Below are 87,564 nucleotides of genomic sequence, written 5' to 3'. Positions count from 1 at the left end.
GCCGCCGCGGCCCCCCCGCGGGGGGGGGGGGGGGGGGGGGGGGGGGTGGGGGGGGGGGGGGGGGGGGGGGGGGGGGGGGGGGGGGGGGGGGCCCCCCCCCCCGCCGCGGCGGCTCACGCCTTGTCGTCGTCCACCCAGCTCATGAGCTTGCGCAGCTCCTTGCCGGTGGTCTCCAGCAGGTGCTCGGAGTCCTGCGTCTTGTACTCGTCGTACTTCTTCAGGCCGCCGTGGTACTCGTCCATCCAGTTCTTGGCGAAGGTGCCGTCCTGGATCTCGGAGAGGACCTTCTTCATCTCGGCCTTGGTGGCGTCGGTGACGATGCGGGGGCCCGTGACGTAGTCGCCCCACTCGGCGGTCTCGGAGACCGACCAGCGCATCTTCTCCAGGCCGCCCTCGTACATCAGGTCGACGATGAGCTTCAGCTCGTGGAGGCACTCGAAGTAGGCGATCTCCGGCTGGTAGCCCGCCTCCACCAGCGTCTCGAAGCCCGCCTTGACGAGCGCGGAGGCACCGCCGCAGAGCACGGCCTGCTCGCCGAAGAGGTCCGTCTCGGTCTCCTCGGTGAAGGTCGTCTTGATGACGCCCGCACGGGTGCCGCCGATGGCCTTGGCGTAGGAGAGGGCGAGCGCGAAGGCGTTGCCGGTGGCGTCCTGCTCGACGGCGGCGATCGCCGGGACGCCGCGGCCCTCCTCGTACTGACGGCGGACCAGGTGGCCCGGGCCCTTCGGGGCGACCAGGGCGACGTCGACGCCGGCCGGGGGCTTGATGAAGCCGAAGCGGACGTTGAAGCCGTGGGCGAAGAACAGCGCGTCGCCGTCCTTGAGGTTGCCCTTGATGGAGTCCTCGTAGACCTGGGCCTGGATCGGGTCCGGGATCAGGATCATGATGACGTCGGCCTCGGCGGCGGCCTCCGCCGGGGTCACCACACGCAGGCCCTGCTCCTCGGCCTTCGCCTTGGAGGTGGAGCCCTCGTGCAGGCCGACGCGGACGTCGACACCGGAGTCGCGGAGCGACAGCGCGTGGGCGTGGCCCTGGCTGCCGTAACCGATCACCGCGACCTTGCGGCCCTGGATGATGGACAGGTCGGCGTCGTCGTCGTAGAACAGCTCGGCCACTGGGTTTCTCCTTGGGTGTTCGGTGGTGCGTCCCACCGTACGGTGGGCGGGGATGAGGGCGTCGGGGGGTCTCGCCACGCGGACTGCGCGGACTACGCCGAGCGGTCGAGGGCGCGCAGCGACCGGTCGGTGATGGACCGGGCACCACGCCCTATGGCGATCGTGCCCGACTGGACGAGCTCCTTGATTCCGAACTGCTCCAGCATCTTCAGCATCGCCTCCAGCTTGTCACTCGATCCGGTGGCCTCGATGGTCACCGCCTCGGGCGAGACGTCCACGGTCTTGGCGCGGAACAGCTGGACGATCTCGACGATCTGGGAGCGCGTCTCGTTGTCGGCGCGGACCTTCACCAGGACGAGTTCGCGCGCGATGGCGGCGCCGGGCTCCAGCTCGACGATCTTCAGCACGTTGACCAGCTTGTTGAGCTGCTTGGTCACCTGCTCCAGCGGCAGGTCCTCGACGTTGACCACGATGGTGATGCGGGAGATGTCGGGGTGCTCGGTGACGCCGACGGCGAGCGAGTCGATGTTGAAGCCGCGGCGGGAGAAGAGCGCGGCGATCCGGGCGAGGATGCCGGGGGTGTTCTCCACCAGGACGGAGAGCGTGTGCTTGGACATGTGTCTCGTACCTTTCCTGACTGCTCTCTGGCGCCTCAGTCGTCTTCGCCGTCGCCGAAGTCGGGGCGGACCCCGCGGGCGGCCATGACCTCGTCGTTGGAGGTGCCGGCGGCGACCATCGGCCAGACCTGGGCGTCCTCGTGGACGATGAAGTCGACGACGACCGGGCGGTCGTCGATGGCGTTGGCCTCGGCGATGACCTTGTCCAGGTCCTCGGGGCGCTCGCAGCGCAGGGCGACGCAGCCCATGGCCTCGGACAGCTTCACGAAGTCGGGGATGCGGGTGCCGGCGCTCGGCTGCCTGCCGTCCGCCTCCGGGCCGGAGTGCAGGACGGTGTTGGAGTAGCGCTGGTTGTAGAAGAGGGTCTGCCACTGGCGGACCATCCCGAGGGCGCCGTTGTTGATGATGGCGACCTTGATCGGGATGTTGTTGAGGGCGCAGGTGACCAGTTCCTGGTTGGTCATCTGGAAGCAGCCGTCGCCGTCGATGGCCCAGACGGTGCGGTCCGGGGCACCGGCCTTGGCGCCCATGGCCGCCGGGACGGCGTACCCCATGGTCCCGGCGCCGCCGGAGTTCAGCCAGGTGGCCGGCTCGTCGTACTGGATGAAGTGGGCGGCCCACATCTGGTGCTGTCCGACGCCCGCGGCGAAGATCGTGCCGGCCGGGGCGAGCCTGCCGATGCGCTCGATGACCTGCTGGGGGGCGAGGCTGCCGTCCTCCGGCTGGTCGTAGCCGAGCGGGTAGGTCTCGCGCCAGCGGTTCAGGTCCTTCCACCAGCCGGTGTAGTCCCCGGTGTTGCCGTCGGTGTGCTCGGCCTGGACGGCCTGGACCAGGTCGGCGATGACCTCGCGGGCGTCGCCGACGATCGGGACGTCGGCGGCGCGGTTCTTGCCGATCTCGGCCGGGTCGATGTCCGCGTGGACGATCTTGGCGAAGGGGGCGAAGCTGTCGAGCTTGCCGGTGACGCGGTCGTCGAAGCGGGCGCCGAGGGCGACGATCAGGTCGGCCTTCTGCAGGGCGGTGACGGCGGTGACCGCGCCGTGCATGCCGGGCATGCCGACGTGCAGCGGGTGCGAGTCGGGGAAGGCGCCGAGCGCCATCAGCGTGGTGGTGACGGGGGCGCCGGTCAGCTCGGCGAGGACCTTCAGCTCTGCGGTGGCGCCGGCCTTCAGGACGCCGCCGCCGACGTAGAGGACGGGCCGCTTGGCGGCGGTGATCAGCTTCGCGGCCTCGCGGATCTGCTTGGCGTGCGGCTTGGTGACCGGGCGGTAGCCGGGCAGGTCGGTCTGCGGCGGCCAGCTGAAGGTGGTCTTCGCCTGGAGGGCGTCCTTGGAGATGTCGACGAGGACGGGGCCCGGGCGGCCGGTGGAGGCGATGTGGAAGGCCTCGGCGATGGTGCGCGGGATGTCGTCGGCCTTCGTGACCAGGAAGTTGTGCTTGGTGATCGGCATGGTGATGCCGCAGATGTCGGCTTCCTGGAAGGCGTCGGTGCCGATCGCCTTGGACGAGACCTGGCCGGTGATCGCGACGAGCGGGACGGAGTCCATGTGGGCGTCGGCGATGGGGGTCACGAGGTTGGTCGCGCCCGGGCCGGAGGTGGCCATGCAGACACCGACCTTGCCGGTGGCCTGGGCGTAGCCGGTGGCGGCGTGGCCCGCGCCCTGCTCGTGGCGGACCAGGACGTGGCGGACCCGGGTGGAGTCCATCATCGGGTCGTAGGCGGGGAGGATCGCGCCGCCGGGGATGCCGAACACCGTGTCGGCCCCGACTTCCTCGAGAGAGCGGATGAGGGACTGGGCGCCCGTGACGTGTTCGACGGTGGCGGAGGGCTGTCCGCCGGAACGGGGCCGCGGCTGCGGGTGGTGGGCCCCGGTGGCCTGCTCGGTCATCGCAATCTCTTCTCGGAGCTGAGGGTGGTGGCGAGGGTTTTCAGCGGGTCTGTCGGTGTCTGTCAAGGTCTGTCGTGAGGCGCTGATGCAACAAAAAACCCCTCGTGCCATGAGGCAAGCGAGGGGAGCGCGCCGGTGTGGGTCCGCAGGGCCGTGGATCGGAACCTGCTCAGCCGACGCGCTTTCCAAGTACGAGAATTCGGGTGCGCATGGAACTGACCCTCCACCCGGCGCACCGTCAGTGTCAAGTGGGTGGGACACGCGTCTCATTATGTGAGCGCATCGACGGAAGTGCGCTGGGTGGGAGCGCGCCGCCGGTCAGCACGGGCAGGGGGATGCTGCCCGGTACGGGGAAGTCACCCCGGACCAGGGCGCGCCGCAGCCGGTGCTCGTCGAGCGGCCCGGAGAAGGCCGCGCCCTGGGCGTGCGTGCAGCCCATGGCGCGCAGCGCGTGGACCTGTTCGGGGACGTCGACGCCCTCGGCCACGGACTGGAGCCCGAGGTCGCCGGCGATCCTGAGCAGTCCACTGGTGATCTTGTGCAGCCTGGCCGACTCGACCACGCCCTCCACGAGGCCCCGGTCCAGCTTCAGTATGTCCACGGGCAGCCGGCGCAGGGCGTTGATCGCGGCGTACCCGCTGCCGAACCCGTCGAGGGCGATGCGCACGCCGAGCCTGCGGAGGGCGACGAGACGCTGTTCGAGGTCGTCGAAGGAGAGGCGCGGGTCGCTGTCGGCGAGCTCGACGATGAGCGCACCGGAGGGCAGGCCGTGCCGGGTGAGGAGGGCCTCCACGGTGGCGAGGGGCGCGGACCGGTCGAGGAGGCGGCGGGCGGGGACGCGGACCGAGACGGGCGTGCGGTGGCCGAGGCGGTGCCGCTCGGCGGCCTGTGCGACGGCCTCCTCCAGGAGCCACCGGGAGAGCTCGGCCGTGCGCTCGCCGCCGTCCTCGGTGACGCGGAGGAACTCGGCGGGGGTGAAGAGGATGCCCTGGGCGGAGCGCCAGCGGGCCTGGGCGGCGACGGCGGCGACCCGGCCGGTGGCGAGGTCGACGACGGGCTGGTGCAGGAGGGCGAACTCCCCGTCGTGCAGCGCGGTGCGCAGCCGGGCGGCCACCTCGGTCCGGCGGACGACCTCCGCCTGCATCTGCGGGGCGTACAGCTCGACGCGGTTCTTGCCGCCCGCCTTGGCGCGGTACATGGCGAGGTCGGCGTTGCGCAGGAGGTCGCCGGCGCTGATGCCGGGCTCGGCGAAGGCGACGCCGATGGACGCGGCGACCCGGACCTCGGAGCCGTCCACCTGGTACGGCTGGGAGAGGGTGAGGCGCAGCCGGTCGGCGATCTCGTGCACCTGGAACTCGCGGGCGGCCGGGTCGTGGCCGGCGTCGCCGGCGATGAGCGCGGCGAACTCGTCGCCGCCGAGCCTGGCGGCGGTGTCCCCGGCCCGCACGGACTCCTGCAGGCGGCGGGCGGCCTGGATGAGGAGTTCGTCGCCCGCCTGGTGGCCCAGGCGGTCGTTGACGCCCTTGAAGCCGTCCAGGTCGATGAAGAGCACGGCCGTGCCGGAGTCGCCGCAGCGTCGGCCGCCGAGGGCCTGCCGGACGCGGTGGGTGAAGAGCGCGCGGTTGGGCAGGTCGGTGAGCGGGTCGTGTTCGGCGTTGTGCTGCAGCTGCGCCTGGAGGCGGACCCGTTCGGTGACGTCACGGCTGTTGAAGATCAGGCCGCCCTGGTGGCGGTTGACGGTGGACTCGACGTTGAGCCAGTCGCCGGTGCCGGACCGGAAGCGGCACTCGATGCGGGTCGTGGGCTCCTGCGCGGGCGAGGCGGCCAGGAACCGCCGCACCTCGTGGACGACGCCGCCGAGGTCGTCGGGGTGGATGAGGGCGGACAGCTCCGTGCCGACCAGTTCGTCGGCGTCGCGACCGTAGACGCCGGAGGCGGCGGGGCTGACGTAGCGCAGGATCCCGCTGGGCGCGGCGATCATGATGACGTCACTGGAGCTCTGCACGAGCGAGCGGAAGTGGTTCTCCTTCTGGGCCAGCTCCTGAGTGAGGGCGATGTTGTCCAGCAACATGATCCCCTGCCGGACGACGAGGGCCAGCACGACCGTACAGCCGGTGAAGACGACGACGCGGTCCACTCGGCGGCCCTCGATGACGGAGTACAGGATGCTGAGCGTGCACACCGCCGCGGCGAGGTACGGCGTGAGCGCGGCGAGCGACCCGGCGATGGGGCGGCTGGCGTGCCGCTGCGGGCGCGGGTCGCGGTGCGGGGGTGCCGCCTCGGGCGCCCTGCGGGGCCCCCAGGGGGCGTAGGCCAGGAGCAGGGAACCCGCGAACCAGCCCGCGTCGAGCAGTTGCCCGGAGCGGTAGGTGTCGCGCAGCAGCGGCGAGGTGAACAGCGCGTCGCACAGGACCGTCAGCGCGAGTGCCGCGATGGCGGTGTGGACCGCGGAGCGGTTCTCCTTGGAGCGGCAGAAGTGCAACGCGAGCACCATGCTGACGAGCACGATGTCGAGGAGCGGGTAGGCGAGGGAGAGCGCCGTGCGGGCGACGCTCTCGCCCTCGAAGCGCGCCGTGTGCGCGAGCGCGAGGCTCCAGGAGAGCGTGAGGAGGGACCCGGCGATGAGCCACGAGTCGAGGCCGAGGCAGACCCAGCCGGCCCGGGTGACGGGGCGCTTGGCGAGGACCAGCAGGCCGACGATGGCCGGCGGCGCGAAGAGCAGGAAGAACAGGTCGGCGAGGGACGGGCTCGGGACCGGCCGGTCGAGCACCACCTCGTACCAGCCCCAGACCGCGTTGCCGCTGCCGGCCATGGCGGAGGAGAGCGCGAAGAGCAGCCAGGCCGGGCGGAAGCGGCTGGCGTGCGCGCGCGCGTAGCGGAAGCAGGAGACGGACGCGGCCAGGGCGGCGGCACTCAGCCCGAAATCGCCCATGAACAGCGCCACTTCCTCGGAGCCCCAGCCGATCAGGGCCCCGGCCGCGTACGCGGCGCACAGGAGGCCGAGGAGCAGCTGCCCCGTCGTACCGCCCGCGCCGCCCGGTCCGTCGCCGGACCCTTCGTCCCGGCCGCCTCCGCCGGTGACCGGCCGGCGCTCGATGACCACGCCGGGGGCGCTCACCGGGAGGCCCCCGTCCGGATCGTGCCGGCACGGGGGACCCGACCGCCCCGCCGCCTCGGATCGTTGCTGGCTGGTCCGCGCATCGCCCGTCGCCCCCCTCGGATTCTGAATCGGCCGTCACGTCGGCGTAGCTCGTTCCCCGGCGTCGGTTTCCGTGCTCGACGCGCCCCCGGATCGCGACGATACACCAGGTTCGTCACTCAGGGACAGGGGCCTTATACGCTGCGTAACGATCAAGATGCTTATAGACACGGAGCGCACCCGGGGCGCTCCGGAGCGTGTCCGTCCGGGTGTATGCGCCGCAGGCACACGACACGGGTACGTTCCGTCGGTGTGTGCGGGCGGAACATGCCCCGCGTACCCGCTGCCGGTACGGACCACACGGGCTTTCCGGACCTCCGCCCGAAGCGCGGGGCGTGGGGCGCGAGTGAGTGCGGGGGCGCCGCGGGGGCGGGCTAGCCGGTGGTGAGGACGACGTTGCGCAGCGGCTCCCCCGCCGTGAACCGGGTCAGCTGCTCGACCATCAGCCGCTTCGCGCGCGGCATGAACGCCGAGGTCGAGCCGCCCACGTGCGGGCTGATCAGCACGCCCGGGGCGTGCCACAGCGGGTGGCCGGCGGGCAGCGGCTCGGGGTCGGTGACGTCGAGCGCAGCGGTCAGGCGCCCGCTCGCCGTCTCCGCCAGCAGGGCCTTGGTGTCCACCACGGGCCCCCGGGCGACGTTGACCAGCAGTGCCCCGTCCTTCATCCGGGCCAGGAAGCGCGCGTCGACCAGGTGGTGGGTCTCCTCGGTCAACGGCGTGGACAGGATCACCACGTCGGCGTCCGGCAGGAGCGCGGGCAGATCGGTGAGGGCGTGTACCGGGCCGCGCTCGGTGGTGCGCGCGGAGCGTGCGACGCGCACGACCCGCGCACACTCGAAGGGCGCGAGCCGGTCGTCGATGGCCGCGCCGATCGACCCGTACCCGACGATCAGCACCGACCTGTCGGCGAGCGAAGGGTAGAAGCCGGCCCGCCACTCCTCGCGGTCCTGGCCCCGGACGAAGCCGGGGAGGTCGCGCAGCGAGGCGAGCACCAGCGCGAGGGCGAGCTCGGCCGTGCTCGCCTCGTGCACGCCCCGGGCGTTGCACAGGGCCACCCCGGGCGGCACGTCGCCGAGCCCCGGCGTCACGTGGTCCACGCCGGCCGACAGCGTCTGCACCACCCGCAGCGAGGTCATCGCCGCGAGCGGCCGCACCGCGACCTCCATGCCCTTCATGTACGGCACCACGTAGAAGGCGCAGTCCGCCGGGTCGGCCGGGAGCTCCGGGCCGCCGTCCCAGAAGCGGTAGGCCAGCCCGGTGACGGCCGGGTCCGGCAGGCCCGCGACCTCCGCGGCCGGAACGGGCAGCCACACGTCCCGGGTCGTGTCGTCCACATCGTCAGCAGTCATGCCAGGAGGCTAAGCGAAGCGGGCGGCGGGCCATTGGTTAGTTTTTGCGGGAGCGCACAGGGAGGTACGGGGAGTTGGAGCGCAGGACACTCGGGGCGACCGGGCTGGAGGTGGGGGCCGTCGGCCTCGGCTGCATGCCGATGAGCTGGGCCTACAGCGCCTCCCAGCAGCGCGGCGACCGCTCGCTCGGCGCCGTGCACGCCGCGCTCGACGCCGGGGTGACCCTGCTCGACACCGCCGACATGTACGGGCCCTTCACCAACGAGCTGCTGCTCGGCCGGGCGCTCAGGGGACGCCGGGCGGAGGCGTTCGTCGCGACGAAGTGCGGGCTGCTCGTGGGTGACGGGCACATCGTGGCCAACGGCCGGCCGTCGTACGTGCGGCGGGCCTGCGACGCGTCGCTGCGGCGGCTGCAGACGGACGTGATCGACCTGTACCAGCTGCACCGGGCCGACCCGGAGGTGCCGGTGGAGGAGACCTGGGGCGCCATGGCGGAGCTGGTGACCGCGGGGAAGGTACGGGCGCTCGGGTGGTGTGCGGTCGGCGTGCGCCGCTCCCGGCGCGGCGCGTCGGACCTGTACGACGGAACGATCCGCCAACTGGAGCGCGTCCAGCAGGAGTTCCCGGTCAGCGCCGTGCAGGCGGAGCTGTCGGTGTGGGCGCCGGAGGCGCTCGCCCGGCTGCTGCCGTGGTGCGCGGCGCGGGGCGTGGGGTTCCTGGCGGCGATGCCGCTCGGCAACGGCTTCCTGACCGGGACGCTCACCCCGGGCGGCGGGTTCGAGCCGGAGGACCTGCGGGCGCGCCACCCGCGCTTCACCGCCGAGATGATGGCGGCCAACCAGCCGCTGGTCGCGGGGTTGCGGCGGGTGGCCGAGCGGCACGGCGGGGAGGCGGCCGGGACGACGCCGGCGCAGGTCGCGCTCGCCTGGACGCTGGCACAGGGGCGGCACGTCGTCCCGGTGCCGGGCACGAAGCGTGGGCGCTGGGCGGTGGAGAACGCCCGGGCGGCCCGGCTGGCGCTGACGGCGCGGGACCTGGCGGAGATCGCCGCCCTGCCCCCGGCACGCGGCTCCTGGGACTGAGGCGGAGGACCGGGGCCGGCCCGGCGCCGGGAGCACACGGCGGACGCCGGACCCGGGCTGCGTGGGGAGGCAGGGGCGGAGGACGGAGCCGGGCGGACGCCGGACCGGGCTGCGTGGGGGCCAGGGCGGAGGACCGGGGCCGGGGAGCGCCGGGAGGCTGGGAGGACGCCGGGCCAGGCGCCGGGACACGCCCTAGGGTAGGCGGCGACGAGCTCCACTCCGCCCCGGGGAAGGAACCAAGAACCGTGCGACGTCCCGCTGTGACGGCCGTTTCGGCCACAGCCGCGCTGCTGCTGGCGACCGGATGCTCGGGCGGAGGGAGCGGCCCGGCGGGTCCCGCGAGCGCCCCGCCGCCCCGTACCGCCGCGTCCGCGTCGGCCTCCCCGTCGGCCCCGGCGTCGCCCTCGCCCTCCGCCCCGCCCGCCAAGGGGTCGGTGCGGGTGGTGTCCACGGTGGCCCAGGGGCTGAAGTCACCGTGGGGGTTGGCCGCGCTGCCCGGTGGGGACCTGCTGGTCTCCTCGCGCGACGGGGGCACCATCACGCGCGTGGACGCCGAGAGCGGCAAGCTGACCGTGCTCGGCGAGGTGCCGGGCGTGGCCCCCGGCGGGGAGGGCGGCCTGCTGGGACTGGCGCTCTCCCCCACGTACGCCGAGGACCACCTCGTCTACGCCTACTTCACCACCGAGTCCGACAACCGCGTGGCGCGCCTGCTGTACGACGAGACGGCGCCCCCCGGGCAGCAGTTGGGGGCGCCCGACACGGTCCTGCGGAACATCCCGAAGGGCGTCGTCCACAACGGCGGCAGGATCGCGTTCGGCCCGGACGGGATGCTGTACGTGGGCACCGGGGACAGCGGCGACACCGGGCTGGCGCAGGACAAGGCGTCGCTGGGCGGCAAGATCCTGCGGATGACCCCGGACGGGCAGCCCGTGCACGGCAATCCGGAGGCGGACTCGGTCGTCTACTCGTACGGCCACCGCAACGTGCAGGGCCTCGCCTGGGACGCGCAGAAGCGGCTGTGGGCGGCCGAGTTCGGCCAGAACACGTACGACGAGCTGAACCTCGTCCGGCCGGGCGGCAACCACGGCTGGCCCGAGACGGAGGGCAAGGGCGGTGGGGGCGCGTTCGTCGACCCGGCGGTCCAGTGGCCCGTGGCCGACGCGTCGCCGAGCGGCATCGCCGTCGCGCGGGGCTCGGTGTGGATGGCCGCGCTGCGCGGCGAGCGGCTGTGGCGGGTCCCGCTGGCGGGCGGGGAACCCTCGGCGGCCCCCCAGGCGTTCCTGAAGGGGACGTACGGCCGGCTGCGCACGGTGCTGGCCGCGGGCGGCGACCGGCTGTGGCTGGTCACGAGCGAGACCGACACCCGTGGCACGCCCGAGGCCGGCGACGACAGGATCCTCCTGCTGGAGGTCAGGTGAGAGGCGGCTGCCCGTGTTCGGCAACGCGATGGACGAGCTCTTCGCGCCGGGGCGCAAGCACACCGACGAGGAGGCGCGGCGCCTGGTCCTCAGCCGCGTCGACGTCGGCGACAGCGACCCGGGGAGCGGGCCGATAGACCTCGCCTCCGGCAAGGTGACGGTACGACCGGCGGGGCCGGCGCGGACCCCGGGCGGCTCCTGACCCGACCGCCCGGCGGGCGGGGCGCCGCGCGGCGCGACCGGGGGCCGCCCGCCGAGGACCGGCGCCGGGTGGCGGGACCGGGACCCGGCGGAGCGCCCCGTGGCGGGACCCGGCGGGCACGGCCGACGCCGTGGGGGCGGCCGGGGCCGACGGCGGACCCGTCGGCGTGCGACCCGAGGAGCCGCCGTCGCGGAGGGCTACGGTACGAGCTCCCCGTCCCCGCTGGTGCGCCTCCCGGGGATCTTCACACGCGCCGGGCCGGGCACCTCGGGGGGCTCGGGGGGTTCGATGCTGATCCGGGGCAGCACCCGGTCCAGGGAGCGGGGCAGCCACCAGTTGGCACCGCCGAGCAGGTGCATCAGCGCGGGCACCAGTAGCGTCCGCAGGACGAACGCGTCGAGCGCGACCGCCGCGGCGAGGCCGATGCCGAACATCGCGATGACCCGGTCCCCGGAGAGGACGAACGCCAGGAAGACGGCGATCATGATGACCGCGGCGGAATTGATCACCCGGCTGGTCTCGGCGAGACCGACGCGGACGGCCCGCCGGTTGTCCCGGGTCTCCAGCCACTCCTCGTACATGCGGCTCACCAGGAACACCTGGTAGTCCATGGACAGCCCGAAGAGCACCGACACGGCGATCACCGGCAGGAAGGGTTCGATGGGACCCGCCCGTCCCAGGCCGAGCAGTTCGCTGCCCCACCCCCACTGGAAGACGGCGACGACGACGCCGAACGCGGAGGCGACGGCGGCGACGTTCATCACGGCGGCCTTCAGCGGGATGCCGACGGACCGGAAGGCGAGCAGGAGCAGCAGGCAGCCGAGGGCGATGACGACGCCGACGAAGAGCGGCAGCTTGCCGATGATGACCCGGGCGAAGTCGTCGTACACCGCGGTGACGCCGCCGACGTGGACGTCGAGGGAGCTGCCCGCCTCGGCGGCGGGCAGGACCTCCTGGCGGAGCCGGTCGACCAGGTCGCTGGTCTCCTGCGACTGGGGCGCTGACTCCGGGACGACGGTGACCACCGCGGCGTTGCCGCTGCCGCTGTACGTGACGGGGCCGACGGACTCGACGCCGGGCGTGGCGGGCAGCCGGGCCGCGAGCCGGTTCATGGCGATGCGGTCGCCGGCGCCCTCCAGCTCGGCGACGAGGGTGAGGGGCCCGTTGACGCCGGGGCCGAAGCCGCCGCCGTCCGGGCCGCCGGCGAGCAGGTCGTACGCCTGCCGGGTGGTGGCCGACGCGGGGTCGTTGCCCTGGTCGGAGGTGCCCAGGCGGAGCGAGAGCGTGGGCAGCGCCAGGACGAGCATCACGACGGCGGCGACGGCGCCGAGCTTCTTCGGGTGGCGCTCGACGAACGCGGACCAGCGGGCGGCGAACCCGGTGGGGGGCTCGGGCTGCGGGCCGTGCTCGGCGAGGCGGCGGCGCTCGCGGCGGGAGAGCGCGCGCATGCCGATGAGGGAGAGCAGGGCGGGCAGCAGCGTCACGGAGGCGACGACGGTGAGGACCACCGTCAGGGACGCCGCTATGGCGACGCCGTTGAGGAAGCCGAGCCGCAGCGTGAGCATGCCGAGCAGGGCGATGCAGACGGTCGCGCCGGCGAAGACGACGGCCCGGCCGGTGGTGGCGACGGCGCTCCCGGCGGCCTCGGCGACGCCGAGGCCGCGCTTGAGGCCCTTGCGGTGCCGCGTGACGATGAACAGGGCGTAGTCGATGCCGACGCCGAGCCCGATGAGCATGCCGAGCATCGGGGCGAAGTCCGCGACCGTCATGACGTGGCCCAGGAGGGCGATGCCGGAGGCGGCGGTGCCGACGCTCACCAGGGCCGTGGCGATCGGCAGGAGGCTGGCCGCGAGGGAGCCGAAGGCGAGGAAGAGCACGACCGCGGCGACGGCGACGCCCACGATCTCGGCGGTGTGCCCGCCGCCGCCCCCGGTCAGGGCGGCCACGCTCCCGCCGACCTCGACCCGGACGCCGTCGCCGGCCGCCTGGCGGGCGGTGTCGACGAGGGCGTCGGCCCTCGCCGCGTCGATGTCCTCGACGCGCTGGTCGAAGGTGACGGTGGCGTAGGCGGTCCGGCGGTCCTCGCTGATCCCGCCGTGGGGCGTGCCGGAGTCCCGCGTCGCCGCCGCGGCCCCGGTCCCGGTTCCGGTCGCTGTCGCGGTCCCGGTCGCTGTCGCGGTCCCGGTTCCGGTCGCTGTCGCGATTCCGGTCGCTCCCGCCGTCGCCGTCCCCGTGCCGGTCGCCGCCCCGGTCCCCGTCGGCGTCCCCGCCCCGGTCGTGGTGCGCGTCGTCTGCTGCCCGGCCGACCGCGCCTGCGGTGTGCCGTCCGCGACCTCGGAAAGCCCGGCGGGGCCGTACGGGGAGGTGACGGCCGCGACGCCCGGCAGGGCGGCGACCGCGTCGAGCATGGGGGCGATCCGCTGGACGACCGCCGGTGCGCGCACGTCGCCGCGGTCGGTGTGCCAGACGACGGTGGCGCTGTCGCCGCCGCTGCCCGGGAACGCCTCGCGGAGCACGGCCGTCGCGCGGCCCGACTCGGTGCCCGGGGCCTCGTACTCGTTCGAGTACGCGGTGCCGGCGACGCCCGTGGCCGCCGCGGCGCCGCCGAACGCGACGAGCCAGAGCAGGACGACGACGAGTCGGTGGCGCACGCACCACCGGGCGATGGCTGCCAAAAGGTTCGCTCCCTGAGGTTCGTGGTCCTTCGCCGGGAACCTCCCGGGGGAACACTTGGCCCTGTGCGAGCCAACTCTGACAGCGATAAATGATCGTTTGCCCCTTTCGTGGGCTTCGTCACAGCTCCGACTGGAGGACGCGGCGGCACCGGTCACGGCGGCGGGCCGCGGACCCACCCGGGGAACACGGAGGGCGGCGCACCGTCACCGGTGCACCGCCCTCCGCGCGTCGCCGGCGCCGTCACGACGGCGCCGCGTGATCAGCCCTCGCTGACGCCCAACTGCTCCAGGATCAGCTCCCGGACGCGGGCGGCGTCGGCCTGGCCGCGCGTGGCCTTCATGACCGCGCCGACCAGCGCGCCGGCCGCCGCGACCTTGCCGCCGCGGATCTTGTCGGCGATGGCGGCGTTCCCGGCGATGGCCTCCGCGACGGCCGAGGTCAGGGCGCCCTCGTCGGAGACGACCTTCAGGCCGCGCTTCTCGACCACCGTGTCCGGGTCGCCCTCGCCCGCGAGCACGCCCTCGATGACCTGGCGGGCCAGCTTGTCGTTGAGGTCGCCGGACGAGACGAGCGCGGTGACCCGGGCGACCTGCGCCGGGGTGATCGCCAGCTCCTCCAGGGCCGTGCCGGACTCGTTGGCCTGCCGGGACAGCTCGCCCATCCACCACTTGCGGGCCTGGTCGGCCGGGGCGCCGGCGTCGATCGTGGCGATGATCAGGTCGAGCGCGCCGGCGTTGAGGATGGCCTGCATGTCCAGCTCCGAGACGCCCCACTCCTCGCGCAGCCGGTTGCGGCGCACGCGCGGCAGCTCGGGCAGCCCGGCGCGGATCTCCTCCACCCACGCGCGGGACGGCGCGACCGGGACGAGGTCGGGCTCCGGGAAGTACCGGTAGTCCTCCGCCTCCTCCTTCACGCGGCCGGAGGTGGTGGAGCCGTCGTCCTCGTGGAAGTGGCGGGTCTCCTGCACGATGGTGCCGCCGCCGGAGAGGACCGCGGCGTGCCGCCGCACCTCGTAGCGGACGGCCCGCTCGACGGAGCGCAGCGAGTTGACGTTCTTCGTCTCGCTGCGGGTGCCGAACTTCTCCGTGCCGATGGGGCGCAGCGACAGGTTGACGTCGCAGCGCATCTGGCCCATCTCCATCCGCGCCTCGGACACGCCGAGGGCGCGGATCAGGGAGCGCAGCTCCGCGACGTACGCCTTGGCGACCTCCGGGGCGCGGTCACCGGCGCCGACGATCGGCTTGGTGACGATCTCGATGAGCGGGATGCCCGCGCGGTTGTAGTCGAGGAGGGAGTGCGAGGCGCCGTGGATGCGGCCGGTGGCACCGCCGACGTGCGTCGACTTGCCGGTGTCCTCCTCCATGTGCGCGCGCTCGATCTCGACGCGGAAGACCTCGCCGTCCTCCAGCTGGACGTCCAGGTAGCCGTCGAAGGCGATGGGCTCGTCGTACTGGGAGGTCTGGAAGTTCTTCGGCATGTCCGGATAGAAGTAGTTCTTCCGGGCGAAGCGGCACCACTCGGCGATCTCGCAGTGGAGGGCGAGACCGATCTTGATGGCGGACTCGACGCCGGTGGCGTTGACCACGGGCAGCGCGCCGGGCATGCCGAGGCAGACCGGGCAGGTCTGGCTGTTCGGCTCGGCGCCCAGCTCGGTGGAGCAGCCGCAGAACATCTTGGTGCGGGTGCCGAGCTCGACGTGCACCTCGAGCCCCATCACGGGGTCGTAGGTGGCGAGGGCGTCCTCGTAGGACACCAGGTCAGTCGTGGCGATCACGGTGGAACTATCCCTCTCAGCCGAACAGGACGTCGTCGTCGCCGATGCGCTTCAGCTCGCGCACCAGGATGGCGAGGCCCGTCGCGATGGCGGCGGCGGACACGACGGCGTCCAGCAGCATCAGCGTGTCGCTCTCGGTGCGCGCGTGGCGCAACTGCTTCACCACGCTGACGGCGCCGAACGCGGTGGTGCCGATGGACAGGTACGTGCCGGTCCGGGACTTCCTGAAGCCCTTGGCCTTGCTCAGTGCGCTCACAGCGTCTCTCCGTTCGCTCGTGCGTCGCTCACAGTGCCGGAGCCTCCTCCAGCAGCGGGTGGCCCCAGCGCGCCGTGAAGGCGGCCTCGACCGCGGCGCCCACCGTGTACAGGCGGTCGTCCTTCATGGCCGGGGCGATGATCTGGAGGCCGACCGGCAGGCCGTCCTCCGGCGCCAGGCCGCACGGCAGCGACATGGCGGCGTTGCCCGCGAGGTTGGTCGGGATGGTGCACAGGTCGGCCAGGTACATCGCCATCGGGTCGTCGGCGCGCTCGCCGATCGGGAAGGCGGTGGTCGGCGTCGTCGGGGAGACGATCACGTCGACCTGCTCGAAGGCGCGCTCGAAGTCGCGCGTGATGAGCGTGCGGACCTTCTGCGCGGAGCCGTAGTACGCGTCGTAGTAGCCGGAGCTGAGCGCGTACGTGCCGAGCATGATGCGGCGCTTGACCTCGTCGCCGAAGCCGGCCTCGCGGGTGAGGGAGGTGACCTCCTCCGCCGAGCGGGTGCCGTCGTCGCCGGTCCGCAGGCCGTAGCGCAGGCCGTCGAAGCGGGCCAGGTTGGACGAGCACTCCGACGGTGCGATCAGGTAGTACGCGGAGAGCGCCAGGTCGAAGGAGGGGCAGTCCAGCTCGACGACCTCGGCGCCCAGCTCCTTCAGCAGCTCGACGGACTCGTCGAACCGCTGCAGGACGCCGGCCTGGTAGCCCTCGCCGCGGAACTGCTTGACGACGCCGACGCGCATGCCGCTGACGCTGCCGTTCCGCGCGGCCTCGACGACGGGCGGGACGGGGGCGTCGATGGACGTGGAGTCCATCGGGTCGTGCCCGGCGATCACCTCGTGCAGCAGGGCCGCGTCGAGGACGGTACGGGCGCAGGGGCCGCCCTGGTCCAGGGAGGACGAGAACGCGACCATGCCGTAGCGGGACACCGCGCCGTACGTCGGCTTGACGCCGACCGTGCCGGTGACGGCGGCGGGCTGGCGGATGGAGCCGCCCGTGTCCGTGCCGATGGCGAGCGGCGCCTCGTACGAGGCGAGCGCCGCGGAGGAACCGCCGCCGGAGCCGCCGGGGATCCGGGTGAGGTCCCAGGGGTTGCCGGTCGGGCCGTAGGCGCTGTTCTCGGTGGAGGAGCCCATGGCGAACTCGTCCATGTTGGTCTTGCCGAGGATGACGACGTCGGCGGCGCGCAGCCGGCCGACGAGGGTCGCGTCGTACGGCGGGAGCCAGCCCTCCAGGATCCGGGAGCCGACGGTGGTCGGCATGTCCCGGGTGGTGAAGATGTCCTTGAGGGCGAGCGGCACGCCGGCGAGCGGGCCGAGCGCCTCGCCGCGCTCGCGCTTCTCGTCCACGGCGCGCGCCTGGGCGAGCGCGCCCTCGCGGTCGACGTGGAGGAAGGCGTGGACCTTCTCGTCCACCGCCTCGATGCGCGCGAGGTGGGCCTCGGTGACCTCGACGGCGGTGAGCTCGCCGGAGGCGATCCTCGCCGCGAGCTCGGCGGCCGTCAGCTTCGTGATGGTGCTGTCCGTCATGTCGGTCAGTCCTCCCCGAGGATCTGCGGCACCTTGAAACGCTGCTGCTCCTGCGCGGGGGCTCCGGAGAGCGCCTGCTCGGGGCTGAGCGACGGACGGACCTCGTCCGCGCGCATGACGTTCGTCAGCGGCAGCGGGTGGGAGGTCGGCGGGACGTCTTGGTCGGCGACCTCGGAAACGCGGGCGACCGCGCCGATGATGTCGTCGAGCTGGGTGGCGAAGTGGTCGACCTCTTCGCCCTTCAGCTCCAGACGCGCCAGCCGGGCGAGGTGGGCGACCTCCTCGCGCGTGATGCCAGGCATGCAGCGATCCTCAGGGGTGAGTGAGCGGTTTTGGCCCAATCCTATGGGGCGTGCCGCGATACCCGTGAAACGGTTTGTGCCGGGCTACGTCACCGGGTGGCTGGAGGGGCGGTCCGACGGGGACGGCGGGAGGGCTGCCTGGGGGCGGTGCCAGCCGTGCTCGCCCCGGGCGCGCAGCCACGCCGTGGTCTCCTGGGGCGGCATCGCGGCGGCGACCAGCCAGCCCTGGACCGCGTCGCAGCCCAGGTCGCGCAGCCGCTCCCAGGTCTCGTCGTCCTCGACGCCCTCGGCGACGACCAGGAGGCCGAGGGAGTGGGCGAGGTCGACCGTGCAGCGCACGATCTCGGCGTCCTCGGTGTCGACGGCGAGGCGGGCCACGAACGACCGGTCGATCTTGAGCTCGCTCACCGGGAGGCGGCGCAGGTGGACCAGGGACGAGTAGCCGGTGCCGAAGTCGTCCAGGGACATCTTCACGCCGTGGGCGGTGAGGGCGGCGAGCGTGTCGGCGGCGCGCTGCGGGTCCTCCAGCAGCACGTGCTCCGTTATCTCCAGCTGGAGCGCCCCGGCGGGGACGCCGTGCCGCGCCAGCCGGGCGGCGACCGCACCGGCGAAACCGGGGCTGTGGACGTCGCGCGGGGAGACGTTCACCGCGACGGGGACCTCCAGGCCCTGGGCGCGCCACCGGGCGACCTGGGCGAGGGCGGTCTCCAGGACGTACTCGGTGAGGTGGGGCATCAGGCCCGAGGACTCGGCGATGGCGATGAACTCGTCCGGGGGGACCCGGCCGCGCTCCGGGTGCACCCAGCGCACCAGCGCCTCCAGTCCGGCGACGTGGCCGTCGAAGCGGACCTTGGGCTGGTAGTGCAGCTCGACCTCGCCGGCGTCGAGGGCGCGGCGCAGGTCGCCGAGGAGGCCGAGGCGGTCGGGGGTGTTGGAGTCGCGCTTGGACTCGTACACCTCGACGCCCGTGCGGTCGCGCTTGGCCTGGTACATGGCGACGTCGGCGCGCTGGAGGAGCCCTTCGGCGTCCAGGGCGTGGTCGGGGAAGACGGCGACCCCGGCGCTGGCCTCCAGGACGAGCGTGAGCCCGTCGAGGTCGAGCGGCGAGGAGAGGTCGGCGGCGAGGTGCCGGGCGACGCGCTGGGCGCTGGTGGTGGAGTCGGCGGTGGGCAGGAGCACGGCGAACTCGTCCCCGCCGAGCCGGGCGGCCTCCGCCCCGCGGGGCAGCGCGAGGCGCAGGCGCTCGGCGATCTGCAGCAGGAGCCGGTCGCCGGCGAGGTGGCCGAGGGTGTCGTTGACCGATCGGAAGCGGTCGAGGTCGATGAGGACGAGCGCGGCGCGGGTGCCGTCGGCTTCGGCGGCCTCCAGGGCGGACCAGGTGCGTTCGAGGAGCCACTGGCGGTTGGGGAGACCGGTGAGCGGGTCGCGCAGCTGCTCCTCGGCGCGGGCCCGGGCGATCCAGAGCGTGGAGTCGAGGGCGATTAAGGGCACGGCGAAGAGCGGCAGCAGCACCGGCAGGGATACGGCGACGACGCAGATGAGCGGGGCGATGCCGAGGAGGGCGACGGCGACGAGGCCCTGCCGGAGCAGCGCCGTGCGGGCGGCGGTGGGCAGGCTCCCGACCTGGGGGGCGAGCGTGTACCACAGGAGGAGCCGGGTCACCACCAGGTAGGTGGCGGCGGCGAGCGAGACCTCCGGTACGGCGGCGATCCCCCATTCGAGGGGCTCCCAGGGCCGTTCGACGGACGGGACGTCGCCGAAGGCGGCGAGGACGAGCGCGGCGGCCCCGATGCCGAGGACGTCGGCGGCGCCGTGCAGCAGGCCCTGCCGCCAGCGGTGCCGGCGGGCGGCGCTGACGAGCACGACGACCGCGAGGCTGACCAGCCCGGCCGGCACCCAGCCGTACAGGATGAGGACGGCGAGGGTGAGGGCGGCGCCGGAGCCCGTGCCGCCCCACCAGCGGTCACGGCCGAGGGCGACGAGGTGGCCGACGACGATGCCCGTGAGGACGGCCAGGGACCAGCCGGTGGCGCCGCCGGGGAAGAGGGCGTGGCCCTGGCTGACGGCGCGGTGGAAGCCGGTGGCGAGCGCGACGCCCGCGAGGGCCACCACGAGGGCGGGGAGCCTGGCGGCGAGGCCCTGGAAGGCCGCGGCCGCCGGGCAGGCGCGCGTACGCGGTCGTGCGACCGGGTCGGCACTCTCGGTCGGTTTCATTCCGTCCCTCTCACAGCCGGCGGTGCCGTTGCCTCTGCCTCGTGGTGGCCCGTCGTCACACCACCACGACCACCGCGAACGGACGTTCCCCATGGCGGCCGCGCACGACAGGCGCACGTCACAACAGTAGGCCGCGGAGCGCTTTCGCGGGCGGCGCTCTACAGCTCTTGCCCGAATGAGACCCGGCCACCCGTAACCGTCCGGTATGCGCTGAACGGGTGATGATTTCCGGCCTGTTACCGCCCTTCGCGGCCGGTTCCGGTCTACTCCTCGACGGGGACGGCCACCTCCCGGGCCGCGTCGGGCCCCTGGGTCAGCAGCACCGTGAAGCCGTCCTCGTCCAGAACCGGGACCTTCAGCTGCATCGCCTTGTCGTACTTGGAGCCCGGACTGTCGCCGACGACCACGAACGAGGTCTTCTTGGAGACGGAACCGGTCACCTTGGCGCCGACGCTCTGGAGCGCCTCTTTCGCGCCATCCCTGGTGTAGTTCTGCAGGGTGCCGGTGACGACGACCGTGAGCCCCTCCAGCGGTCGGGGGCCCTCGTCCTCCCCGGTGCTCTCCTCCTCCATCCGGACGCCGGCGGCCCGCCACTTGCGCAGGATCTCGCGGTGCCACTCCTCGGCGAACCACTGCTTCAGGGAGGCGGCGATGGTGGAGCCGACACCCTCGACGGCCGCCAGCTCCTCCTCGGTGGCCGCCTCGATGCGGTCGAGGGAGCGGAACTCGCGGGCGAGGGCCTCCGCCGCCACCGGTCCGACGTGGCGGATCGACAGGGCGGTGATGACCCGGGCGAGCGGGCGCCGCTTGGCCTCCTCGATGTTGCGGAGCATCGCGAGGGCGTTCTTCCGCGGCTCGCCCTGCTGGTTGGCGAAGACGGTGACGACCTTCTCCTCGCCCGTCTTCGGGTCCCGCTTGGGCAGGCCGCTGTCCTGGTCCAGGACGTACGCCTTGATGGGCAGGAGCTGCTCGATGGTCAGGTCGAACAGGTCGCCCTCGTCGACGAGCGGCGGGTCGGCGGGCTCCAGCGGCCGGGTGAGCGCGGCGGCGGCGACGTAGCCGAAGTTCTCGATGTCGAAGCAGCGGCGCCCGGCGAGGTAGAAGAGTCTTTCGCGCAGCTGTGCGGGACACGTCCGGCCGTTCGGGCAGCGCAGGTCGACGTCGCCCTCCTTCATCGGCTTCAGCGGCGTGCCGCACTCGGGGCACTCGGCCGGCATGACGAACTCGCGCTCGCTGCCGTCCCGCAGGTCGACTACGGGGCCGAGGATCTCCGGGATGACGTCGCCCGCCTTGCGCAGCACCACGGTGTCCCCGATGAGGACGCCCTTGGCCTTGACCACGTCCTGGTTGTGCAGCGTGGCGAACTCGACCTCGGAGCCGGCCACGGTCACCGGCTCGACCTGCGCGTACGGCGTGACGCGGCCGGTGCGGCCGACGCCGACGCGGATGTTCACCAGGCGGGTGTTCACCTCCTCCGGGGCGTACTTGTACGCGATGGCCCAGCGGGGGGCGCGCGAGGTGGAGCCGAGCCGCCCCTGGAGGCGGATCTCGTCGAGCTTGACGACCACGCCGTCGATCTCGTGCTCCACGGAGTGGCGGTGCTCGCCGAAGTGGGCGATGAACTCCCGCACCCCGTCGAGGGAGTCGACGACGCGGTTGTGCCGGGCCGTCGGCAGGCCCCACGCCTGGAGCAGCCCGTACGCCTCGGAGAGGCGGTCGAGGTCGAGGCCCTCGTGGGCGCCGATGCCGTGCACCACCATGTGCAGCGGACGCGTGGCGGTGACGCGCGGGTCCTTCTGGCGCAGGGAGCCTGCGGCGGCGTTGCGCGGGTTGGCGAAGGGCTTGTCGCCGGCGGCGACCAGACGGGCGTTCAGCTCCTCGAACTTCTCCATCGGGAAGTAGACCTCGCCGCGGATCTCCACGAGGTCGGGAACGCGGTCCCCCCGGAGCCGGTCGGGGACGTCGGCGATGGTGCGGACGTTCGGCGTGATGTCCTCGCCGGTCCGGCCGTCGCCGCGGGTCGCGGCACGCGTCAGCCGGCCCTTCTCGTACGTGAGGTTGACGGCGAGGCCGTCGACCTTCAGCTCGCACAGGAAGCGGTGCTCCGCGGCGCCGACGTCCCGCGCGACGCGCTCGGCCCAGGCGGCGAGCTCCTCGTCGTCGAAGGCGTTGTCCAGGGAGAGCATCCGCTCCCGGTGCCGGACGGCCGTGAACTCCGTCTCGTACGCCCCGGCGACCTTCTGCGTCGGCGAGTCGGGCGTGCGCAGCTCCGGGTACCGCTCCTCCAGCCGCTCCACGGAGCGCAGCAGCCGGTCGAAGTCGGCGTCGCTGATGACCGGCTGGTCCTTCACGTAGTACCGGAAGCGGTGCTCCTCGACCTCCTCGGCCAGCCGGGCGTGCTCCTCCCGGACGTCCGCCGGCACCACGTCGCGCTGCTCGTGCTGTTCGACAGCCACGTCGATCCTCCCGTTACTCAGGGTTGTCCGCGAGGGACTTCGCCGCCTTGACACAGTGCGCCAGCGCACTGCGGGCGTAGGCGGGCGAAGCACCCGCGAGCCCACACGTGGGAGTGATCACCAAGGACTCCGCGAGGGTCCCCGGTTGCAGCCCCAGCCTGCGCCACAGCGTCCTGACACCCATGACGCTACCGGCAGGGTCCGACAACGGGCCGTCGGTGGAGGGCACCACGCCCGCGAAGAGCTTCGTCCCTCCCTCGACCGCCTCCCCGATCGCCTCCTCGTCACGCTCGGTGAGCAGTCCGAAATCGAACGAGATGCCAGCGGCGCCGGCCCGGCGCAGCAGGGCGAACGGCACGTCGGGGGCGCACGAGTGGATGACGGCGGGCCCGTCGTGGACGCCCATCACCTCGCGCAGGGCGCCCTCGACGACCTGGCGGTCGACGGCGCGGTGGGTGCGGTAGCCGCTGGCGGTCCTGACGTGTCCCCGCAGCACCGCGGTGAGGGACGGCTCGTCCAGCTGCAGCACGATCCGCGCGCCGGGGACGCGGCGGCGCACCTCCGCCAGGTGGCCGCGCAGGCCCTCGGCGAGCGACGCGGAGAGGTCGCGGCAGGCGCCGGGGTCGCCGAGGGCGGCCTCGCCGCCGCGCAGCTCCAGCGCGGCGGCGAGCGTCCAGGGGCCGACGGCCTGCACCTTGAGCACGCCCTCGTACCCCTGGGTGAACTCCTCCAGCGCGTCCAGGTCCTGCCGCAGCCACGCGTGGGCCCGGCGGGTGTCGCGGCCGGGCCGGTCGCCGACCCGCCACCCGCTGGGCTCCACGCGCGCGTAGACCTCGACGAGCAGGCCCGCGGTCCGGCCGATCATGTCGGCGCCGGGACCGCGGCCGGGCAGTTCGGGCAGGTGGACGAAGTCCTCGAAGGACCCGGTCACGGCCTTGGCGGCCTCGCGCGCGTCGCCGCCCGGCATCGAGCCGACCCCGGTGGCCGGACCCCAGTTGATCTCGTCGCTGTCGTTGTTCTGGCTCACCCGGGAAGGGTACGCGCCGCTTGCCGGACGGGCTTCCTAGCGGCCCGGGCGGACGGTCAGGTCCTGGATCTCCGCGTCGCGGGGCAGGTCGAGGGCCGTGAGGATCGTCGTCGCGACCGACTCCGGGTCCATGAGGCGGGAGGTGTCGTACTCCTTGCCCTCCTGCCGGTGGACCTTGGCCTGCATGGGGCTGGCCGTGCGGCCCGGGTAGACGGAGGTGACGCGCACGCCGTGGGGGCGCTCCTCGGCGCGCAGCGCGTCGGCGAGGGCCCGCAGGCCGTGCTTGGAGGCGGCGTAGGCGGACCAGTCGGCGTTCGCGTGGAGGCCCGCGCCGGAGTTGACGAACACCACGTGGCCCTGGGAGACGCGCAGCTGCGGCAGGAGGAGCCGGGTCAGCTCGGCCGGGGCGACGAGGTTCACGTCGAGCTGCGCGCGCCACGCCTTGGTGGTGAGCTCGCCGACGGGGCCGAGGTCGACGACGCCGGCGATGTGGAGCAGCGTGTCGAGCCGGTCGGGCAGCTCCTGGTGGGAGAAGGCCCAGGAGAGCCGGTCGGGGTTGGCGAGGTCCCCGACGAGCGTGCGGGCACCGGGGTGGAGCTCCGCCAGTTCCTTCGCGCGCCCGGCGTCCCGGGCCAGCAGGATGAGCTCGTCCCCGCGCGCGTGGAGGCGGCGGGCGACCGCCGCGCCGATGCCGGAGCCCGCGCCGGTGATCAGGTGTGTGGTCATGGGGCCATGCTCGCACCCGGGCGGCCGGGGGGTTCCGGCGGCCGGGGGTGCCCGCAGCCGGGCGGGGGCCCGGGGGCCGGTGGGGGCTGGGGGTGGGTGGGGGTGGGTGGGGGCACGAAGTTGCGGGCCTTCGGGGCCTGCGGGGTGCCGGCGGACGGCGGGCCCGCCACCGGAGCCCGGGCCGTCGCGGACGGCGGGCCGCGGTGGCCCGGGGCGGGGCTCTACCGGATGCCGGCGGACTCCTCCAGGTAGGCGAGGGCGGAGACCGCGTCCTCCGCGAAGAACACCAGATCGGTGAGGGGCAGCGGCAGGAACCCCTCCTCGTCCATGCGGCGGAACTGCTGCTTCAGCCCGTCGTAGAAGCCGGCGGTGTTGAGCAGGACGACGGGCTTGGTGTGCAGGCCGTGCTTCTTCAGCTCCAGGATCTCGGTGGCCTCGTCCAGCGTCCCGGTGCCGCCCACCATGACGACGATCGCGTCGGCGCGCGCGAGGAGCTGCGCCTTGCGCTCGGCGAGGTCCCGGGCGACGATCATCTCGTCGCAGCCGGGCCGGGCCTTGTGCTGCAGGAACTCCACCGAGATCCCGACCAGCCGCCCGCCCGCCGCCTGCACGCCGTCGGCGACGACCTTCATCAGCCCGGCGTCCGAGCCGCCCCACACGAGGGTGTGGCCGCCCTTGCCGAGGAGCTCGGCGAACTCGTGGGCGGCGGTCGTGTAGCGCTCGTCGAGGTCGGCGGCGGAGAGGAAGACGCAGATGTCCATGGGCTCACGGTACGGGCCCGGTCCGGGAACCCGCCCGCCGCTGGGGCCGTTGACCGGACATGACGCCTCCAGGACACCGCATCACGGTCGGCCCGGCGGACGGGCCGGTACGGGTCGAGCGGGACGGCCGGGTCCTCGCCGACAGCGAGCGCGCCCTCGCCCTGCGGGAGACGGGCTGCCCCGTCCGGTACTACCTGCCGCCCGAGGACGTGGCGACCGAGCTGCTGGTCCCCTCCGGGACGACGACCTACTGCCCGTTCAAGGGCACCGCCTCCTACTGGTCCCTGCCGGGCCGGCCGGACGCGGTGTGGGCCTACCTCGACCCGAAGCCGGAAGTCGCCGCCATCCGGGGCCACTTCTGCTTCTACGGGCAGGACGGTGACCCGAGCGGGCCGGAAGGGTCCTGACGGGACCCCGTCGGGGCGCGAGCGCGCCCGGCGGGGGCGCGAGCGGGGCCCGGTGAGGCCGGTGGTCCCGGCCGGACTTCGGCTCCGACCGACGGGGTGCGCGCCGTCCGCCGGTCCGCCCCGGCATGGACGATGTGAGGACGACACCGCCCGGCCCCACCGTCGCCACCGCCGAGGGCCGGGTGACATCGACGGACGGCACCCCCATCGCGTACGGCCGGTGCGGCGGGGGCCCGCCGCTGGTACTGGTCGGCGGCGCCCCGTCGCCGGGCGGGTGGGAGCGGCGGCCGGCGGTACCTGGGCCCGGCGCCAAGCGGTACGTGGGCCCCGCCGGTCAGGCGGTGGGCGGGCTCGACGCCAGGCGGTACCCGGGTCCGGCCGGTCAGGCGGTGGCCGGCCCCGGCGTCAGGCGGTGGCGGGGGCGGTCGTGCGGCGGGTCGTCGTGGCGATGGTGGCCGAGCCGACCACGCGGGTGCCGTCGTACAGGACGATCGCCTGGCCCGGGGCGACGCCGCGGACCGGCTCGGTGAAGGTGACACGCAGTTCGTCGCCCTCCACCGACGCCGTCACCTCCGTCTCGCCGCCGTGGGCGCGCAGCTGCGCGGTGTACGTGCCGGAGCCCTCGGGGGCGCGGCCGCACCAACGGGGCCGGATCGCCGTGAGCGCCGTGACGTCGAGCGCCTCGGCGGGGCCGACGGTGACGGTGTTGTCCACGGGCGAGATGTCCAGGACGTAGCGGGGCTTGCCGTCCGGCGCCGGGTGCCCGATCCGCAGGCCCTTGCGCTGGCCGATGGTGAAGCCGTACGCGCCGTCGTGGCTGCCGACCCTCGTGCCGGACTCGTCGACGATGTCGCCCTCCGCCTTGCCCAGGCGGGAGGCCAGGAAGCCCTGCGTGTCGCCGTCGGCGATGAAGCAGATGTCGTGGCTGTCGGGCTTCTTCGCGACGGCGAGGCCCCGCCGCTCGGCCTCGGCGCGGATCTCGTCCTTGGTCGTGACGGTGTCGCCCAGCGGGAACAGGGCGTGGGCCAGCTGGCGCTCGTCGAGGACGCCGAGGACGTACGACTGGTCCTTGGCCATGTCGGAGGCCCGGTGCAGCTCGCGGGTGCCGTCGGCGAGGGTCACCACCTTGGCGTAGTGGCCGGTGCAGACGGCGTCGAAGCCGAGCGCCAGGGCCTTGTCCAGGAGGGCGGCGAACTTGATCTTCTCGTTGCATCGGAGGCACGGGTTGGGGGTGCGGCCCGCCTCGTACTCGGCGACGAAGTCCTCCACCACGTCCTCGCGGAACCGCTCCGCCAGGTCCCAGACGTAGAAGGGGATGCCGATCACGTCGGCGGCGCGGCGGGCGTCGCGGGAGTCCTCGATGGTGCAGCAGCCCCGGGCACCGGTGCGGAAGGACTGCGGATTCGCGGAGAGCGCGAGGTGCACCCCCGTCACGTCGTGTCCCGCCTCCGCGGCGCGGGCGGCGGCGACGGCGGAGTCCACGCCGCCGGACATGGCGGCGAGGACGCGGAGGGGGCGCGGGGAGGTGTCAGTCATAGCCCCACCAGGGTACGGGGCGCCGGGAACCGTCGTCGCGTGAGTAAGCGTTCACGGTCACATGGGCAGTGGAGAGAGTGGACGGGTGGGGCGGCGCGCCCTGCTGATCGGCGGCGGGGCCGCCGCGGTGGGCGCGGCGGCGCTGGGGTGGGACGAGCTGCGGCGCGCCTGGTGGCGGTTGCCCGGGACGGAGCGCAAGCGGGTGGAGGGCGCGCTGGACCACGCCGGCGCGCAGTGGACGGCGGCGGCGCGGGCGAACTGGCGGCGGGCGGACCGCCCGGACGACTTCGGCATCGACCGGGTGGTGGTCCACGTCGTGCAGGGCAGCTTCGCGACGGCGCTGAGGGTCTTCAAGAATCCGGGGCACGGCGCGGCGGCGCACTACGTGGTGGGCAAGGACGGGCGGGTCGCGCAGATGATCCGCGAGCTGGACGTGGCCTTCCACGCGGGCAACCGCGACATGAACGAGCGGAGCATCGGCATCGAGCACGAGGGGTTCGTCGACCGCCCGCAGGACTTCACGGAGGCGATGTACGCCTCGTCGGCCCGGCTGACGGCCGGGATATGCGCCCGGTACGGCATACCCGTCGACCGGGAGCACATCATCGGCCACGTCGAGGTGGAGGGCACGGACCACACCGACCCCGGGCCGCACTGGGACTGGGACCGGTACCTGCGGCTGGTGCGGCGCGCCGCGACGGCACCCACCACCGCACCGACCCTCCCGCCCCGGGCCTGAGCCGGACCCCGAGGCCGCCCTCGGGAGCCAGGGCCCCGGCCCGCCGGGCCGGGGCGTCCCGACCGGCCGGGGGCGCCCGACGGGGCCGGCGCGACCGGCGAGGTCCCTAGCTGAGGCCGGCGGTGCGGGCCCGGGCGACGGCCGGGCCGATGGCCCGGGCGAGGGCGTCGACGTCGGCGCGGGTCGAGGTGTGGCCGAGGGTGAAGCGGAGCGTGCCGCGGGCCAGGTCGGCGTCGGTACCGGTGGCCAGGACGACGTGGCTGGGCTGGGCGACGCCGGCGGTGCAGGCGGAGCCGGTGGAGCACTCGATGCCCTGGGCGTCGAGGAGCAGCAGCAGGGAGTCGCCCTCGCAGCCGGGGAAGCTGAAGTGGGCGTTGGCGGGGAGCCGGTCCACGGGGTCGCCGCCGAGGACGGCGTCCGGGACGGCCGTGCGGACGGCGTCGACCAGCGCGTCGCGCAGGGCCCCGACCTCGCGGGCGAACGTCTCGCGGCGCTCGGTGGCGAGCCGGGCGGCGACGGCGAAGGCGGCGACGGCGGGCACGTCGAGCGTGCCGGAGCGCACGTGGCGCTCCTGGCCGCCGCCGTGCAGGACGGGCACGGGGCTGTGCTCGCGCCCGAGCAGGAGCGCGCCGATGCCGTACGGGCCGCCGATCTTGTGGCCGGAGACGGTCATGGCGGCGAGCCCGGAGTCGGCGAAGGCGACGGGGAGCTGACCGACGGCCTGGACGGCGTCGGAGTGCAGGGGGACGTCGAACTCGCGGGCGACGGCGGCGAGTTCGCGCACGGGCTGGACCGTGCCGATCTCGTTGTTCGCCCACATGACCGTGGCCAGGGCGACGTCGTGCGGGTCGCGCGCGAGGGCCTCGCGCAGGGCGTCGGGGTGGACGCGGCCGTGGGCGTCGACGGGCAGGTACTCGACGGTGGCGCCCTCGTGCTCGCCGAGCCAGTGGACGGCGTCCAGTACGGCGTGGTGCTCGACGGGGCTGGTGAGGACGCGGACGCGGCGCGGGTCGGTCGCCCTGCGGGACCAGTACAGGCCCTTCACGGCGAGGTTGTCGGCCTCGGTGCCGCCGGAGGTGAGGACGACCTCGCTGGGCCGGGCCCCGAGCGCCTCGGCGAGCGTCTCGCGGGCCTCCTCGACGGTGCGGCGGGCCCGGCGCCCGGCGGCGTGCAGGGACGAGGCGTTGCCCGTGGCGGTCAGCTGGGCGGTCATCGCCTCGATCGCCTCCGGGAGCATCGGAGTGGTCGCGGCGTGGTCGAGGTAGGCCATGGTGACCCGATTCTACGAGCCCGCCGCGCGCCGCCGTCGGCGGCGTATCCGGCCATTCGCCCGGGCCGCCGTCCCGGGCCGCCGCGGGGCTGTCGACCTGGCCCCGCCGCCCGTCACCGGCCGGTCAGCCGAGGCTCCAGGAGACCGTGTCGTTGAGCGAGGTGAGGACGGCGAGGATCACCAGGTCGGCGGTGCCGAGGGCGAGGCCGAGGAAGGCGCGCCCCCGCCGGGCGGTGCCGCGGCGCAGGGCGAGCAGGGCGAGGCCGATGGCGAGCGGCCCGAGCAGGATGTTGAGCACGAGCAGGCCGACGAGTCCCAGCACGAAGGCGGCGACGGCCATGCCGTCGGCGTCGCGGCGCGGGATCGGGTTCGGAGTCCCGGGCCGGGCCTGGTTCCCGGGGGGCCGGGTCTGGTTCCGGGTGGGGGTCACGGCGCGTTCCACGACGGCCCCCCTCAGTTCCGGTGCCGTCGGGCGCCGCGCTCGCGGGCCGCGAAGACGAGCAGCCACGCGGCGATGGCGGCGGCCGCCACGGCGGTGACGGGCGGGGGGACGAAGGCCGCGGTACCCATGAGCGTGCCGAGTACCAGCAGGGCTGCGACGAGGAAGAGCATCGGGTTGCCTCTCGTTGAGCGGACAACTGTGCACTGACTTTCCAGTCTAGTAGGCGTGTACCCCTGGAGGCCGGGGAGGAACGGCTGTTTACTGCATGGCATGAGTCACAGCACCGGCGCCCCGGCGGCGGGCGTCCGGCAGGTGCGCAAACAGCGGACCCGCCGGGCCCTCATGGACGCGGCGCTCGCCCTGTTGGAGGACCAGAGCCTCGGGAGCCTGGGCCTCCGGGAGGTGGCGCGGACGGCGGGGATCGCGCCGACCGCCTTCTACCGGCACTTCGCCGGCGTGGCGGACCTCGGCGTGGCGCTCGTGGACGAGGCCCTGGGCAGCCTCCACGGCACGATCCGCACGACGCTCGCGGCCACGGGGGACAGCGAGGAGCGGATCGCCGGGACGGTGGAGCTGATCGGCCGACTGGTGGCGGACTCCCCCGCCCACGTGCTGTTCCTGGCACGGGAGCGGCACGGCGGTGTGCGGCGGGTGCGCGAGGCGATCGGCGGCGAGCTGGACCGCTTCGCGGCGGAGGTGGCCGACGCGCTGGCCGCCCTGCCGGAGGGACGCGGCTGGGAGCGCGCGGACCTGCTGATGCTGGCGCGGCTGTACGTCGACCTCATGGTGACGACCGCGTCGGCGCTCCTGGCGGCCGGGCCGGACCCCGCCGCCCGCGAGCGGGTGGCGGACGAGGCCCGGCGGCGGATGCGGCTGGTGACGCTCGGCAGCCGCCACTGGCTGGACTGACGACCCGCCCATCCCGCGGCCCGCGCCCCGGAAGGCGGCAACCTCAGCCGGGACCCACCCCGGAGGGCCCCGCACAGGCGGGCGCACGCGTCAGCGGCGTTGCGGACACGGGCCGGGCACGGTCGGTGTTACGGGCACGGGCGCCAGCGGCGTACGGGTACGCAACGGGCCACAGGGTCAGCGGCACCCCGGCAGGGGCACGAGCACGGGGCCGGGCGTCAGCCGCACCCGGTACGGGCACGGAGCCGGGCGCCGTCCGCACCCGGGTACGGACGGCGGCCCCGGCGTCAGCGGGGCGCGCGAGCGAGCTGGCGGGACTGCGCGACGAGCCGGTCGGCGCTGTCCCAGACCTCCGCGTCCTCCTCCAGGAAGCCGCCGGCGAGGTTGCGCGTGGTGATGGAGACGCGCAGCGGTCCGGGGGCGGGGCGGCAGCGGACGTGGGCGGTGAGCTCGACGGTCGGCGTCCAGCCGCTGAGGCCGAGGTCGAAGGCGGTGGGCGGCAGCGCGTCGACGGTCAGCAGCAGGGAGAGCGGGTCGGGGTCGCGGCCGTCGGCGAGGCCGAACCAGCCGCGCACCTCGCCCTTGCCGGAGGGGGCGCCGAGCGCCCAGCCGAGGGTGGCCGGGTCGAGCTTGATGTCGAGCAGCCGGGTGATCTCGGCGGATCCGGGCAGCGGCTCGGGGGCGTCGGACGGACCGAGGCAGTGCTCGTACGGGGGGATGGCCGGCGGCTTGGCGCTGGTGCGCACGTCGTCGCTGAGGGCGTCGAGGTCGCCGTAGGTGGCGAGGACGCGGATGTGCTCGCGCTCGGTGCCGTCCTCGGCACGCTGGTAGAGCGACGCCTGGCCGGTCGAGAGGGTGCGGCCGGTCCGGACGATCTCGGTGCGGATGACGGCGGGGCCGGGCAGCGAGGGCGCCAGGTAGTGGGCCGAGACCGAGAAGGGGTGCGGGTGCGGGAGCGCGTCGCCGAGGGCGCGGCCCAGCAGGGCGAGCAGGTATCCGCCGTTGACGACGCCGAAGATCGTCCAGTCGGCGGAGAGGTCCGTGTCGTAGACGCCCGGGGAGCGGAGGGCGACCGCGGTGTCGCGGTCGAACTGACTGCTGTCCATGCGCAGCACGGTACAACAGGAAACTACTAAGCGGTAGCTTTCTCGGGGGCCTCCTCCGAGGCGGTGGAGCGCCGGTTCCAGGCCCGCGGCGCCCGCCAGCGGTAGCGCAGCGCGAGCAGGCGCAGGACGAAGGCGGCGAGCGCGGCGACGGCGCTGGTGAACGGGTTGAGCACGTGGAAGTGGAGGAAGAGCGCCACCATGGTCGAGCCGACGATCGCGGGCACCGCGTAGAGGTCGCGGTCCCAGCGCAGCAGCGACGGCGCCTCGTTGGCGAGCACGTCGCGCAGCACGCCGCCCCCGACGGCGGTCGCCAGCCCGAGGACCGCGGACTGGGTGAGCCCGAGCCCGTACTCGTACGCCTTGGTCGTCCCGGCCACGCAGAACAGCCCCAGTCCGGCGGCGTCGAAGGTGTTGACGGCCGCCTGGGTGCGCTCGACGACGGGGTGCAGGAAGAACACCAGCACCGTGGCGACCAGGGGCATCAGGAAGTACCCGAGGTCGGTGAAGGCCGCGGGCGGTACGGCGCCGATGATCAGGTCCCGCAGCAGCCCGCCGCCCAGCGCGGTGACCTCGGCGAGCACGGCCATGCCGAAGACGTCGAAGTTCTTCCGGACGGCGAGGAGCGCGCCGGAGATCGCGAAGACGAAGATCCCCGCGAGGTCGAGCGCGTGGAGCACGGAGGGGGTGAACAGAGACTGGAGCACCGCACTGTTGTACCGCGTGCCAGGCGGGTCACGGCGCGCCGTCTCACCCGCCGGCCCGTCCCGGCCCGGCCGGCGGCCCGGTCCTCACGGTCTCCGGCACCGTCCGCCCACCGCGCGGGCCGCCGTCCGCCCACCGCGCGGGCCGCCGTCCGCCCGAGACGCCGTCCACCCGCCGCCCCGGCCGCCGAGCACCCGACACGCCCGTCCACCGCACGGGCCGCGCAGGCCCACGCGGTGGACGGGGCCCGGCCCGCGAAGCGCGGGCCGGGCGGCGGCCACCCGGTACGGCGGGCGGCCCGCCGTCACACCGTCTTCTTCGCCGCGGTCTCCCCCGCGGTCCCCTCCGCGCCCACGGCCTCCGAAGCCTCCGGCGCCTCCGCCGGGGAGGGCACGGTCCCCACGACGGCCTCCAGGCCGGTCGGCCGGGTCGGCTCCAGCTCCCCCGACGCGATCTCGGCCGTGAAGTGGCAGGCCACCTTGTGGCCGTCGCCCGCGTCCGTCAGCACGGGCCGCTCCTCGGCGCACCGGGGCCGGGCCCAGGGGCAGCGGGTGTGGAAGCGGCAGCCGCTCGGCGGATTGGCCGGGGAGGGCAGGTCTCCGCGGAGCAGGATGCGCTCGCGGCGGTCCTCGACCTCCGGGTCCGGTACCGGCACCGCCGACATCAGCGCCCGGGTGTACGGGTGCCTGGGCTCCGCGTACAGGGCGTCGCTCGGGGCCTCCTCGACGAGGGAGCCGAGGTACATCACCCCGATGACGTCCGAGATGTGCCGGACGACGGCCAGGTCGTGGGCGATGACGAGGTAGGTCAGGCCCAGCTGCTGCTGGAGCTCCTCCAGCAGGTTGATGACCTGCGCCTGGATCGACACGTCCAGGGCCGAGACCGGCTCGTCGCAGATGATGACGTCCGGCTCCAGCACGAGCGCCCGCGCGATGCCGATGCGCTGGCGCTGGCCGCCCGAGAACTCGTGCGGGTAGCGGGAGAGCGCGTTGGTGGGCAGGCCCACCCGGGCGAGGATCGCCTTGATCTTCTCCCGGCGCTCGTCCTGGTTCGCCCCGATGCCGTGCGCGATCATGCCCTCGGACAGGATCGACTCGATGTTCTGGCGGGGGTTGAGGCTGCCCAGCGGGTCCTGGAAGACCATCTGCAGCCGGCGCCGGAACCGGCGCATCTCCTCCTCGGGCAGCTTCGCCAGGTCGGTGCCGTCGAAGAGGACCTCGCCGTCCGTGATGTCGACCAGCCGCAGGACCGCCCGGCCCAGGGTGGTCTTGCCGCAGCCGGACTCGCCGACCAGGCCGTACGTCTGACCGGCCTCGACGGTCAGCGAGACGCCGTCCACGGCGTACACGTGACCGACGGTGCGGTCGAAGAGGACGCCCTTCCTGACCGGGAAGTGGACCTTCACTCCGTCCAGTGCGAGCAGGCTCATGCCGGTACCTCCTCGGCCGGTGCGTCGGGCATGACGGGGTTCACGCAGCGCACCTGGTGGCCCTCGGCGCGCGGCTCGGTGAGCTGGGGCGTGCCGGTGAGGCACTCCATGGTGTAGAAGTCGCAGCGCGGCGCGAACGCGCAGCCGTCCGCCCAGGCGATCTTGTCGTTGATGGAGCCGCGGATGGGGCGGAGCGGCTCGCCGCGCGGGGCGTCCAGGCGGGGGATGGACCCCAGCAGGCCGTGCGCGTACGGGTGGGTGGGGTGGGCGAACAGCTCGCGGCGGCCCGCCGACTCCACGGCCTTGCCCGCGTAGAGGACGTTGACCTCGTCGCACAGGCCCGCGACGACCCCGAGGTCGTGCGTGATCATCAGCAGGGCCGTGCCCTCCTCCTCGACGAGCTCCTTGAGCAGCTCCAGGATCTGCGCCTGGATCGTCACGTCGAGGGCGGTCGTCGGCTCGTCGGCGATGAGCAGCCGGGGCGCGCACGCCACCGCCATGGCGATCAGGGCGCGCTGGCGCATGCCGCCGGAGAGCTGGTGCGGGTACTCGTCGAGCCGCCGCGCCGGGTCGGGGATGCCGACCCGGTCGAGCAGGTGGGCGGCCTCCTTGCGGGCGGCCTCCCCCTTCATGCCGCGGTGGCGCTTGAGGATCTCGGTGACCTGCACGCCGATCGGGACGACCGGGTTCAGGGAGGAGAGCGGGTCCTGGAAGATCATGGCGAGCTTGCTGCCGCGCATGTCCCGGATCCGCTTGTCCCCCATGGTGAGCAGGTCCTCGCCGTCGAAGACGGCGCGGCCGCCGACGGTGACGCCCTTGCGCGGGAGGAGTCCCATCAGGGCGAGGGAGGTCACGGACTTGCCGCAGCCGGACTCGCCGACCAGGCCCACGACCTGGCCCTGGTCCACGGTGAAGGAGACCCCGTCGACGGCGGTGGAGGGCTTGCGGCCGCGTCCGCCGAAGGTGACGGTGAGTTCGTCGACAGTGAGCAGTGGCATGGCAGTTCAGCCTCGCAGCTTCGGGTCGAGGGCTTCGCGCATGGCCTCGCCGAGCAGGGTGAAGCCGAGGGCGGTGATGATGATCCCGACGGCCGGGTAGACCGCCATCATCGGCGCGTTGTCGAAGAACCGCTGCGCCTGGGAGAGCATCACGCCCCACTCGGGGACGGCCGGGTCCGGGTTGCCGAGCCCCAGGTAGGACAGGGCGGCCGCCTCGATGATCGCGGTGGCGAGGCTGAGGGTCGCCTGGACGATCACGGGGCTGAGCGAGTTGGGCAGGATCTGCGTGAGGACGATCCGCCGGCGGCGCACGCCGAGGGCCTTGGCCGCCAGGACGTAGTCCGAGCCGCCCTGGGCGAGCATCGAACCGCGCAGCAGACGGGCGAAGATCGGGATCTGCACGACGCCGACGGCGATCATCACGGTGGTCAGGGACTGCCCCATGACGGCCGCGACGGACACGGCCAGGAGCAGCGACGGCAGGGACAGCAGGATGTCGATGAACCGCATGACGACGGTGTCGATCCGCCGGCCGGCCTTGCCTCCGAGGGTGGCGGCGGCGCCGGAGAGCATGCCGATCGTCGCGCCGACCACGAGGCCGATGAGCATCGACACGACGCCGACGAGCAGGGTCTGCCGGGCGCCGACGAGCATCCGGGAGAACATGTCGCGGCCGAGGTGGTCGAGGCCGAACCAGTTCTCCCCGCGGGCGCCGACGAACTTGCCCTGGTTGGGGAAGACCTCGCCCCGCCAGCTCTGCGCGGTCGGGGCGTGCGGGGCGACCCACGGGCCGATGACGGCGACGACGACGAACAGCGCGATGACCACGGCGCCGATGACCGCCATCTTGCTCGTCTTGAGGCGGCGGAACGCCTCGCGCCACAGGCTGGCGCCGCTCGTGCTCTCGTTGGCCTGGGTCAGCTCGGCGAGCCTGGCGATCTTGTCGGTCTTGGTGGACACGTCAGTTCACCCGCACTCTCGGGTCAATGAGGCTGTAGGCCAGGTCGACGAGGAGGTTGATGACGACGTAGATCATGGCGATGAACATGATGAAGCCCACCAGCACCGGGTAGTCGCGGGCGTCGATGGCGATCTTGATGAAGGAGCCGATCCCGCCGAAGTCGAAGACGGACTCGGTGAGGACCGCGCCCGACAGCAGGGAGCCGGTGAGCAGACCGATGGCGGTGACGACCGGGAGGAGGGCGTTGCGCAGGACGTGGCGGAGGCGGACGACCCGCTTCTCCAGGCCCTTGGACTCGGCGGTGCGGACGTAGTCCTCGCCGAGGACCTCCAGGACGCTGGCGCGCGTCATGCGGACGATCACGGCGAGGGGGATGGAGGCGAGCGTCACGGCGGGCAGGACGAGGTGCCACAGGGCGTCGCCGGCCGCGTCGAACTCCCCGGTGAGCAGGCCGTCGAGGACGGCGAAGCCGGTGACCTCGGTCGCGTCCAGGCCGGTGGTCAGGCGCCCGTACGTCGGGAAGACGTGCAGGTTGACCGCGAAGATGCCCTTGAGGATCAGCCCGAGGAAGAAGACCGGCACGCAGATGCCGATGAGCGAGCCGGAGACCGAGGCGACGTCGAGCCAGCCGCCGCGGCGGCGGGCGGCGAGGTAGCCGAGCGGGATGCCGACGACCACGGCGATCAGCATGGCGGCGACGCTCAGCTCGACCGTGGCCGGGAAGCGCAGCGCGAACTCGTCCCAGACGGGCTGGCCGGTCTTGGTCGAGGTGCCGAGGTCGAGTTCGGCGATGCGCTTGAGGAAGCGGCCGTACTGCACCCAGACCGGCTGGTCGAGGCCGAGCGCACGGTTGATGCGCGCCACTTCGGTGGGTGTCGCCCGTTCGCCCAGGATCGCCGAGGCGGGTCCGCCGGGCAGCCGGTTCAGCCAGAGGAAGAGGAGAACCGACAGGCCGAGCAGGGTGGGTATCAGCTGTAGCAGTCTTCGTACGACGAGTCGCAGCACCCCGCGTGCCCCTTTCTTGCGTGTGCGTCAGATGCGGGTCCGCCCGGCCACGCAGTGCTGTGGCCGGGCGGACCCGCGGGTGGATGGGGTTACTTGAAGGAGACCTCGGCGAAGTTCTCCTGCGTCAGCGGGGAGACCTTCGGCGGGTTGACGTCCTTGGCGAACGCGATGGCCGGCGGGGAGGACGAGACCGGGAGGCCCGGCAGGTACTCCATGATGATGTCGTTGGCCTTCTTGTACGCCTCGACGCGCTTGGCCGGGTCGGTCTCCTTGGAGGCCGCGGTGACCGCGTCGAAGACCTTCTGGTCCTTGAAGCCCCACTGCTTGTCGTACTCGGCGAACCAGGTGCCGATGAAGTTGTAGCCGTCGTTGAAGTCACCGGTCCAGCCGAGCATGTGCAGGGCGCAGGCTCCGGCCTCGGTGGCGTCCAGGTAGTCCGGCGCCCACTTCAGCGGCTTCGGGGTGACGGTGACGCCCGCCTTCTCCAGGTCGGCCTTCATCAGCTCGAAGATGTCCTGCGGGGCCGGCATGTAGGGCCGGGTGACCTCGGTCGGGTAGCAGAACTCGATCTTCAGCTTCGACTCGCCGGCGGCGGCCAGCAGCTGCTTGGCCTTGGCGGTGTCGAACGGGTACGTCTTCACCTTGTCCGAGAAGCCGGCGACCGTGTCGGGCATGAACTGCGTCGCGGTCTTGCCGCCCTCGGGCAGCTGCGTCTTCACGATGTTGTCGCGGTCGATGGCGTGCGCGAGCGCCTGCCGGACCTGCGGCTTCTTCAGCGCCGGGTGCTTCTCCTGCGACATGCCGACGTAGAAGATGTTGAAGACGTCACGCGTGGGGACCTGGAAGCCGCCCTTCTCCAGCGTCTTCACGTCGGCCGGGGAGACCAGGTCGTAGCCCTGGATGTCACCCGCCTGGAGCGCCTGGCGGCGGCCCTCCTCGGTGGAGATGGTGCGGAAGACGAGGTTCTTCACCTTCGCCTTGTCGCCCCAGTACTCGTCGAAGCGCTGGAGGGTGACCTCCTTGTTGCCCTTGTTCCACTTCGTGATCCGGTACGGGCCGGTGCCGGCGACCGTGCCGGCCTCCTGGCTGTACTTCGGGTACGAGATGGCGTCGTCCTTGCCGGTCGCCGCCTGCGTGGCGTACGCCTTCAGGGCCTTCGGCGAGTGGATCGCCAGCGCCTGGAGGGAGAAGCCGCCCGGCAGGTTGGCGGAGGGCGCGTGGACCTCGATGACCGCGGTGTTGGGGTCCTTCGCGGTGCAGGACTTGTAGTTCGCCTTGGGGGCGTCCTTGTCCTCGTTCTTCGCGAAGCCACCCATGATGGACTGCCAGTAGTACGAGACCGCGCTGGACTGGTAGGTGCCCTTCCAGTTGAACCAGTGGTCGTAGTTGGCGCAGACGGCGGCGGCGTTGAACGCCTCGCCGTCGTGGAACTTCACGTTCTCGCGGAGGTTGAAGGTCCACACCGTGCCGGCGTCGTTGCTGGACCACGACTCGGCGAGGCCGCCGACGAGCTTGCTGCCTCCGGGCTCGTGCTCCAGCAGCGCCTCGAAGGCCTGGCGGGTGACCCGGAAGGTCTCGCCGTCGCTGGCGAGGGCGGGGTCCAGTGAGCTCGGGTCACCGGCACCGGCGAACACGAACGTGTCCTTGTCGCCGCCCTTGTCGCCGTCCTTGCCGCGCTCGCTGGCACAGCCCGTAGCGATCATTCCGACGGCGAGCGCCGCGGTGACCGCCCGGACCGTACGGGACTTGGATATTCGCATGGGCCACCCCTGGTTTGGCCTAGTGAATGAGGTCTTGACGGCCGAACACTACCGACGGGTGGCACGGCGGAGAACAGTCCGGATAGCGGTGATACCTAGTCGAGACCCGGACACTCGCCAAACCGGGCAGTTCCCGGACAAGACCCCTGGTGGAGTTAACACCGGCGACACACGGGGGAGTTCGGGGCGGCCGCCGGGCGGCGCCTCAGCGCTGCTGCGGGTAGCCGTATCCGGCCGCCCCGGGGACGGGTGGGGCGAGGTGCGCCTCGCGGTCGTAGAAGGGGCGGGTGTGGGCGCGCAGCCACATGGCGACCGGGTCGTACGCGTCCGACATCGCGACCGTCGACACCGGCAGCCCGTCCGGGACGGCGGCGACGGACTGGCGCATCATCTCGCGCACCGCGTCGACCGAGGCCCGGCCCGTGTCGTACAGGTCGAGGCCGATCGCGAGGTAGGGCGTGCCGAGCGACGGCTGGACCCAGGCACGGCGCAGGGAGCGGACGGCCGGGGTGCGGTGGGCGTTCTGCGTGAGCAGGGCGTAGAACTGCGGCAGCTCGATGGCGGGCTCGCTGAGCCGGAGGGGCCCGGCGGGCATCCGGTCCAGGCCGGTGGCGATGCGGCGCAGGTCGGCCCAGGGGATGCCGACGCCGCCGCCCGGGGTGTGCGGGTTGAGCCAGATCCCCCAGCGGTCGGGGTAGAGGGCGCGGGCGACGTCGCGGACGGCGACGACCTCGTGGGCGCGGTTCCAGCCGGAGGCGGAGAGCTCCTGGGCGGAGGTGACGCAGGGGGCGTAGCCGAGGCCGTCGACCTCCATGTTCCCGTACTGGGCGTCGGGGCCGCCGGCCTCGCCGTGCCACAGCAGCATCCACACGGCGGCGTCGGCGAGGGCGTGGAGCAGCGCCTCGTACGCGTCGTAGCGGCCGGGCGCGACCTGCCCCAGCAGGTGCTCGACCTGTCCCCCCGCAGCCGACTCCGCCCGACCGGGGGAGCCCCCACCGGCCGCCGCCGTGCCTGACGTGCTCACCTGGATCCCGCCCCTCGTCCGCAAGCCTTCCGGTCCAGCTTACGGGGGCCCCGGGTCAGGAACCGTGCGCGCGGCGGTAGAAGGGGGCGACCTTTTCCCGCATCCAGTCGCCGACCGGGTCCTCGGCGACGTCGAGGAGGACGAGGTTGACCGGCCAGGGCACGGGGACGCGGCCGAGGGCCCGCCCGAGGGCGTCCAGCGGGGCGGTGCGGTCGGCGGTCTCGGGGGCGGTGAGCTCGACGCCGACGAAGAGGGCGGGCGGCTCCCCCTCGACGCTGGCCAGGGCGCGGCGGGCGGTGCGGACGAGGCCGGTCGCCTCGAACTCCGCGCCGGCGGCGCCGAGGAAGTCGACGGGGTCGTCCTGCCAGTCCGGTTCGAAGAGCCGCACGCGGCCGCCGCCGGCGGGCCCGTCGAGCGGGGTGCGGCCCGCGCGGCACAGTTCGGCGACGGCGGGCGGCGGGAGCGGTACGCCTATGGTGCCGCCGGGGTTCAGGGCGATGCCGAGCTGTGGGGGCAGGCCCCGGGCGAACTCGACGGCGGGGGCCACCGCGTACGCCATGTGGGCACCGGCGCAGGCCCGCAGCTGCGTCTCGGAGCTGAACACGGGGACGTACGGGAGGCCGTCGAGCTCCAGGGTGGGCAGGTCCAGGCCGGGGGCGCCGGGGCCCGCGGAGTCGGGGGCGCCGCCGCGGGGCAGCGGCACCCAGACGGGGCTGCGGCCGAGGACCTCGACGATGCGGGCGCCGGCCGTGCTCCGGCCGAGGGAGGCCGAGAGGACCTCCTCCAGCTCGTTGGCGGGCCATGCGGTGTCGACGGCTGCGGCTGTCGTGTCCACGGGCGTTCGTGCGTCCTTCCGGTCCGTCCGGGTGCGTGCCGCAGCACCCTAGCGCGGGACGTACGCGCCACCGGCGCCCCGGTCCCGGGGCGGGCGGCGGGGCGGCCGGGCGCGGGCGACGGGGCGGCCGGGCGCGGGCGGCGGGGCGGCCGGGGCGTCCCCGGGGGCCGACCGGGACGCGGACGTTTCGCCGGGAGGCGAGGCGACGGGAACGGAAGCCGGGCGGCGTGAGCCGGGCCAGTGGGAGGCGAGGCGGCGGGAGCCGGGTCGACGGGACGGGCCGGAAGGCTGCGGGGCTCCCCGGGACGGGCCGACCGGGGCGCGACACGGCGGGAGCGGCCCGGCGAGGCGGCGAGCCGGCCGGACGACAGGAGCGAGCCGGCGGGAGCCGGCAGGAGCCGCGTCGGCGGGGCGCGGGCCGGGGGCAGGCGGTCGACGGGGCGTGGGCCGGCAGGAGGCGGGGTGGGGGGCGCGGGCCGCGCCGGCCCGTGCGGGTCAGCGGAAGTGGATGCGGGTGAGGGCCGAGGCGGCGTCGCGGTCGAGGAGGACGGCGGAGGCGCACCCGGCTGGCAGGTGCCCCCGCTCGGCGTCGCGCACCAGGCGCCCGACGGCCCTGCGGTGCCGGGCGAAGGCGTACGAGGACACGCCCCTGCCCCGCTCGCGCTGGCCGGCGCGGGCGGTGGCGGCGTCGACGTCGAGGAGCAGCAGGTGCAGGGACCGGCCCCGGCGGCGGGCGTCGCGGGCGAGCCAGCGGCGCACCCAGGACTGGGTGCCGCAGTCGTGGACGACGACGCCCCCGCCCGCGCGCAGCCGCCGCCGCAGCCCGGCGTAGTGGGCGACGCGGACGAGCGGCCGGTACAGGGCGTACGGGAGGAGGCGCGGCATGCGCCGCTCCCACCGCTCGCGGACGTCCTGCGAGTCGACGGCGCGGTCGGCGGCGGCGAAACGGATGAGTGTGGACTTGCCGCTGCCGGGAAGACCGGAGACTACGACCACGTCCCCCTCACCGAAGAGCAGCTCGCGCGGGACCCGCCCGCCGCGCTCGCGCAGGTCGCGCAGGACCGGGGCGGCGGTCGTACGGGCGGGAAGCGCCGGCGGCGCCGGTACCCCCGCGGTCGTGGCGTAGGCGCCGGACCGCTGCAACGTCATGGCCCCTCCTGGGCTCGGCTCCCCCACAGCCTGCCCAAGAAGTGTAAAGAAACGGCAATGGGACACAAGTGATTTGCCGCCGGTCGAGGGTTTGCCGATCCGGACCCTCGTGCGATGATGTGCGCGCCGACAACCGCATACCGGCCGATCGAATCCGCGCGGGAGAGTTCCGGGCCCCCCGTGGCCCGGGCGCCGAAGGAGCAAGTTCCTCCCTTGAATCTCTCAGGCCCCGCACCGCACGGATGAGGCAGATCTGAAAAGCGAGCCGTCCCCCGCACGCCGGGGCCGCGCGGCTCCACCCAAGGTGCAAGCCGCGCCCCGCACGGGGTCACGGCGAACCTCTCAGGTTCCGATGACAGATGGGGAGGACGTGTCCTCGCCACCCATGCCCCGGACCTGGGAGCCCTTTCCATGAGCACTTCCCCCCGCCGCACGGCCCTCGATGCGCTGCATCGTTCGCTGGGCGCGACCATGACCGACTTCGCCGGCTGGGACATGCCGCTGCGGTACGCCAGCGAGCGCGACGAGCACACCGCCGTACGCACCCGCGCGGGCCTGTTCGACCTCTCCCACATGGGCGAGATCACCGTGACCGGCGCCCAGGCGGCCGCCCTGCTGGACCACGCGCTGGTCGGCAACATCGGCGGCGTCGGCGTGGGCCGCGCCCGCTACACCATGATCTGCCGCGAGGACGGCGGCATCCTCGACGACCTGATCGTGTACCGGCTCGGCGAGCAGGAGTACATGGTCGTCGCCAACGCCTCCAACGCCCAGGTGGTGCTGGACGCCCTGACGGAGCGCGCGGCCGGCTTCGACGCCGAGGTGCGCGACGACCGCGACGCGTACGCGCTGATCGCCGTGCAGGGCCCCGAGTCCCCCGGCATCCTGAAGTCCCTCACCGACGCCGACCTCGACGGGCTGAAGTACTACGCGGGTCTGCCCGGCACCGTCGCGGGCGTCCCCGCGCTGATCGCCCGTACGGGCTACACCGGTGAGGACGGCTTCGAGCTGTTCACCGCGCCGGAGCACGCGGAGCGGCTGTGGCGGGCGCTGACGGAGGCCGGCGCCCCCGTCGGCCTGATCCCCTGCGGGCTGTCCTGCCGCGACACGCTGCGCCTGGAGGCGGGCATGCCGCTGTACGGGCACGAGCTGACGACCGCGCTGACACCGTTCGACGCGGGCCTGGGCCGGGTCGTGAAGTTCGAGAAGGAGGGCGACTTCGTCGGCCGCGAGGCGCTCCAGGCCGCCGCCGAGCGCGCCGCGACCGCCCCGCCGCGCCGGCTCGTCGGCCTGGTCGCCCAGGGCCGCCGGGTGCCGCGCGCCGGGATGTCCGTGGTCGCCGGCGGCACCGTGGTCGGCGAGGTCACCTCGGGCGCCCCCTCCCCCACCCTCGGCAAGCCGATCGCCATGGCGTACGTGGACGCCGCGTACGCCGAGGCGGGTACGAGCGGGGTCGGCGTCGACATCCGCGGTACCCATGAGCCGTACGACGTGGTGGCGCTGCCGTTCTACAAGCGCCAGAAGTGACGCCCGGCACACCCGCCACCCGCACGACTCCCCCGTTCACCACCACTCCCGCGCGTACAGGAGAATTCAGCTCATGAGCAACCCCCAGCAGCTGCGCTACAGCAAGGAGCACGAGTGGCTGTCGCCCGCCGAGGACGGCGTCGCGACGGTCGGCATCACGGAGCACGCGGCGAACGCCCTGGGCGACGTCGTGTACGTCCAGCTCCCCGAGGTCGGCGCCACGATCACCGCGGGCGAGACCTGCGGTGAGCTGGAGTCGACCAAGTCCGTCAGCGACCTGTACTCGCCCGTGACCGGTGAGGTCGTCGAGGCGAACCAGGCGGTCGTGGACGACCCGTCGCTGGTGAACACCGCTCCGTTCGAGGGCGGCTGGCTGTTCAAGGTGCGCGTCACGGACGAGCCGCAGGACCTGCTCTCCGCCGACGAGTACACCGAGTTCGCCGGCTGACCAGCCCGACACCCACACCCTTAGGGACCGCGTGATGTCGCTTCTGAACACCCCTCTCCACGAGCTGGACCCGGACGTCGCCGCCGCCGTCGACGCCGAGCTCCGCCGCCAGCAGGACACCCTGGAGATGATCGCCTCGGAGAACTTCGCTCCGGTGGCCGTCATGGAGGCCCAGGGCTCCGTCCTCACCAACAAGTACGCCGAGGGCTACCCGGGCCGCCGCTACTACGGCGGCTGCGAGCACGTCGACGTGGTCGAGCAGATCGCGATCGACCGCATCAAGGAGCTCTTCGGCGCGGAGCACGCCAACGTGCAGCCGCACTCCGGCGCGCAGGCCAACGCCGCCGCGATGTTCGCCCTGCTCAAGCCGGGCGACACGATCATGGGTCTGAACCTCGCCCACGGCGGGCACCTGACCCACGGCATGAAGATCAACTTCTCCGGCAAGCTCTACAACGTGGTCGCCTACCACGTGGACGACGCCACCGGTCAGGTCGACATGGCCGAGGTCGAGCGCCTCGCCAAGGAGTCCAAGCCGAAGCTGATCGTCGCCGGCTGGTCCGCCTACCCGCGCCAGCTGGACTTCGCCGCCTTCCGCCGGATCGCGGACGAGGTCGGCGCGTACCTCATGGTCGACATGGCCCACTTCGCGGGCCTGGTCGCGGCCGGGCTGCACCCCAACCCGGTGCCGCACGCCCACGTGGTCACCACCACGACCCACAAGACGCTGGGCGGCCCGCGCGGCGGCGTCATCCTGTCGACCGCCGAGCTCGCCAAGAAGATCAACTCCGCGGTCTTCCCCGGTCAGCAGGGCGGCCCGCTGGAGCACGTGATCGCGGCGAAGGCGGTCTCCTTCAAGGTCGCGGCGAGCGAGGAGTTCAAGGAGCGCCAGCAGCGCACCCTGGACGGCGCCCGCACCCTCGCCGAGCGCCTGGTCCAGCCGGACGTCACCGAGCACGGCGTGTCGGTCCTGACCGGTGGCACCGACGTGCACCTGGTCCTGGTCGACCTGCGCAACAGCGAGCTGGACGGCCAGCAGGCCGAGGACCGCCTCCACGAGGTCGGGATCACCGTCAACCGCAACGCGATCCCGAACGACCCCCGGCCCCCGATGGTCACCTCCGGTCTGCGCATCGGCACCCCGGCCCTGGCCACCCGCGGCTTCCAGGCCGAGGACTTCGCCGAGGTCGCCGACGTCATCGCCGAGGCGCTCAAGCCGTCGTACGACGCCGAGGCGCTGAAGGCCCGGGTCTCCGCGCTCGCCGCGAAGCACCCGCTTTACCCTGGTCTGTAGTCCTTACGGCGTTACGTACGCAACAGACTGATCTGCGGGGCACCGCGCACACTGGACAGTGAGTGCGGTGCCCCGTCCCTTGCCCCCGCCCCGCCCCGTCCCGCCCCCGCACCCGTCCCGCGTCCCAGGTCCCACCCCCGTTGTCCCGCACCACCCCGGCAGACAGCGACGTCTTCCCACCAAGGAGTCCCCCGTGGCCATCTCGGTCTTCGACCTGTTCTCGATCGGCATCGGCCCGTCCAGCTCCCACACGGTCGGCCCGATGCGCGCCGCCCGGATGTTCGCGCGCCGCCTGAAGAACGAGGGCCTGCTCGCCCACACCGCCTCCGTGCGGTGCGAGCTGTTCGGTTCCCTGGGCGCCACCGGCCACGGCCACGGCACCCCCAAGGCCGTCCTGCTGGGCCTGGAGGGCGACTCGCCCCGCACCGTCGACGTGGAGACGGCCGACGACGAGGTCGAGCGGATCAAGCGCGAGGGGCGCATCAACCTCCTCGGGGTGCACGAGATCCCCTTCGACTTCGACGAGCACCTGGTCCTGCACCGCCGCAAGGCCCTGCCCTACCACGCCAACGGCATGACCGTGTGGGCGTACGACGCCGAGGGCGCGACGCTGCTGGAGAAGACGTACTACTCGGTCGGCGGCGGCTTCGTCGTGGACGAGGACGCCGTGCAGGGCGAGAACCCGATCGTCCCCGACGACACCGTGCTGAAGTACCCCTTCCGCACCGGTGACGAGCTGCTGCGCCTGACCCGCGAGACGGGCCTGTCCATCTCCGCCCTGATGCTGGAGAACGAGAAGGCGTGGCGCACCGAGCGGGAGATCCGCGAGGGGCTGCTGGAGATCTGGCGCGTCATGCAGGCGTGCGTCGAGCGCGGCATGTCCCGCGAGGGCATCCTGCCGGGCGGCCTGAAGGTCCGCCGCCGGGCCGCGACCACCGCCCGCAAGCTGCGCTCCGAGGGCGACCCGCTGGCGCTCTCCATGGAGTGGATCACGCTCTACGCGATGGCGGTCAACGAGGAGAACGCCGCCGGCGGCCGGGTCGTCACCGCCCCGACGAACGGCGCGGCCGGCATCATCCCGGCGGTGCTGCACTACTACATGAACTTCGTGCCCGGCGCCGACGAGGACGGCGTGGTGCGGTTCCTCCTCGCGGCCGGCGCGGTCGGCATGCTGTTCAAGGAGAACGCCTCGATCTCCGGCGCCGAGGTCGGCTGCCAGGGCGAGGTCGGCTCGGCCTGCTCCATGGCGGCGGGGGCCCTCGCCGAGGTCATGGGCGGCTCCCCCGAGCAGGTGGAGAACGCCGCGGAGATCGGCATGGAGCACAACCTCGGCCTGACCTGCGACCCGGTCGGCGGCCTCGTCCAGATCCCGTGCATCGAGCGCAACGGCATGGCAGCGGTGAAGGCGGTCACGGCGGCGCGGATGGCGCTGCGCGGCGACGGCAGCCACAAGGTCTCCCTGGACAAGGTCATCAAGACGATGAAGGAGACCGGCGCGGACATGTCGGTCAAGTACAAGGAGACGGCACGCGGCGGCCTCGCGGTGAACATCATCGAGTGCTGAGCGTCGGCCGGGCCTCGGGGCCGTGGCGGACGCGAGCGGCGCCCCCCGGGTCTCCCGGGGGGCGCCGTTCGGTGTGCGGGGGCGGTCAGGGCCGCCGCGGGTCGGTCAGGCCCTGTTCAGGCGCGACCAGAACTCGTCCCAGCTGAGCAGCCCGTCACCGTTGGCGTCCTGGGCGTTGATGACGGCCTGGGCGACGGGCTCGGTGACGTTGAAGTCGCCGAGCTGAGCCATGACGCTCTTGTACTCGGCGGCCGTGATGAAGCCGTCGCCGTTGACGTCGTACCGGTCGAAAGCCTTGCGCGCAGACTCCATGTCCGCCATCGCTCCACCCCTTAAGGATCTGTGCAACTTCGGCGGCTAGCGTAACGGCAGGGGTGGAGGGCGCACCGCGGGGCCCCGGGGGCCGGTGGGGCGGGGCTCCGGGGGACGATGGCGGTATGAGCGACCATGTGGCCCGCGTCCTGTCCGCAGCGGCGCGCGGAGTGTTCCCGCCGCCCGACGGCTCCACCGTGGTCGTGCCGCAGCCGAGCCGGCGGGACGCCGGCGTGCTGGCGTTCACGGCGCACTCGGTGGTGTTCGTGGACGAGGACCCGGCGTGGGTGCGGGCCGCGCTGGCGGCCTCGTCGGCCGACCCGCTGGCCGCGGCGATGAGCCCGGGCTTCCTGACGGCGCTGATGGCCCGGACGCGGCGCCGCATGGACACCGTCGACATGCTGACCGTCGCGGGCCGGCTGGACGGCCCGCCGCCGCTGCCGCTGCGGGAGGTGCGGGACCCGGACCACCCGCGGGTCGTCCGGGCGCGGGCGTACCGGGACGACGTGCGGGTGTGGGCCGCCGACGGCGGGGTGGTGGTCCTGGGGCGCGCGGTGGCGGGGCGCTGGGAGGCCGCGGTCGAGGTCGACGAGGCCGCCCGGGGGCGGGGCCTGGGCGTGCGGCTGGCGCTGGCCGCCCGCCACCTGGTGCCGGGCGGGGTGGTGTGGGCGCAGCAGCCGCCGGGCAACGCCCGCAGCGTGCGCACGTTCCAGGCGGCCGGGTACCGCCCGGTGTGCGCGGAGGCACTGCTCGTGTCCCGCTGACCGCGGCGAGCGGGACCGGCAGCGGCAGCGGGACCGGCAGCGGCAGCGGCAGCGGCAGCGGCAGCGGTCGGGGACGAGACGGTGGGGAGGCCGGGTTTCGGCGGGGCGCGGGCGGGGCCGGGGGCCCTGCTCGTACGCCGCCGACACCAGGCGCGCACGAGCCCGAGGTCGGGCAGGGCCCCGGGCGGAGGCGGGGCAGGGCCCGACGCCGGGCAGGAGCCGCAGGCCGGACGGGAGGCCCGCCCCCCGGCAGGAGCCGCAGGTCGGGTGAGGTCGGAGGCGGGGGTTCGGCGTGGCGTCAGCGGAAGACGCCTGTGTGGCCCAGGGAGTAGCGGCCCGGCTGGGGGTAGACGGCCAGGCCGCGGGGGCCGTCGCCGACGGGGATGCGGGCGAGTTGCCGACCGGTCCGCGTGTCGATCGCGTAGACCTCGGAGTGGTACCGCCCGGAGAGCCACAGCACCGTGCCGTCCGCCGAGACGCCGCCCATGTCCGGCGAGCCCCCGTCGGGGAGCCACCACTTCTTCGTCACCCGCTTCCGGGCGAAGTCGAAGACGGAGACGGAGCCCTCGCCGCGGTGCGGCACGTACATCTCGCGGGAGTCGCGGGAGACGTACAGGCCGTGGCAGCCCTTGCCGGTGGGCAGCAGGCGCGGGGTGGTGAAGGCGTCGCCGTCCAGGGCCCACAGGCCGTGCGCCATCATGTCGGCGACGTAGAACGTCCTGCCGTCGGGCGAGAGCTTCACGTCCTGGGGCATGGCCCCGGCGAAGGGCAGGGCCAGCCGTGCGACGACCTCCTTGCGGCGCGTGTCGACCTTCAGCAGCTCACCGGAGAACTCGCAGGAGACGACGGCGTACCGGCCGTCGGCGGAGAAGTCGGCGTGGTTGACGCCGTGGCAGGGGGCGGGTTCGGTGTGGCGGCGTTCCATGGTGTGCGGGTCGCGGAAGACGACCTCCCGGTCGAGGGAGGCCATGACGACGGCGTGACGGCCGTCGGGGGTGAAGTAGAGGTTGTACGGGTCGCGGACCGCGACGTCCCCGCCGCGCCGCCGGCCCGTGGCCGGGTCGAGGGGGGTGAGGGTGTGGCCCTGGTCGTTGGTGACCCAGAGGGTCTTGAGGTCCCAGGACGGCACGACGTGCTGGGGGTGCTTGCCGACCGGGACGGTGTCGACGACGCGGTAGGTCGCGGGGTCGATGACCGAGACGGTGCCGGAGAGCGTGTTGGGGACGTAGACCCGGGAGGGGAAGCCCCGGACGGCCGGGGAGAGCCGGCCGGGGCGGGCGGCGGCGTAGACGTCGCGGGGGTCGAGCGTGGGCGGCATGCCGGGCAGGGGGCCCGTACCGGTGTCCGGGGCGATCGCGGTCGCGGTCGTGTGGGGCCGGCCGGGCGGCGCCGCCGCCCCCGGGCCGGCGGGCGATCCGGGCACCCCCGCGCCGCCGCACCCGGCGAGGAGGGCCAGCGCGGCGGCCGTGAGGAGGCCGGTGGTTCGCTTGCTGAGGTGCACGGTCACGCGACCATTTAAGGATGATGCGCCCGGTACCTCCTGGATTGACCGGCCACACCCGTCCGCGGACCGGTCGGCGACACCGACGGGGCGAAGGAAATACTCGCTCCGTTCGATAGTTATTCATGGTTTTCCAGGCGAGTGGCGCGTTTCACCTTGGATTGTTCTTCATTGCGCCGGAAGGGTGGCGATTCGTACGGAATGCCGTCTTGGCGGGGAGGTCGCCGTCTGTCATAGTCGAGTCCTACGACCCCCTCGACCCGGGCCAGGTCGTCGACAGCGCCGTCGGACAACACCCCACTTCCGTCCGCGGCGCTCCACGAGGAGCCCCCGCGGCGCCGGACCACGGCGCGCAAGGGGGCTCCGGTGCGTTCAGGGGTCGGCCGGGCCGAGCGGGCGGCGGTACGAGCGGGTCGCGGCCCGGGCGGGCCGGCGGTACGAGCGGGTGGCGGGCCGGCGGTCGACGGTTCAGCGGTCGGCGACGCGGATCTCGAACCACGTGTTCTTGCCGCGCGGCAGCAGGTCCACGCCCCAGCGGTCCGAGAGCTTGTCGACGAGGAAGATCCCGCGCCCGCTCTCGTCCAGCTCCTGCACCGGCATCAGGCAGGGCAGCCCCCGCGAGGGGTCGCGGACCTCGATCCTGATCCGGCCCCGACGGCGGTGCATCCGTAACCCGAACGCCCGCGCCCCGGTGTGCCGCACGGCGTTGCCGACGAGTTCGGAGACGAGCAGGACCACGTCCTCGGCGACCTGCGGACCGAGCACCCAGTGGCGGAGCACGACGCAGCGGGCGATCCGGCGGGCGGTCGCGGCGGACTCGGGCAGCGACGGCAGCCGCACCTCCTCGACGGTGGGGTCCCCGTACTCCGCCAGCGCCCTGAGCGCCCGCTCCTCGTCCGCGGACGGCATCCACCTCGCGGCGGTCACCCCGCCGCGCTCCCCCGGTCGCTCCACGCCTTCCAGCCCCGCCATGCCCCCCATGATGGCCGCCGGGCGGGGCCCACGGGGCGGTTCCGCGGGAATCGTCCGGCGGGTCCGGCGGCCCCGCCGGAGGCGTCCGGCATATGACGGAGGCACCCGAAAGGCGCCGGAACCGCATTGACCAGCGGTGACGCACCGCACTGGCATGATCACGGGACGGGGGGCCGCAGGGGCTCCCCATCCCGCGTCCCGGGGACTTCAAACCACCCCCAGGAGTGAACCTCCTCCCGGGTGTTCCCCGCCCCGCCGACCGGGGACCGGCCCCGGCTGGAGGACCAGTCCCGGCGGCCGCCGGACGGCCAGTCACGGCCCGGCCGACGACCAGCCCCGGCGCCGGCTGGAGGACCGGCCCGGGCTCCGGACAGGAGACCGGACCGGCCCAGGCTGAGGGACCAGGTCCCGGCGGCCGCCGAACGACCGCCCCCGGCACCGTCCCCGACACCGGCATCGGCACCGGCATCGGCGCCGGCACCGGCACCGGCTGGACGACCGGCCCGGGCTCCGGACAGGAGGCCCGAGCGGCCCGAGCGGCCCGGCGGCTAGAGGAACTTGGCCTTGCCCGGGCCCTCCTCCACGAAGCTGCGCATGCCCCGCTCCCGGTCCTCCGTGGCGAAGAGGCCCGCGAACCAGTTGCGCTCCACGGCGAGGCCCGTGTCGATGTCCGTCTCCAGGCCGGTGTCGACGGACTCCTTGGCGGCCCGCAGCGCCAGCGCCGGGCCCTGGGCGAGCTTGGCGGCCCAGGCGTGCGCCTGCTCGTACACCTCGGCGGCCGGGACGACCCGGTCGACGAGGCCGATCGCCAGTGCCTCGTCGGCCTTGACGTGGCGTCCGGTGAAGATGAGGTCCTTGGCCTTGGAGGGGCCGACGAGGCGGGCGAGCCGCTGGGTGCCGCCGGCGCCGGGGATGAGGCCGAGCAGGATCTCGGGCTGACCGAGCTTGGCGTTGTCCGCCGCGATGCGGAAGTCGGCGCAGAGCGCCAGCTCACAGCCGCCGCCCAGTGCGTAACCGGTGACGGCGGCGACGACGGGCTTCGGGATCCGGGCCACGGCGGTGAAGGAGTCCTGGAGCCCCTTGCCGCGGCGCACCATGGCCGCGTGGTCCATGACCTGCATCTCCTTGATGTCCGCACCGGCCGCGAACACCTTCTCGCCGCCGTACACGACGACGGCGCGGACGTCGTCGCGGCCCGCGGCCTCCTCGGCGAGCTCCTTGAGCCGGTCCTGCGTGGCGATGTCCAGCGCGTTCATCGGGGGGCGGTCCAGGCGGATCGTGCCGACGCCCGCGGAAACTTCGAGAGTCACTGTCATACGGGGCAGGTTAGCCGCCGTTAACGACAGAGGGACCGGTGCGGTTCGTCACAGCACCGGTCCCTCCGAACGGAGCGCGTCCGTCCGTTACTTGGTCCACTCCGCCCAGGACATGTTCCAGCCGTTGAGGCCGTTGTCCGGCTGGATCTGCTTGTCCTTGGAGTTCTTCACGACGACCACGTCGCCGATGAGGGAGTTGTCGTAGAACCAGGCCGCCGGCATGGAGCCGTCGTAGGCGCCGCGCACGTCGCGCAGGCCGACGCAGCCGTGGCTGACGTTGGCGGAACCGAAGGTGCCGGCCGACGCCCAGTAGTTGCCGTGGACGAAGGTGCCCGAGGAGGACAGGCGCATCGCGTGCGGCACGTCCTTGATGTCGTACTCGCCGCCGAAGCCCACGGTGGCGCCGTTCATCCGGGTCACCTTGTACTTCTCGCTGATGACCATCTGACCGTTGTACGTCGTCGTGGACGGCGCGCCGGCGGTGATCGGGATCGTCTTGATCAGCTTGCCGTCGCGGACGACCTTCATGGTCTTCTCGCTCGCGTCGACCGTGGACACCTGGCTGCGGCCGACGGTGAAGGTCACCGTCTTGGCCTGCTTGCCGTACACGCCGGGGCGGCCCTCGACGCCGTCCAGGTCGAGCCGCACGGTCACCTTGGTGCCGGCGGCCCAGTACTTCTCCGGGCGGAAGTCCAGGCGGTCGTTGCCGAACCAGTGGCCCTCGATCGGCACGGCCGGTACGGCGGTCACCTTGATGGCCTTCTCCACGGCCTCCGGATTGGTGATGCCGCGGGTGAAGTTGATCGACACCGGCATGCCGACGCCGACGGTCGAGCCGTCCTCCGGCGTGTAGTGGCCGAGGAAGGTGTTCTTCGGGACGAGGGTGGTGAAGGTGGTGTCCTTCGCCGACTCGCGCCCGTCGGCGTCCTTGGCGACGGCGTGCACCTTGTACCTGGTGCCCGCCGCGAGGTGCCTGACCGGCTGCCAGCCGGTGGCGTCCGCGGACAGCTTGCCCTCGACTCGCGTGCCCTTGGAGTCGGTCACCTCGACCGTGGTGAGCTTGCCGTTCTCCGCGGCGACCTTCAGCACGCCGCTCGTCTCGACCGCCTCGGCGCCGTCCTTCGGCGTGACGGTCACGACGGCCTGCGAGGGCCCGGTGGCGACCTGCCCCGCGCCGTCCTTGCCCGCGGCCCCGCCCTTGTCGCCGTCCGCCTGGCCGCCGCCTCCACAGGCGGTCACCAGCAGCAGCAACGTTCCGGCGACGACGGCCAGCGGCCCCCTGCCCCGGCCGCGCCGCCCCCGCGGCGCCGCCCCGGCCGACGCCCCCGATATCGGCTGCCCCTTCACGCTGTACCTCTTCTTCCCGCACGGCCCCCGGCACCGCCGTGGCCTGCACCCCCGCGCGCTGTAGCCGCGCGCACCGCGATAGATAATCACACCGCGCGCCCGGTGGAGCGCCCCGGATTGTCACCGTTGGGTCCCAACTTGTTCACACGGCAACTTTCCCGGAGGGGGTGCTTCCGGTCGCGGGGGTCAGCGCAGCGCCGAACCGGCCTTCCACTTCCGCCAGTCCATGTTCCAACCGCCCAGGCCGTTGTCGGGAGCCACCGTCCGGTCACGCGAGTTGACCACCTCGACGACGTCCCCGACGAGGGTCCGTTCGAAGAACCAGCCCGCGGGCGTCTCGGTGCTCCCGCCCTTCACGTCGCGCAGTCCGACGCAGCCGTGGCTGACGTTGGTCCTGCCGAAGGTGGTCGGGGGCGCCCAGTAGTTGCCGTGCAGGAAGGTGCCCGAGGTGGTCAGCCGCATGGCGTGGGGCACGTCCTTGATGTCGTACTCGCTCTTGCCGCGGGCGTCCTTGAAGCCGACGGTCGCGCCGTTCATCCGGGTCACCTCGTACAGCTCGGTCACCACCATCCTGCCGTTGTAGGTGGTGGTCTTCGGGGCGCCGGCCGTGACGGGGAGGGTGGCGAGGAGCCGGCCGTCGCGGCGCACCTGCATGGTGTGGGCCTCGGCGTCGACGAGGGACACCTGCGAGCGGCCGATGGTGAAGCGCACCGTGCGCTGCTGGATGCCGTAGACGCCGGGCGCCGCCTCGACGTCCCGCAGCCGCACGTCGACGGTGACCTCGGTGCCGGGCCGCCAGTACTCCTCGGGGCGCAGGTCGAGCCGGTCGGCGCCGAACCAGTGGCCGGCGACCTCGACGGGCGGATCGGCGGTGACGCGGATGGCCCGCTCCACCGCCGCCCGGTCCCGCACCGGCCGGTTGAAGTGGAAGGAGACGATCATGCCGGTGCCGACGGTGGAGCGGTTCTCCGGCGAGAAGTAGCCGATGAAGCGGTGGTCCGGGACGAGCGTGGTGAAGGTGGAGTGCCGGGCCGAGCGGCGTCCGTGCCCGTCGAGGGCGACGGCGTCGACGGCGTACTTGGCCGCCGTGGCCAGCCGTGTGCCGGGGGCCGGGCGCCAGCTCAGCCCGTCCGGGGAGAGGGCGCCCGGCACGTCGGCGGGCTGCGCGTCCTCGATGCGGCGCACCCGTACGGCCTCCAGCCGGCCGTCCGGGACCCGGACCTCCAGCCTGGCGTCGGGGGCGACGCCTTCCGCTCCGTCCCGGGGGGTGATCCGGATGGTGTCCCCGACCGCCCGGTCCGGGCGCCCGCCCGGCGCACCGGGGGCGCCCGGCGCGCCCGCGCCGCCCGCCGCCGCGCACCCGGTCAGCCCGACCGCCGCTCCCGCCCACAGCGCCGCCGCGGCGACGCCCAGACCTGCCCTTTTGCGTAGGTGTCTCACGTCCCGCCCAACGACGGGCCCCCGGCGGGGGAAACGTCTGTACGGGTCGTGTTCGGGCGGGTCATGTTGGGAGCAGGTGCGCGCGGGCAGAACACGGGGAGGACCGGGGCGGGGTCGTCGGGGACCCCGGCCCGGACGCCGCACGAGCCGCGGGAGGCCGGCAGGTGTCGAGCGCAGCCGAACAGAGGCCAGTCGAGGGCGCGGTGCCGGGGGTACCGGACGCGTCCGCCGGGGCGCGTCGCACGCGGCCGGACGGGGTACGCCGGGGCGCGGTCCCGGTGACGAGCACGGGACCGGGGGCCGGTACGGGGGCGGAGGCCCCGCCGCCGACGGCGCCCGCCTGGCCGGGGGCGCCGACCCCGCTGGGCGCCCGGGTCCGCACGGGTCCCGGCGGGGTGACGGGCACCAACTTCGCCCTGTGGGCGGGCGGCGCGGAGGCCGTCGAGGTGTGTCTGTTCGCGCCCGACGGCGCGGAGACGCGGGTGCCGCTGACGGAGCAGACCCACGGCATCTGGCACGGCTTCGTGCCGGGTGTCGGGCCGGGCCGCCGGTACGGCTACCGGGTGCACGGGCGCTGGGACCCGTGGACGGGCGCCCGCTGGAACCCGGCGAAGCTCCTCCTCGACCCGTACGCGCGGGCCGTCGACGGCGACTACACGCTGCCGCCCGAGGTGTACGGGCACGTGCGGGACTGGCCGGACCAGCCGGTCGCGGACACCGTGCGCGACGACCGCGACTCGGCGCCGTACGTGCCGAAGGGCGTCGTGGTCCACGACGACGTGCCGGGCGACGAGTGGGCCGACGACCGCAGACCGAAGACGCCGTGGGCGGACTCGGTCATCTACGAGCTGCACGTGCGGGGCTTCACCATGCGCCACCCGGGCGTGCCGCGGGAGCTGCGGGGCACGTACGCGGGGCTCGCCCACCCGGCGGCGGTCGAGCACCTGGTGCGCCTGGGGGTGACGGCGGTGGAGCTGCTGCCGGTCCACCAGTTCGCGCACGAGGACCACCTCCTGCGGCGCGGGCTGCGCAACCACTGGGGGTACAACTCCATCGGCTACTTCGCACCGCACGCCGCGTACGCCGCGACCGGCACGGGCGGGGAGCAGGTCGGGGAGTTCCGCCGGATGGTGCGCGCCCTGCACGAGGCGGGCATCGAGGTGATCCTCGACGTCGTCTACAACCACACGGCCGAGGCGGGCGAGCTGGGGCCGATGCTGTCGCTGCGGGGCATCGACAACCGCGGCTACTACCGGCTCCAGCACGACGCCCGCCGGTACGCCGACTACACCGGGTGCGGCAACACCCTGCACGTCGTCCAGCCGCAGGTGCTGCGGCTCATCACGGACTCGTTGCGCTACTGGGTCACCGAGATGGGCGTGGACGGGTTCCGGTTCGACCTGGCGGCCGCGCTGGCCCGGTCGATGCACGACGTCGACATGCTGTCGCCGTTCCTGGCGGTCATCGCGCAGGACCCGGTGCTGCGGCGGGTGAAGCTGATCGCCGAACCGTGGGACGTGGGCAGCGGCGGCTACCAGGTGGGCGCCTTCCCGCCGCTGTGGACGGAGTGGAACGACCGCTACCGGGACGCGGTGCGGGACTTCTGGCGGGGCGCGCTGCCCGACGTGCGGGACCTCGGCTACCGGTTGTCCGGGTCCAGCGACCTGTACGCGTGGGGCGGGCGGCGCCCGTACGCGTCGGTCAACTTCGTCACCGCGCACGACGGCTTCACGCTGCGGGACCTCGTGTCGTACGAACGCAAGCACAACGAGGCCAACGGCGAGGACAACCGCGACGGGACGGACGACAACCGCTCGTGGAACTGCGGTGCCGAGGGCGCGACGGACGACGAGGCAGTGGGCGCGCTGCGCCGCCGCCAGATCCGCAACATGCTCACCACGCTGCTGCTGTCGACGGGCGTGCCGATGATCGTCGCGGGTGACGAGATGGGCCGCACGCAGGGCGGCAACAACAACGCCTACTGCCAGGACAACGAGATCGGCTGGGTGGACTGGTCGCTGCTCGACGAACCGTGGGCGCGGGAGCTGCTGGCGCTGGCCCGTCGGCTGCTGGCGCTGCGCCACGCCCATCCGGTGCTGCGGCGCCGGGCGTTCTTCTCCGGTCGGCCGCAGGGCACGGACGGGCTGCGGGACCTCGCGTGGTTCACGGCGGGCGGGGAGGAGATGACGGAGGCCGACTGGTACGCGCCGGCCCGGACGATCGCCTTCTACCTGTCGGGGCGCGACATCCCGGGGCGCGACGAGCGGGGCGAGAAGGTCGTGGACGACAGCTTCCTGGTCATCCTGCACGCGGGCGACGGCCCCGTGGAGCACCGGCTGCCGGGCGTGCCCTGGGCGGCGGAGTACGAGCTGCTCGTGGACACCTCGCGGGAGGAGCAGGCGCGGGCGCCGGAGGTGGTGTGCCCGGGCGGCGGGACGGTGACGGTACCGGCCAGGTCGGCGCTGCTGTGGCGGGTGGCCGACTGAGGGCGGCCGGGACCGGCGGGCCCACCGCGGCGCGGGGCCGGCCGGGGCCACGGGGGCGCGGGGCCGGCCGGGGGCGCGGGGCCGGCCGGGGCCACGGGGGTGCGGCGCCGGCCGGGGGCCACCAAAGGGGCCGGTAGAAGCTCGGGCCCGCCGCGGTGCGGGCGGCCGGAACACGGGGCCGGCGCCCGGCGCCTGTGCGGGCGCGGACGGGTGGGCGCCGAGCGCGGGCAGGTGGGTGGCGGGTGCCGACGGGTGGCCGCCCGGCGCGGCGGGTCGGCGGCGGGCGCGGACGGGTGGGCGGCGCGGCTGTTCGGCGGAAAACCGCGTGAGACCTGTCAGTGGTGAACCCTACGCTCGGTCCTGATGCCTTCCTCGCCCCCACCCCCCGCCCCGCCCCCCGTCGCCAAGCGCTCCGCCGTGCGTTCCCTGCTGCGGCTGTGGCCGTACCTGCGCCCCGTGCGGGGGCGCTTCTTCGCGGCGGCGTTCGTCGCCGTCGTCGCGTCCTGCCTGAGCCTGGTCATCCCACTGGTCCTGAAGTGGATGGTGGACGGGCCCGTCGCGGACCGCGACCCGGGCGGGGTGTGGCTGGGGGCGCTGGCGCTGCTGGGGCTGGGCATCACCGAGGCGGTGCTCTTCGGGCTCCGCCGCTGGCTGGTGGCCCGGCCGATGACGGCGGTGGAGGCGGCGCTGCGCCGGGACCTGTACCAGCGGCTCCAGCGGCTGCCCGTGGCCTTCCACGACCGGTGGGCTTCGGGTCAGCTGCTGTCGCGCGGGACGACGGACCTGTCGCTGCTGCGGATGTTCCTCGTCTTCCCGCTGACGTTCCTCTTCGTCAACGCCGTGACGGTGCTCGTGGGCTTCGTCGTGCTGCTGTGGCAGGACTGGGGCCTCGGGTTGGTGCTGCTCGTCCCGGTGGTGCCGCTGATCGTGGGCTGCTCCCTGTTCGAGACGCGGTACTCGCGGGTGGCGCGCGCGGCACAGGACCAGGTGGGCGACGTGACGACGGTGGTCGAGGAGAGCGTCCTCGGCATCCGCGTCGTCAAGGGCTTCGGCCGGCACCGCAGCCAGGCCCGCGCCTTCGCCGTGCTGGCGGAACGGCTGCGCGGCACCGAGCTGCGCAAGGCCCGGCTGCTGGCGTCGATCTGGGCGTTCATCACGATCGTCCCGGAGCTGGCGATCGGCGCCTCGCTCGTGCTGGGCACGGTGCGGGTCGCCGACGGGGAGCTGTCGGCGGGGACGCTGGTGGCGTTCCTGTCGACGGCGCTGGCGCTGCGGTGGCCGGTGGAGTCCATCGGCTTCCTGCTGGCGATGAGTCAGGAGGCCGCGACGGCGACGGAGCGGTACTTCGAGGTGATGGACCAGGCGGAGGAGGACCCGGGCGGCCCGCCGGCCACCGCTGCCGCTGCCGCCCCGCGGGACGCGCGCGGCGGGGTGGTGTTCGAGGGCGTGTCCTTCCGCTACCCCGACGCGCCGCCGGACGCCCCGCCCGTGCTGCGCGGGGTCGACCTGCACATTCGTCCCGGCGAGACGATGGCGCTGGTGGGCGCGACGGGCTCGGGCAAGACGACGCTCACCGCGCTGGTGCCGCGGCTGCACGAGCTGACGTCGGGGCGCGTCCTGCTGGACGGCGAGGACATCGCGGCCATGCCCCGCGAGCGCCTGCGGACGCTGGTCGCGGTGGCGTTCGAGGAGCCGACGCTCTTCTCGGCGAGCGTCCGGGAGAACGTCCTCATGGGCGCCGGCGCCGGCGCGGGGGACGTGGAGCTGCGGCGCGCGCTGGACGTGGCGCAGGCGGGCTTCGTCGACGACCTGCCGCAGGGCCCGGCCACCGAGGTCGGTGAGCAGGGCCTGAGCCTGTCCGGCGGGCAGCGCCAGCGGCTGGCGCTCGCCCGGGCGGTGGTGGGCGCGCCCCGCTTCCTCGTCCTCGACGACCCGCTGTCGGCGCTCGACGTGCACACGGAGGCGCTGGTGGAGGCCGCGCTGCGGGAGGTGCTGCGCGGTACGACGGCGCTGGTGGTGGCGCACCGCCCGTCGACGGTGCTGCTGGCCGACCGGGTCGCCCTCCTGTCGGAGGGCCGGATCACGGCGGTCGGCACCCACCAGGAGCTGCTGCGGAGCAGCACGGAGTACGCGTGGCTGATGTCGGGTGCGGAGGGCGAGGAGCGATGACGACACGGGAGGAACGGCGGGGAAAGGGGCCCTCGCCCCGGGCGGAGCACGCGGCTGCCGCCCACGGGGAGCGGGTGGGACCCACACCCGGCGAGCGGGCGGAGCCCACCCCCGAAGAGCGGGCCGCGGCGGATCGGGCGGCGGCTGAGCGGGACGGGTTCGACCGGGACCAGCTGCCCTCCCCCGCGGGCGCCACGGGCGCGCTGTTGCGGTCGCTGCTGGCACCCCGGCGGGCGCGGGTGGCGCTGTCGGCGCTGCTGCTCCTGCTCCAGCAGGCGGCGGTGCAGGCCGGGCCGCTCGTCGTGGCGTACGCGATCGACCGGGCCGTGCCGGCCCTGCGCCAGGGGGACCGGGGGCCGCTGGTCGCGGTGGCGGTCGGGTACGGGCTGTGCGCGGTGGGGGCCGGGCTGTTCCAGTACGCCTTCACCCGGGCGTCCGCGCGCGTCAACCAGGACGTGCTGCTGGACCTGCGGGGCCGGATCTTCCGCCACGCCCAGGCGCTCAGCGTCGACTTCCACGAGCGCTACACCTCCGGGCGGCTCATCTCCCGGTCGACGACCGACGTGGAGTCGCTGCGGGAGCTCCTGAGCGAGGGCCTGCAGGAACTGGTCAACGTGGTGGTGTCGTTCGTGGCGATCTCCCTGCTCCTGCTCTGGCTGGACTGGGGCATCGGCGCTGTCGCGGTGGCGTCGTTCGTGCCGTTGTACCTGCTGGTGCGGTACTACCGGCGGCGCGCGTCGCGGGCGTTCAGTGCCCGGTCGACCGCCATCGCGGCGGTCATCGTGAAGTTCGCGGAGACGATGAACGGCATCCGGCCGGTGCGCGCGTTCCGCCGGGAGCGCGGCAACGACGAGGTGTTCGGCGCCCTCAACCACCACCACGAGCGGCGCAACGGCGACGCGATCCTGGAGATGGCCCGGTACGTCGTCGGTTCCCGCCTCGTCGCCAACACGGCCGTCGCCGGGATGGTCCTGTGGGGCGCGTACCGGGTCGCCGACGGCACCCTCGCCCTGGGTGTGCTCGCCGCGGCCGTGCTGTACGTGCGGCGGCTGTACGACCCGATCGACCGGCTCGCGATGTTCCTCAACGCCTACGAGTCCGCCGCCGCCTCCCTGGAGAAGATCGCCGGACTCCTCGCGCAGGAGCCGACGGTGCCCGAGCCGGCCGTCTCCCGCGAACTGCCGCCCCGCCCGGCCGGCGCGCCGGGCCGGGAGGTCGTCTTCGAGGGGGTGCGCTTCGCCTACCGCACGGGCGGCGAGGTGCTGCCGCGCTTCGACCTGACGGTCCCGGCGGGCCAGACGGTCGCGGTCGTCGGCTCGACCGGGGCGGGCAAGTCGACCCTCGCGAAGCTGCTGGCGCGCTTCTACGACCCGTCCGAGGGGCGCGTCCTCCTCGACGGCGTCGACTTGCGCGACCTCGCCACGCCGGAGCTGCGGCGCGGGGTGGTGATGGTGACGCAGGAGGCGTTCCTGTTCTCCGGGACGGTCGCCGAGAACATCGCCCTCGGCCGCCCCGACGCGACCCGCGACGAGATCGAGCACGCCGCGAAGGCGATCGGCGCGCACGACTTCATCGCGGCCCTGCCCGACGGGTACGACACGGACGTGCGCAAGCGCGGCGGGCGCATCTCGGCCGGCCAGCGCCAGCTGGTCGCCTTCGCCCGCGCGCTGCTGGCCGACCCCGCGGTGCTGATCCTCGACGAGGCGACCAGCTCCCTGGACATCCCCGGCGAACGGGCCGTGCAGCGCGCGATGGACACCGTCCTGCACGGGCGGACGGCCGTGGTGATCGCGCACCGCCTGTCCACCGTGGAGATCGCCGACCGGGTGCTGGTCATGGAGCACGGCCGGATCGTCGAGGACGGCCCCCCGGAGCGCCTCGTCACCGGCGACGGCCGCTTCGCCGGACTCCACCGGGCGTGGCGGGAGAGCGTCGTCGGCTGACGTGGTCAGCCCGTGTACCCGTCGCCCTCGTGCGTCTCGGCCAGGTGGCGGCGGAGCAGCACGTTCGCGTCCGTGGCGGCGCTGACGTCCCCCCGGTGGCGGGCGTCGGCGCGCTGCGCCGCCAGGTCCAGGCACGGCAGGCAACCGGGCCGCGGCACGGGAGGCCGGTCGTGGACAGGTGTGCCGTATTCGGGCTGGCGTTCCATCGGTGCTCCGTAGGTGGCTTCGCGTCCCGCGTCGGCGGGGCGCTGGTTACGTTGGGTCCCCTCAGCGTCGCGCAGCGCGGTGACGCAACTCAACGCTGACGGCGTGCCAGTGATCGACTGTCACGGAGGGGCCACGGTGAGCAGGAGGAACGCGACGGGAGGGGCGGCGTCCACGACGGCCGCCCTCTTCGGCGAGGTACTGAAGCACCACCGCGAGGCGGCGGGCCTCACCCAGGACGCCCTGGCCCGCGACATCCCCTGCGACCGCTCGCACATCGCCCGCGTCGAGTCGGGCACGCGGGTGCCGCAGGACACGTTCGCCCAGCGCTGCGACGAGCTGTTGGGCACGGGCGGGATGCTGCTGCGGCTGTGGGGGAAGGTCGACTGGTACCCGAACGTCGAGCACCCGGACTGGTTCGAGCGACGGGTCCGCATGGAGGCGGAGGCCGTCACCATCCGGTCGTACCAGACGAGTGTCGTGCCGGGACTGCTGCAGACCGAGGAGTACATGCGGGCGCTGTTCCGGCTGAACATCCCGGACCTCCACGAGGTCGAGGAGCGTGTCGCGGCGCGACTCAGCCGACAGCCCCGCTTCCGCGCTCCGGACGGCCCCCTACTCATCGTCGTGCTCGATGAGAACTGCCTGCGTCACGTGGTGGGCAGCGCGGCCGTCATGCGTGAGCAGTGCGCGGTGCTGCTCGACGCCGCGGTGCGCCCCAACATCCGCGTCCAGCTCGCCCCGTTGACCGATCCCGGGCTCAACCGGCCCAGCACGTCGATGTCACTGCTCAGGACGCCTGACGGACATGACTGGCTTTACTCGGAATCGCTGCTGCGCGGGCACTTCAGCGACGACCCGGCCCTCTTGGCGCGGTACGAGCGAACCTATGATGTGCTGCGGGCCGACGCCCTGTCAGCCCGGGATTCGATCGCTCTCATCAGAGACGTCATGGAAGGGTACGAGGGCCATGAACAGGCAGCACCTCCGCCCAACGGTCTGGATCAAGAGCAGCTACAGCGGCAACAACGCCGGCGACTGCGTCGAAATCGCCCCCGCTTTCCCCGGCGCCGTCCCCGTGCGTGACAGCAAGGACCCGCTCGGGCCCGTCCTCGCCTTCGACCGGGCCGCCTGGGCGGCGTTCGTCGGTGCCGTGCGTGACGGGGGCCTCGCTGCGTAACCCCGACGCCTGGGACCGGAACCTTGCCCTGCGCTACGTGCTGGGCCACGAGGAGTGGGACGGCGAGCAGGTCACGTGGGCGCGGTGCGTCGACGTCGACGGGCTGTTCGTCGACCGGGAGCCGGTGCGCGAGCGGCTGGTCCTCGAAGGGTGCGAGCCCTACGGTCGGCTGCGGTTGGCCGCCGAGCGGTGTGCGGGCGGGCCGGTACCGCTGGGGGAACTGCCGGTCCTGGTGCAGGACGAGACGGACGACTCCGTCGGCGACTGGTGGACGCTCGACCAGGCCGTCGTGGTCGGTGCGGCGGGCGGCGACCTCGTCGTCGAGGCCGTCGTGACCGAGGAGCCCCGGATCCCCGCGCGGCCCGTGAAGCCCGAGGTGCTCGTGTTCAACGGGGTCTCCGGTGACGTCATCGGACGGGCCCGGCGCGTGACGGGACCCGACCGGGCGCGCCGCCGGCCGGAGACGCCGCCGCTGCGCCTGCTCGGGTGCGAGCCGTGGGAGCCGCTGCTGAGGCGGATGCGGCGCGAGCGGCACGGCGGTGACGGCGGGCTGCTGCTGCGGGCGCTGGACCGGTCCGGCCGGACGCTGTACGTGGAGGAGGCGGTGTCGGTCGAGGTGAGCGAGTGCCGCCCCTCGCCGCTCGGCGGGGCCCTCGTGGACGTGACCCTGCTGTACGGGGCGCCCGACCCGCGCCCGGCGGCAGCCCGCGCGGCGCGGGACGCCTGGTTCGAGGGGCCGCCGCACGAGCGCAACGCCTGGGCCGGGCTGTCGACCGAGGGGCGGCGGGAGTGGCTGCGGTACACCGAGCCGCGGCCCGGCCCGGACGCGGCGGGCGCGGTGTGCGAGCTGGACGGCCGGTTCGTCACCGACGTGCCGGGGCTGGAGTGCGCCCTGGGCGAGGCGGTCGCCGGGCCGGGTCGCGGCTACGTCCAGTGCTGGGCGGCGCTGCGCGGCTGCCAGTGCGGCGGGGAGGCGGCCCCGGAGCCCTTCACGCTGGTGTGGCACGACGCCGACGTGGCCCGTGAGGCGCTGGCCGGGGTCAGCGTGGACAGCGCCGGGGAGCTGCCGTACGTCGAGAGCGTCGTGACGCTGCTGCGCCGCGTCGGCGTCACGGTCGAGCTGCGCTGAGGGCCCGGAGCGCCACTCGCTCCGGGCCCTCGGTGCACACCCCGGCGGCTCACATGACGCCGAGCCGCTCCAGCAGCGGTTCGCGGTTCCTGCGCCGCTGCACGTACCCGCGCCATCCCGCGAGCGGCACCATCAGCGTCCAGGCCGTGACGCCGATGACGAGGCCGGTGCGGCGGCCGCGCGCGTCCACGTCGGCGGCGTCGGCCAGCGGCACCTCGCCCTCCGGGTCGCGCACGATCTCGATGCGCTGACCGACCCGGTAGCCGGGGTTCGAGCCCCGGTACTCCAGCGGTTCGTCGAGCCGGCCCTGCGGGCCGACGAGGGTGTAGCTGTGGTCGTTGCCGCTGCCCTCGTGGGCGAAGACGAGCACGCTCTCGCGGATCCCGCGCCGTTCCAGCGCGGCCTCGGGGGCGTACTGCACCGAGCCCACCAGGACGAGCAGGGCGGGCACCGCCGACAGCAGCGCCAGCCACCACGCCTGGTGGAGCAGGCGCAGGACGATGACGAAGGCGAGGCTCAGCACGACGCCCACGGCGATCGGGACGGCGTCGTAGCCGAGCGTGACGTACGCCAGGGCGGTGTTGCCGACGGCGATGCCCCAGGCGAACAGCAGCACCAGCAGTGTGCGGAGCAGCATCGACCGCCTGCTCGTACGGTTCCCCTCACTCATGGGAGCAGCGTACGGAACCGGGCCCCCCGCCCCCGCCCCCGGGGTGGCGGGCCGTCGGGCCGTCGGACCGCCAGGGGCTGTCCGCGATGGTGATCACCGGGCTCTCACCAGGCCGCGCGTCCGGATCGTCGTGGCGCGGAGGCGGAGTCCGGCGAGGTGGCTCACTGGCGACTTGTCGTAGCGGGTCACGGTGCCGCGCCACCCCGGCGAGCGGCACCATCAGCGTCCGGGCGGCGACGCCGACGACGAGTGGCGGAGCCAACCACCCGCCACCACACAGCGTGGACCCTTGGCCGGAGGCCGCCGCCCAACAGATCGGCCGCCCCGGCGGACAACGGCCCGGCGCCGTGCGCCGTCTGTGCCCACGTCACCCCGCCCGCGCTCCCGCCAGGCCGAGGCCGCCCCTGCCGGCCAGCCGCCCGCCTCCTTCACTTGCAGAAGGCCCTGCGGGCTCGCCCCACCTACGCCCCCGCCTTGCGGATGGTGCTCAGCGTCCCCGTCGCCCCGACCGACGGCTCGGCAGGGCTGCCGGACATGACCCACCCGAACGCCTCACCCGAGGAGCGGGCCACGGGCGGCCGCGGACACTCGAAGTATGACGGCCGAATATTACGCGGACCGAACGGTCGCAGGCCGAACATCCCCCGTACCGGTAGGAGGTACACGCATGTCCCTCAGGAGCCTCGGATGCGCATCGACGCTGGTCGCCGGCACGCTCGTGCTGCAGACGACACCGGCCCAGGCGGTCGCCGAACGAATCCCGGCGAACACCTGCCCGGCCGCCGACCGGGCGAGAATCGTCTCGACGATCTACGACGCCCTTCCCCCGGGTGACGGCGCCGGCCGCCGGGTGTATCTACGGTGCGGTGTGCACACGGGCCCGAACGCCGGCTACGGGCTGCGGCACATCGACGCGGGCCACGGCCCCGGTCCCCACGTCGACATCAACACGGGGCAGGTCACCCGGTGCATCAGGGCGATCGCCGAGACCTACCGGCCCCGCAACGACGCCGGCCAGTGGGTGTACAGAACCGACCCGGGCAACGCCACACGGTGGCGGCTGGTCATCGATCCCGTGCACAACGAGCGCGGCGTCGTGACCCTGTTCGCCGAGGACAACACCCAGAACGGCTACCGGGACTTCGGCCTCTGTCCCGCCGACGTGCGGTAGCCGCTGGTCGGCCGCGGGCCGTCACCGAGAAACCGCACATCCGGAGGACCTGACCACACGCGAAGAGTCACCAGGGGCGGGCCCTGCCCGCAGTGAAGGGAGTGTTGTCCCATGGTCGATCCCATCGGGCCCACCATGGCCGGCGGAACCCAGAAGGTGGACGACGAGTCAGGGTGGACCGTCACGTTCTACCCCGACGCCAACAACTACGCGCTGATGTCGGAGGGCAAGCCGCCGAGCTTCTACTGGCTGCCGACCCGCCTGTCACTGGCGCGCGACGAGAACAAGGACTACAAGTTCAACCTCACGCGCTTCATCGGGAAGGCGAAGAACCCGCAGGACAAGGACACCGTGGGCGGAGTCCTGAGCCTCACGGTCACCGGCGCGATCCCCTCCGACGTGTGGGAGAGGCTCACGAAGAAGGTCATCGAACAGACGGAGAACAACACCAACGGACTGTGGTGGAGGGAAGGCAGGCTCACACCGCTGTTCCAGCCGGTCATCGTGTCCTCCAACACGGTCAGCCTCTCCAACCTGGCGCTCGGCGAGAACCGCGAACCGGCGGACGCCGCCCAGCCCGGGGACGAACCCATCAAGAACTGGCACTGGGTCCTCCAGGGTGGCGGCAAGGCGTCCCTCGACCCCACCGGCGAGACCGCGTTCGTCGCCCTGGTCGGCAACTATCCCGCGCAACTCCTCTACAAGAGCTTCAAGGGCACGAGCACCGGCATCGTCTTCGCGAGCTCCGCGATGCAACTGCACATGTGGACGCCCAAGGTCAAGCTCACCATCGACTGCGACTGGGAGAAGATCTACAAGCACTTCCAGAGCAAGCTCAACGCGCGCTCCCTGTGGGCCAAGGCCGACATCGACGCGGAGCTCAAGAGCCTGCAGATCGACGGCGCCATCACCGTGGATTTCGTGCTCGACGAGACCATTCCCGGCATGGAGAAGATCTCGGAGACGCTCAAGAACCACTCCGATGTGGTCGTGGAGAAGTTCCTCGAGTACGTCGGGGGCGTCATCTTCGGGCCCGCCCCGGAGAAGGACGGCACCTCGGGCGAGACGTCTTCCAGCGAGAACCCCTGGGGCGTCGAGCTCAAGCTGAAGGCCAGCTGGGATTTCACCAAGCTCAAGCTGAGGTACGAGGAGACGGACCGCATGGCCTATCTCCAGACCAGCGTGACCTCCAGCTCGCTGACCTCGGTCCTGAAGGAAGACGCCGGAAACGATCTGCAGAAGGAGAAGAAGTACTTCCCCGTCGTCTATCTGGACGACTGGCCGGCGCAGCTGGTCAGGATCTGCAAGCCCGTGGCGGCCTGGGCGACCGACGTCTACGACAGCCTGTCGGTGCAGGTCGGCTATCCCGACCAGGACGGCCTGGTCCAGTACGAGCCGCACACCTTCTACCGCCCCGACGACCACCTCACGACGAAGGAGTGGACGTATCGGACTTTCCAGAAGAACAAGTCGGAGGTCAGGAATCCTCCGCCGAACTGGGAACCGGACAGGACGTTCGTCAAGCGCTGGATCCACTTCAAGGAACCCGACCCGATGAACTACCTCACCGTCTTCCACTCGAAATGCACGAAGATCGCGATCGACCCGGAGCCGTACGGCACCGCGCTCAACGACCAGATCGTCGAGGTCCGGGCCGCCTCCAACCAGGTCATGACCGTGCAGATCCGGTTCCTGGTGTCCGCGGCGAAGATGACAAACCGGGTGGTGACGGTCGAGCTCCAACCGGTGGACGAATACGGCAACCCGATCAAGGGCGCCGAGACCGCGACGTTCGACGCGTTCGAGAACGACTACAAACCCACGCGGACCTGGAGAGTCTGCCCGGTCCCCCACGAGAAGAGGAACTACCGCTACAAGGTCACCGTCACCGACTACGGATTCGGCGCCCGCTGGGGCGACGAGGACTGGACGGTCACCGACACTCCGCACCTGAAGGTGAAGATGCCGAAGCAGACGGACCAGGGCGTGTACTTCGAACTCCTGGAGGAGGACGTCCGGCCCCCGCGCCGGCCGGCCCGCACCTGACGACTGCCCGCCCACGGTCAACGGACTGCGACAGCCGCTTCGCAGTCGCGGCCTCCTCCGACCCCGCGGAGGAGGCCGCACAGGTGGCCCGATGATGTCGGGGATGCGGGCGGGACGGGTACTCCACCACGTGGCGCGGGACGTCGCGCGTGGCGACATGGGTGACCGACGTGAAGCCCCTGGTCCAACGGACGACCTCGTGAGAGGGACGTGTCCTGCCAGGGGCTTCACGGCTGTCCGCGACCGGGACCGCCCGCCCGACCCCTCCCGAGCCGAGCAGGGCACCCGGCTGCACGAGGACCAGTGCGCTGGGGGAACCTTCCCCGACGTCACGTCAGGCCATGAGGAGGTACCGGAGAGGGACGAACCTCCCGGCCACGGGGTCGAGGGGTCCACGGGGCTGAGGGCAGCGCGACGACGGGGCGCCGGGCCGTCGGCGGCTACGCCCGCAGGGCAGTGATCAGCCAGGTGAAGGCCGGTGCCTGCGGGGGGAACGGCGGCCGGTCGTCGAGCACCCCGAGGAGCTGCCAGTACCGCTCCACCCGGACGTCGGTGAAGGTCGCCAGGTGGTCGGCGAGCCGGGCACGGTCCACCGGGGCCAGGGCCGGGTCGACGATCCGGTGCAGGACCTCCCTGCCGGCGGCCGACTCCGGGGCGATGCCCTCGCGCACCGCACGGCCGGCGTGTTCGGCGACCAGCGCGGGGTCGGGGCCCTGCGGCCGCGGCTCGGGGCCGGTGCGCGCGCCGGCCACCGCCATCTCCCGCACGCGGGCGCGGAACCCCTCGTCACCGACCAGTTCGGCCAGCTCCACCCAGGCGTCGAGCTGTTCGGGGGTGGGGTCGGTGGGCAGCTCCGCCGGGAGGGCGCGCATGGCGCGGGCGATGTGCCCGCCGGGGCCCTCGGTGGGGAGGCCGTCGAAGGTCGCGTGGACGAAGTCGTCGATGATGCGCTGCCGTTCGTCGGCGGACATCCGGGTCAGTTCGTGCATGAGTCTCATCTCCTCGGTGGTGGTTCCGTGCCGGGCCACCCGCCGCAGCACCGCGCGCCGCACGTGGAGCGTGCGGAGTTCCGCCTCGACGGCGCGCAGGTGCGCCGCGGCCACGTCGTGGACGGTGACCTGCCGGGCCAGCACCCGGCGGACCGTGTCGAGGTCCAGGCCCAGTTCGCGCAGGGTGCGGACCAGGTCGAGGCGGGCCACGGCGTCGGGGTCGTAGAGCCGGTAGCCGCCCGTGGAGCGGTCGGTCGGCTCGACGACGCCGTTGTCGGACCAGAAGCGGATGGTGCGCACCGGCAGTCCGGTGCGGCGGGCGAGCTCGCCGATCGTCAACAGGGCGGCGCGATCGCTCACGGGATCCATCGTCGACCTTCCAGCGGGTGGAGACTCAAGTCGCTCGTGGGAACGGTGGGAGGAACACGGCGCCGGTACCGCCGGGCCGTCCCTCGTCGGGCGGTCACGGTCCGGTCGGCGCGCGGCGCGGATCACCGCCCCTCACGCGGCGGCACGCCTCGGCGTAGGCGGCGACGAGCGGCCGGTGCCGGTCCTCGACGCGCCAGGCCAGCGCGTACCGGGTGGGGGCGAGGTCGCGGACGGGTCGGGTGGTGACGCCGCCGAGCGAGACGAGCGGGGCGTTGCCCTCGGCGACGAGGACGACGCCCAGACCCGCGACGAGCGCCTCGTAGGTCTCCTCGGTGCCGGCGACCTCCGCGCCGACGCGGGGCGGGCGGCCCCCGCGGGCGTCGACGGCGAGCCAGTGGTCGCGCAGCGGCCCGGCAGCGGCGGGTAGGGCGAGGAACGGCTCGTCGGCCAGGTCGGCGAAGTCGAGCGCCGCCCGGCCCGCCAGGGGGTGGGTGTCCGGCAGGGCGACCAGGCGGGGCTCCTCGGCGACCACCGTCCACGCGTACCGCTCCGGGTCGGGCAGGGGCAGCCAGACGAACGCCACGTCGCTGGTGGCATCGGCGAGCCCGGCCGTCGGATCGTCCCAGGGGACCTGCCGCAACCGCAGGGACGCGCCGGGGTGGGCGGCGGTGAACCGGGAGCGGATCGCCGGCAGCAGGCCGCCGCGTCCGGGGCTGGTGCTCATCCCGACGCGGAGCGTGGCGCGCGCGGCGGCCTCGGCGGCGCGGACGGCGGCGGCCGCGTCGTCCCAGGCGGCGAGGGCGCGCCGGGCGTGCGGCAGCAGCGCCTCCCCCGCGGGGGTGAGGGACACGCCCCGCGGGTCGCGCCGGAACAGCTCTGTCCCCAGCTGCCGTTCCAGGGCGCGGACCTGTTTGCTCAGGGCCGGCTGCGACACGTGGAGCCGCTGCGCGGCACGGGTGAAGTGCAGCTCGTCGGCGACCGTCACGAAGTACCTGAGTTCCCGCCCGTGGACGTCCATGCCCATCGGCTATCACGACGGATCTTGGACGAGCAACTCCCCTACCGCGCACAGTGGTTGCGTCAGACAGGACCAGGGAGGGATCGTCGTGGACAAGGTGTGGCTGATCACGGGTGCGACAAGCGGGTTCGGTCGGGCGATCGCCGAGGCGGCGGTCGCGGACGGGGACGTGGTGGTGGGGGCGGCCAGGCGGCCGGACGTACTCGACGACCTGGTCGCCGCCCATCCGGACCAGGTGGAGGCGGTACGGCTGGACGTGACGGACACGACGGCGGTGGAGGCGGTCGTCGCCGACGTCGTGGCGCGGCACGGGCGCGTGGACGTCCTCGTCAACAACGCGGGCCGTACGCACGTGGGGGCCTTCGAGGAGACGACGGAGGCGGAGCTGCGCGACCTGTTCGACCTGCACGTGTTCGGTCCGGCGGCGCTGGTGCGGGCGGTGCTGCCGCACATGCGCGGGCGCCGGTCGGGCGCGGTGGTGCAGATGAGCAGCATGGGCGGACAGATGTCGTTCGCGGGCTTCTCGGCCTACAGCGGGACGAAGTTCGCGCTGGAGGGCATGTCCGAAGCGCTCGCGGACGAGGTGCGGGAGTACGGCGTCAAGGTGCTCGTCGTGGAGCCCGGGGCCTTCCGGACGGCGCTGTTCGACGGTGCGAGCGCGAGTGCGGAGTCGGAGGCGTACGCGGCGTCGGTCGGGGCGACGCGCCGGATGATCGCCGAGGGGGCGGGCCGGCAGCCGGGCGACCCGGCCAAGGCGGCGTCCCTGGTCCTGGCGGCGCTCGCGGCTCCGGAGACACCGCTGCGGCTGCCGCTCGGCGATGACGCGGTGACGGCGGTGCTCGGCCACCTCGACCAGGTGCGCTCCGAGGTCACGGCGTGGGAGGGGCGCACCCGGGCGACGGCCTTCGCGGACGCGGAGGTGTGACGGGGGCGTGCGCCGGAGCACCGGAGGACGGGCGCTCCGGCGCCGTCCGGCGGACCGGGGGCGGGCCGGCGCGGGAAACACGGGGTTGACGTCCGCTTAACGAACATGACTTTTCAGGCAACGGACGACTTCCGGCCAACTTCTTGACGCGGTCCTGACAGGGCGCGCACTCCAGTGCGACTCTTCCCCCGTTCTTGCTCCGCCAGCTCTGTTTGCACCGCCCGGGGACACACCCAGGTCCCCGGTACCCCCCTCGCAAAAGGAGTCCGCGTGAGATCCACGCCAAGCCGTCGCGCGACCGCGACGGGCGCTCTGATAGCCGCCGCCGCCATGTTCGCCGTGGGCGTCCAGACCGGACCCGCCTCCGCCGGCGCCGCATGGGGCACCGCGGCCCCGAAGGGCCAGGCCGCCGGCCAGGCCGATCCGGGCGCCCTCCCCGCCGACCTCTCCCCCGCCCAGCGCACCGCGCTCATCCGCGCGGCCGACGCGGGCAAGGCCGAGACCGCGAAGGAACTGGGTCTCGGCGCCCAGGAGAAGCTCGTCGTCCGCGACGTGACGCAGGACCGGGACGGCACGACGCACACGCGCTACGAGCGCACGTACGCCGGCCTGCCGGTCCTCGGCGGCGACCTCCTCGTCACGGAGACGAAGGCGGGGAGGACCGAGGCGGTCGCCAAGGCCGCCCGCGCGGAGCTGAAGAACGTCGACCTCAGCGCCGACGTCGCTCCGGCCGCGGCCGAGAAGCAGGCGCTCGGCGCCGCCCGCGCCGAGGGCTCGAAGGCCACCGAGGCGCAGCAGGCTCCCCGCAAGGTGGTGTGGCTCGCCCAGGGCAAGCCCGTCCTCGCGTACGAGACCGTCGTGGGCGGACTCCAGCACGACGGCACCCCCAACGAGCTGCACGTGGTCACCGACGCCGCGACCGGCGCCAAGCTGTACGAGTGGCAGGCCGTCCACAACGGGACCGGCAACACCCAGTACAGCGGCCAGGTCACCCTGGGCAGCGCCCAGTCAGGCAGCAACTTCACGCTGACCGACACCGCGCGCGGCAGCCACAAGACGTACAACCTCAACCGCGGCACCTCCGGCACCGGGACGCTCTTCTCCGGCTCCGACGACGTCTGGGGCGACGGCACGCCGACCAACCTGGAGACCGCGGGCGCCGACGCCCACTACGGCGCGGCCCTCACCTGGGACTACTACAAGAACGTGCACGGCCGCTCCGGCATCCGGGGCGACGGCGTCGGCGCGTACTCGCGCGTCCACTACGGCAACAACTACGTCAACGCCTTCTGGCAGGACAGCTGCTTCTGCATGACGTACGGCGACGGCTCCGGCAACGCCAAGCCGCTCACGTCCATCGACGTCGCCGCGCACGAGATGACGCACGGCCTGACCTCGGTCACGGCCAAGCTCGTCTACAGCGGCGAGTCCGGCGGCCTCAACGAGGCGACGTCCGACATCTTCGCCGCCGCGGTCGAGTTCCACGCGAACAACGCCAAGGACGTCGGCGACTACCTCGTCGGCGAGAAGATCGACATCCGCGGCAACGGCACCCCGCTGCGCTACATGGACAAGCCGAGCAAGGACGGCTCGTCCAAGGACGCCTGGTACTCGGGCATCGGCAGCATCGACGTCCACTACTCCTCGGGCCCGGCGAACCACTGGTTCTACCTGCTCTCCGAGGGCAGCGGCACCAAGACGATCAACGGCGTCGCCTACGACTCGCCGACCTCCGACGGGCTGCCCGTCACCGGCATCGGCCGCGACAAGGCCGCGCTGATCTGGTTCAAGGCGCTCACCACCAAGTTCACCAGCACCACGAACTACGCGGGCGCCCGCACCGGCACGGTCGCCGTCGCCACCGAGCTGTACGGCGCCGGCAGCGCCGAGGTCAAGGCCGTCGAGCACGCCTGGGCCGGCGTCAACGTCGGGGCCCGCCCCGGCGGCGGCGACCCGGGCACGGGCAAGGTCTTCGAGAACACCGCGGACGTCTCCATCCCGGACAACGGCGCCGCCGTCACCTCGACCGTCGACGTCACCGGCGTCGCGGGCAACGCCCCCTCCGCCCTCAAGGTCGACGTCGACATCGTCCACACCTGGCGCGGTGACCTGGTCGTCGACCTGGTCGCCCCGGACGGCTCGGTCTACAACCTGAAGCCGTACAGCTCGTCCGACTCGGCCGACAACGTGAAGGCGACCTACACGGTCAACGCCTCCAGCGAGGTCGCCAACGGCGCCTGGAAGCTCCGCGTCCAGGACCGGGCCGCGCAGGACACCGGCTACATCAACGGGTTCAAGCTCACCTTCCCGTAGCCGACCGCCCGGTGACGGGCACACCGCCCGGTGACGGGCACCGCCACCCCCCACGGATGCAGAGGCCGCCGTCCCCCTCGGGACGGCGGCCTCCGCGCGTACCCGGGGACGGCGGCCTCCGCGCGTGTCCGGCGCCGCACCACCACCGCCCGCCCACCGGGGCCGGGCCGGCGGACTCCTCCCGCGGTACCGGTCGGGATCCGCCGTACGGCCGAGGCGGCCCGGGACCGCAGGACGATGCCGCCGGGGCGGGCGGCACGGCAGGCTGGCCCCGGGCCCGTCGCCCCCCACGAGGGGAGGGGGCGACGGCCCGGGGCGCCGCTCAGCGCAGCAGGACGCCCGCGCCCTCGCCCGGCGACTCCGCCGGCAGCGCCACCAGCCCCAGGTCCGCCCCGGCGGCGAGCAGCCGGTGCGCGGGCAGCACCCGCACGGTGTAGCCGAACGGGCCGGTGCGGTCCAGGCTCAGCGGACCCTCGTACACCCAGCGGCCCTGCTGGTCGGGACCGCCGCCGCCGGCCGGCTTCAGCGGGAAGGTCCGGGCGTCGGCGAGCGCGTCCCGCGTGTCCACCCGGCCCGCGACCGCCTGCACCTCCACGTCCTCCGGCTGCAGCTCCCCGAGGGTGACCCGGACCCGCAGCGCGAGCGTGGCGCCCAGCTCGGCGACCTCGCTGCTCTCGTCCGCCTCCACGTGGTCGACGGCCACGCCCGGCCAGGCCGCGCGGACCCGGGCCTTCCAGGCGGCCAGCTCACGCGCCCCGTCCAGGTCCAGCGACCGGTGGGCCCGCGCCGCCGGCGTGTACAGCCGCTCGACGTACTCGCGCACCATGCGCCCCGCCACCACCTTGGGGCCGAGCGAGGTGATGGTGCGGCGGACCATCTCGATCCACCGCTCGGGCAGGCCGTTCGCCCCCCGGTCGTAGAAGCGCGGCGCGACCCGCTGTTCGATCAGGTCGTACAGGGCGTGCGCCTCCAGGTCGTCGCGGCGCTCCTCGTCGGTGGTCGGACCGTCGGCGGTGGGGATCTCCCAGCCGAAGTCCGGGTCGTACCACTCGTCCCACCAGCCGTCCCTCACCGAGAGGTTGAGGCAGCCGTTCAGCGCGGCCTTCATGCCGCTCGTGCCGCACGCCTCCAGCGGGCGCAGCGGATTGTTGAGCCACACGTCGCACCCCGGGTAGAGCTTCCGCGCCATCCCCATGCCGTAGTCCGGCAGGAAGACGATGCGGTGGCGGACCCGCGGGTCGTCGGCGAAGCGGACCATCTCCCGCACCAGCCGCTTGCCCCCGTCGTCGGCCGGGTGCGCCTTGCCCGCGACGACGATCTGGACGGGCCGGGTCGGGTGCAGCAGCATCTCGCGGAGCCGGTCGCGGTCGCGGAGCATCAGCGTGAGCCGCTTGTAGGACGGCACCCGGCGGGCGAAGCCGATCGTGAGGACGTCCGGGTCGAGGACCCCGTCGATCCAGCCGAGCTCCGCCGACCCGGCGCCGCGCTCCCGCCAGGAGGCCCACAGCCGGGTCCGCACCTCGTGCACCAGCTGCTCGCGCAGCTCGCGGCGGAGCTCCCAGACGGCGGCGTCGTCGATCTCGGCGAAGGCGTCCCAGCGCTCCGATCCGCCCACGCTGAGGGCGTCCTCGGCCCGCTGGGCGCCGATCCTGCGGGCGCCCAGCCGGAGCACCTCGGGCGCCACCCAGGTGGGGGCGTGGACGCCGTTGGTGATGGAGGTGATCGGCACCTCCTCCGCGTCGAAGCCGGGCCACAGCCCGGAGAACATCGAGCGGCTCACCGAGCCGTGCAGGGTGGAGACGCCGTTGGCGCGCTGGGCGAGGCGCAGCCCCATGACGGCCATGTTGAAGACGTGCGGCTCGCCGCCCGGGTACGTCTCGCGGCCCAGCTGGAGGAGGCGCGTGACGTCCACGTCCGGGAGCTCGGCGCCGGGGCCGAAGTGGCGGGCGACGAGGTCGCGGTCGAAGCGGTCGATGCCGGCGGGCACGGGCGTGTGCGTGGTGAACACCGTCCCGGCCCGCACGGCCTCCAAGGCGGCGTCGAAGTCGGTGCCCTGGTCGGTCAGCTCCCTGATGCGCTCCAGGCCCAGGAAGCCGGCGTGGCCCTCGTTGGTGTGGAACACCTCCGGGGCGGGGTGGCCGGTGAGGGCGCAGTACGCCCGTACGGCCCGGACACCCCCTATTCCCAGGAGCATCTCCTGCAGGAGCCGGTGCTCGCTGCCCCCGCCGTAGAGCCGGTCGGTGACGTTCCGCTCGCCCGGCCCGTTCTCCTCGACGTCCGAGTCGAGCATGAGGAGCGGGACCCGGCCGACCTGCGCCACCCACACGTGGGCGAAGAGGGAGCGGCCGCCCGGCAGGGCGAGGGAGATCCGGACCGGGGTGGCGTCGGGGCGGCGCAGCAGCGTCAGGGGCAGCTCGTTGGGGTCGAGGAGCGGGTAGTGCTCCAGCTGCCAGCCGTCACGGGAGAGCGACTGGCGGAAGTAGCCGTGCCGGTAGAGCAGGCCGACGCCGACCAGCGGGACGCCGAGGTCGCTGGCGGCCTTGAGGTGGTCCCCGGCGAGGATGCCGAGGCCGCCGGAGTACTGGGGCAGCGCGGCGGTGACGCCGAACTCCGGGGAGAAGTAGGCGACGGCCGCGGGGGGTTCGTCGCCGCCCCCCTCCGCGTGGTTCTGGTACCAGCGGCGGCCGCGCAGATAGTCGTCGAGGTCGTCGGCGGCGGCGGTCAGGCGGCGCAGGAACCGCCGGTCGCGGGCGAGTTCGCCGAGCCGCGCGGCGGAGACGGTGCCGAGGAGCCGCACCGGGTCGCCGCCGGCCGCGCGCCACCCCTCGGGGTCGACGGCCTGGAACAGCTCTCGGGTCTCGGCGTGCCAGGACCAGCGCAGGTTCCGCGCGAGGTCGCTGAGGGGTCGGAGGGGTTCGGGCAGGACGGGGCGGACGGTGAACCGACGGATGGCCTTCACGTGTTCCACCTTCGCAGGCGAGGTACGTACAGTGGCGGACCCACCACGGTATGCGTCCGCCGTTCCGGGACGACGGTAGTGCCACGGCGCCGCGCGCGGCCATGGCGCACGGCGCACGTGGCACTGGGGGCGCACTCAGGGGCGCGCGCGTACCGGCGTGTCGCCCGGACGGCTGCGCGCGGCCGCCAGGTCCCGCACCGGCACGGCGTACGGGGTCCCCCGGTTGACCGCCTCCGGGTCGAACGCGCCCGTGGCGGCGTACCGCGCGGCGATGGCGCGGCGTTCCTCCGGGGGGACGACGGCGTCGGCGTCGGTGAACCCGCCGGGGGCCCGCTCGTGGGCCAGGTGGATGACGGCCTCGGGCCCCAGGCGCCGGTTGGCGAGCTGGAGCTCCGTCATCGCCGGCCGCCGGTGCGCGTCGTAGGCGGCGAGGGCCTCCACCGGGTCGCGGTGGACCGCCAGGGCGTGCGCGAGGGCCCGCGCGTCGACGATCGACTGGGTGGCGCCATTGGAGCCGGTCGGGTACATGGCGTGGGCCGCGTCCCCGACGAGGGTGGTGCGGCCGTGGCTCCAGCGGCCGAGGGGCTCGCGGTCCACCATGGGGTACTCGTACGCGCCGTCGGCCGCGCGCAGGACCTCCGGGACGCTGACCCCGCCGAACTCCCAGCCGGCGTAGTGGTCGAGGAACCGCTCGACCGGGACCGGCCGGTTCCAGTCGCCCAGGAACCGCTCGTCCACGGCGTCGGCCGGCATGGCCAGCGCCCAGTTGACGAGGACCCCGGGGCGGCGCGGGGACGGCTCGGTCATCGGGTAGACGACCGCCTTCTGTCGGTCGTCGCCCGCCACCAGCATGAACGGCTCGGTGCGGTGGGCGTCCATCGGCGACACGCCCCGCCACACCAGCACGCCGTTCCACGGCGGCTCGCCCTCGTCCGGATGGAGCGCGGACCGCACCGCCGAGCGGATGCCGTCCGCGCCGACCAGCACGTCCGGTTCGAGGTGGGTCACGGCCCGCACCCCACCGGAGCAGTGCTCGATCCGCACGCGCGGCCGGGCGCCGCCGGGCGGTTGCTCCACCCCGGTGACGCGGGCGCCGGTGACGAGCGTGCCGGGGCCGAGGCGCTCCTCCACGGCGTCGGCCAGCACGCGCTGGAGGTGCGCGCGGTGCACGGACAGCTGCGGCCAGCGGTAACCGGCGCGCAGACCGCGCTCCTCACGGGCGATCAGGGCGCCGCAGCGGTGGTAGTAGCGCAGCTCGCGGGTGCGGACCGCGTCGGCCTCCAGCCGGTCGAGCAGGCCGAGCGCGTCGAGCTCCCGCACGGCGTTGGGCATGAGGTTGAGTCCCGCGCCGAGGGGCCGCAGCCCGGGCGCGGCCTCCACGACGGTGACCCGCCCGTGGCCGGCGGCGTGCAGCGCGAGCGCCGTGGTGAGCCCGGCGACGCCGCCGCCCGCGACGAGGATGTCGGGGGACGTGTCGCGCAGGGCGCAGCGCGCGGCAGCCCGCCGGGCGGGGGTGTCGGGGCGGACGCCCGCGCCGCCGCCGAGGGTGGCGTCCTCGACGGCGCCCGGGGTGGTGACCGGGGCGGACGTGGTGCCGGGGGTCGGGTCGGGGGTGGCGTGCGGGGCGGGAGGGCCGTCGGTGGCGCCGCCCGGGGCGGGGGCCCTGTCGGCGGAGGCCCTGTCGGCGGGGGTCCTGTCGGCGGTCGCGGGCCGGACCGGGGTCGGCGTCCGGTCGGTGCTCGCGGGCGTGGCCGGGGCGGGGGTCCCGTCCGGGGCGGGGGTCCCGTCCGGGGCGGGGGTGCCGTCCGGGGTGGGGGCGCCGTCCGCGGTGCGGGGGGTGCCCGGGGTGCGGGGGGTGCTGTCCGGGGTGGGGTGCGGAGTCATCTCCGTGGTCCTCTCAGGCGGCCGGGGTGCGGGGCGGGACCGTGGCGCGGCGGACCAGGTTCTCGTTGTCCCGGGTCAGGTCGAGGACCGCGCGGAGCAGGGCCACCGGGGCGCCGCCGCTTCCCGTCTCGTACAGGCGCAGGTCGTCGTGGTACGCCTTGCGGGCGATGCCGAGGTGACGGGCGCGGAAGGTCTTCAGCAGCCGCAGCACCCGCGCCAGGGACACGGCGGCGGCGGTGAGGGCGGCGGGTGTCCGGTGCCCGCTCTCCCAGCTGAGCGCGGCGGTGAGCTTGCCCACGGCGGAGACGCCGCCGCGGTGCCGGGCGTGGAAGGCCCGCCAGGACGGCAGGCTGTACCGCACGGACTCGTCGAGGAAGGCGTCGTACCGGCGGTCCGGGCGGTCGCTCTGCCAGAGCGTCAGGTCGACCAGCCAGAGCGGGACCTGTGCGGCGGCCGGGCCGAGGTACTCGCGGCCCGCGACGTCGATCCCCTCGAAGTACGGGCGCAGCGTGCGGGCGAAGAACTCGGACGCGACGTGGGCGACGGTGAAGTCGATCGAGTCGACCATGGACTGGACGTGCTGTGCGGTGCGGTCCAGTGCGCAGGCGAAGCCCGGGTCGTACGGTTCGAGGCGGGCCAGCTCCCCGCAGGTGCCGAGAGCGGCGACGAGGCCCGGGAAGACCATCCGGACGGCGTCCTGGAGGTGGGCCTCCGTCTCCGATCCGGTGTAGCTGCGGCGGCGCCGGCCGAGCGGGTTCCAGGTCGTGTAGTGGTGGACCGTGTCGCGCGGCACCATGTCGGTGCGGCGGGCCAGCTCCTCCAGGACGGGCAGGACCTCCGGCACCGCGGCGACGGGCTCGGTGCCGTGGCGTTTGAGGGAGCCGAGGAGCACCCCCAGGTCCCGCATCCCGGCCAGGGCCTCCACGACGCTCCACCCGGCGACCCGGTCGAGGTCGGGGACGAGGGCGCGCAGGGCGACGGTGAGGGCGGCGGTGTCCGCGTCCCGGTTGATGCCGGGGACGGCGGCGAGGACCGCGTCGGCGCCGAGCGGGTCGGCGGCGCGTATCTCGGCGATGCGGTAGCGCGGTTCGGCGCAGGTGACGAGTCCTGGCTCGACGACGTCGTACAGGCTCAACGGAAGGCCCCTCTCGGGCGGGTGTGGCGGGTGTGGACGGGGTGTCGCGGTCGACCCTCGGGCGGACCGCGGCGGGGGGGGCGGTGCGGCGCGTGCGCCCCGCCGGGCCGCCCGGCGTCACCGCGGGGCGCCCACCCGGCCCTGGCGCGGGGTGGCCGCCGGTACGGGGGCGGGCGGGCGCGGCCGCCCGGGGCGCGCGGCGGCCGCCGCGCGGGCGGCGCCGGCCGGCGGGGCCGTGCGCGAGCAGGGGGTCCGCGCGGGCGGCGCCGCCCGTCCGGGGGTACGGACGCGAGCGGCGGCGGAGGCCGCGGGGACGGCGGCGGGAGCCGCGGGGGCGGCCGGGGCCACGGGGGCGGCGCAGGTGGTGGCCGCCGCGTGGGCGGCGTGGTCGCCGCCCGTGCGCGGGGGGCCGTCGCCGGGGGGTGGGGGCGCGGCGCCGGTGGCCGCCGGGGCCGCGGTCAGGGGCGGCGGGACGCGGGCGTGCGGTGCCCGCGCCGTACCCGCCCCCGGCACGTCACCGCTCCCGGCGGGCCGGCGGGAGCGGCGAGGCCGCCGTGGCACGCGGGGCGGAGCACGGGGAGGCACCGGCGGCGGCCGCCGCGCCGGGCACGCCGTCGGGCCCCGTCGCGCGGCCGTCGCGTCGCGACTGCGAGTAATCCTGACCCGACCTGGTCACCATGTCTCCTCCGCGGAACGGCTGCGCCCTGCAGAGCCTGTCCGCCCCCGGCCACCTGCGGCAATGAACGACCGTCCAGCGGTCCTTAAGAACCGGCCAGCCTTCGCGGACCGTTGCGACCGGAATGTTCCCGTACGGGGGGAGCGGCGCGCCCGGCCGGGGCGGCGCCACGCGACCGCCGGCCCGGACCGGGGCCGGGTCACGCGACGGTCGCCGCGTGCGACCGGTACTCCCCCGGGGTCTTGCCGAACCACTTGCGGAAGGCCAGGTGGAAGCCGACCGCGCTCTGGTACCCCACGCGCTGCGGCACGGCCGACTGCGGCAGCGAGGTCTCGCACAGCAGCCGGGCCGCCTCCTGCATCCGCCGCCCCGTCAGGTGACGGGCGGGGGCCTCGCCGACGAGCTCGCGGAAGGCGGCGGTGAAGGCCGAGCGGGACATGCCGACCTCGCGGGCGAGGGACTCGATCGTCCAGGGTTCGGCGAACCGGGTGGCGATCATGACCATGGCGCGGCTGATGCCCGGGTGGTGCAGGACGGGCAGGACGCCCGGCTTCTCGGTGAGGTCGCGCAACAGGGGCCGGAGCGCCAGGACGAGCGCCATCTCGAAGGCGCGCAGGGTGATGAGCCGGTCACCGGGCCCGGTGGGCCGGTCGGGTGAGGCGAGCAGCCGCAGCGTGTCGCGCAGCAGGGGCTCCCGGTCCACCTGGGTGGTGTCGAGGACGAGGGCCCAGGGCAGCGCGCGGTACAGGCCGGACGCGGCGCTGGAGTCGTAGTGCAGTCCGGCGCACAGCAGCCGGGTCTCGGGGCCCTCGCCGCCGAAGCTGATCGCGCCGGAGGTGCCGGGCTGGCGTTCGGGCAGGACCGTCCGCAGGGGGACGCACTGCCGGTCGGGCCGGTCGGAGAGGCGGTGGGCCGCGCCGGTCGGGAAGACGGCGAGGTCGCCGGTGACCAGCCGCTGCGGGGGGTGTTCGGTGCCGCTGATCCAGCAGTCCCCCTCGACGACGTAGTGCAGGACCGCGCAGCTGCGCTCGGCGTCGCCCTCGATGGCCCAGGGCGCCCGCACGTGCCAGCGGCTGTCGAAGACACCGGTGAGCCGCAGTGGTTTCAGCAGTTCGCTCAGGAGGTCGTCGCCGTCGTTCTCGGTCGTGTCCATGGACGATCCTTCAACCCCCGCCCCGGTTTGTTAATTGATCGGCCAAAGCCGCCGCCGCCAGCCTGAAAGGTGCCGTCCAGGCAGCAGAGACACCCTATCGAAGGGCCCTTCAGCCATATGTCCGATCACATTCCGATGCGCGTCGCCGTGGTGGGGGCGACCGGATTCCAGGGCGGCGCCGTGGCCCGCCTCCTGGCCGAGCGCGGCCACCGCGTACGGACCCTGTCGCGCCGCCCCGAGGGGGACCGGCCACCGCTGCCGGGGATCGCCTGCGCCTCCGGCGACCTGGGCCGGGCGGAGGACGTCCGGGCGCTCTTCGAGGGCGCGACGCACGCCGCCGTGACGATGCCGCTCGTGTACGACGCGGAGCGCGTCGCCCGGTACGCGCGGAACGTCGCCGCGGCCGCCCGCGAGGCCGGGGTGCGCCGGATCGTCTACAACGCCAACACCCGCGTCCCGGCCCGGCCCACCCGGACGGCGGCGTTCGAGACGCGGCGGGCCGTCGAGGAGGCGCTGCGCGGGAGCGGGGTGCCGCTGGTGGTGGTGCGCCCGCCGGTCTACCTCGACAACCTCTTCAGCCCCTGGAACGGCCCGGCCCTGGTCGACGACGGCGTCCTCGCCTACCCGCTGCCCGCGCACACCCCGACGGCCTGGCTCTCCCACGAGGACCTGGCGGAGGCGGTGTGCGCGGCGCTCGCCGCGGACGGCGTCGAGGGGCGCGTCCTCGACGTCGGCGGCGCCCTGAGCCTGACGGGTGACGACCTGGCGGCGGCCTTCGCCCGCGGCCTGGGGCGCTCGGTGCGGTACGTGCCCCTGGACCCGGCGGTCTTCGAGGAGCGCCTCGCCGGGGTGCTGGGCGCCGGGGCGGCGGCGGGCGTCGCCGGGCTGTACCACCACATGGCGTCAGGGGCCGACCCCGATCTGATGGCGGGTGACGGCGGCGCCGCGGCACGGCTGCTGGGGGTGCGTCCGGGACCGGTCGAGGACTGGGTGGCCCGCCGACCGTGGCAGATCTGGGCCGGGGAGGCGACCGGGGCGGGGAGATGAATCCGGCCCTTGTCGGAGCGGCCCGAACGGCCGCCTGACACTCCCGACCTGCGGACCGACCCCGCGATTCCATCGAACGGGGTCGGTTCTCGGCTGTCTGGCCGGACGGCTTTTCGGGCGGACAGGTGTGAAACCCGCTGATTGCGCACCCGAAGGGGGTGGGAAGGCTCCTCCGGTACCCCGCCCACCCGAGTGAACCCGGAGAGGAGCGGTGATGCCTGCGCCGCGCCACGCGTCAACGGAGCAGTTACAAAGAGCGATACCCCGTAAGCAACCCTCAGGTGATGCTGTGAACCCGCTGATTGGTCGCATTCCCGTCCTGGACCTCTCCCCGATCGTCGACTGCGGCAGGAGGCCCGCGAAGGCGGTGGCCGGTGAGACCTTCCAGGTCTCGGCCACGGTCTTCCGCGAGGGTCACGACGCGGTCGGCGCCGACGTGGTCCTCACGGACCCGTCGGGGCGGACCGGCCCGTTCACCCCCATGAGAGAGCTGGCGCCCGGCACCGACCGGTGGGGCGCCGAGGTGACCCCCACCTGCGAGGGCCGCTGGACGTACCACGTCGAGGCGTGGAGCGACCCGGTCGCGACCTGGCGCCACCAGGCCGGCATCAAGGTGCCCGCGGGGATCGACACGGAGCTGGTCCTGACCGAGGGCGCCGCCCTCCACGAGCGGGCCGCCGAAGGGGTGCCGAAGGACGAGGGCCGCGAGGCCGTCCTCGCCGCCGTCGACGCGCTGCGCGACACGCGCCGCGCCCCCGCGCAGCGGCTCGCCGCCGCGCTCGCCACCGAGGTCCGCGACGCCCTGGACCGCCACCCGCTGCGCGAACTGGTCACCGTCTCCAAGCGGTTGCCGCTGCTCGTCGAGCGGGAGCGGGCGCTGTACGGGTCCTGGTACGAGATGTTCCCGCGGTCCGAGGGCGCCTACCGCGACGCCGGCGGACGGCTGGTGTCGGGCACGTTCCGCACGGCCGCCGACCGGCTCCCGGCGATCGCGGCGATGGGCTTCGACGTGGTGTACCTGCCACCGATCCACCCGATCGGCGGCACGCACCGCAAGGGCCCGAACAACACCCTGGAGGCCGGCCCGGACGACCCGGGCGTGCCGTGGGCCATCGGATCGGCCGACGGCGGCCACGACGCCGTCCACCCGGACCTCGGCACGATCGAGGACTTCGACGCGTTCGTCGCCCGCGCCCGTGACCTGCGGCTGGAGGTGGCGCTGGACTTCGCGCTCCAGTGCTCGCCGGACCACCCGTGGGTGAAGCGGCACCCGGCCTGGTTCCACCACCGGGCGGACGGCACCATCGCGTACGCCGAGAACCCGCCGAAGAAATACCAGGACATCTACCCGATCGCCTTCGACAAGGACATGCGCGGCCTCGTCCGCGAGACCGTGCGGGTGCTGCGGTACTGGATGGCGCACGGGGTGCGGATCTTCCGCGTGGACAACCCGCACACCAAGCCGGTGGTGTTCTGGCAGAAGGTGATCGCCAACGTCAACCGCACGGACCCGGACGTGATCTTCCTGGCGGAGGCGTTCACCCGACCCGCGATGATGCGCACGCTCGGCGCGATCGGCTTCCAGCAGTCGTACACGTACTTCACCTGGCGCAACACCAAGCAGGAGCTGACCGAGTACCTGACGGAGCTGTCGACGGAGTCCGCCGCCACCATGCGGCCGAACCTCTTCGTCAACACCCCCGACATCCTGCACGCCTACCTCCAGCACGGCGGCCGGCCGGCCTTCGAGGCCCGCGCGGTGCTGGCGGCCACGCTGTCGCCGACGTGGGGCGTGTACGCCGGGTACGAGCTGTGCGAGAACACCCCGGTCCGGGAGGGCAGCGAGGAGTACCTCGACTCGGAGAAGTACCAGCTGCGCCCCCGCGACTGGGCGGCGGCCGAGCGGGAGGGCCGCAGCATCGCCCCGCTCATCACCGCGCTGAACCGGCTGCGGCGCCGCCACCCGGCGCTGCGGCGGCTACGGAACCTGCGCTTCCACCCCGTCGACAACGACGCGATCATCGCGTACAGCAAGCGGACGGGTTCGAACGTTGTTCTGGTGGTCGTGAACCTCGACCCCCACCACACCCAGGAAGCCACGGTTTCGTTGAACATGCCGGATCTCGGCCTCGACTGGCACGAGACCGTACCGGTGCGCGACGAGCTCACCGGCGAGACATATCACTGGGGCAGGACCAACTACGTGCGCCTGGAGCCGGGCGTATCGCCCGCGCACGTGTTCGTGGTGTGCCGGGGATCCGGGGGCTGCCCCCCTGATCAGCACGGTTCGGTCCTGCGACCGTCTCCCCCGATCGGAGGGTCACCCACATCATGACCGTCAACGAGCCCGTCCACGACACGTTCGAGGACACACCCGCCAAGGACCGGGACCCCGACTGGTTCAAGCGGGCCGTGTTCTACGAGGTGCTGGTCCGCTCCTTCCAGGACAGCAACGGCGACGGCATCGGCGACCTCAGGGGCCTCACGGCCAAACTGGACTACCTGCAGTGGCTCGGCGTCGACTGCCTGTGGCTGCCGCCGTTCTTCAAGTCGCCGCTGCGCGACGGCGGTTACGACGTGTCGGACTACACGGCGGTACTGCCGGAGTTCGGCGACCTCGCGGACTTCGTCGAGTTCGTGGACGCCGCGCACCAGCGCGGCATGCGGGTGATCATCGACTTCGTCATGAACCACACCAGCGACCAGCACCCGTGGTTCCAGGAGTCCCGCGCCCACCCCGACGGCCCGTACGGCGACTACTACGTCTGGGCGGACGACGACAAGCAGTACCAGGACGCGCGGATCATCTTCGTCGACACCGAGACGTCGAACTGGACCTTCGACCCGGTGCGCAAGCAGTACTACTGGCACCGGTTCTTCTCGCACCAGCCGGACCTGAACTACGAGAACCCGGCCGTGCAGCAGGAGATCCTCTCCGCGCTGCGGTTCTGGCTGGACCTGGGCATCGACGGCTTCCGCCTCGACGCCGTGCCGTACCTCTACCAGGAGGAGGGCACCAACTGCGAGAACCTCCCGGAGACCCACGCCTTCCTCCAGCGGGTCCGCAAGGAGATCGACGCCGCCTACCCCGACACCGTGCTGCTCGCCGAGGCCAACCAGTGGCCGGAGGACGTCGTCGACTACTTCGGCGACTTCGCCGGCGGCGGCGACGAGTGCCACATGGCGTTCCACTTCCCGGTGATGCCGCGCATCTTCATGGCGGTGCGCCGGGAGTCCCGCTACCCCGTCTCCGAAGTCCTGGCCAAGACCCCGGCGATCCCGGCGAACTGCCAGTGGGGCATCTTCCTGCGCAACCACGACGAGCTGACCCTGGAGATGGTCACCGACGAGGAGCGCGACTACATGTACGCGGAGTACGCCAAGGACCCGCGGATGCGCGCCAACATCGGCATCCGGCGGCGCCTGGCCCCGCTCCTCGACAACGACCGCAACCAGATCGAGCTGTTCACCGCCCTGCTGCTCTCCCTGCCCGGCTCGCCGATCCTCTACTACGGCGACGAGATCGGGATGGGCGACAACATCTGGCTCGGCGACCGCGACGGCGTCCGCACCCCGATGCAGTGGACGCCCGACCGCAACGCGGGCTTCTCGTCCTGCGACCCGGGACGGCTGTACCTGCCGACGATCATGGATCCGGTCTACGGCTACCAGGTGACGAACGTGGAGGCGTCGATGGCCTCGCCGTCGTCGCTGCTGCACTGGACCCGCCGCATGATCGAGATCCGCAAGCAGAACCCGGCCTTCGGCCTCGGCTCGTACACCGAGCTGCCGTCGTCGAACCCGGCGGTCCTCGCCTTCCTCCGGGAGTACGGCGACGACCTGGTGATGTGCGTCCACAACTTCTCGCGCTTCCCGCAGCCGACCGAGCTGGACCTGCGCCAGTTCGACGGGCTGCACCCGGTGGAGCTCATCGGCGGCGTCCGCTTCCCCGCCGTCGGCGAGCTGCCGTACCTGCTCACCCTCGCGGGCCACGGCTTCTACTGGTTCCGGCTGCGCGCGGACGCGGTGCTGCCCACGAAGACGGCGGCCCGGTCCACCAGGTGGCCCGCCGCGCCCGCCGGCCCGGCCCCGCACCCCGCGCCGGACGCGGTCCCGGGCGCGGTCCCGGGTCCGGCCCCCGGCACGGGCCCCGGTCCGGCAGCCGGCAGGGCCCCGGGAGTGGTCGCACCGGCCGTGCCGGCGGCGGCCCCGGCCGGGAGACCGGGTGGCGATCCCCCCCGGCCCCCGCGACCCTGACGGATCCTCAGTCCCCTGGGACGGCCCCTCCGGCCCCACGTCCCCCGTACGTCCGGGGCGGGGCGTTTCCCTCGCTCCGCCCTGGGCACTGTCCACCTCATACGTCGATTCGGGTCTATAAGGACCATCCCCGCCCGACACGTCCCGCACAGCCGGACAGCCCATGCCGCATTCCGGGACACTCTGCACGTTCCGTGCATTCTGTAGTACCCGGGGAAAGGACGCGCTGCCATGTCGGAGACCGCATCCACCGCCCGGGCCCCCGTCGCCCTGCTGCCGTCGCTGGCACCACTGCTCCACGAATGGCTGCCACCCAGACGGTGGTTCGCCGGGAAGGGCCGGCCGGTCACCGGCTTCGCCCTCGTGTCGGCCACCGAGCTGCTCCCGCTCGACACCGCCGGACCCGGTCTGCTGCACCTGCTCGTCCGCGTGCAGCAGCCGGGCCCCGGCGGGCCGACCACACCACCCACGCCGACCACACCGCCCGGCGACTGCTACCAACTGCTGCTGGGCGTCTGCGACACCCTGCCCCCGCGGCTCGCCCCCGCCCGCATCGGCCGCGCCACCCAGGGCCCGCTCGCCGGGCGCACGGTGTACGAGGCACTCCACGACCCGCGGCTCGCCGCCCTGCTCCTGGAACGGCTCCGGTCGCCGGGCGCGATCGGGCCGCTGACCTTCCACCGCACGGAGCCCATCCCCGACGGGCTGGCCCCGCGCGTGCTGGACGCCGAGCAGTCGAACACGTCGCTCGTCTACGGCGACGCGTACATCCTGAAGATCTTCCGGCGGATCCACCCGGGCGCCAACCCGGACCTGGAGCTGCCGCTCGCCCTGGCCAGGGCCGGCTGCGCCCGCGTGCCGGCCCCGGTCGCCTGGTTCGAGTCGGGTCCCGGCCACCCCGACGGCGCCACGCTCGGCGTGCTCCAGCCCTTCCTGCGTGGTTCGCAGGACGGCTGGCAGCTCGCGCTCGACGCGCTGGCCGCCGGGCGGGACTTCACCGACGAGGCCCGGGCGCTGGGCCGGGCCACGGCCGAGGTGCACACCGCGCTCGCCGACGCGCTGCCCACGGTGACGCTCGCGCGGCCGCAGGCACGGCACCTGGCCGTCGCGATGGGCCGCCGGCTGGACGCCGCCGCGCAGGCGGTGCCCGCGCTCCTGCCGTACGTCCCGGGACTGCGCGGCGCCTTCGAGGCGGTCGCCGTCCTCGCCGAGGAGGGCAGCACCTGGCGCGCCCAGCGGGTCCACGGCGACCTGCACCTGGGACAGGCGCTGCGCACGCCGCGCGGCGACTGGGCGGTGATCGACTTCGAGGGGGAGCCCACGAAGCCGCTCGCCGAGCGCCGCCGCCCCCAGCCGGCGGTCCGGGACGTCGCCGGGATACTGCGCTCCTTCGACTACGCCGCCCACTCGCACCACCCCTGGCATGCGGAGTGGGCGGAACGTTGCCGCGCCGCGTACTGCACCGGGTACGCCGAGGCGTCCGGCACCGACCCGCGCGCCGAAGAGGTGCTGCTGCGGGCCTACGAGACCGACAAGGCGGTGTACGAGGTCGTGTACGAGGCCCGCCACCGCCCCGACTGGCTCCGGGTCCCGATGGCGGCCGTCCACCGCCTCGCCGCGCCGCAGGACGGCGCGGGCGCGGGACCGCACTCCCCCGGCCGGGCGCGCTCCCGTCGCCCCCGGCTCGCTCCCGACACCCTGACGTGACCGCACCGAGGAGGCTCTCCCCCGTGACCCCCCGCCGTCCGACCCGCAAACCGCCCGCGACGACCGCCCAGCCGGTCGTCACCGCCCTGGAGGCGCCGCAGACCGCCGTCCCCGGCCGGCCGCCACGGCCCCGGGACGGCGCCGACGGCGTGCCGGCCCACCCCCTCGGGGACACCGACCGGGCCCGGCTGCTCGCCGGCGAGCACCACGACCCGCACGGGCTGCTGGGCGCCCACCCGCTGCCCGACGGCGTGGTGTTCCGGGCCCTGCGCCCGCACGCCCGCGCGGTCGCCGTCGTCCTCGCCGACGGGGAGCGGCACGCGCTCCACGACGACGGGGACGGACTGTTCTCCGGCGTGCTGCCGCTGCGCGAGGTCCCGGCCGACTACCGGCTGCGCGTCGCGTACGAGTCGGCCGAGCTGGAGGTCGTCGACCCGTACCGCTTCCTGCCCGCCCTGGGCGACCTGGACCTCCACCTCATCGGGGAGGGCCGCCACGAGGAGCTGTGGACCGCGCTCGGCGCGCGGGTGATGACCCACCAGGGCGTCACCGGCACGCGCTTCACCGTGTGGGCGCCGAACGCGCGCGGCGTGCGGCTCGCCGGCGACTGGACGTACTGGGACGGCACGGGTCTGCCGCTGCGGTCCCTCGGCTCCACCGGCGTGTGGGAGCTGTTCGTCCCCGGCGTCGACGAGGGCGCCCTGTACAAGTTCGAGGTCGTCGGCCCCGACGGCCACCACTCGCTGCGCGCCGACCCGATGGCCCGCCGCACCCAGTGCCCGCCGG

68 protein-coding genes, 1 pseudogene and 1 riboswitch (1 of these 70 only partly in view) are annotated in these 87,564 nt (G+C 73.8%); of the genes and pseudogenes, 26 read left to right on the top strand and 43 right to left on the bottom strand.

Features of this window, described 5'->3' with window-relative positions:
* Positions 1–113: 113 nt before the first annotated feature.
* The 5 genes from ilvC to ACF053_RS13910 all read right to left on the bottom strand — a co-directional run bounded on the left by ilvC (position 114) and on the right by ACF053_RS13910 (position 8,169).
* Complete coding sequence (gene ilvC, locus ACF053_RS13930) at positions 114–1,115, bottom strand: ketol-acid reductoisomerase (RefSeq protein WP_058945527.1); 1,002 nt, start codon at positions 1,113–1,115, stop codon at positions 114–116.
* A 92-nt stretch (positions 1,116–1,207) separates the two neighbouring features.
* Complete coding sequence (gene ilvN / locus ACF053_RS13925) at positions 1,208–1,732, bottom strand: acetolactate synthase small subunit (protein ID WP_228983860.1); 525 nt, start codon at positions 1,730–1,732, stop codon at positions 1,208–1,210.
* Between the two features lie 35 nt (positions 1,733–1,767).
* Positions 1,768–3,621: an acetolactate synthase large subunit gene (locus tag ACF053_RS13920; RefSeq protein WP_391954068.1), complete on the bottom strand. Its 1,854-nt coding sequence runs from the start codon at positions 3,619–3,621 to the stop codon at positions 1,768–1,770.
* Between the two features lie 244 nt (positions 3,622–3,865).
* Entirely contained in the window at positions 3,866–6,739 is a 2,874-nt protein-coding gene (locus ACF053_RS13915; RefSeq protein ID WP_391954067.1) for a putative bifunctional diguanylate cyclase/phosphodiesterase, read from the bottom strand.
* 455 nt (positions 6,740–7,194) lie between these two features.
* On the bottom strand, positions 7,195–8,169 hold the full coding sequence (locus tag ACF053_RS13910; protein WP_391954066.1) for a 2-hydroxyacid dehydrogenase: 975 nt from the start codon (positions 8,167–8,169) through the stop codon (positions 7,195–7,197).
* 74 nt (positions 8,170–8,243) lie between these two features.
* On the opposite strand from ACF053_RS13910, the gene ACF053_RS13905 reads away from it, so the two are divergent.
* The 3 genes from ACF053_RS13905 (at position 8,244) to ACF053_RS13895 (ending at position 10,871) form a co-directional block, all read left to right on the top strand.
* On the top strand, positions 8,244–9,251 hold the full coding sequence (locus tag ACF053_RS13905) for an aldo/keto reductase (protein ID WP_391954065.1): 1,008 nt from the start codon (positions 8,244–8,246) through the stop codon (positions 9,249–9,251).
* Positions 9,252–9,511: 260 nt separating this feature from the next.
* Entirely contained in the window at positions 9,512–10,669 is a 1,158-nt protein-coding gene (locus ACF053_RS13900; RefSeq protein ID WP_391954112.1) for a PQQ-dependent sugar dehydrogenase, read from the top strand.
* 28 nt (positions 10,670–10,697) lie between these two features.
* Positions 10,698–10,871 carry a DUF6191 domain-containing protein gene (locus ACF053_RS13895; protein ID WP_391954111.1) on the top strand — a complete coding sequence of 58 codons (174 nt, stop codon included), beginning with the start codon at positions 10,698–10,700 and terminating at the stop codon, positions 10,869–10,871.
* Positions 10,872–11,068: 197 nt separating this feature from the next.
* Here the strand turns inward: ACF053_RS13895 and ACF053_RS13890 are convergent, their stop codons facing one another.
* From ACF053_RS13890 to ACF053_RS13845, 10 genes are all read right to left on the bottom strand, one after another.
* Positions 11,069–13,498 carry an MMPL family transporter gene (locus tag ACF053_RS13890; protein ID WP_449336536.1) on the bottom strand — a complete coding sequence of 810 codons (2,430 nt, stop codon included), beginning with the start codon at positions 13,496–13,498 and terminating at the stop codon, positions 11,069–11,071.
* 308 nt (positions 13,499–13,806) lie between these two features.
* A complete protein-coding gene (gene gatB / locus ACF053_RS13885; RefSeq protein ID WP_107115113.1) occupies positions 13,807–15,321 on the bottom strand; it encodes an Asp-tRNA(Asn)/Glu-tRNA(Gln) amidotransferase subunit GatB in 1,515 nt (504 codons plus the stop codon).
* Positions 15,322–15,337: 16 nt separating this feature from the next.
* Positions 15,338–15,577 carry a hypothetical protein gene (locus tag ACF053_RS13880; protein WP_391954063.1) on the bottom strand — a complete coding sequence of 80 codons (240 nt, stop codon included), beginning with the start codon at positions 15,575–15,577 and terminating at the stop codon, positions 15,338–15,340.
* Positions 15,578–15,605: 28 nt separating this feature from the next.
* Positions 15,606–17,105, bottom strand: coding sequence for an Asp-tRNA(Asn)/Glu-tRNA(Gln) amidotransferase subunit GatA (gene gatA, locus ACF053_RS13875; RefSeq protein WP_391954062.1), 1,500 nt, complete (start codon positions 17,103–17,105; stop codon positions 15,606–15,608).
* 5 nt (positions 17,106–17,110) lie between these two features.
* Positions 17,111–17,407: an Asp-tRNA(Asn)/Glu-tRNA(Gln) amidotransferase subunit GatC gene (gene gatC, locus ACF053_RS13870; RefSeq protein WP_391954061.1), complete on the bottom strand. Its 297-nt coding sequence runs from the start codon at positions 17,405–17,407 to the stop codon at positions 17,111–17,113.
* Positions 17,408–17,491: 84 nt separating this feature from the next.
* Positions 17,492–19,621: a putative bifunctional diguanylate cyclase/phosphodiesterase gene (locus ACF053_RS13865; RefSeq protein ID WP_391954060.1), complete on the bottom strand. Its 2,130-nt coding sequence runs from the start codon at positions 19,619–19,621 to the stop codon at positions 17,492–17,494.
* 263 nt (positions 19,622–19,884) lie between these two features.
* A complete protein-coding gene (gene ligA, locus ACF053_RS13860) occupies positions 19,885–22,077 on the bottom strand; it encodes an NAD-dependent DNA ligase LigA (RefSeq protein ID WP_391954059.1) in 2,193 nt (730 codons plus the stop codon).
* Between the two features lie 13 nt (positions 22,078–22,090).
* Complete coding sequence (locus ACF053_RS13855) at positions 22,091–23,104, bottom strand: methionine synthase (protein WP_391954058.1); 1,014 nt, start codon at positions 23,102–23,104, stop codon at positions 22,091–22,093.
* A 36-nt stretch (positions 23,105–23,140) separates the two neighbouring features.
* Positions 23,141–23,830 carry an SDR family oxidoreductase gene (locus ACF053_RS13850; protein WP_391954057.1) on the bottom strand — a complete coding sequence of 230 codons (690 nt, stop codon included), beginning with the start codon at positions 23,828–23,830 and terminating at the stop codon, positions 23,141–23,143.
* Between the two features lie 221 nt (positions 23,831–24,051).
* Positions 24,052–24,591, bottom strand: coding sequence for an LOG family protein (locus ACF053_RS13845; RefSeq protein ID WP_391954056.1), 540 nt, complete (start codon positions 24,589–24,591; stop codon positions 24,052–24,054).
* Positions 24,592–24,650: 59 nt separating this feature from the next.
* On the opposite strand from ACF053_RS13845, the gene ACF053_RS13840 reads away from it, so the two are divergent.
* Positions 24,651–24,998, top strand: coding sequence for a DUF427 domain-containing protein (locus ACF053_RS13840; protein WP_391954055.1), 348 nt, complete (start codon positions 24,651–24,653; stop codon positions 24,996–24,998).
* Between the two features lie 405 nt (positions 24,999–25,403).
* Here ACF053_RS13840 and mnmA read toward each other — a convergent pair whose 3' ends face one another.
* Complete coding sequence (gene mnmA / locus ACF053_RS13835; protein ID WP_391954054.1) at positions 25,404–26,534, bottom strand: tRNA 2-thiouridine(34) synthase MnmA; 1,131 nt, start codon at positions 26,532–26,534, stop codon at positions 25,404–25,406.
* Positions 26,535–26,595: 61 nt separating this feature from the next.
* On the opposite strand from mnmA, the gene ACF053_RS13830 reads away from it, so the two are divergent.
* Positions 26,596–27,273, top strand: coding sequence for an N-acetylmuramoyl-L-alanine amidase (locus ACF053_RS13830; RefSeq protein ID WP_391954053.1), 678 nt, complete (start codon positions 26,596–26,598; stop codon positions 27,271–27,273).
* Positions 27,274–27,379: 106 nt separating this feature from the next.
* Here ACF053_RS13830 and ACF053_RS13825 read toward each other — a convergent pair whose 3' ends face one another.
* The 3 genes from ACF053_RS13825 to ACF053_RS13815 all read right to left on the bottom strand — a co-directional run bounded on the left by ACF053_RS13825 (position 27,380) and on the right by ACF053_RS13815 (position 29,155).
* On the bottom strand, positions 27,380–28,543 hold the full coding sequence (locus ACF053_RS13825; RefSeq protein WP_391954052.1) for a cysteine desulfurase family protein: 1,164 nt from the start codon (positions 28,541–28,543) through the stop codon (positions 27,380–27,382).
* 124 nt (positions 28,544–28,667) lie between these two features.
* A complete protein-coding gene (locus ACF053_RS13820; protein ID WP_391954110.1) occupies positions 28,668–28,907 on the bottom strand; it encodes a DUF4190 domain-containing protein in 240 nt (79 codons plus the stop codon).
* Between the two features lie 89 nt (positions 28,908–28,996).
* The gene (locus ACF053_RS13815) at positions 28,997–29,155 is read right to left on the bottom strand and encodes a hypothetical protein (protein ID WP_198549356.1); all 159 of its coding nucleotides are present in this window, start codon (positions 29,153–29,155) and stop codon (positions 28,997–28,999) included.
* Between the two features lie 100 nt (positions 29,156–29,255).
* Between ACF053_RS13815 and ACF053_RS13810 the strand changes: the two genes are divergently transcribed.
* Positions 29,256–29,894 (top strand): TetR family transcriptional regulator, encoded by a 639-nt coding sequence (locus ACF053_RS13810; protein ID WP_391954051.1) that lies wholly within the window; start codon positions 29,256–29,258, stop codon positions 29,892–29,894.
* Between the two features lie 287 nt (positions 29,895–30,181).
* On the opposite strand, the gene ACF053_RS13805 is transcribed toward ACF053_RS13810, so the two are convergent.
* The 10 genes from ACF053_RS13805 to ACF053_RS13760 all read right to left on the bottom strand — a co-directional run bounded on the left by ACF053_RS13805 (position 30,182) and on the right by ACF053_RS13760 (position 40,863).
* Complete coding sequence (locus tag ACF053_RS13805) at positions 30,182–31,000, bottom strand: thioesterase family protein (protein WP_391954050.1); 819 nt, start codon at positions 30,998–31,000, stop codon at positions 30,182–30,184.
* Between the two features lie 26 nt (positions 31,001–31,026).
* Positions 31,027–31,704, bottom strand: a complete 678-nt coding sequence (locus ACF053_RS13800) for a trimeric intracellular cation channel family protein (RefSeq protein ID WP_391954049.1) — start codon at positions 31,702–31,704, stop codon at positions 31,027–31,029.
* 302 nt (positions 31,705–32,006) lie between these two features.
* Entirely contained in the window at positions 32,007–33,131 is a 1,125-nt protein-coding gene (locus ACF053_RS13795; RefSeq protein WP_391954048.1) for an ABC transporter ATP-binding protein, read from the bottom strand.
* The gene (locus ACF053_RS13790; RefSeq protein WP_058942652.1) at positions 33,128–34,129 is read right to left on the bottom strand and encodes an ABC transporter ATP-binding protein; all 1,002 of its coding nucleotides are present in this window, start codon (positions 34,127–34,129) and stop codon (positions 33,128–33,130) included. Before ACF053_RS13790 ends, ACF053_RS13795 begins: the two co-directional genes overlap by 4 nt.
* A 6-nt stretch (positions 34,130–34,135) precedes the next feature.
* The gene (locus tag ACF053_RS13785; protein WP_058942651.1) at positions 34,136–35,089 is read right to left on the bottom strand and encodes an ABC transporter permease; all 954 of its coding nucleotides are present in this window, start codon (positions 35,087–35,089) and stop codon (positions 34,136–34,138) included.
* Between the two features lies 1 nt (position 35,090).
* Entirely contained in the window at positions 35,091–36,095 is a 1,005-nt protein-coding gene (locus ACF053_RS13780; protein ID WP_391954047.1) for an ABC transporter permease, read from the bottom strand.
* Positions 36,096–36,184: 89 nt separating this feature from the next.
* Complete coding sequence (locus ACF053_RS13775) at positions 36,185–37,855, bottom strand: ABC transporter substrate-binding protein (protein ID WP_391954046.1); 1,671 nt, start codon at positions 37,853–37,855, stop codon at positions 36,185–36,187.
* A 205-nt stretch (positions 37,856–38,060) separates the two neighbouring features.
* On the bottom strand, positions 38,061–38,879 hold the full coding sequence (locus ACF053_RS13770; RefSeq protein WP_391954045.1) for an enhanced serine sensitivity protein SseB C-terminal domain-containing protein: 819 nt from the start codon (positions 38,877–38,879) through the stop codon (positions 38,061–38,063).
* Between the two features lie 55 nt (positions 38,880–38,934).
* Entirely contained in the window at positions 38,935–39,714 is a 780-nt protein-coding gene (locus ACF053_RS13765) for an enhanced serine sensitivity protein SseB (RefSeq protein WP_391954044.1), read from the bottom strand.
* Between the two features lie 495 nt (positions 39,715–40,209).
* The gene (locus ACF053_RS13760; RefSeq protein ID WP_391954043.1) at positions 40,210–40,863 is read right to left on the bottom strand and encodes an AAA family ATPase; all 654 of its coding nucleotides are present in this window, start codon (positions 40,861–40,863) and stop codon (positions 40,210–40,212) included.
* A 149-nt stretch (positions 40,864–41,012) separates the two neighbouring features.
* Positions 41,013–41,110: riboswitch (glycine riboswitch) on the top strand.
* Positions 41,111–41,274: 164 nt separating this feature from the next.
* On the opposite strand from ACF053_RS13760, the gene gcvT reads away from it, so the two are divergent.
* The 4 genes from gcvT to ACF053_RS13740 all read left to right on the top strand — a co-directional run bounded on the left by gcvT (position 41,275) and on the right by ACF053_RS13740 (position 45,696).
* On the top strand, positions 41,275–42,390 hold the full coding sequence (gene gcvT / locus ACF053_RS13755) for a glycine cleavage system aminomethyltransferase GcvT (protein ID WP_391954042.1): 1,116 nt from the start codon (positions 41,275–41,277) through the stop codon (positions 42,388–42,390).
* 73 nt (positions 42,391–42,463) lie between these two features.
* Positions 42,464–42,838: a glycine cleavage system protein GcvH gene (gene gcvH / locus ACF053_RS13750; protein WP_058942645.1), complete on the top strand. Its 375-nt coding sequence runs from the start codon at positions 42,464–42,466 to the stop codon at positions 42,836–42,838.
* A gap of 34 nt (positions 42,839–42,872) precedes the next feature.
* Positions 42,873–44,132 (top strand): serine hydroxymethyltransferase, encoded by a 1,260-nt coding sequence (gene glyA, locus ACF053_RS13745; RefSeq protein ID WP_391954041.1) that lies wholly within the window; start codon positions 42,873–42,875, stop codon positions 44,130–44,132.
* Positions 44,133–44,325: 193 nt separating this feature from the next.
* Positions 44,326–45,696, top strand: a complete 1,371-nt coding sequence (locus tag ACF053_RS13740) for an L-serine ammonia-lyase (RefSeq protein ID WP_391954040.1) — start codon at positions 44,326–44,328, stop codon at positions 45,694–45,696.
* A gap of 105 nt (positions 45,697–45,801) precedes the next feature.
* On the opposite strand, the gene ACF053_RS13735 is transcribed toward ACF053_RS13740, so the two are convergent.
* Entirely contained in the window at positions 45,802–46,017 is a 216-nt protein-coding gene (locus ACF053_RS13735; RefSeq protein WP_058942642.1) for an EF-hand domain-containing protein, read from the bottom strand.
* 116 nt (positions 46,018–46,133) lie between these two features.
* On the opposite strand from ACF053_RS13735, the gene ACF053_RS13730 reads away from it, so the two are divergent.
* Positions 46,134–46,772, top strand: a complete 639-nt coding sequence (locus ACF053_RS13730) for a GNAT family N-acetyltransferase (RefSeq protein WP_391954039.1) — start codon at positions 46,134–46,136, stop codon at positions 46,770–46,772.
* Between the two features lie 298 nt (positions 46,773–47,070).
* On the opposite strand, the gene ACF053_RS13725 is transcribed toward ACF053_RS13730, so the two are convergent.
* From ACF053_RS13725 to ACF053_RS13705, 5 genes are all read right to left on the bottom strand, one after another.
* Positions 47,071–48,273, bottom strand: a complete 1,203-nt coding sequence (locus ACF053_RS13725) for a YncE family protein (RefSeq protein ID WP_391954109.1) — start codon at positions 48,271–48,273, stop codon at positions 47,071–47,073.
* Positions 48,274–48,741: 468 nt separating this feature from the next.
* On the bottom strand, positions 48,742–49,245 hold the full coding sequence (locus ACF053_RS13720; protein ID WP_391954038.1) for an ATP-binding protein: 504 nt from the start codon (positions 49,243–49,245) through the stop codon (positions 48,742–48,744).
* Between the two features lie 548 nt (positions 49,246–49,793).
* Positions 49,794–50,561: an enoyl-CoA hydratase/isomerase family protein gene (locus tag ACF053_RS13715; RefSeq protein ID WP_058942640.1), complete on the bottom strand. Its 768-nt coding sequence runs from the start codon at positions 50,559–50,561 to the stop codon at positions 49,794–49,796.
* A gap of 87 nt (positions 50,562–50,648) precedes the next feature.
* A complete protein-coding gene (locus tag ACF053_RS13710) occupies positions 50,649–51,908 on the bottom strand; it encodes a L,D-transpeptidase (RefSeq protein ID WP_391954037.1) in 1,260 nt (419 codons plus the stop codon).
* Positions 51,909–52,094: 186 nt separating this feature from the next.
* Positions 52,095–53,348: a L,D-transpeptidase gene (locus tag ACF053_RS13705; protein WP_391954036.1), complete on the bottom strand. Its 1,254-nt coding sequence runs from the start codon at positions 53,346–53,348 to the stop codon at positions 52,095–52,097.
* A 278-nt stretch (positions 53,349–53,626) separates the two neighbouring features.
* Between ACF053_RS13705 and glgX the strand changes: the two genes are divergently transcribed.
* From glgX to ACF053_RS13690, 3 genes are all read left to right on the top strand, one after another.
* Positions 53,627–55,834 (top strand): glycogen debranching protein GlgX, encoded by a 2,208-nt coding sequence (gene glgX, locus ACF053_RS13700; protein ID WP_391954035.1) that lies wholly within the window; start codon positions 53,627–53,629, stop codon positions 55,832–55,834.
* Positions 55,835–56,197: 363 nt separating this feature from the next.
* Entirely contained in the window at positions 56,198–58,003 is a 1,806-nt protein-coding gene (locus ACF053_RS13695) for an ABC transporter ATP-binding protein (protein ID WP_391954034.1), read from the top strand.
* Positions 58,000–59,946 (top strand): ABC transporter ATP-binding protein, encoded by a 1,947-nt coding sequence (locus ACF053_RS13690; protein WP_391954033.1) that lies wholly within the window; start codon positions 58,000–58,002, stop codon positions 59,944–59,946. The genes ACF053_RS13695 and ACF053_RS13690 overlap by 4 nt, the downstream gene beginning before the upstream one ends.
* Before the next feature lie 5 nt (positions 59,947–59,951).
* On the opposite strand, the gene ACF053_RS13685 is transcribed toward ACF053_RS13690, so the two are convergent.
* A complete protein-coding gene (locus tag ACF053_RS13685; protein ID WP_391954032.1) occupies positions 59,952–60,152 on the bottom strand; it encodes a hypothetical protein in 201 nt (66 codons plus the stop codon).
* A gap of 136 nt (positions 60,153–60,288) precedes the next feature.
* Here ACF053_RS13685 and ACF053_RS13680 point away from each other — a divergent pair, with 136 nt between their 5' ends.
* From ACF053_RS13680 to ACF053_RS13670, 3 genes are read left to right on the top strand one after another with little or no spacing between them, the layout of a single operon-like run.
* Positions 60,289–61,236, top strand: a complete 948-nt coding sequence (locus ACF053_RS13680; RefSeq protein WP_391954031.1) for a helix-turn-helix domain-containing protein — start codon at positions 60,289–60,291, stop codon at positions 61,234–61,236.
* On the top strand, positions 61,154–61,330 hold the full coding sequence (locus ACF053_RS13675; RefSeq protein ID WP_391954108.1) for a DUF397 domain-containing protein: 177 nt from the start codon (positions 61,154–61,156) through the stop codon (positions 61,328–61,330). Before ACF053_RS13680 ends, ACF053_RS13675 begins: the two co-directional genes overlap by 83 nt.
* Positions 61,308–62,459: a hypothetical protein gene (locus ACF053_RS13670; RefSeq protein ID WP_391954030.1), complete on the top strand. Its 1,152-nt coding sequence runs from the start codon at positions 61,308–61,310 to the stop codon at positions 62,457–62,459. Before ACF053_RS13675 ends, ACF053_RS13670 begins: the two co-directional genes overlap by 23 nt.
* 49 nt (positions 62,460–62,508) lie before the next feature.
* Here ACF053_RS13670 and ACF053_RS13665 read toward each other — a convergent pair whose 3' ends face one another.
* On the bottom strand, positions 62,509–63,129 hold the full coding sequence (locus ACF053_RS13665) for a hypothetical protein (protein ID WP_391954029.1): 621 nt from the start codon (positions 63,127–63,129) through the stop codon (positions 62,509–62,511).
* 667 nt (positions 63,130–63,796) lie between these two features.
* On the opposite strand from ACF053_RS13665, the gene ACF053_RS13660 reads away from it, so the two are divergent.
* Entirely contained in the window at positions 63,797–64,300 is a 504-nt protein-coding gene (locus tag ACF053_RS13660; protein ID WP_391954028.1) for a hypothetical protein, read from the top strand.
* Between the two features lie 111 nt (positions 64,301–64,411).
* The gene (locus ACF053_RS13655) at positions 64,412–66,346 is read left to right on the top strand and encodes a hypothetical protein (protein ID WP_391954027.1); all 1,935 of its coding nucleotides are present in this window, start codon (positions 64,412–64,414) and stop codon (positions 66,344–66,346) included.
* A gap of 440 nt (positions 66,347–66,786) precedes the next feature.
* Here ACF053_RS13655 and ACF053_RS13650 read toward each other — a convergent pair whose 3' ends face one another.
* Both ACF053_RS13650 and ACF053_RS13645 read right to left on the bottom strand, forming a co-directional pair.
* Positions 66,787–67,704 carry a helix-turn-helix domain-containing protein gene (locus ACF053_RS13650; protein WP_391954026.1) on the bottom strand — a complete coding sequence of 306 codons (918 nt, stop codon included), beginning with the start codon at positions 67,702–67,704 and terminating at the stop codon, positions 66,787–66,789.
* Positions 67,705–67,798: 94 nt separating this feature from the next.
* Entirely contained in the window at positions 67,799–68,728 is a 930-nt protein-coding gene (locus ACF053_RS13645) for a LysR family transcriptional regulator (RefSeq protein ID WP_391954025.1), read from the bottom strand.
* Between the two features lie 82 nt (positions 68,729–68,810).
* On the opposite strand from ACF053_RS13645, the gene ACF053_RS13640 reads away from it, so the two are divergent.
* On the top strand, positions 68,811–69,647 hold the full coding sequence (locus tag ACF053_RS13640) for an oxidoreductase (protein ID WP_391954024.1): 837 nt from the start codon (positions 68,811–68,813) through the stop codon (positions 69,645–69,647).
* A 270-nt stretch (positions 69,648–69,917) separates the two neighbouring features.
* Positions 69,918–71,960, top strand: coding sequence for a M4 family metallopeptidase (locus ACF053_RS13635; RefSeq protein WP_391954023.1), 2,043 nt, complete (start codon positions 69,918–69,920; stop codon positions 71,958–71,960).
* A 322-nt stretch (positions 71,961–72,282) separates the two neighbouring features.
* Here the strand turns inward: ACF053_RS13635 and glgP are convergent, their stop codons facing one another.
* From glgP to ACF053_RS13615, 4 genes are all read right to left on the bottom strand, one after another.
* Positions 72,283–74,919, bottom strand: a complete 2,637-nt coding sequence (gene glgP, locus ACF053_RS13630) for an alpha-glucan family phosphorylase (RefSeq protein ID WP_391954022.1) — start codon at positions 74,917–74,919, stop codon at positions 72,283–72,285.
* A gap of 135 nt (positions 74,920–75,054) precedes the next feature.
* Positions 75,055–76,803 carry an FAD-dependent monooxygenase gene (locus ACF053_RS13625; protein WP_391954021.1) on the bottom strand — a complete coding sequence of 583 codons (1,749 nt, stop codon included), beginning with the start codon at positions 76,801–76,803 and terminating at the stop codon, positions 75,055–75,057.
* A 13-nt stretch (positions 76,804–76,816) separates the two neighbouring features.
* Positions 76,817–77,938 carry a monodechloroaminopyrrolnitrin synthase PrnB family protein gene (locus tag ACF053_RS13620; protein ID WP_391954020.1) on the bottom strand — a complete coding sequence of 374 codons (1,122 nt, stop codon included), beginning with the start codon at positions 77,936–77,938 and terminating at the stop codon, positions 76,817–76,819.
* Positions 77,939–78,813: 875 nt separating this feature from the next.
* A complete protein-coding gene (locus tag ACF053_RS13615) occupies positions 78,814–79,767 on the bottom strand; it encodes an AraC family transcriptional regulator (RefSeq protein ID WP_391954019.1) in 954 nt (317 codons plus the stop codon).
* A gap of 117 nt (positions 79,768–79,884) precedes the next feature.
* On the opposite strand from ACF053_RS13615, the gene ACF053_RS13610 reads away from it, so the two are divergent.
* The 5 genes and pseudogenes from ACF053_RS13610 to glgB form a co-directional block, all read left to right on the top strand.
* Positions 79,885–80,814 (top strand): SDR family oxidoreductase, encoded by a 930-nt coding sequence (locus ACF053_RS13610; RefSeq protein ID WP_391954018.1) that lies wholly within the window; start codon positions 79,885–79,887, stop codon positions 80,812–80,814.
* Between the two features lie 298 nt (positions 80,815–81,112).
* Positions 81,113–83,149 carry an alpha-1,4-glucan--maltose-1-phosphate maltosyltransferase gene (locus ACF053_RS13605; protein ID WP_391954107.1) on the top strand — a complete coding sequence of 679 codons (2,037 nt, stop codon included), beginning with the start codon at positions 81,113–81,115 and terminating at the stop codon, positions 83,147–83,149.
* Positions 83,146–84,840, top strand: a pseudogene (gene treS, locus ACF053_RS13600) (maltose alpha-D-glucosyltransferase); the annotation flags it as partial. The gene ACF053_RS13605 and the pseudogene treS, both read left to right, overlap by 4 nt.
* Positions 84,841–85,302: 462 nt before the next feature.
* The gene (locus ACF053_RS13595) at positions 85,303–86,778 is read left to right on the top strand and encodes a maltokinase N-terminal cap-like domain-containing protein (protein WP_391954017.1); all 1,476 of its coding nucleotides are present in this window, start codon (positions 85,303–85,305) and stop codon (positions 86,776–86,778) included.
* A 23-nt stretch (positions 86,779–86,801) separates the two neighbouring features.
* Positions 86,802–87,564, top strand: partial view of a 1,4-alpha-glucan branching enzyme gene (glgB, locus tag ACF053_RS13590; RefSeq protein ID WP_449336535.1) — the start only. Its footprint extends 1,520 nt past the window's final position; 763 of the gene's 2,283 nt are visible here — the first part of the coding sequence; its start codon is at positions 86,802–86,804; the stop codon falls past the right edge of the window.

The organism is Streptomyces kanasensis (genome assembly GCF_043077165.1).
Lineage (GTDB): Bacteria > Actinomycetota > Actinomycetes > Streptomycetales > Streptomycetaceae > Streptomyces > Streptomyces changanensis.
The sequence above is the reverse complement of the archived record's forward strand: the minus strand, read 5'-3'. Positions and strand labels throughout refer to the sequence as shown.

Coding starts and splice junctions, on each gene's coding strand:
- ilvN (WP_228983860.1), bottom strand. CDS start 1,732: ATGTCCAAGCACACGCTCTCCGTCCTGGTGGAGAACACCCCCGGCATC.
- ACF053_RS13920 (WP_391954068.1), bottom strand. CDS start 3,621: ATGACCGAGCAGGCCACCGGGGCCCACCACCCGCAGCCGCGGCCCCGT.
- ACF053_RS13910 (WP_391954066.1), bottom strand. CDS start 8,169: ATGACTGCTGACGATGTGGACGACACGACCCGGGACGTGTGGCTGCCC.
- ACF053_RS13895 (WP_391954111.1), top strand. CDS start 10,698: ATGGACGAGCTCTTCGCGCCGGGGCGCAAGCACACCGACGAGGAGGCG.
- gatA (WP_391954062.1), bottom strand. CDS start 17,105: ATGACGGACAGCACCATCACGAAGCTGACGGCCGCCGAGCTCGCGGCG.
- gatC (WP_391954061.1), bottom strand. CDS start 17,407: ATGCCTGGCATCACGCGCGAGGAGGTCGCCCACCTCGCCCGGCTGGCG.
- ACF053_RS13865 (WP_391954060.1), bottom strand. CDS start 19,621: ATGAAACCGACCGAGAGTGCCGACCCGGTCGCACGACCGCGTACGCGC.
- ACF053_RS13850 (WP_391954057.1), bottom strand. CDS start 23,830: ATGACCACACACCTGATCACCGGCGCGGGCTCCGGCATCGGCGCGGCG.
- ACF053_RS13845 (WP_391954056.1), bottom strand. CDS start 24,591: ATGGACATCTGCGTCTTCCTCTCCGCCGCCGACCTCGACGAGCGCTAC.
- ACF053_RS13840 (WP_391954055.1), top strand. CDS start 24,651: ATGACGCCTCCAGGACACCGCATCACGGTCGGCCCGGCGGACGGGCCG.
- mnmA (WP_391954054.1), bottom strand. CDS start 26,534: ATGACTGACACCTCCCCGCGCCCCCTCCGCGTCCTCGCCGCCATGTCC.
- ACF053_RS13830 (WP_391954053.1), top strand. CDS start 26,596: ATGGGCAGTGGAGAGAGTGGACGGGTGGGGCGGCGCGCCCTGCTGATC.
- ACF053_RS13825 (WP_391954052.1), bottom strand. CDS start 28,543: ATGGCCTACCTCGACCACGCCGCGACCACTCCGATGCTCCCGGAGGCG.
- ACF053_RS13815 (WP_198549356.1), bottom strand. CDS start 29,155: ATGCTCTTCCTCGTCGCAGCCCTGCTGGTACTCGGCACGCTCATGGGT.
- ACF053_RS13810 (WP_391954051.1), top strand. CDS start 29,256: ATGAGTCACAGCACCGGCGCCCCGGCGGCGGGCGTCCGGCAGGTGCGC.
- ACF053_RS13805 (WP_391954050.1), bottom strand. CDS start 31,000: ATGGACAGCAGTCAGTTCGACCGCGACACCGCGGTCGCCCTCCGCTCC.
- ACF053_RS13795 (WP_391954048.1), bottom strand. CDS start 33,131: ATGAGCCTGCTCGCACTGGACGGAGTGAAGGTCCACTTCCCGGTCAGG.
- ACF053_RS13790 (WP_058942652.1), bottom strand. CDS start 34,129: ATGCCACTGCTCACTGTCGACGAACTCACCGTCACCTTCGGCGGACGC.
- ACF053_RS13775 (WP_391954046.1), bottom strand. CDS start 37,855: ATGCGAATATCCAAGTCCCGTACGGTCCGGGCGGTCACCGCGGCGCTC.
- ACF053_RS13760 (WP_391954043.1), bottom strand. CDS start 40,863: ATGACGTTGCAGCGGTCCGGCGCCTACGCCACGACCGCGGGGGTACCG.
- gcvT (WP_391954042.1), top strand. CDS start 41,275: ATGAGCACTTCCCCCCGCCGCACGGCCCTCGATGCGCTGCATCGTTCG.
- gcvH (WP_058942645.1), top strand. CDS start 42,464: ATGAGCAACCCCCAGCAGCTGCGCTACAGCAAGGAGCACGAGTGGCTG.
- glyA (WP_391954041.1), top strand. CDS start 42,873: ATGTCGCTTCTGAACACCCCTCTCCACGAGCTGGACCCGGACGTCGCC.
- ACF053_RS13735 (WP_058942642.1), bottom strand. CDS start 46,017: ATGGCGGACATGGAGTCTGCGCGCAAGGCTTTCGACCGGTACGACGTC.
- ACF053_RS13730 (WP_391954039.1), top strand. CDS start 46,134: ATGAGCGACCATGTGGCCCGCGTCCTGTCCGCAGCGGCGCGCGGAGTG.
- ACF053_RS13720 (WP_391954038.1), bottom strand. CDS start 49,245: ATGGCGGGGCTGGAAGGCGTGGAGCGACCGGGGGAGCGCGGCGGGGTG.
- ACF053_RS13715 (WP_058942640.1), bottom strand. CDS start 50,561: ATGACAGTGACTCTCGAAGTTTCCGCGGGCGTCGGCACGATCCGCCTG.
- ACF053_RS13695 (WP_391954034.1), top strand. CDS start 56,198: ATGCCTTCCTCGCCCCCACCCCCCGCCCCGCCCCCCGTCGCCAAGCGC.
- ACF053_RS13690 (WP_391954033.1), top strand. CDS start 58,000: ATGACGACACGGGAGGAACGGCGGGGAAAGGGGCCCTCGCCCCGGGCG.
- ACF053_RS13685 (WP_391954032.1), bottom strand. CDS start 60,152: ATGGAACGCCAGCCCGAATACGGCACACCTGTCCACGACCGGCCTCCC.
- ACF053_RS13665 (WP_391954029.1), bottom strand. CDS start 63,129: ATGAGTGAGGGGAACCGTACGAGCAGGCGGTCGATGCTGCTCCGCACA.
- ACF053_RS13660 (WP_391954028.1), top strand. CDS start 63,797: ATGTCCCTCAGGAGCCTCGGATGCGCATCGACGCTGGTCGCCGGCACG.
- ACF053_RS13655 (WP_391954027.1), top strand. CDS start 64,412: ATGGTCGATCCCATCGGGCCCACCATGGCCGGCGGAACCCAGAAGGTG.
- ACF053_RS13650 (WP_391954026.1), bottom strand. CDS start 67,704: ATGGATCCCGTGAGCGATCGCGCCGCCCTGTTGACGATCGGCGAGCTC.
- ACF053_RS13645 (WP_391954025.1), bottom strand. CDS start 68,728: ATGGGCATGGACGTCCACGGGCGGGAACTCAGGTACTTCGTGACGGTC.
- ACF053_RS13625 (WP_391954021.1), bottom strand. CDS start 76,803: ATGACTCCGCACCCCACCCCGGACAGCACCCCCCGCACCCCGGGCACC.
- ACF053_RS13615 (WP_391954019.1), bottom strand. CDS start 79,767: ATGGACACGACCGAGAACGACGGCGACGACCTCCTGAGCGAACTGCTG.
- ACF053_RS13610 (WP_391954018.1), top strand. CDS start 79,885: ATGTCCGATCACATTCCGATGCGCGTCGCCGTGGTGGGGGCGACCGGA.
- ACF053_RS13595 (WP_391954017.1), top strand. CDS start 85,303: ATGTCGGAGACCGCATCCACCGCCCGGGCCCCCGTCGCCCTGCTGCCG.